The following is a 115,343-nucleotide window of genomic DNA, read 5'->3' as shown; positions in this document are numbered from 1 at the left end:
TCTATTTCTTTCGAGAAATTTATTCGTTTTCTACCCTTTTTTGTCCCTTGAATTTATCCAGTAAAGATGATCAGTAAGGAGAGAGGTATCGAAATCTATTCTACTAAGAATAGACCGGCCAAAATCCTTACTGATTTAAACTATTTTGATACTACACTACCTTCTAAATTAAGGGCTAAAAGTAAGGTTGCGATAAGAAAGATAATTACCCGAAAACTGGGTAATGATGTATGTGATTTTATAACAAATCATTTACAAGGATTTGAGTTAAATGAGGTTTTATTATTTGACTCTCATAATAAAGAAGAAATTAATAATCGTACTAAAAAAAGATATCGTTCTATTGTTAATTTAAGCGATGCTAATGATTACAGAAGAATTAATAAATTCTTTGAATCTGTAAACAAAAAATTACCTGAGAAAGGAATTTTTATAAACAGTTTTGTTCCTTATGAACAAAGAAAGAAAAGCTTTTTCAAAAAATTTCCAAAGCCATTGAATCATATTCTTTATTTAGGAGATTTTATAGTACATAGGGTATTTCCTAAGCTTAATTTTACCAAAAAACTATACTTTTCTCTTACTAGAGGAAAAGGGAGAGTTTTAACAAAAACAGAAGTTTTTGGAAGATTGTATTCTTGTGGATTCGATCTGATAAAAGAAAAAATGATTGGGGATAAATTGTATTTTGTTGCGCAAAAAACAGGAATTCCTACTTATGATACCAACCCTACTTATGGACCTTTGATTAGTCTGAAAAGAGTAGGTAAGAATGGAAAACCTATTGATGTATATAAGTTTAGAACGATGCATCCATATTCTGAGTATCTACAGAAGTATGTATTTGAAAAAAATAACTTGAGAAAAGGAGGAAAGATAAAGAATGATTTCAGGATTTCTAATGTGGGTAAGATGTTTAGAAAATATTGGATAGACGAGCTCCCGATGATTATTAATCTTTTAAGAGGAGATCTCAAGTTAGTTGGAGGAAGACCTTTGAGTAATCATTATTTTAGTCTTTACTCTCAAGAATTACAAGAAAAAAGAGTAAAATTCAAACCTGGTCTGATTCCTCCATTTTATGCGGATATGCCTGATACTCTGGATGATATTATGAAATCAGAAATGAAATATCTCGAGGCTTATGAAACGGCTCCTTTAATGACTGATATTTCATACTTATACAAAATTTTCAAAAACATCATTTTTAGAGGAAAAAGAAGTTTTTAAGATTAAATTGATTGATACTTTTTATTACGTAAGTAGCAGCTATTATCTGTGAACATGATAAAATTGGAATTTTCCCCGTCATGTTCGCAGATATTAGTTAAATTTATAGATATTAATCAATACTTAAAAAGAGCGATTCGTTAAATGAACTACGAAATAGATGAGGACTCTGAGAATTTATTTGTAAAAGAATTATTAGAGAGATACATTTCCAATTGGAAACTTTTTGTCATTGCCTTTGCCATAAGTTTTGTGGTGGGTTTCTTCTATTTACGATACACTCCAAAGCTCTATAGAGTCACGTCTACTATACTTATTAGATCAGAAAAAAATGGAATCAAATCAGAACTTGCTGCTTTTGAAGATCTTACTATTTTTAAAAATGAAACGAAGGAAGTAGAAAATGAAATAGAAATAATTAAATCCAGGCCTCTTCTAGAAAATGTGGTCAAAAACCTGGAACTCAATGTACAATACTTTAGTAAGACTCGGTACTCAAAGAGACTGGTAGAGTTCTCAGAAAATATCCCAATTAAAGTAGAATTTCTTGATGATTCTTTTTATCAGCAAGGAATCAGTTTAATAGTAAATATTCTTTCACAAAAAGAATATGCTATAATAGATTCTGAAAATAATATTATTGCAAAAGGAGAATTTGGGACTTGTTTATATACTCCTCAAGGTGATATTAATATTAACCCTAACTTTAATGTTATTGGGCAATATTTGGGTAGTAATGTACATGTCCAGGTAACTCCTCTTATTTATGCAGTTGAGAGATATAAATCATCAATAAGTATTGGACTCACCAATCAAAATACAAGTGTGGTTACGCTTACCATGACCACTATTGCCAAAGAAAGAGCAGTAAATATCCTTAACAACCTTATAGAAGAGTACAATAAGGATATTATAAATGATAAGAATCAGATATCATCTAATACAGCAACATTTATCCAGGAGCGACTTGATATCATTAATGAAGAACTCGAAAATCTCGAGAAAAATTTAGAATCTTTTAAAACTGATAATAAACTTACTGATCTTACCTCAGAAGGGTATATTATGTTGGAAAAAGCCTCTGAAACAGAACGGTATTTGACAGAAACCTATATACAAATGGGGTTGACCGATTTTTTACTGGATTATATGCAAAAAACTAAAAATGAGTTACTTCCTGTAAATCTCGGATTTAGTGATCTTACAGCGGTCGAATCTATTAATAAATATAATGAGATTGCCCTGCAAAGAAATAGACTGATAAAAATCAGTGGAGAACAAAACCCTCTTATTGTAAATTTTAATCAAAAGTTGGCAGATTTAAGACTTAGTATCCAGCAGAGTTTAAAAAATCTTAAAAAGACATTAGAATTAAAACTAAAAGAGTTTGAAAAACGAGAGGCTAGTATAACAGCTGGATTATCTACCATTCCAGAGAAAAAAAGAAAGTTACGAGATATAAAACGCCAACAACAGATTAAAGAAACCTTATTTCTCTATTTACTCGAAAAAAGAGAAGAAGCCGCTATCTCTCTTGCTGCAACAGTTTCAAACGTCAAAGTGATAGAAAAAGCATATGCTACGTTAGGGCCTATAAAACCCAAAAAGAATATCGTCTTTCTTACAGGTTTATTGGTTTCTATTATTGTCCCGATAGTAATAGTGTTTTTTAAGGATTTATTAGATACTAAGATCAGAGATGTAAAAGATTTAAAAAAGAAGTTAAAGCTACCATTAATTGGTAGTATTCCTAAGTCAGATAATAAGGAACTTGTAACACCATCAGCCGATAGATCGATCCTGGCAGAATCTTTTAGGTTGATGGAAACCAACCTTGATTTTTTACTTTCTCATTCAAAGAAAAAAGGGAAGACAGTTTTAATAACATCGAGTGTTAAAGGTGAGGGTAAATCGTTTGCAGCTAGTAATCTTGGAGTGACTCTTGGTCGTTCCGGAAAAAAGGTGGCGTTACTTGATATGGATTTGCGTTCTGCCCAGTTGAAGGAAAGAATGGAGATAGATACCCAAAAAGGAATTACGAATTTCATAAAAAATGAAGAGCTAACTATTGAAGATGTCTTTTCTAATATGGAAGGATTTAAAAACCTGGATGTTTTTACTTCGGGTCCTAAACCTCCAAATCCTGCAGAATTGCTTAAACACCCACGAATTGATGATTTATTTGAACAACTAAAGAAAAAATATGATTTTATACTTATAGATACTCCACCGATTACCGTAGTTGCAGATACACTTTTACTAAGCTCTTACACGCATTTATGTATCTATGTAGTTCGTCAAAAATATTCTGATAAAAGATTGCTGGATATACCCAAAACCTTAGTACAAGAAAAAAGATTTTCCTCATTGGCAATTTTGTTTAATGATATCGATTTTTCAAAAGGGTACGGATATGGTTATGGATACGAATATGGTTATGGATATGGAGAAAGAAGAAAATCAAGTTTGTTTAGAAAAATTATACGTGGTTACTTTGGAAGGAAATAATAGTAATTAGATACTTTCAGATTATTCTAAATGTTGCTTTAATTTTTATGAACGATACTAACGAATATTATTTTTTTACTATTTCACCCTGTAGAAAAGTGTTGTTTTTATCTTTATATCTATATACTTTTTCTGAATAATGAAAAGTTTCCGGATCAGCCTCTTTAATCAGAACTCCTGTAAAATAAACGTGATTTTTATCCTTGGCGTGTTCTTCATCAATAATTGTAAAGCTGCTTATATCAATATCTTTAATTTCAAAGCCTTTATAAAATACTTTATCATTTACCTTAAGATGTGTTTTGTTATACGCAGTCACATTTTCAAAATCTGAATACGGAATTATTTGTAATTTTTTTTCGCCTCTATTTCTTACGTATTCTGCAAAATAATAGATGTTTGTTTTATCATATGCATAATAATCATCGAGCTTTTTAAAACTATTTTGATCAACTTCAAATGATTTAAATAATTGATAAGTATGATAATATGCTTGACTTTTATCTAGATGAAAAGATTTGTTTATTTGTTTAAAAGTAGAGTAGTCTACATTAATCATTTTATAGTCAAAAAAGTAATTTTTATCATCTTTAGAAAAGTACTGATTTAGTTGCGTAAAGGTTATGGGGTTTGCACCTTTAATAATGGTCGCTTTTGATTTAAATTTCCCTTCTACTACTTCTCGCTCAAATATGTAAGCGTTGTTTTTATCAAAACCAATATGCCACATCCAAGCTACTTCTTTTGTATTAAAACTTTGGATATCTATGCCTGTATTCTGAGCAGCCTGACCGAGGTAATAAATATTGTCATTGTCTTTACCAAATTTATTGCTTAAAACCTTAAAACTTGCAATGTCGACCTGTAGATTAGTAGCCTCTAATTCAAACCAATTTCCATTTGGACTATAGATAATATCCGTTTTTGAGTTGTTATAAAAGTGGCTATTAGAAATTTTTTCATCTACAGGACTTCCTAAAGGACTACAGGCTTGAATTAACCAAATAAAGGGAGCGAATAGAAATTTGAAGATTTTTTTCATAGCTAAGAGGTATAATCTATTTAATTGTAAAAGTAAATTCATTAGAATCGGTAAGTCCGTTGATAGCGTGATTACCAATAAACTGAATGGTATACAGTCCTTTTTTATCTATTAGATAACTCTGGTTAATTTTAAAAGTGCAAGCAGTGGATTTTCCCGGGTTTAGTTTGGTATAATTTTTATCCTCTGGAGGAAGCCTTTTTTTTAATATCCCTTGATAATCTAATTGTTTTCCATCTCTTTTTACTTTAAAGATTTCGTTTGCAATGCCTTCAAAAGGAGTATGGTAGTCACAAAATCTGACAGTTGTATCGCTTATGTTTTTTACTGTAAATGAAAATACTATAGATTCATTTAGTTCAAATATGTTTCCTTTACTTATGAGAGTAACATCAAATTTTTCAAATGATTTGTTTTCGTTTTGCATTGCACTAGATGTTTAAAAGTTTATTTAAAGAAGTTGATATTATTATTATTATTATTCAAGTTATCAGATTACATAAAATATTCGGTACCATCATAAGTGATATAACCACACTGAAAATCTGAATTTTTTACAAACGCTAACCCACCTTCAAATCTATGTGCCAGAATATATTTAGGTGGTACAATTTCTTTTCCATCAGCATCGATAAAACCAAAGTTAAAGACACCAGAAATGCTACCTGTAGCTTCAATGTCTTCGATAGTATTATTGAAATTTAAATTAGGATCCAATCTTGAAACCAGAGAAAGATTTTCACAAAATGGGTCTATTGTGCAATATTTGGGTGTCACTATCTCTTCGCCTTTATAATTAGCATATCCTAATAAAGCTCCTTTTTTGATAGGAATCCTTTTTCGTTCTATCGTATGTAAAACTTGTCCCATTGCTTTAGGAAGATCATATTGAATAGGAAGCAAGAAAGTTCCATCTGGTTTTATAAGACCCCATTTTTCATCTTTTACTACGTGCATAAGACATTCTTCATCTGGTCCAAACATTCGAATGTAAGAATCACTTACTTTTTGTCCTTGTTTATCAATAAAGTAAATAAATTCATCCTCAAAAATGGCACAAATACCATTATTAAAATCTAACGCGTATTGAAACTGAAAATCTATAACTACTTCTCCTTTTTCATTGATAAATCCATATAATCCATTCTTTTGAGCGGCACTAACCCCATCCCTTAATTCACCTAACTCAGAGAATTGAGGAGCAACAATCCATTCACCGTTTTGATCGATTGCGCCCCAATTTTCATCTTTTTTGCAAGCAGCTTGACCATTAGAAAAACCTCTGGTTTCATCAAATTTGGCTTCAATGAGTAATGCTCCTGTTTTTGATAGAAGTCCCCATTTATTGTTATGAATAAAAGGCCAATTTTCATTTTCTATTGATTTTATTGCATCATATTCAGGGGATAATAATTCTTTTCCTTCTTCTGTAATTAATCCCCATTTATTATTTCTTTTGAAAGGAGCTATTCCATCAGAGAATTCTTTAATATCTTCGATACTATTAATAACCTCTTTTGGAATTTTTGGATAAAAATTGGTTGAAACAGGAGTTCTCCATCCTTTATCATATGCTTCATCTATTACCATTTCTCCATCATCATAAGTAATAGGGAGTAGCGTTTCATCAGTAGAAGAAATCAAACCATATTTATCTTCAATTCTTACTAATGCCACATTATCTATAAATGGATAGGTTTGATCATATTTTAATGGGATGATAATGTTTTTTTCGCGATCAGAAAACCCCCATTTATCCCCTTTCCTAAAAGGGATAAGTTGAGGGAAATATTGAGGTTGTTCGTGAGTTTTCATAATATGTAATGCTTTTGGTATGGGATTACATAAATATATAATTTTTTGAATCATTAGAACAAGTCTTACTATGTGACTTGATTATAAAGATCTCTTATTCATAGAATAGAAATTGATAGAGCAATGGTTTTTAAACAGATTTAATTACAAAAGAAAAACCCTCTTAAAAGAGTTATTTTAAGAGGGTTTGTGCTTTTGTTGAAATAATATTTATTTCACATTATGAATATGTACATCCCTTTGAGGATATGGGATAGAGATTCCGGCTTTGTCTAAGGCATTTTTAGAATCCTCAAGCGCTTCAAAATATACATCCCAATAGTCAGCAACGTTAGCAAAAGGTCTTACAACAATATTTATAGCATTATCACCAAGCTCGCTTACTGCAACAGTAGGTGCCGGGTCCTTTAATACTTTTGGATTGTTTGTAAGTACATCCATGATCGTGTCTTTGGCTTTTTTGATGTCATCACCATATCCGATACCTATATTTAGATCTACTCTTAATGTTCCAAGAGTAGTGTAATTAATAATATTACCATTGGATAAAGTGCCGTTAGGAATAATAGCTTCTTTATTTTCTGGGGTGGATAATTTTGTTGTAAAAATTTCTATTTCATTAACTACTCCTAAGACACCTTGAGCTTCTATAAGATCTCCAATTTTAAAGGGTTTGAAAATCATGATCAATACTCCTCCTGCAAAATTTGCCAAAGATCCTTGTAAAGCCAAACCAACTGCTAGACCTGCTGCAGCAAGTATTGCCGCAAAAGAAGTGGTTTCAACACCAACAGTTCCTAAAACCGCTAGAATCAAGAGGATTTTTAATAACCAGCCTAATAAATTGACAAGAAATTTTTGGAGACTTTCGTCATATTTTCTGGCGATCATTAGTTTTGAAACGCCTTTCATTAATTTTTTTATAACCCAGGATCCTATGATCCAGATCAAAATCGCCCCGATTACTTTTGGGCCAAAATCAGCAATGAATTCTAGACCTTTGTCTAGCCATTTTTGAATATCCATAACAAGTTTTTTAATTAGTGATTTCTGTAAACCTAAAATTAAGCTTTGCTATTAAATAATTATCTGATTAGACTCTAAAAATTAATTAAAATTCGATGAATGACAATATTGTTCTTTAAAGATGTAATACCTTAAAATTTTGATAAGAATTTTAAGGTGATTTCTTCATTCTTCGATTTAATTGTACATTAGTCCCAACCTCAAAATTTTAAAAGATTATGTCATTGTTTTGGACTAATGCCGAACTGGGCTTTGATCACGTGTTGGATTGGCAAGCTTATGATCACATTTTATTTTTAATTGTACTGATTGCAGCATATAATTTTGATAATTGGAAACGAATAATATTACTCGTTACCTTATTTACAATTGGTCATACCATTTCCTTAGTATTGGGAGCATATAAATTACTTCCGATATCTGGTAGTACTGCAGAATTCTTAATCCCGATAACAATTTTAATAGCTGCTCTTTTTAATATATTTACCGCGAATAAGGTATCAAGTCATGGACGGTATAGAATTTTATACGGAACTACATTATTATTTGGACTAATTCATGGAGTAGGATTTTCTAATTATTTTAATATTATAAGTGGTAATTTAGGATCTAAAATTTTTCAATTAACCGGTTTTGTAATTGGGATAGAGATTGCTCAAATTATTATAGTGATAATTGTTCTTCTTTTAGGGTTTATTGGTCAGACATTTTTAAGATTCTCAAAAAGGGATTGGATCTTGGTGGTTTCTTCAATTGTTATTGGAATGGTGATTCCTATGATCATCGAAAATAAAATTTGGTAATTTATTGTCAATTAGGGTTGTATTTGACACATTGACATAATATATTCGTATTTTGATAAGTATCAATTTTTCAGATGTTATGATCTATGCCAAAACAAAAACAACGTAAGTATGATAAAGCGTATCTAAGGATCGCTAGAGAATGGGGGAAGCTATCTCATTGTGAAAGAAAGAAAGTTGGTGCGGTTATTGTTAAAGATAGAATGATAATCTCTGATGGATTTAACGGAACACCAACTGGTTTTGAAAATCATTGTGAAGATGAAGAGGGATACACAAAGTGGTATGTGTTGCATGCTGAGGCCAATGCAATTTCAAAAGTTGCATCTTCTACTCAGTCGTGCAAAGGGGCTACATTATATATCACATTATCGCCTTGTAAAGAGTGTAGTAAACTCATTCATCAAGCAGGAATAAAAAGAATAGTTTATCAAACAGGATATAAAGATAACTCGGGGCTACAATTTTTAGAAAAAGCAGGAGTAGAGATAGAACAGATTAAAGATTTAGACGATTAATGGGTTATTCAAAGAAATACTTGCCTTTATTTATTGGTTTAGCAATGGGAGCTGGAGTTTTCTTAGGTAGTAAACTTGATTTCAGCAATCCATCAGCTAAGCTATTTTCTTCTAATGCCAAAAAAGAAAAGTTAAACAGGCTTATTGATTATATTGATTATGAATATGTAGATGAGATCAATACAGATAGTATTGTTGATGTAACTGTTAATAGAATTCTAGAGAATTTGGACCCACATTCTGTATATATTCCTCCAGAAGAATTAGAAGGGATTACAGAAAGTATGCAAGGAGATTTTATTGGTATAGGAGTTAGCTATTATCCATACCGGGATACGATTTCGGTAATCAATACGATTAAAGGAGGACCTAGCGAGCGTTCTGGCATCAAAGCCGGTGATAGGATTTTAATGGCAGATAATGATACTCTTTACGGAGAAGGGTTGATAAGGGATGGATTAGCTAATAAGCTAAAAGGAGAATTAAATAGCCAGGTACAGCTAAAAGTATATAGAAAAGGAACAGGGGTTTTTGAAGTCCTTGTAAAAAGAGGACGAGTTCCATTAAGGAGTGTTGATGCCGCATATATGCTTAATGAAAGACTTGGGTATGTGAAAATTAATCGATTTGCAGAAACAACATATAAAGAGTTTAAAAGAGCTGCAGACTCATTACATGATTTAGGTGCAGAAGATTTGGTAATAGATCTTAGGGATAATGGAGGAGGCTTTATTGCGCCAGCATTAAAAATGGCAGATGAATTTCTGAAAGATGATACCTTAATAATGTTTACTAAAAATAAAAAAGGCGCTATTGAGAATAATTATGCGACCAATAAAGGTGATTTTGAAAATAATAATGTGTATGTGTTAATCAATGAAAACTCAGCGTCAGCTAGTGAAATTTTTGCCGGTGCAATACAAGATAATGATAGAGGAGTTATAGTGGGTAGAAGATCTTATGGAAAAGGATTAGTTCAAAGAGAAATGGCACTTGGAGATGGTAGTGCTATAAGATTGACTATATCTAGATATTATACTCCGACAGGAAGATCTATCCAGAAACCTTATGAGAATGGAAATAAAGAATACTTTAATGAGTATTTAGAACGTTATAAGAACGGAGAATTGCAAAATGCAGATAGCATTCAGGTGGCAGATTCTTTAAAGTTTAGAACCCCAAAGGGTAAAATAGTGTATGGTGGTGGAGGAATAATACCGGATATGTTTGTTAGTAAAGATACTACCAGAGTGGGAGAGACGTTAAATTATTTATTACGCTCAGGACGAATGGGAGGATATATCTTTGAAGAACTTGATAAAAAAAGAGTTTTTTATAATGGCCTTTCTGAAGATGAATTTAAGGAAGAAGTCAATATTAGTTCAGATTTTGCAGAAGATTTTATGAAATATATACGAAGAAGAGGAGTAGAAATTGAATTAAGAAACTATCAGGAACAATTAAAAAAATATTTAAAAGCAACTATGGCACAACAACTTTTTGGCACAGGAGCTTTTGAGAAAATTATAAATGATGATGATAAAATGATTAAAAAAGTTTTGTCACTATCGCAGCAAAAATAGAACACTTTTAGAGCCCCAAAAAATGATAGAATTAAAAGAATACCTAATTACGATTGCGATCTGCTCCCCCGTCTTCCTTTTCATAATAGGGGTAATTTTTAGATTACTTGATAATAGTGCTTCTATTTTTCTTAATCACGAGATCTTAGTGGATTCTTCATATGTATCAGGTGACTTGATAAAAGAACATATTAATGATTCTAAAGATCCTAAATTAAAAAGATCACTTAAAAGAGCATTACTATTTAGAAGGTTGCATAACTTTTTTATGATTTTGATGGTAATATCATTACCGCCAGTAATCATAGCACTTTTTATAGTGTTTTAAATCAAAAGAATGTTAGGGTAATTATTTGAAAGAAAGGGGTTTATTGTCCTTTGCTTTTCTCTTTAATTATTCTAGAAACCAATAAAATCAAAAGTAGAACCACTACACAAGCAGAAGCAAAAACACCAATTAGAGCTGTAGCACTATCACCTTGTAAAAGGTTATTAAAATCTAGCTTAGTAGTGTTATAGATAATTAGCCCAACGGCTACAAGAATAAGGATGTAAATAAAATATTTCATATAAAAAGCCCTTTAATATTAGCGGCAAATAATTTTACGGCGATAGCCAACAAGATCACACCAAAGATTTTTCTAATAACATTTATTCCCTGCTTCCCTATTACTTTTTCAATTCTTCCAGAAGATTTTAAAACAATATATACAAAAATAATGTTTATGAGTATTGCAATAACAATGTTTATTGGGTGATATTCTGCTCGTAATGATAGTATAGAGGTCATAGTTCCGGCTCCGGCAATTAAAGGAAAAGCAAGGGGTACTACAGCTGCAGTTTCAGGTTCTTCGTCTTTGTATAATTGAATTCCAAGAATCATTTCTAATGCTAAAAAGAAAATGATAAAAGCACCGGCAACTGCAAACGAATTGACATCAATACCGATAAGATTTAAGATTTCTTTTCCTACAAACAAGAAAACAATCATAAGTATCGCAGCAACTATAGAAGCTTTTTCACTCTGGATATGTCCTACTTTTTTACGAAGATCGATAATGATTGGAATGCTTCCTATGATATCAATCACGGCAAAAAGAACCATACTTGCAGTAAGAATTTGTTTAAAGTCAAAATTCCACATAGATCAAGGTTTTTAAATTAACAACAAAGAGATGTGTTCATTCTGAGGCAAAAGTAGGATAAATAAGTCAATAAATTGTAAATAAAAGATGGATTGAATTATTCATATCTAGTATCTTCGCGATATGTTTCAATTAGGCAAAACGATTATATCTGAAGAGATTATCAAAAAAGACTTTGTATGCAACTTATCTGCCTGTAAAGGGGCTTGTTGTATTGATGGAGAAGCAGGTGCTCCATTAGAAGAATCCGAAACAAAGAAATTAGAAGAAGTTTATCCGATAGTAAAGACGTATCTTAGAAAAGAAGGAGTCAAAGCTATAGAAGAACAAGGAGTCTATGTTAAAACTGAACAAGGTGAGTTAGAAACACCTCTTATCAATGGAGCGGATTGTGCATATGTAATCTTTGATGATAAAGGTACAGCAATGTGTGCGATCGAAGAAGCCTATAATCAAGGAGAGATTGATTGGAAAAAACCTATTTCCTGCCATTTATATCCTATTAGAGTGCAGGATTATACCGAGTTTTCTGCAGTTAATTATCATCGTTGGGAAATTTGTGACGATGCCTGTACATTGGGTAAAGAACTTCAAGTACCCATTTATAAATTTGTAAAAGAAGCTTTGATCCGAAAGTTTGGAGAGAATTGGTATTTAGAATTGGAAAAAGTAGCAGAAGATTTTAAAAAATGATTTTGCTCAAACCGCTTGCATAAATCTCTTATGTAGCTTCGTTAAGTGTTGATTCCTAGAGGTCTTGTTTTTTTGTATTTTACTACGTATACTACTTTAAAGAATAATTTCGTTATTTTTATTAAAGTAGATGTTAACCTTGTTGTGCATTCTACCACCAACAAAAAACCAATAACAATAAAGTATTATGAAAACTATTAAAGTATTTGCATTGATTTGCATGATTTTGACATTGGCATCGTGTGATGACGATGATGTTGATATTGTGATTCTCAATGCAGAAGAAACGGGAATCTTTTTAGAACAAGATTTACACTTACGCTATCTTAGGCAGAATGTAGATCGCAGAAGAGAATTGATAAAAGAACTGGAAGCCGAAGGAGATCCTAATAATCAGATAGAAGAACTGGAAGCTCTTAATGTAACAGATCTTAATTATGCCAATACTTTGAATGATCAAATAAGTTCTGGAATAAGTATTTCAGAAGTTCCCAGAGTGCCCAGAATAGATCCTCCATTACCACCACCACCAGATCCTTGTAATTGTTTGGATAGAATTAATATGTCGAAATTAAAAGGGATATTAACTATCCCAAATTTTGGTAGATCTTCTGGTAGATCAAATGGTAAAAATATGGACGTATCTATTAAGTTAAGAACTGAACAACAAGAAGAGTTGGGTAGTTTTGGAGCTCCGCAAAATTTTGATGGTACAGGTTTAGATATCATATCATTAATCGGTAATATAGAATATACAGGTAATGTAGAGATAGAGGTTACTAAGTTCTTTCAACCTGTTAACGATATGATCACTTATACGCTGTCTGGCAGAATTGATTAAAAACACTGATAAGAAATATTTAAGTAAATTAGTCTTCTATCATTATAGAGGGCTTTTTTATGTTTAAACGTATTATTTACCTGTTTTTTATACTAAGTTTTTCAGGGTTTTCTCAAGAAAAACAAGATGATTTAATGTCTTATTTTCAAAAAGGGAGTAGCTTTTTATACACCAATAAAGATAGTTTGCAATATTATTTTGATAAAGCCACTGCAATAGCTAATGAAGAAAAAGATGTAAGCTTCTCTATGGTAATCAAATTTTATTTAGTACAAGCAGCAGGATATCATTATGATTTAGAAATGTTTAAGAGAAACCTTGATAAGATAGATTCAGTCATAACCAATGTTAAAAGTTTTGATACCCTTCAAAGAAAAAATGAGTTTAGAAAAAATTTTCTGTTTCAGAATGGGAATTATAATTTTAAAACAAAAAATTATACTACCTCAAAAGATATTTATGAAAAATTAGCAAAAATTCTTTCCAAAGAAAAACTAGATGAACTTAGTGTAGAAGATCGAACACTTCTTTTTAGTACATATAACTATTTAGCATCAATTAATGAGTTGTTGTATAAGAATCAATTGGCTAAAGATATTTATGAAAAAAACCTGGATATAGCATCTACCTACCCGATAGAAAACTCTGAAGGAAGAATAGCGGGAGTTAAAATGCGTTTTGCAAGGATTTATGAAAATGAAGAGAATTATGTGAAAGCAAATGAGCTTTTAACAGATGCCTTATCATATTATATAACACAAAAGGATAACCCGAGATCAAAAAATAGCTTACTTTCTGTTCATCAGAGATTAGCTAAAAACTACCTTCTTCAGGACAGTACATTACAAGCAATTACAATACTCAAAGAAAGTGAAGCGTATTATTTATCAGGAGATGCATTTGAACGGTCTGCGGATTTATTATATGGAGATATATACCTTAAAGATCAGCAATATCAAAAAGCAGAAACGTATTATGAGTCATACTTAACCAAAATAAAACACTATAGAAATAATCAAAAACATCAAGATGTTACAGTTGCTTATTCACGATATGGAGAACTCTTCCTGAAGCAGAAGCAATTTGATAAAAGTTTAAAATATTATCAGTTGGCTTTGCAGCAATTGTCTAATACGTTTGACGATGATAGTTTAGAGAAAAACCCGAATCCCAGAGAAGTGTTCTCAAAATTAGAATTAATTAAAACGTTAAAACAAAAACTAGCAGTTTTACAAAAAGCTTTTAAAGCAGAAAAAAAGTTAGAATATCTTAAGACAGCTCATAATACATCATCTAATATTATAGAAACATTAGATCTGCTTAAACCAGAATTTGAGAGTAAAGTAGATAAACAATTTTTGATTTCAGAGATGTATCCAGCATTTCATGGTATGGTTGAGGTGGCTTATGATTTGTATGAAAAAACAAAAGATCAGAAATATGTAGAAGATGCTTTTCGATTTATTGAAAAAAGTAAAAGTGTATTGCTTCTTGAAGCAACCCGAAATGCACAGGCTAATTTTTTTGGAGGTGTTTCAGAAGATGTATTGACCAAAGAACAACAATACAGGGCAAAAATTATTCATCAGGAAAAGAAATTGTATCGTAGAGGAGGAAATAAAACCGTCTCTGATTCACTTTTTGCTTTGAAGAATGGGTATTATGATTTTATTAAAGAGATTGAACAAAACTATCCTGAATACTATAATCTTAAATATAATGATGAGGTAATAACACTTCAAGAAACTCAAGATATATTAAGAGAAGATACAGGTTTGATAAGTTATTTTACTGCAAATGATAACCTATATATTGTAACGGTGCAAAAGAATGCTAACGCCTTTTATAGGATACCATTTGATAAAAAGATTCAAAATACCATCGTATCTTTTTATGAAGATATTTCAACACTGAAATCAAATCAAATTAAAGAAATTTATAAATCAGGGAACTCTATTTATCAAAAGATTCTTAATGAACCAATTAAAGAAATGGATGTCAATAGGTTCGTTGTTTTAAAAGATGGTGTACTGAATTATCTTCCATTTGAAGCTTTATCAAAATCACTGGATCAGCCAGAGTATCTTATACAAGATTATCAAATCAGTTATGCTAATTCGGCAACAATACTTAAAGAACAAAAAAATAGGTTAGCCTCTCGTAAAAGTAATTTATTGGCGTATGCGCCTCATTTTGGAGATGTTGGTCAATCGGCTTCTGAACGATCAGATTTTGGACCTCTTATTTATAATACAAAAGAGGTAGAAAATATTATGAATTATTTTGATGGTAAAGCAATAACAGGAGCAGACGCTTCTATACAATCATTTATTGATAGTGCTTATGATTATACGATTTTGCATTTTGCTACGCACGCTGCAGCTAATGATAAAAATCCAGATTATTCATATCTCGCTTTTACTCCTGATCATAATAATCAACCTAATCTTTTATACGTAAAAGATTTATATGGATATACCATTGATGCCGATCTAGTAACTCTTAGTGCTTGTCAAACAGGATTAGGTAAGCTGCAAGCTGGAGAAGGAATGTTAAGTCTCGCAAGAGGATTTAATTATGCAGGAGCGAGATCTTTACTCACGACTTTATGGAAAGTTAACGATCAAACCACTGCTGAACTAATGAGTGATTTCTATAAAAATCTAGGAGATAATCTTTCAAAAGATAAGGCATTACGAGAAGCAAAACTTAATTACCTTAATACTATAGAAGAGCCATTATTAAAACATCCATATTATTGGGCAGGTTTTGTGATTTCTGGAGATATGACACCTTTAGAAAAACAAAGTTCAAGATTATGGTGGGCATTGTTACTCTTGCCTATACTCTTGATTATTTTAATAAAACGTAGCAAAGCCTAACTAATGTAGTTTTTTTAATAAAGCTTCGGCAGAACCCTTTTTAAAAGATTCTAATGCTACTATTTGCTCCAGTAAGGAGATAGCATTTTTCTTTTGCCCATCTTTTAGATAAGCTAATGCAAGATACCACTTACTTCTTGTGGATAATTGATCGTTTAATTCTATATGTTGTTTTAATAGTGGGATTGCTTTTTTTGTATCTCCAGAAGCAAGTAAAGAATTTGCCTGGTATAATAAAAAATAAGGTCTTTTAGTGTTTTTAAATAATTCGTTGAATTGAGAAGAAGCTTTTTCGTAGTTTTTACTTTCATAAGATATAAACGCAATAGCTTCAGGAGTGTCATTGTTTTCTCCACGCACTATTGGAGTAATAACATTGCGATAAGGCTCAAAATTTTCGGCAAATAATGCTTCAGTATTTGTAGCAAAAGGATTTAATAAAGCAAAAGTGCCTATGGCAATAATTAATAAAATTGAAGCTGCCGTCAACCAAAATCTAGAAGATGCAAATAAGGGTACTACTTTGGTTCCTTTAGAAGTTATTTTGGATTCAAAATCAGTAAGAGTATTTTTTAATTCCTTTCTGTTTTCAACTCCTGATACTATAGTAAGATTTTTTAATATTTCAACATCGTTTCTGAAGTCAGCATCACTTTTAAGAAGATTATCAAAATCTTCTTTTTCGCTTTGAGTGAGTACTCCGCGTAGATGCCTGTCAATAAGCTCTTCTCGTTCCATGCTAAACGGGGGTTTTGATTAGTTCTTTTAGGGATTTTAAACAACGAGACTTCTGACTTTTTACCACGTTTTTATTTTCATAACCAAGGCTTTCAGTAATTTCGTCAATAGTTAGTCCTCTGTAATAGAACAGGGTTAACATCTCCTGGCATCGTTTTCCTAGGTTTTTAAAATGCTGTCTTAATAATTGCTGTTCTGGAGTCAATTCAGGTTCTTTAAAAACTTCAATAGCATCAGGGTTTTCTTTAAGATCGACATGGTTATCTAAAGAAACAGTTTTATTATTCTTTTTTAGTTGATCATAGATCATATACTTGCCAATACTAAAGAGATACGTTTTAATAGAACTTTTGAGGTCATCTAATTTTCCATTAATGGCGTGTTCTCTCAGAGCTATAAAAGCTTCTTGGTAAATGTCAATGAGAGCGTCATTATCGAGATCATATTTTTTGGCAAACTGCAAGAAAGACTCACGATATTTGGTGTACATCTTTTCTAATGCTCGATTGTGACTTTTTTTTAACGTTAAGAGTTCTTCCTTCATACTTAATAACCTGATATCTGGTTAAGGATAATATGTCAGATTTATGGTTTAAAGTTAACCTTTTTTAATGAAAGCACACAAAGGATAAAACCAAAGAATCATATCATGAAAACACACAGAGTAATTATTGGGGTTGTTTTAGTAGCTTTTTTTATGACAGGAATGAATACTGTACAGGCTCAATTTTGGAAAAAAGTAACAAAAACTGCAGAAAAAGCTGCAGAGAAAGCAATACTTAAAAAGACTAAGGAAAAAGTTTCAAAAAAAACAGATAAAACAATTGAGGATGTAATTGAGAAAAAATCAGGTAAAAAACAAGAAGAAGGAGTTGAAAATGAAGAGGTTTTTTCTAACAAAGAAAACAACGATAGTACCAAAATTGATCAAGAAAAGGAGAACAGCTCATCAATATTCAAAGTATACTCTAAGTTTGATTTTGTTCCTGGAGAAAAAGTGATTGCTTTTGAAGATTTTAGTCAGGACGAAGTGGGGGATCTACCGGGTAGATGGAATTCTTCAAATTCAGCAGAAATAGTCACTTTAAGCAATGCTGAGGGAAGATGGCTTCAAATAGGAAGAGGAGAAGGAGCCTTTGTGCCAGAATTTATTGAAGAATTTCCTGAAAATTTTACCTTAGAGTATGATGTGATATATGATTATGATGTTTCTGAATATGCGTTTAAGAGAGATTTAGTAGTTATTTTTTCTGATATTGAAAATGCTGGATATGAGTTGACAAAAATTTCTCCTGGAAACAATGGGTTTTATTTTTCAATAGAAGGAGGAAACAGTGGAGGTGGTGGAGTAGAAGTATTTAAATATACCAAAGATCGCAAATTGAATATGAGATCTGATAAAAAAATCCCACAAATAGATAAGAGTAATAATGGACGAGGAAATAAAATGCATGTATCTATTTGGAAACAAAAACAGCGAGTACGAGTTTATGTTGATGAAAAAAAGGTTTTTGATATCCCCAGAGCTTTTGAGCGTGGAGTAGCTGTGAATAATTTGAGATTCTTCTCTCAGGTAACAACAGATGATACATATTATTATTTGGCGAATATTAGATATTCAGTAGGAAAACCTGATATAAGGAATAAACTTATTACAGAGGGTAAATTAATTACCTATGGTATTACGTTTGATACTGCTAAAACCAAAGTTAAATCAGAATCATATGGTACCATAAAGAAGATAGCGTCAATTTTAAAAGAGAACCCAGAAATAAAAGTTATGATAACAGGGCATACAGATTCAGAAGGAGGTAAATCATTTAATCAGGAGCTGTCAGAAAAAAGGGCAGAAGCAGTAAAACAAATTTTTGTGAATCAATTTCAAATTAACTCTTCTAGGCTTATGACAGAAGGAAAAGGGGAAGAAGAACCTATCGCATTAGAAAATGAACCAGATACAAAAGCAAAGAATAGAAGAGTAGAGTTTAAAAAGATATAAATAAACTTTATTGAAAATTAAATATAAATAGGAAAAATAAATACATAAGAAAAAAATCACTTTTAAAAGTGATTTTTTTCTGTTTTAAATGTTAAAATCAACAAATGTAAATTACGGTTTATCCGTAATTTTTTAAAGCGATAAAACATCCGTTTTTGAAGGGTGTAAAATGCTGTTAATAAGTGTAGAATTAGTGCTTTTGATGAATTTTGTAAAAATAAAAAACAAAGAGTAGTGATAATTTTAAACAATTGATAAACAGCGTGTTATTATATTAGTGAAGAGTAGGTTTTTTGAGGGAGAAATACCCTCATGTTGAAAACTTTGTTGAAAACGTTTATTAAGTTTTTGTAAAACTTTTGTCTCATTTTTTGATCTTTGTTAGTCCCTAGCAAGAGGTAAAAAAGTACAAGATAATCGCTAAAAAAATTAACATGAGTTCCGTTGAACCGATCCTACAAGAAAATAAAGACAGATTTGTAATTTTTCCAATTAAACATCACGATATTTGGGATTGGTATAAGAAATCTGAAGCTAGTTTTTGGACTGCTGAAGAAATTGATTTACATCAAGATTTAACTGACTGGTCTACAAAACTTACAGACGATGAGCGATATTTTGTAAAACATATTTTAGCTTTTTTTGCAGCTTCTGATGGAATCGTAAATGAAAACCTTGCAGAAAACTTTGTGAATGAAGTACAATATTCTGAAGCAAAATTTTTCTACGGCTTCCAGATTATGATGGAGAATATACATTCAGAAACCTATTCTTTGTTGATAGATACATATGTCAAAGACGAAAAAGAAAAAGATTTACTGTTTAGAGCTATTGAAAACTTTCCTGCAATCAAGAAAAAAGCGGATTGGGCGTTACAATGGATCGAATCTGATTCATTTGCAGAGCGACTAATTGCATTCGCAGCAGTAGAAGGAATTTTCTTTTCAGGCGCATTTTGCTCGATTTTTTGGTTAAAAAAACGTGGTTTAATGCCAGGTCTTACTTTTTCTAATGAATTAATATCTAGAGATGAAGGTGTACATTGTGATTTTGCTGTACATCTGCATAATAAACATTTGGTGAATAAAGTGCCAAAAGAAAGAATTCGTTCGATCATCGTAGATGCTTTAAATATTGAAAGAGAATTTATTACAGAATCTCTTCCGGTAAGTTTGATTGGGATGAATGCTAATCTAATGACACAGTATTTGGAGTTTGTTACAGATAGATTGTTAGTAGAATTAGAATGCGAAAAAGAATATGGGACAGCTAATCCATTTGATTTTATGGATATGATCTCATTGCAAGGAAAAACGAACTTCTTTGAAAAAAGAGTTTCAGAATACCAAAAAGCAGGTGTTCTTAATAAGGACACAGACGACAATAAAATAAGCTTTGATGCGGATTTTTAATCCCCCTAAAAATCTCTCAAAATAATGATATATTCATTCTGAGCTAGTCAAAAACTGTTACTTCCGTTTGATTAGATTAGCTCAGTTTGATAAAGTTTTTCAGATAAAGAAAAACTTTGCATAAAGGCGAAAGTAATAACTATTATATTTTTCTTTTAGAAAATCCTTATTTCTCAATAAAGATTAAGGTTTTCTTTATAGTATCCAATTTTGGGGATTGGACTAAAATGTAATTTTTTGACTTTCAGGGGAAATAAAAAAAGAACACAAATTAACATCACTTTTCTTCAGAAGAAGAAATCAAAAAAACCAAAAATCGTATGTATGTAGTAAAAAGAGATGGGCGTAAGGAGCCAATTATGTTTGACAAAATTACCGCAAGGGTAAGAAAGTTGTGTTATGGACTAAATCCACTAGTTGATCCTGTAAAGGTGGCAATGAGAGTGATTGAAGGATTGTATGATGGAGTAACTACTAGTGAATTGGATAATCTGGCAGCAGAAATTGCAGCTACCATGACAATCACGCATCCTGATTATGCAAAACTTGCAGCTCGCATCTCTGTCTCTAATTTACATAAAAACACAAAGAAAACTTTTTCTGAAGTTGTTACAGATTTATATGGCTATGTTAATCCAAGAACAGGAAAAAAAGCACCATTAATTGCAGATGATGTATACGATGTGATTATGGCTAATAAAGAAAAGCTAGATTCAACAATCATCTACAATCGCGATTTTGGTTATGATTATTTTGGTTTTAAAACATTAGAACGTTCTTACCTATTAAAGATTAATGGGAAAATAGCAGAACGTCCGCAACATATGTTGATGAGAGTTTCTATTGGTATACATCTTAATGATTTGGATGCGGCTATTGAGACTTATGAGTTGATGTCAAAAAAGTATTTCACACACGCTACACCTACATTATTTAATTCTGGTACACCAAAACCTCAAATGTCATCTTGCTTTTTATTAACCATGAAAGATGATAGTATTGATGGGATTTATGATACACTTAAACAAACTGCTAAAATTTCGCAGTCAGCAGGAGGAATAGGGTTGTCTATTCATAACATCCGTGCTACCGGATCATATATAGCAGGAACTAATGGAACTTCTAATGGGATTGTTCCTATGTTGAGAGTGTATAATGATACAGCACGATATGTAGATCAAGGAGGAGGAAAACGTAAAGGATCTTTTGCTATATATGTAGAACCTTGGCATGCCGATATTTTTGACTTCCTAGATCTTAAAAAGAATCATGGTAAAGAAGAAATGCGTGCACGTGATTTATTCTACGCGATGTGGATTCCGGATTTATTTATGAAGCGTGTACAAGATGATGCAGAATGGACATTGATGTGTCCTAATGAATGTCCTGGTCTTTTTGATATTCATAGTGAAGAATTTGAAGAGGCATATTTACGATTTGAAGCAGAAGGTAAAGGACGTAGAACGATTAAAGCCCGTGAATTATGGGAAAAAATCCTAGAGTCACAAATCGAAACAGGTACACCTTATATGTTGTATAAAGATGCTGCCAACCGTAAATCAAATCAGCAAAATTTGGGAACAATACGTTCATCTAACTTATGTACTGAAATATTAGAGTATACAAGTCCGGATGAAATCGCAGTTTGTAACCTAGCATCTATCGCATTACCAATGTTTGTAAAGAATGGAGAGTTTGATCATAAAGAGCTATTCAAGATTACAAAACGAGTAACAAAAAACCTTAATAAAGTAATTGACCGTAATTATTATCCGGTAAAAGAAGCAGAAAATTCTAATGTACGTCATCGTCCTATCGGATTAGGAGTACAGGGATTGGCGGATGCTTTTATTCAATTACGTATGCCATTTACCAGTGATGAGGCCAAGAAGTTGAATCAGGAGATTTTTGAAACACTATATTTTGCAGCCGTTACAGCATCAATGGAAGAAGCTAAAAAAGACGGTCCATATAAAACATATGATGGTTCTCCAATATCCAAAGGAGAATTTCAGTATAACTTATGGGGTATCAAAGATGAAGAATTGAGTGGTCGTTGGGATTGGGCAAAACTTCGTAAGCAAGTCCTTAAAAATGGAGTGCGTAATTCTTTGCTAGTTGCACCAATGCCTACCGCATCTACATCTCAGATTTTAGGTAATAATGAAGCGTTTGAGCCATATACAAGTAATATTTATACCAGAAGAGTATTGTCTGGAGAGTTTATTGTAGTAAACAAACACCTATTAGAAGATTTAGTAAAATTAAACTTATGGAGTGATGATCTAAAAGATGCTATTATGCGTGCTAACGGATCTATTCAAAATATAGATGTTATTCCACAGGATTTAAAAGAGTTGTATAGAACTGTTTGGGAGATGAGTATGAAAGATATTATTGATATGTCTCGTCATAGAGGATACTTTATTGATCAATCTCAATCACTTAACTTGTTTATGGAAGGAGCTACAATGTCTAAACTTACATCAATGCATTTTTATGCCTGGAAAAGTGGGTTAAAAACAGGAATGTATTACCTGAGAACTAAATCTGCGGTAGATGCAATTAAATTTACTCTTAAAAGTGAAAAGAAGGAAGAACCACAGCCAGAGAAAGTAGCGGTTGCAGCTGCACAGGTTATGGAAGCACAGGCAACAAAAGCTGATCCAAAACCAGCACCAGCACCTGTTTCTCCAGAAGGTACTTCATTGACTCCAGAAGAACTTAAAGCATTGATAGCGCAATCAAAAGAAGGAGAAGGAGATGATTGTTTAATGTGTGGATCTTAATGATTTGTTGATTTTGAGAGTAATAACGAATCAAAATCAATAAGAAAAATTGTTACCAACGAAGGTTGGGAACTTTAGAATGTATTTACTGTTTATACTTAGAAGTGTGGAAAATAAAAAAGTATAGACTTTTACATAGGGCAAAAGGGAAGTTTTCGTTAAGATACTTCCCTTTTTTTGTTGATTCATATTTGTTAAAAAAAAGGATGCTAGGTAACAATATCAACTCTTAAGACACATACTTTAAACTATAATGAATATCAATTATGCAGAAGCCTAAGAATTTGTACTATTTGATATGGCTTAAATAACTTGTATGGAAGAAATTACGATCCAAAATGTATCTTGTTCACAGTGTAGTACAGAAATGACATTAGAAACTAAATTTTGTACTAATTGTGGGTATCCCCAAAACGGAAATGAAAAAGAAAAAGCAGTTTTTCATGCCAATAGAGTGATGAAAAACAGTCAGATTAAAGATGATGAAAAAAGAATTAAATCTGCTAGAAATACACTGTACTGGATGGCAGGGCTTAGCTTTGCTTTTGGATTGATTCTCTTCTTTAGAACCCAGGACACGATAGAATTGATAGTGCAAACGATCGTATCTGGAATATATTTATTATTAGCCTATTGGTCACAACAAAAACCATTTGCGGCAATATTATCTGGACTTCTTCTATATTTAACGATTATAGCTATTCTTGCTATCGTAGATCCCTTTACTATTTTTAGTGGAATCATATTTAAGGTTATAATTATTGCTTTCTTGGTCAAAGGAGTGTATTCTGCTTCACAAAATAACAAAGGTTAATAATGAATATGGTTTGTAAATCGTGTGGTATTTCTTTATCTGAAGAAGCAAATTTCTGCCCTGATTGCGGCACACCCGTTAAGAAAATAGCCCAAAAAGATGAAAATAATCATACCAATCTTATTATAGCTTTCTATATTACAGAACTCGTGTTTTTGATTATAACTTACTTTATTTATAAAGAAGGTAATTCACTTTTTAAAGAGATTGTTATTGAAAGTATTTCAGCTATAATAATACTAGGTTTTGCATCATTGGATTTTAAGAATATTTTGAAGCTATATAATTTCCCTAGAATTAATCCTTGGATTTACTTTGGAGTTGTTATTACTCCCCTTATAACTGGATTAATAGTCTATTATGGGATGGAATTTGTGAATTTAGAATTCTTTTACGAATCTTATAACATATATGCTGAATATGCGGAGTATCCGAATTCGCTGTTCTGGGCAATATTGTTTATTGCAATTACACCACCGATTTTTGAAGAATTGGCTTTTAGAGGATTTTTGTTTAATCAGTTACAGAAGGTTGCTAATCCTCAGGTTACTATAATACTTACAGCTTTTATTTTTTCCTTAGTTCATTTTTCCTTTATATCCTTGATATGGATATTTCCTTTTGGCCTTCTATTGGGGTATTTAAGATATAAATACAATACATTATGGTTGGGTATAATTATTCATTTCATACATAATCTGATAGTGTTATCTTTGGACTATTATTATTTTGGTAACACCTTGAGTTTTTAGTTAGATTGCAACAAAATCTATGGGTGTAACTAATCTCAATTTTAATTGAGATTCAAAAATGTTAGAATTATAACTTTTATGATGAATTGGGAACAACTCCTATCGTTAAAACGATATGGAGATAAGAATAAAAGACTACGCAAAGAACAAGATGAAACGCGATTAGGTTTTGAGGTAGATTATGATAGAATTATATTCTCTTCAGCATTTAGAAGCCTTCAGGATAAAACGCAGGTGATCCCATTATCCAAAACTAGTTTTATACATACTCGGTTGACGCATAGTCTTGAAGTATCAGTTGTAGGACGCTCATTAGGAAGAGTGGTAGGAAAGAAAATTTTAGAAAAACACCCACATCTTTCAGAAATCCATGGATATCGTTTTAACGATTTTGGTGCTATTGTGGCAGCTGCCGCATTAGCTCATGATATAGGTAATCCACCTTTTGGTCATTCTGGAGAAAAAGCGATTGGAGAGTATTTTAAAACAGGTAAAGGAAAACAATATCAGGATCATTTAACACCAAAACAATACCAGGATCTTATAGATTTTGAGGGAAATGCAAATGGGTTTAAAATTCTTACCGAATCTCGTGTAGGGATTGAAGGGGGGCTTAGGTTATCGTATGCTACATTGGGAGCTTTTATGAAATATCCTAAAGAGTCCTTGCCTAAGAAACCTACGCCGCATATTGCCCATAAAAAGTTTGGATATTTTCAAAATGAAAAATCATTCTTTCTTGAAATTGCAGAAGAGATAGGTTTATTAGAAAATAAAGTTAAAAACGAAATCACCTATAATCGACACCCTCTTACTTTTTTGGTAGAAGCAGCAGATGATATTTGTTATACAATTATTGATTTTGAGGATGGAATCAATTTAGGACTTATTGAAGAGGAGTACGCGTTAGAGTACCTAATCAAATTAGTAAAAGATACAATTAATACTTCAAAATATAATAAACTTACAACTACCTCTGATAGGTTGAGTTACTTAAGAGCTCTTGCAATTAATACATTGATTAAAGAGGCCGCAAGTATTTTTATCAAGTATGAAGAAGATATACTATCAGGTAAATTTGATACAGCTTTAATAGATAAAAGTAAATATCAGGCACAGATTAATGATATCCTGAATATTAGCATTTCGAAGATATACCAAAGCCAGGAAGTAATAGAAAAAGAAATTGCTGGATATGAAATTTTAGCTACATTATTAGATCGATATTGTGAAGCTACAGAAAATTTTAATAAAGATAAAAGCTCTAACTATGACAAGCTTATTTTAAAAGCAGAAGGTGATAATTTTGATTATAAAAATGAAAATTTATATCATAGATTGATAAGTATAAGTAATTATGTTGCTAGCCTTACTGACGGTAATGCGTTATTGAAGTTTCAGAAAATTAAGGGATTAAAACTGTGAAATAATTGAAGAATTTGTTGCAAATGGTTCGTTATTAGTTATTTTTGTTAAAAAAACCGTGAATTTTTAAGGGAAATTTCGATCCTAATAATAAGGGCTTACTCGAATTTTCACCTTTTCAATCACACTTCTCAAACTCAATTAAATAATTATTATGAAACAGTTTTATCTCAAACTTTTTATGGTGCTGTTGGGGCTTAACCTAACGTTTGCACAATCTTCAGAGATTGATGTAATCCAGAAGTACCTAGTAGATTCTGGAATGGATGCTAAGGATGTAAATGATCTGAGCATTAAATCACAAGCTTTTTCCAAAAGCATGAATGTTACTACAATGTATGTAGAACAATTGTATCAAGGAATTCCTGTCCGCAATGCAATAGGTAGTTTTGCCTTAAAAGATGGTCAAGTAGTTTCCTATGCAGGTAAATACATACAGAATATTTCTTCAAAAGTTACTACAACATCGACTACTTTGTCTCCAGAAGATGCTATTACCAGCGCTTCTATTGCATTAAATTTGGGAGTGGCAAATGGTGTTGCAATGATTAGTAAAAAAGAAGGAGAAAATAATTCTTTTATTTTCTCAAAAGGAAATATTTCTACAGATGATATTCCTGTAAAATTAGTATATGAACTAAAAGAGGGAAGGTTATTGTTATGTTGGGATCTTAGTATACATACCAAAGATGGAAAGAACTGGTATAGTGTTAGGATAGATGCTAATAATGGTTCTTTACAGAGCCAAAATGATTGGATAATAAGTTGCTCATTTGGAACACATGCTCATAATAATAAAAGAAAAGTAAATAATACTTCTTTATTAGAGTATAAATCAGAAACCCCATCTTTGTTAATGGATCCAGTATACAATGTATACCCTGTTCCGGCTGTAGAAAGCCCTAATCATGGGAGTAGACAATTAGTTTCTGGTACAGAGGATGCTACAGCATCTCCTTTTGGATGGCACGATACTAATGGTGTAGCTGGAGCAGAGGCTACAACGACGCAAGGGAATAATGTTTTAGCTGCTGAAGATTTGGATGGAAATGATGCTCCAGGAAGTCAGCCTGATGGTGGAGCTAATCTTGTATTTGATTATCCATTTGATCCAACTGCGACAATTTCAACATATCAAAATGCTTCGTTAACCAACTTATTTTATGTAAGTAATGTGACTCATGATGTTTGGTATCATTATGGGTTTGATGAAGCTTCAGGAAATTTTCAAGTAAATAATTATGGAAACGGTGGATCAGAATCTGATGAAGTATTAGCAGATGGTCAAGATGGATCTGGTTTCAATAATGCCAATTTCGGAACTCCTCCAGATGGATTTAACCCAAGAATGCAAATGTTTCTATGGAATGTTGAAACATTAGTTTTTACAATAAATAATACAACATTAGCAGGAGAATATGTAGTTACGGATAACACCTTTAATCCAGGTACTCCTGATCCTCCAACATTACCTGATGGAATTACTGCGGATTTAGTATTAGCGATAGACGACAATGCAACTCCAGATCCTAACGATGCCTGTAGTGCTTTGACAAATGCAGCTGATATCAGTGGGAAAATAGCAGTTGTTCGAAGAGGAGAGTGTAATTTTGTAGATAAAGTAATACGATGCCAACAAGCAGGTGCCTTAGCCGTTATAATTGTAAATAATGCTCCAGGAGGTTTTGTTCCTGCTGGGAATGGTCCTGCTAATAGACCGACTATAGGAATTAATCAAGCAGATGGAGAAGCTATTATAACGCAGATGGCTAGTGAGACTGTTAGTGCTACTTTAGCATCTATTCAACCAGAAAATTGGATCGCACAAGCAGATGGTTCTTTTGATAATGGTATTATAGTCCATGAATATGGACATGGGATATCTACTCGTTTATCTGGAGGGGCAGCAACTTCTGGATGTTTATCTGGAGAAGAACAAATGGGAGAAGGTTGGTCTGATTGGTTTGGACTAATGATGACTATCGAAGCAGGAGATACTGGTGCAGATGCAAGAGGTATAGGAACATATGCTATTGGACAACCTGTAACCGGAGGAGGTATTAGACCTTTTCCTTACAGTAATGATATGAATATCAATCCTGTAACATACGGGAGTATTAGTGATGCATCGACTTTTTCTGTTCCTCATGGAGTAGGATCTGTTTGGGGTTCAATTATTTGGGATTTAACCTGGGCATTAATTGATAGAGATGGTTTTGATTCAGATTTATATAATGGTACTGGGGGTAATAACACGGCAATGCAATTAATCATTGATGGTTTAAAACTACAATCTTGTAGTCCTGGTTTTGTGGATGGTCGAGATGGGATTCTTGCAGCGGCAGATTTATTGCCAAATAGTACAGCGAACAAATGTTTGATTTGGGAAGTTTTTGCAAGAAGAGGTGTTGGTTTCAGTGCAGATCAGGGTACTTCAGGAAGTAGATCAGATCAAACAGAAGCATTTGATTTACCTCCAACAGGAACTCTAGACTGTACATTAGGAGTGGATGATGTAAATGCAGGGATCTTCAGTATAACGCCAAACCCTTCAAGAGGAGTATTTAATATTAGAGCATCTCAAAATGTTGGCGATAGTGCGATTTCGATATTTGATATGAATGGTCGTGTTGTATTTAAACAAGATGCTCAGATTGGTAACCTACATAGAGTTGAAACAGATCTTGGATCTGGAATCTACCTGATAAGAATAGAAGCTAAAGATGGATCAGCAATATCTACATCAAAAATAGTAATAAACTAATCTTATTATTAATTTAATCTTATATAAAAGAAGCTGTTTTTTATAACAGCTTCTTTTTTTTATGTAGTATGTTGTAAAATAGTTTTGGCAATTGCAGAAGAAGAAATGCCACATTGATGATATAATTCTTCTGTGGTTCCTTGATGGATGAATTTGTCTGACACGCCTAACATAATAATCTTAATTGTGTGCTGTTGTTGGTTTGCATATTCTAATATTGTGCTACCAAACCCTCCTTTTACAACCCCATCTTCTATGGTTATTACTGTTTGATATTTTTTGAAAATATTGCCAAGTAAATTAGTGTTCAGCGGTTTGATAAACCCAAAATGATAATGACTTATTCTTTCTTCAAGAGTGTTTAATGCGGTAATGACATTATTAGCAATAGTGCCAGTTGAGATAATGGCAATTTGAGAATTATGCTCTTCAAAACAAGTAGCTTTTCCTATTGTTATAGATTTCATTGGTTTTTTCCAATCGATAATAGTGCCTCTACCTCTAGGGTATCGAATAGCTATAGGGTGTTGTAAGCCTTGAGAGGCTGTATAGAGTAGATTTCTAAGTTCTATCTCATTGGCAGGTGCTGCTATGATCATATTCGGGATACAATTTAAATAGGCAATATCAAAAACTCCATGATGTGTGGCTCCATCTGCTCCTACAATACCAGCACGATCAATACAGAAAATTACTGGTAAATTTTGTAAAGCTACATCATGAATGAGTTGGTCATAAGCTCGTTGTAGAAAAGTAGAATAAATTGTACAAAAAGGTACTAATCCCTGTGTTGCCATTCCAGCGGCTAATGTTACAGCGTGTTGCTCTGCGATACCAACATCAAAAGCTCGATCTGGCATTTCATCCATCATGTATTTTAGAGAACTTCCTGTTGGCATAGCGGGAGTAATGCCTACTATTTTTTCATTATTCCTAGCTAATTCTAAAATTGTATATCCAAATACATCTTGAAATTTTGGGGGCAAATCAGTACTATCTTTAGGAATCAAATCACCTGTGGATGCATCAAATTTTCCTGGGGCATGATATTTTACCTGATTTTCTTCAGCTTGTTTTAATCCCTTTCCCTTAGTAGTAATAATATGTAAAAGCTTGGGTCCATTTATAGATTTTAATTTTTCTAAAGTTTTAAGAAGTTTAGGTAAATCATGTCCATCAATAGGTCCAAAGTAATTAAAATTTAAAGCTTCTATGATATTATCGGTTTTTGGCTTAAATCCAACTTTAGCTTTGGTAAGGTATTCTTTTAATGCTCCTACGCTTGGGTCAATTCCTATCGAATTATCATTAAGAATGATTAGCATATTTGCATCAGCGACTCCAGCATGGTTGAGCCCTTCAAATGCCATTCCGCTAGCAATAGATGCATCCCCTATTACAGCGATATGTTGTTTTGATAAATCACCTTTTAGTTTGGAGGCAATAGCCATTCCTAACGTAGCAGAAATAGAAGTCGAAGAGTGCCCAACTCCAAAAGTGTCATATTCACTTTCTGCTCTCTTAGGAAAACCACTGATACCACCTAATTGGCGATTGGTATGAAATACATCTTTTCTTCCCGTAAGAATTTTATGTGGATATGCTTGATGTCCTACATCCCAAACTAATTGATCATTTGGAGTGTCAAAAACATAGTGTAATGCAATAGTAAGTTCTATTACTCCAAGACTAGCTCCAAGATGCCCTTCTTTAGTGGCAACAATATTAATAACAAAATCTCGAAGCTCTTTTGCTAGTGTTGGTAACTGATCAGGAGTAAGTTTACGAAGATCTGAAGGGTATTTAATATCTGATAGTAATGATGCTGACATATCGCAAAAATACCATTTTGTTACGGTTCTCAATAAACTTTTATCGTATTGTAACTATCCAAGTTTTTATTTACTAGTTTTACTTAAAAATAACATTTATATGCTCGATCCGTTTGATGATGCTCATTATATGCGTAAAGCCCTGCAGGAAGCAGAAATGGCATACGAAAAAGGAGAAATTCCTATAGGAGCGATTGTAGTAGTAGCCGATAGAATCATTGCTAGGGCTCATAACCTTACAGAATTATTGAATGATGTTACCGCACACGCAGAGATGCAGGCAATTACAGCTGCAGCAAATTACCTTGGAGGAAAATATCTTAAAGAATGCACCTTGTATGTTACCATAGAACCTTGTCAGATGTGTGCAGGAGCCTTGTTCTGGAGTCAAATAGGGAAAATAGTGTATGGAGCAAGAGATGAACAAAGAGGCTGTATAGCGATGGGTACAAAGTTGCATCCTAAAACAGAAATGACAGGTGGTGTGTTAGAGGAAGAATGTAGTGAGATCTTAAAACGGTTTTTTATTGAAAAACGAAATTTAAATTAAATACAAAAGCGATATTTCTTTAGATTATAACTTCTTTGCATTTGGATTTGCAACTGTCAAATATGACAAACGTCTTTTAAAAGCAAATCAAATAGCTGGATGCATAACATTACTTATTTTTTCTTATTGATAATTACATTTACGGGCTTTGCACAGGAAACTACAATGCTTAAAGGCAGAGTTGTTATGGATACCGTTCAATTTGAAGCCATACATATTATAAACAAAACAAAGAAAATAGGAGTAATCAATGATCAATCGGGGTATTTTGAGATTGCAGCAGAACCAGAAGATACTATTGTTTTTTCATCTGTTCAATATGTGTTAAAAGAATATTTAGTACGTAAGGAAGATCTGGATTCAGGTAATTTTAAAGTTAAATTAGAATACTCTGTTAATCAACTAGACGAAGTAGTTATTTCTCAATATACTTTATCAGGAGAGGTTAAAGGAGATGTAAAACAAATTCCTACTTATGAAGAGAATTTGCCATTATGGAATGCTAAAGAACTTAAACGTCTGGGAGTTGAGAGGCCCGATGATGCCCAGTCATCTGTAAAAAACTACGCTCTTACCGATGAAATGGATGCAACTCCAATGAATATTTTGGGGTTGGTAAAACTAGTAGGAGGAGCTTTTAAAAAGAAAAAAAAGCCAAAAACAACTAGAATTCCCAAAATCACAGAATTATATTCTGAGGATTTTTTGACCAAAGAATTGAGGATACCGGAAACGGAGTATTATAATTTTTTGGACTATGTTAATGAGCAAAATAATACTCGTGAAATTTTAGGGTCAGGAGATGAGTTGAAGATTTTAGAATTTCTATTAGAGCAAAGTCAAACCTTTAGAAAGAAGTATCAAATTGATTAATAAAACAAAAAAGCCCTGCATCGCAGAGCTTTTGAAACTGAGAATATTATATCTTAATCATGGATCACGCGCACTTGTGCAGCGATAATTCCTTTTCTACCTTCTTCTTCTTGATATTCTACTTTGTCACCTTCGTTAAGAGCTTCACCGTTAAGTCCGGAAGCATGAACGAAGATGTCCTTTCCTGTTTCGTCGTTGGTAATAAATCCGTAACCTTTTGATTCATTAAAAAATTTAACTGTTCCTTCCATTGTAATAAATATGATATAATTTAGAACCTAAAGGTAGGTTTAAATATTTTAGGAATCGTTATCAAAATGTGAATATTTTAAAACTATATTAACTTTTTTTGCCTTTTTTTTGATTGAATTCTTTCATTTTTTTAAGGTTTTCCTCAGTAAGCATATAATCCTTTACTTTCTTGTTTTTCCATCTATGGTATATAAATATAGGCATTAGAATAAAGGATGTGGCAAGAATTCCTATTCCAACCCATTTATCTCCAGTATCGTGATTTCCAGTATTTTTAAAATAATACCCAACAGAGATTAGTATGATGATAGTTATAAAAAGTATTCGAATAACGTACTTCATTTTTATTAATGATTAGATTATCTGGTAAAATTAATTAACTTTCTTCGATATGAGGTTAGGAGTTTTGATTTAGAGATAAACCCAAAATATTTACCTTCCCTAATCACAGGTAGATTCCATGCACCTGTGTCCTGAAATTTTTTCATAGTTGTCTTTACATTATCTTCTTCATAAACGATTACAGTAGATATTTCAGATAATAACATGTCTACTGTAGTTTTGTGATATAAAGTGATGTCAAACATAATATCTCTTATGTCATCTAATGAAACTATTCCTATCAAAAGACCGGATTCATCCGTAACTGGAAATAAATTGCGGTTTGATTTTGCGACAGCTTCACTTAAAAGCTGTTTTAAGGTATATTCAGGTTTTATCGCGATAAAATTTGTTTCAATACAGTCCTCAAGATTCATTAGGGTTAGAACTGTTTGATCTTTATCGTGTGTCAATAAATGACCTTGTTCTGCAAGCTCTCGTGTATAGATATTATGTTCGATCCTGTTTTTAGAAATAATAAATGATATTGATGTGGTGATCATAAGCGGCAGAAATAACTCATAACTTGATGTGATTTCTGCTATTAAGAAAATTGAGGTTAGGGGAGCATGCAATACACCAGCTATTAAACCAGCCATTCCAAGTAACGTAAAATTGGCTTCAGAAACTTGAAACCCCAAACCGAGGTTATTAATTATCTTTGATACTACATTGCCTAATGCACTGCCCATCACCATTGTGGGAATAAATACTCCTCCAGATCCACCAGCAGCAAAAGTAGCTGTCATGGCTATAGCTTTAAAAATAGTGATTCCAGCAAGTAGGCCTATTACAACCCAAATATTACTAGTGATACTATCAAAAGGAGTTTTGCCAATGGCAGTAAGGTGATCACCTCGCAATAAATCATTTATAAAACCAAGTCCTTCTCCGTAAAGTGGTGGGATAAAATATAGCATTGTACCAATAGCAAGTCCGCCTATTAATAGTTTGTATATTTTTTTTGAGAATCGATTGAAGAAGTGTTGAATTCCAAAATACATTTTAGTAAAATATATCGATGCAATTGCTGTTCCTATACCCAATAGAATATAAAACGGAACATCATTGAGTTCAAATTTTTCTAAAACTTCGAACCTAAATAATACTTCATCACCCAAAAAGAAATAGGAAGTTATAATTGATGATACAGAAGCAAAAAGAAGAGGTAATAACGATGCTAAAGTAAGATCTAAGCTAAATATCTCTACAGCGAATACTAAACCAGCTAAAGGAGATTTAAATACAGCAGAAATAGCTCCTGCGGATGCACAACCAATTAATAGTATTCTAGTTTTATTATTTACATGAAAGAGAGTGCTTATTCCGGAACTTAGTGCAGAACCAGAACCTACTGCAGGACCTAAAAGTCCAACAGAACCACCAAAACCTACAGTGATTGGAGCCAGAATCAATGGTAAGTATGCATGTAGTGATTTAATTATTCCATTTTTCTTTGAAAGAGAATATAGAATTAACGGAATTGCAGGTCTTACTTCTTTTTTAAATATAAACTTAGTAAATACGTATACGATTAATAAACCGATAACGGGAACTATAAAGTAAAAAGAAGTTTGCCAAGAAAGAATATCACTTTCTAGTACAACTTGAATTAAATGAGTTATGTTTTTTAATAAAACTGAAACTAATCCTGCGGTAAACCCAACAAGTATACTAAGGATAAGAATAAAATTCTTGTTAGAAATATGACGATACCTCCATTTTAAAAACTTGTAGAGTAAGGATTTTTTAGAAGGGCTGTTTTTCATTTAAAGATGAATCATTGGATTAAGTACAAGATAATGAAAAAACAAGTTAAGGCACTAGTATTTTGTATATTCTAAAAAGGTGAAAAAATCAAATCGTAATAGAAAAATAAGCCGTCTAAAAAATCATTATTAATATGTTTTTATAGATGATATTCTGAAAGTAACTTTAACTAATACTTATTCATTGAGAAATAAGTTTTTTGATTTTTTAGATGGCTTACTTATTTTTATTTTACTATTATTTTTGATGTAGATATTGCCGATCCATCCTTAGCTTCTATTCTTATCAGGTAAATTCCTGATCCAAGATTCGTATCAACTCTATGTGTGTTGTCAAGCTGAGCATTTTGCTTAAATACTACACGGCCATTCATATCAAATATTGAAATCGAACTATCACCAACATTTTGAGATGTTCTAATATTAAATACACCACCCCTTGAAGGGTTTGGTGTTATACTGAAAATTCCTGCATTTATATCATCTATTCCCAATGTACAGTCTAAAGTCCCAGTAGGGGGCAAATCAAATGCCTCCACTTGATCAAACCTATTAAAAGAAGACCCTTGATCGGCACTGAAACCAACACCTCTTCTTGCAAAAACTTCCCAAATCAGACATTTGTTAGCTGTACTATTAGGTAATAAATCTGCTGCTGCAAGGATCCCATCTCGCCCATCTACAAAGCCAGGACTACAAGATTGTAGTTTTAGCCCATCAATAACTAATTGCATTGCTAGATTATTACCACCTGTACCGTTATATAAATCTGGGTCAAAACCATCGCGATCAATTAAAGCCCAAGTCATATCCCATAAGATTGATGCCCAGATAGAGCCAATCCCATGTGGTCTTGAGTAATTTACATCATCACTAACATCTGCATAAGTAACTGGATTTATTGACATATCCGTACTATAAGGGTTTGGGCGATTGCCTGGACCTGTAATGGGTTGACCATTTGCAAAAGTTGCTCTTCCACGATAGTCAGTTCCTTGATCCCCTGGTTCAATAGTCATTACAATTCCAAACCAATCAGACCAACCTTCTCCCATTTGTTCATCATTTCCTAAACAACCAGTCAATGTAGGACCTCCAGTTAAACGATTAGATATACCATGCGCATATTCATGAACGACAATACTATTATCAAAACATGAATCGGCATTAGCAATCCAGTTTTCTGGTTGTATTCTGGCAATTGTTGCATTTACGGCGCCATTTGACATTTCGGTGATTATAGCTTCTCCATTGGTTTGATTTATCCCAAATGTAGGTCTATTAGCAGGGCCATTTCCGCCTATAATAAAATCACCAGAATCATTATTTACTATTAGAACGGCTAAAGCCCCAGCTTGTTGACATCTTATTACTTTATCTACAAAGTTACATTCACCTCTTCGCACAACCGCTATTTTTCCACTAATATCTGCTGCATTTGTGAGTGCACTACAAGCATCATTAGGATCTGGAGTTGTATTGTCGTCAATCGCTAGTACTAAATCAGCAGTAATACCATCTGGAAGTGTTGGTGGTTCTGGAGTACCCGGAAAAAAACTGTTGTTAATGATTTCATATTCTCCCGCCAAAGCACCATTATTAATGGTAAATTGTATTGTGGGTTGTGGGTCATATAGAAACATTTGCATCCTTGGATTAGTTCCATCTGGAGGGGTTGCAAAGTTAGCGTTGTTAAAACCAGATCCATCCTGACCATCAGCTAAAACTTCATCATTACCAGCTCCTCCTTTACTGTAATTATTTACTTGAAAATTCCCCGAAGCTTCGTCAAATCCATATTGATACCATATATCATGAGTAACATTATTTGTGTAGAAAAGATTTGTGATAGAAGCATTTTGATATTCACCTGCTGTTGCATTTTGATCATAAGGAAAATCAAACACTAGACTTGAACCACCATCTGGTTGATTTCCGTTGATATTATTGGCATCTAAATCTTCAGAAGCTAATACATTGTTTCCTTGGGTGGTAGTGAATTCAGGTCCAGTAACCCCATCAGTGTCATGCCAACCAAAGGGAGACGCGATTGCATCTTCTTGCCCAGAGATCAATTCTCTATTTCCGTGATTAGGACTTTCAACATCAGGTAATGGTAATACATTATAAGTAGGAGGCATAACCAACGCATTATCTAATAATCTTTTCTCTAAGATAGACGAGTTGCTTGTGTTTTTTTGAGACTGAATAGTTTTAGAGTCAAATGAACAATGTAACACCCAGTCATTTAGACTTTTTAACTCACCACTATTTGCATCTATTCTAACACTATACCAATTTTTACCATTTTTAGTGTAAATGTTTAGATCCCAAGAAAGGATTAATGTGTTTTCAACAACTTCATAAACTAATCTTACGGGTATTTCATTATTAGAAATATTTGTTTTAAAAACAGAAATTGCACCAGAAGATTTTTCTGAAATTTTTTGTAAATTTTGTATTATTTCTAAATCAAGATGAGTCGCGGCGCTCCTTATAGCATCTTCTGGTAGTAACACAGGAGATACCATATTAATTTTTGATGCAATACCATTAATATAAGTTCCTTTAAAAGAAAGTACTTTGCCATTTTTAATAGCAAAACTCCCTATTGCATTGCGAATAGGAATTCCTTTATATTGTTGAAGAACATATAAGGTGTTGACCTGCATGCTTTTAGAGAAAGATTTAGATTGAATTTCTAAATTTTCTATATCCTTACTATCCATGCCAGAGTCGAGTAGATACTTCTGGATTATTTCGATTTCAAGAGATTGCGCAAAGGTCAAATTAAAACCTAGAAAAACGATAAAAAAAATAAAGTAAAATTGTTTCATAATAACCATTTAAATTGGTTTAATAAGTAATTAAAAAGGGAAGAGCGCTTTCTTAATTAGAATTCAGCTCTTCCGTTAAATATTCATTTTGTCAATAAGGGAAACACTTTTTTGAATAGTGATCCTTATTTATTAGTGTCGGAATAGGAGGAAATGTTACCCTGATCGAGAAAGTTATTATGATGTTTTATAACTTGATTTTAGTTTTTTATATAAATAAGGAAAGTTTTTTATCTTACATATCGAGTTTAATATTTAACTCCTTGAGTTGCTCATTATCAATATTTGCTGGAGCATCAATCATGACATCCCGACCACTATTGTTTTTTGGAAAAGCTATAAAATCTCTAATGGTTTCCTGACCGCCCAGAATGGCGACAAGTCTATCAAAGCCAAAAGCAATTCCTCCATGTGGTGGAGCACCGTATTGAAAAGCATCCATTAAGAAACCGAATTGAGCCTTTGCTTCTTCTGGAGTAAACCCTAGATGATCAAACATCAGTGCTTGAGTTTCTTTATCGTGAATACGTATAGAACCTCCACCGATTTCGTTTCCATTTAGAACTAAGTCATAAGCATTAGCACGTACATCTCCTGGTTTGGTGTCTAACAATGCAATATCTTCGGGCTTAGGAGAAGTAAAAGGATGATGCATGGCGTGATAGCGTTCTGTTTCTTCATCCCATTCTAATAATGGAAAATCTACAACCCATAGTGGTGCAAATTCCTCAGGATTTCTTAAGCCAAGACGTTCTGCTAGTTCCATTCTCAAAGCACTTAGTTGAGCTCTTACTTTATTCGTAGCACCAGACAAAACACAAATTAAATCTCCAGGTTGAGCAGCTGTTTCTTTTGCCCAATTTGCTAAATCTTCCTGATCATAGAATTTATCTACAGAAGATTTATAGGAGCCATCCTCATTACATTTTACATAAACCATTCCTAAAGCTCCAACCTGCGGTCGTTTTACCCAATCAATTAATTTATCGATCTCTTTTCGGGTATAAGAAGCTCCACCAGGAACAGCAATTCCTACAACTAATTCTGCATCATTAAAAACTTTAAAATCTTTATGTTGAGCTACGGTATTAAGTTCTCCAAACTCCATCCCAAAACGAATATCTGGTTTGTCATTACCATATTTTTGCATGGCCTCATCATATGTCATTCTAGGAAACTTGTCGAGCTTAACTCCTTTTATTTCCTGTAACAGGTGTCTGGTCAACCCTTCAAAAATGGTAAGAATATCTTCTTGTTCAACAAAAGCCATTTCGCAATCTATTTGCGTAAACTCAGGTTGTCTGTCAGCTCTTAAATCTTCATCTCTAAAACATTTTACAATCTGAAAGTATTTGTCCATACCTCCTACCATCAAGAGTTGCTTGAAGGTTTGAGGAGATTGTGGTAACGCATAGAATTGCCCTTCATTCATACGAGATGGAACCACAAAGTCTCTGGCTCCTTCTGGTGTAGATTTTATTAAGTAAGGAGTTTCTACTTCAACAAAACCTTCTTCAGAAAGATAATTGCGAACTTTCATCCCTACCTGATGACGAAACATTAAACTGTTTTTTACAGGATTTCGACGTATATCCAGGTATCGATATTTCATTCGTATATCTTCACCTCCATCAGTTTCGTCTTCTATAGTGAATGGAGGTACAATAGCTTCATTTAAAATTTCCAATTCTTCTACAAGTATTTCAATATCGCCTGTAGGAATATTTGGATTTTTTGACTCACGCTCTATAATAGTTCCTTTTACTTGAATAACAAATTCACGTCCTAAGGTTTTTGCTTTTTCTACTACTGATGCAGGTGTTCGTTGCTCATCAAATATTAGTTGTGTGATTCCGTATCGATCTCTAAGATCTACCCATATCATAAATCCTTTATCACGAGTTTTTTGAACCCATCCCGAAAGGGTAACATCGGTATTAATATCTGAACTGCGTAATTCTCCGCATGAATGACTTCTGTACATAGTTGTATTGAATTAAGGCTGCAAAAATAAGAAGTTTAATAGAAAAAAGTTAAATTTTACCTGAAATGAAGAATCATTTTTAGAAAATAGGAAAATTCATCAATTTTAACGGAAATACCGTAATTCTAATATGTTTTTAACGCATAGTTGATGTTTTTTACACTAACAATTGTTAGTATTAACATTTTTTTATAATAATCTTTTAATAGATTTAACCAAACAAACATTTAAACAAATCATTATGAAAAGACAAACAAATTATAGCAAGGGGCTTTTGCTATTATTATTTTTTTTTCCGATCGTGCTTTTCGCACAAGAAACGATCACCGGGAAAGTGGTCGTTCAAGGTACCGGAGAACCGGGACCTTTTGTTAACGTTGTAGAAGACGGAACTAGCAATGGAACGGCAAGTGATATTGATGGAAATTTTTCTTTAACAGTTAATAGTTTACCAGTAACGTTAAGGGTATTTGCATTAGGATTTGCAGAAACCAAAGTAACTGTAGAAACTGCAAGTGATGTAACTATAGCAATTGCAGAATCTTCGGAAGCCTTAGAAGAAGTAGTAGTAACTGGTCTAGGGTCGTCTATTAAAAGAAAAAACTTAGCAAATGCTGTCGCTACTGTTTCTTCAGAAGAATTAGTTGGTAATACAGGACAACCAACCGTAGATGGAGCTTTGTATGGTAAGGTTCCTGGTGTTAATATAGTTTCTTCTTCAGGAGCTCCAGGTGGAGGGTTTGCACTTCGTCTTAGAGGGGTTTCGTCGATTAACGGACAAAATCAGCCTTTATTTATTGTAGATGGAGTTTATTATAATAATGATGAAATTCCGACAGGATTAAGAAATGCTTCTGGAGCCAATCGTGGAAACGAAGAAAATTCTGCTAACAGATTATCTGATCTTGATCCAAATGATATTGAAAATATAGAAGTGTTAAAAGGAGCATCGGCTGCTGCTATTTATGGTCAGCGTGCAAGTGCTGGGGTTATTATTATTACTACCAAGAAAGGTAAAGGGGGTAAAACTAAAATTAACTTTAGTCAAGATGTTGGTTTTACAAGAATAGCAAATGCTTTAGGAATGAGGCCTTGGACTGCGCAATCTGTAGAAGATACTTTTGATGCTGCAGAAAGAGTTTTGTTTGAACAAGCTGTTGCTAATGGTGGACTTATTGATTATGAAGATGAAATCTATGGAGAAACAGGTTTTATAACAGAAACAAGATTAAGTGCATCGGGAGGAAACGACAAAACAAAATTTTATGTAGGAGGTTCTTTTAGAGATGAAGAAGGAATTATCAAAAACACTGGATTTGATAGGTTGTCTATTAGAGCTAATATTGATCACCGTATCTCTGATGTTTTTGACTTCTCGATTAACTCTAATTATGTAAAGAGTAACAATAGTAGAAGTTTTACCGGTAATGAGAATGAAGGAGGTTTAAGTTATGGATACACATTAGCTTTTACTCGTCCTTGGATCAATTTGTTTCCGGATGCTAATGGTAATTACCCTAATAATCCAAATTATCCTGGTAATCCTATTTTTGTTAGGGATCAAGCTAGAAATGAAGATGCAACTAATAGATTTCTTCAAGGATATAAAGTAAATACAAAATTATATACTACTGATAACAATAGAGTTAGGTTTCTTGTGAGTGGAGGTTTAGATTATGTAGCTAATGAAACCTTTGTTTATGTTCCTGAAACACATCAGGCTCAAGTAGGTGGTCAAGAAGGATTTATCGCTCAAGGTAAGAATAACATTATACAGTTTAATAATCAAGCAATTTTGATTTGGGATAATACATCTTTAGATGGAGATTTGAATTTAACAACACAGTTAGGTACGGCTTATATCGATATTGAGAGAAATTTTGTTAATAGTCAAGGAGCAGACCTTACTCCTGGTCAGACAAATGTGGATCAATCTGTGAATCAAACAATCAATCAGTTTTTAGCAAAAGAAAGAGATGTTGGATATTTTGGACAGGTAGAAGCAAACTATAAAGACCGGTTTATTGGTACCTTAGGATATCGTTTGGATAAATCTACCAGAAATGGAGATCCAAATGAATTTTATGGCTTCTCGAAAGCTTCATTGGCTGTAAATATTACAAATTTTGATTTTTGGAATTTTGAGCCAATCAATCAATTAAAATTAAGAGCAGCTTATGGTGAAGCAGGAAACCCTGCTACTTTTGGAAATACTTTTACAAGTTTTGTTTCTTCTAACACTGGTGGTAATGGAGGTTCTTCTGTTGCTGGTTTAAGAGGAGATCCAAATATTGAGCCTGAAACATCAAAAGAATTTGAAACAGGTTTTGACATAGGTTTTCTAGATAGTAGAATATCTTTAGAAGCTACTTATTATAATAGAAAAGTTGATGATCTAATCTTAACTAGACAACTTCCTGGTTCTTCTGGATTCACAACAGAAACTACAAACCTTGCTGATTTAACTAATGAAGGTATCGAATTGGCATTAAGAGCTGATGTTTTTGATAATGACGTTATTTATTGGAACACAGGAGTTCAATTCTATTTGAACAGATCAGAAATAACAAGACTGGATGTTCCAGCATTTGCACAACCAGGAGCTGGATTTGGAACCGGGCTTGGAACTTTCTTTATCGAAGAAGGGCAGCCTGTTACTCAGTTAGTTGGAAATATAGATGGGACATTAACTCAAGTAGGAAATGTTGAGCCGGATTTTCAAATGGCTTTTTCAAATCAATTGACATTGTTTAAGCAAATAGATGTGTCTTTCTTATTACAGTGGAAAAAAGGAGGAGAGAATTTAAACTTATCAAGATTCTTAACAGATTTAGGAGGAACGTCTCCAGATCTAGAAACACCAGAAGGTCAAGCTAGATTAGGATCAACAGCTAATGCTCTTCGTTTTGTTGAACCAGCTGGATATGTGAGATTGAGAGAAGCAGCTATTTATTACAGATTTCCATCAGAGATAATAGATGGATTTTTTGGAGAAGATTTACTCGATGGAGTTAAATTCGGAGTGTCTGGTAGAAATATTTTTACAATAACCGACTATAGTAGTTATGATCCTGAAGTATCGGTAAATGGTGGTGCAGGATTGTCAAGTGGAATTGAGGTAACTCCTTTCCCTAGTTCCAGACAGTTTTATTTTCATCTAAATGTTAATTTTTAAGAGAGAAAGAATCATGAAAAAAATATCAAAAATAACTTTAAAAATAACGCTTTTGATGGCTTTCATCATAACAGGATTTACTTCTTGTGATTTTGATGAAGTTTTAGATCCTAATGGTCCTAGTGTTGGTGGAGTAGAAACCGGAGCATCTGTAGATCAGTTAAACGGATTAGTTGTAGCTGTAGAATCAACTTCTAGAAATGGTTTAGGAATAGAAACTACCGCAAGTGGTACTATGGCAAGAGAACTTTATCTGTTTGATGCTGATCCACGTAATACAGGAGATTTATTAGGAAAGAACGGAATTTCACTAGATAATAACTCCTTTTATAGTACTGCACAATGGAATGGTAGTTATCGTTGTATTAAGAATGCTAACGTACTAATTGGAGCGGTGAACAATACAGAAACTGTTACCGAAGAGCAAAGACAGGGATATTTAGGTGTTGCTAAGACATTTATAGCATATGAGTTAATCCAGATAGTAAAGTCTTATGGAACGGCTAGAGTAGATGTTGCAGATCCTGATAATTTAGGCCCTTTATTAGATCTTGGTCAAACATTAGCTGCTGTTAGAACTTTACTAAATGACGCTAGTACTCATTTGAGTAATGCAGGAAGTACTTTTAACTTCCCTCTTAGTAGTGGTTTTGATGGATTTAATACTCCTTCTACTTTTACTCAGTTTAATCGCGCAATTGCTGCGGTTGCTGCGGTTTACGATGGAGATGGATCAGGAGCATTAACGGCTTTAGGAGCTTCTTATTTTGGTTTAGCAGTAGATCTTGAATTAGGACCTAAATATGTTTTTGGATTAGGTGGAGGAGACCAAGCAAATCCTGTTTTTAGGGTGCCTTCAATTTCGGCAGCTGAACCTAATAATGGAGATCAGGTTATTGTGCACGATAGCTGGGTTAATGATGCCGAAGCTGGTGATACAAGGGTAACTTCAAAAACTGCTGTTCGACCATTGCCTACCTCACAAGATGACCTTAATGGTACTAATGAGACGAGATTATATGCTACTAATGTTACTGATATCGATATTATTAGAAATGAAGAGTTGGTGTTAATCTATGCAGAAGCTAGTATTCTTGCTAATAACTTGCAAGATGCAGAAGATGCGCTTAATGTAGTTCGTACTGCTGCAGGTTTAGCTAATTATGCAGGAGCACAAACTGCTGCAGATTTAACTACAGAGATGTTAAATCAAAGAAGATATTCTTTATGGGCAGAAAACCATAGAATGTTTGATTTAAGAAGATATAATCTGTCAAATACATTACCACTTGATAGAGCAGGAGATCAGGTATTTAATACATTGCCTATCCCGTTATCTGAAAATTAATAGAATCTGTCTTTTATAAATAAGAAACGCCGCAATTCTGCGGCGTTTTTTTATGAATAAAACTGTAATTAACTTATGTGGCAGGAACAGGAATTACTGTTGCTTTTGCTACTTTTTTTCTATTGAACCTAACCTTTACTCGATGTACAATAAAGAATAGACAAGGAACGATAATTAAAGTCAAGAATGTAGCTATAATCAACCCATAGATTACGGTCCAGGCTAATGGTCCCCAGAAAATAACATTGTCTCCACCCAAATAAATTTTAGGATCTCCTGTGCTAAACAAGGAGAAGAAATCCAGGTTGAAACCGATAGCTAGCGGAATCAGTCCAAGTACTGTGGTAATTGCTGTTAACAATACAGGTCGTAAACGGGCTCTACCACCTCTGATAATGATTTTCATAACTTCATCATTAGGTAATATCTCATTTTCTGGTACATCTAATTCAACCTTTTTTCTGTCGATCAATAGTTGTGTATAATCTAATAATACCACTCCATTGTTTACTACGATCCCCGCAAGAGATATAATACCCATCATTGTCATCATGATTACAAAAGAAGCTCCGGTAGTCAATATTCCTCCAAACACACCAATAAAACTTAAGAAGATTGCAATCATAATAATGGTAGGTTTAGAGATAGAACTAAATTGAAAAACTAATAGTAGCATAATCAATCCAAGCCCGGCAAAGAAAGCACCCATTAAAAATGCCATTTGTTTACCTTGCTCTTCTATTTGTCCGGTATAATCAATTTTTACACGTCTAGGTAATTTTTCAAAACCAGCCATCTCTGTTTGAATTTGAGACACAATTGCTCCAGCATCTGTAAAACCTGGTTGCAAACCTGAATAAACAGTTACCACTCTTTTGGTATCATTATGCTTTATAGCACTAAAAGAAGAGGTGTTTTTTTGCGAGGCTACTGCAGAAACTGGTATTTCTTTTAATTGACCACTTGCCTGATCTCTAAAAGTGACATTTTGATTAAATAAAGCGCTAGTATTATATCTATTTTCTTCATTAAATCGAACATAGATGTCATAATCTTCTCCATCTTTTTTATACACACCTGCTTTTTCTCCAAATATAGATCGTCTCAGTTGATTGCCTACCTGACCCGCAGCAACACCAAGTTCTCCAGCTTTTTCTCTGTCAACAACTACTTGCATTGCAGGTTTTCCTTTATTGACATCGATCTTTAATTCTTCGATCCCAGGAATATTCTTTTCATTGATGAAGTTTCGCATTTTTTCTGCAATACTTATCAACTCATCATAATCTGGTCCTTCGATTTCAATATTGATAGGGTATCCTGCAGGAGGTCCTACAGCATCTTTTTCAACAGAGATTGCTACACCAGGATAAATACCCTTGACTGATTCCTGAACTTGTTGACGTAGGATTTCAGAATCTTTGCCATTTCTGTATTTATATTCTCGCATAGTAGCTGTAATCTTTGCTCTATGTGGCATTTCTGCATTACTACCACCATCGGTTTGAGGATTTCCGGCGCCTTCACCAACCTGAGATACTGCAGATTCTACTAAGAAATTATGATTATCACCTTCTATATATTCAGAATCATTTACCACAGCATACACTCTTTGTTCAATATCCTTGGTGATGGCATTGGTTTTTTCAATGTCTGTTCCTTGCGGATATTCTACATATACTATAATCTGATTAGGTTTATTATCAGGGAAAAATTCTACTTTGGTACGTTGACTAGCAATAGACCCAAAAAACATAACAAACACAATGATTAATAAAGCTCCTGTTCCAAACACAAATCCGTAGACTTTCCATCCTTTTAAGGCAAAGGATAAAAAACGTTGATATCTGTTTTCTAACCAAACCAGAATTCTTCTTTGAAAGAAATTTGCAGCTCCTTTAAGTACATATCTATATATCCAAAACATGATAGCGGTAACAATCATTAAACTACCAAGTCCTCGAACTTGTCCTCCAAAAATCAGTATAAATGTACCAACTCCTCCTAAAATTATACTCAGGCGTATCAATTGTTTAGGAGTCAAAACTTTTTCGCCAGTTTCCATGAATTGTGAAACTAACATAGAATTGATAAAGATCGCAACAAAAAGTGATGAACCTAATACGACAGATAATGTAATAGGGAAATAGATCATAAATTGCCCCATAACTCCGGGCCACATACCTAAAGGTACAAAGGCAGCAACAGTAGTTGCGGTAGAAATAATGATAGGGAAGGCGATTTCTCCAATCCCTTTTTTGGCAGCTTCGATACGAGACATACCTTCTTCTTCCATCAATCGGAATACGTTTTCGACAACAACAATACCATTATCTACAAGCATTCCTAATCCCATAATCAGCGCAAATAGAATCATTGTATTCATTGTATATCCAAGTGCTGATAAGATCATAAAGGACATAAACATAGACATGGGTATTGCGAATCCTACGAATAATGCGTTTCTGAATCCTAAGAAGAACATTAATACTCCTACTACCAGGATAATACCAAAAATGATATTGTTTACCAGATCACTTACCTGATTTTCGGTTTTAGCAGATTGATCGTTAGCAACACTGATTTCCAGATCCTTTGGAAATACATTTTCTTCGGCATCTTCAAGAATAACATTAATTTTTTCAACTGCTTCGATCATGTTTTTACCAGATCGTTTTTTTACATCTAACATCACCACACTTTTACCATATTCTCTGGCATAAGTAGTTTTGTCTTCTTCTTTAAAAGTTACTTTGGCAATATCTCGTAAATAAACGGCTCCATTTTGAGACTTAACTACAAAGTCATCTAATTGAGAAGGGCGATTGATCTCTCCAAGAATTCTTATAGTACGGCGTTGTCCACTTGTAATCATGTTTCCGGCAGACATAGTCATGTTTCCGTTACGGATAGTGTTGATTACATCATCAAAACTAACCTTGGCAGCCATCATTTTATAGATATCTACAGCAACTTCAACTTCTTTTTCTTGAGCTCCACGGATATCTGCTTTTTTAATTTCGGGAAGATCTCCTATTTCATCCTCAAGATACTCTGCATACTCTTTTAATTTTTCAACAGGATAATCTCCGGTAATATTGATGTTCATAATCGGAGTTTCCTCAGAAATACTAAGATCAAAAACATTAGGTTCTACTTTAGCACCATTAAATGTAGGCCAATCTTCATTGGCTTTCTCAGAATCTACTTCATCTTTTACCTTTTGCTTAGCTTCGGGCACAGAAAGCTCTTCGTCAAATTCTACGGTAATGATACCATAATCTTCTTGAGAAGTAGAGAGGATTTCGACTACATTACTTACATTTTTAAGTTTATCTTCTAATGGATCTATGATCAATCTTTCGATATCTTCTGAAGTATTTCCGGGATAAGGAATACTTATGTAAATTTTGGTTTCATTAATTTCAGGAAAGTTTTCTCTAGGCATAGAGAAATATGCAGATAATCCCAAAACCAGAATAATCCCCATCATTACATAGACGGTAGTTTTGTTGTCTATCGCCCAGGAAGATAATCTAAATTCCTTATCTACTTTTTTCTTATTGTTATTCATAGGGAGCTTAGTTTATAATTTCTACATTTTGACCATCTCTTACACTTCTGGCACCTTCGCTAATAAGTGCATCGCCATTTTTAATTCCGTTAAGAATTTCTATAAGATCACCTTGAGTTTTTCCGGTTTCTACGATAACTCTTTTTGCTTGTGCTACATTTTGAGCATCTTTTTCTGAGGTTACATAGGTATACTGGTCACCATTAGAATTTTCAGAAAGAATATTTTGAGGAATCAGAATTGCTTTTTCATTAGTGTAATCATTAATCTTAACCTTGGCTGTAAGGTTAGGCTTTATAATTCTATCCTTATTAGGAACTTCTATTTCTACTTTAAAAGATCTGTTATTAGGATTGATATAATTACCTACCTGTCTTATCTTAGTTTCTACGGTTTTACCTAATACAGGAAAATATACTTCTACCTTTTTACCATTTGTGATGCTGGTTACATAGCTCTCTGGTACTTCGGTTTCTATATACATATTTGTAAGATTGACCACTCGAATCAATTGGGTCTGACTAGGTGCTACTACGCTTCCTTGTTCTGCAATTACATCGTCTACTATTCCTGAGAATGGTGATGTTACAGTAGTTTTGGCCAATTGTCTTTTAATTTGGTTAACAGCATTCTCTTGAGCTTCATAATTCGCTTTTGCTTGCAAGTATTGAATTTCAGATCCTATTTTCTGTTCCCATAATCTTTTTTGACGATCAAAAGTGGTTTTCGCTAGTTGTGCTTGTACCTCTAACTGCGATAATTGTTGGCTTAATCCACCATCATCAATTCTGGCAAGTAATTGTCCTTTTGATACACGTTGACCTTCTTTTACATATACATTGGTCAGAACACCACCCATCTCTGGATATAATACAATGTTTTGCTTAGTTTCTACGCTACCCTGAAGTTCAAGATAGTGATTGAAAATAGTGTCTTTGGCGGTAATTGTAGTTACCAGAGGAAGTTTTTTTATTGTATCAAGAGAGGCTATAGCTTCATCTAATTGACTTAATTGATCAGCAATGGTTTGCTGTTCTGCCACGATCTCTGTTCTTTTGGTTCGTAAAGCATCAAGATTACCTTCTTCTATAATTGTATCTATAGACTTCGTTTTATTTTGTCCACAAGAAATGATGAGAAGTGATCCGGATAATATGATAAGTATCTTTTTCATGGGTGTGGTTTAATTATTTGGTGTGTTTAAAATCGTTTCTAATTCGGCTTTCTTGTTTATGATCTCAAGCATAGCTTGAAGAACCTCTTGTTGCGAGGAGTACAGTTGTAACTGTGCTTGTCTGAGCTCAAAACTGGTGGCTAGACCTTCCGAATACTTTATTTGGTTTTTATTTTCAATACGTTCTGCTAGTGATAAATTCTGTTTAATTGTTTCAAAATTTTCTAATGATAATTGGTAATCACTAATGGCGGTATTATAACTGAGTTCTATTCTTTGTTGAGTTTCTATAAAAGAAGTATTTGCTTGCTCAAATGCTATTCTAGCTTGTTGGGTTTTTGCACTTCTTCCTAAAGAACTAAAAATAGGGATATTAAGGCTTACTCCTAGTACAGAAGATTGAAACCATTGTTGGTCACTATCTAAAAAAGTAAAAGAATTGCTATTTGCTTGAGTTCCATAATTTACAAATGCAGATAGCGAAGGTAATGCCTTGCTTTTTTCAAGTTTTAGCTCTAATCTTCTTTGCTCAGTAAGTAGGTAACCTAATCTATAATCAATATTATTTTCGGCTACAAAAGGTTTGGCTATAATAGATTGATCTGTATTTTTAACGGTTAGGCTTTCTAAATTATTTGATAGAACTGTATCAGAGTTTACATCAACACCAATAGTAAGATTGAACATCTCTAAGGCAATTTTTGATAATCTTTCAGCATTATTAAGCTGGTTGGTGATCTGTAGTAGTGTTATTTGTATTTGTTCTACATCTTCTTCTTCATTAAGACCGTTTTCAAAAATCTTTTTAGTTTCATCAAAATTCTTTTGAAGTGCAGCTTTATTATTCTGAAGAATTTTTACACTCTCTTGTGCCACTAAAACACTTCCATAAGCATTAATAACACTTTTACGAACTTCGAGTTGTACTTTTTCTTCAGAGTCATCGCTGTACTGTAAAAAACTTTTAGCGGCTTCTAATCCTACAAGGTATGATCCATCAAAAATGAGCTGCCTCAATGTTGCGGTAATAGATGCTTGTTGCTTAGTACCAAAAACAACGGGAGTAAAAGTTCCTGGTTCTCCTCCTGTAAATTCTCCAGGTATAAATGATACTGGTTGTTTAAGTTGATTTTGGTAATCAGCTACTGCGCTGATTTGTGGAAGTCCGGTGGCTGTTGTTTCCCACTTCCTCTTTATAGCCTTAGCTACATCACGTCTGGCATTAATTGATTGATAACTGTTTTCTAAAGCAAATTCAATTGCTTCGTCCAACGTAAATGAATATTGCGAAGAAACTGGTGTTTCCTGGGCAAAAGCAAATACGGTGAATAGGCTGTAGAAACATAAAGACCAAAGGTTGTTTCTCATAATTTACTGCTCTTTAATAAGTTTATTTAATATGTTAAGTCCTTTTTCTGTAGCGATACCTCGAACGTGGTATTCGAGATAATCTTCCATTAGTTTTGTAATAGGAAAAAATTGCATCGGAAACATGAGTTGATCTTTAATTCCGACCATTCCTATGTAATATAATCTTGAAATTACTTCGACATTAATATTGTCTCTAAAAACTCCTTTCTGAATACCTCTTTTCAGATTTTCAATGACACACTCTTGCATTACATCAAATTGTTTTCCTTTAAGAGTGCTATGTATTTTTGGGTAATATTTCTGAAGTTGATATTGCGGAGCGGTTTTTTCGTTTTTGAGATGAAACATTACGAATGCCTTGATGGCATACAACTCTTCGATAGGTTCATTCTTTTCACTTAAAATGTCGTCAATACCGTTAGAAATTTTACAAAAAATGTAATTGGTAGTAGCTTCTACCAACTTTGTTTTATTCTGAAAATGAGTATAAATGGTTTTTTTAGAAATTCCCATTTCAGAGGCGAGATCATCCATTGTCACACTCTTAAACCCAAGGTTTAAAAACATGTCATTAGCTCGCTCAATTATTTTCTCTTTCATTATGGGTTAAATAAATTCGGTGCAAATGTATAACAGGAAACTTTAAAAACAATAAAAGTTTCCTAAGTTTCACAATTATTTAACATAGGAAATAAATGAGGTTATATTCTCTTGACTGTATCCTTATTATTGTATGTTTTAGGAGCTCTTTTTTTGACTCTAGAAGAGTTCTTTAAAAAGTTTGGATTACTTTAGCACAAAAAAATAACTGTGCATACAATTTCTGAGTATCAGGAGTATTTCTTGGAGTATTTATCCAAAAAGAATATTACCAAAGAGCCTAAAAATCTTTATGAACCTATTTCATATATTCTTAATCTTGGTGGAAAACGTTTAAGACCTACGTTGGTTTTAATGACTTCCGAAATATTTGGGGGATCGTATCAAAAAGCTCTTGATGCGGCTTTAGCTATTGAAGTTTTTCATAATTTTTCTTTGATTCATGATGATATTATGGATGATGCTCCTTTAAGAAGAGGAAAAGAAACGGTTCATGAAAAATGGGATATCAATACAGGAATCCTTTCTGGTGATGCCATGTTGATTAATGCCTATCAATTATTTGAGAATTATGGAGGTGATATTTTTAAAGAATTGGCTACACTATTTACTAAAACAGCTATTGAAGTATGTGAAGGGCAGCAATATGATATAGATTTTGAGACTAGAGATGATGTTACTATTCCTGAGTATATCAAGATGATTGAGTATAAAACAGCAGTTCTTGTTGGAGCAGCCATGCAAATGGGAGCTATTGTTGCTCAAGCTCCAGAAGATTGTAAATCGTCAATATATAATTTTGGAAGATTATTAGGATTGGCTTTTCAACTTCAAGATGATTATTTAGATGCTTTTGGCAATCCAGAAACTTTTGGTAAACAAGTTGGAGGTGATATTATAGAAAACAAGAAAACTTTTTTATATCTAAAAGCGTTAGAATTTGCCTCTAAAGACGAACAAAAGCAATTAGAAGGTTTGTTTTCTTTAAATCCAGAAGATCCTACCGAAAAAATAAATACAGTAAAACAATTTTTTGAAAGCACTGGCGCAAAAGAACAAACCAGATTAGAAATCGAAAAATATACTAAAGAAGCATTTTCTGCATTAGATGAATTATCAATCTCAGAAGATAAAAAAGATATGCTTAAGTTTTTTGGTCAAAGTTTAATGAATAGAAGTGTCTGAAAAATATAATCTTATATCCATTCAACAATGGATAGATAAAATATCTGGATCCGATTTGTATCCTCATTTGCTTGCTCAACTTCAAAAAGATATAAAGCGCGCTGGGATTGAGTGTGATATTGAAGATGAGCTAAAACCTGTTGATTTGGTAGAAAAACTTCATGATCTGTTGGTCAGAAAAATACAATATGCATTTAATGAGTATCTAAATTTATTATATGCAGTTGATGTCTCTGAAACAGAAGTAAAAAATATTAAGTCAGAAGATGTTGTAGATATAACTAAGCAAGTAACTTATTTAATTCTTAAAAGAGAATGGCAAAAGGTCTGGTATAGAAACAATATTTAAAAAAAAACTCGTACAAAAGGAGCATAAGCACTACCATATATACTTTTGTCACTATCATATAAAACATCATATCTAAGTCCAAAACTTACAAAACCTGCTCTATAACCAGCACCCAAAAACAAAGCAGGATACCAGTAATTATCAGAGAAACTTTGATTTCCTATTTCAATATCTCGACTTACACCCATTTCTTCAAATTCTGCAGAGAATTGCAGTTCTCTGATAGGGTTGAATAAAGTTATAATACTACCTCCATAATTTATACTGGTTCTTTTATCATCAAAATCTTTATCATCAAAACTTGTGTACCCAAAACTAAGTCCTACTCCAGCGCTAAACCATTGGTTAAAATCATAAATTGCTGAAGGAGCAACAACTACGCTAAAGGTTTCATTAGTGAATCCTAGACCCAAATTTCCTCCAAATCTAACATTGGACCAAAAATTTTCATCTTGTGTAAATCCTTTCTGTAAGGAAAATAAAATGAAAAGAACTAATACAAGAGTTTTAGAATTTTGAACGGTATATACTTTCATTATTAGAAGGATAAAAAAATGTTAGAATAAATATAGATAATTCGATACTTAATATACTGTAATTGTTGTATTTTTGTGACGTTTTATAATAAAAAGACGGTTGAATACTTACATATGGATAAATATTCATTTTTGAATGCGGCTAATACCGCATTTTTTGCAGATTTATATGATCAATATTTGCAAAATCCCGATAGCGTAGAACCAAGTTGGAGAGCATTTTTTCAAGGGTTCGATTTTGGACTAGAAAGCGCTGATGATTCAGGTGAAACAATTTATGTTGAAAAAGAATCAGGAGAAACGGTTGTTGTACCAGAGAATGTTCAGAAAGAATTTCAGGTAGTTCGTTTAATCGATGCCTATAGGACTAGAGGACATCTTTTTACAAAAACGAATCCTGTTAGAGATAGAAGAAAGTATAATCCAACATTATCATTAGAAAATTTTGGGTTAAGCCAAGCAGATCTTAACACTATTTTTAATGCAGGAGAGATTATCGATATTGGTCCTAATACATTAAGTAATATTGTTGTTCATTTAGAGCAAATTTACTGTGATTCTATTGGGATAGAATATATGTATATTAGAAATCCTGAAGAACGAGAATGGATTCAGTCAAGGGTTAATTTTAATACCAATAGGACTAAGTTTTCTTCTGATCAAAAAAAGCATATTCTTAAAAAATTAAATCAAGCAGTTTCTTTTGAAAGTTTTTTGCATACTAAATATGTAGGGCAAAAACGTTTTTCTCTGGAAGGAGGAGAATCGTTAATTCCTGCATTGGATGCGTTAGTCGAAAAGGCAGCGGATCTAGGTGTAAAAGAATTTGTGATGGGGATGGCTCACCGTGGTCGATTAAGTACACTAACTAATATATTTGGGAAGAGTCCTAAAGATATTTTTAGCGAATTTGATGGTAAAGATTATGAAGAAGCCGTATTTGATGGAGATGTAAAGTATCATCTTGGTTGGACATCTAAGAGAGAATCAGATACTGGTAAGGCTATAAATATGAATATTGCACCTAATCCATCACATTTGGAAACAGTAGGCGCAGTCGTTGAAGGGATTACAAGAGCTAAACAAGATAGACATTATAAGGATAATGCTTCACAAGTATTACCGATTGTAGTTCATGGAGATGCAGCTGTTGCTGGTCAGGGATTAGTGTATGAAATAGTGCAAATGGCACAACTCGATGGATACAAAACAGGAGGAACTATTCATATTGTTGTGAATAATCAAATAGGATTTACCACTAATTATCTGGATGCTCGTTCGTCGACATATTGTACAGATATAGGAAAAGTTACTTTGTCACCAGTACTACATGTTAATTCAGACGATGCAGAAGCTGTAGTGCATGCAGCAAATTTTGCATTGGATTTTAGAATGACTTTTAAAAGAGATGTATTTATAGATCTATTGGGATATCGTAAATACGGGCATAATGAAGGAGATGAACCTCGTTTTACACAACCAAAACTTTATAAAGCAATAGCAAAGCATAAGAATCCAAGAGATATTTATGCAGAAAAACTAATTGCAGAAGGTATAATAGACGCACAATATGTTAAGAATCTTGAAAAAGAATATAAAGCATCATTAGAGGAAGAATTAGAGGATTCTCGTAAGCAAGAGAAAACAGTTATTACTCCATTTATGCATAATGAATGGATAGGCTTTAACAGAGTGCAGGAAGATGAAATGATGGAGGTAGTAGATACTTCGTATCCAAAAAAAGAGCTTACAGAAATTGCTGAGGTGATTACAAAGCTTCCTGAAGATAAAAAATTCTTACGTAAAATAGAGAGAGTAGTAAATGATCGTAATAGTCAATTCTTTGAAAGAGATCAATTGGATTGGGCTATGGGAGAATTACTGGCATATGGTTCTTTATTAAAAGAAGGATATGATGTGCGTATGAGTGGTCAGGATGTAGAAAGAGGTACATTTTCTCATAGACACGCAGTTATTAAAGTAGAGGATAGTGAAGAAGAAGTTTTATTGCTAAACAGTTTAAAAGGAGAGCAAGGAGACTTTTATATATACAATTCATTATTATCTGAGTATGGTGTTTTAGGATTTGACTACGGATATGCAATGGCAAGTCCAAAAACTCTTGCGATTTGGGAAGCACAATTTGGAGATTTTGGTAACGGAGCTCAAATCATGATCGATCAATATATTTCTTCTGCAGAAGATAAGTGGAAATTGCAGAACGGAATCGTTATGTTATTGCCTCATGGATATGAAGGACAAGGAGCAGAGCACTCTTCTGCTCGTATGGAAAGATATTTACAGCTTTGTGCAAAAGATAATATGTTTGTAGCCGATGTTACTACTCCTGCAAATATGTTTCACCTGTTAAGAAGGCAAATGAAAGCGAATTATCGTAAACCTTTAGTTGTATTTACACCTAAGAGTTTATTAAGAGATAAAAGAGTAGTGTCTTCTGTTGAAGAATTTACTAACGGTAGTTTTCAAACAGTTATTGACGATTCTGCAGCCAAAGCAAAAGATGTAAAAACATTGGTTTTCTGTACAGGTAAATTTTATTATGATTTACTTGACAAGAAAGAAGAGTTTGATAGAAAAGATGTTGCTTTAGTACGAATAGAACAATTGTTTCCTTTGCCTGCAAAAGAAATGGATGCAATCATAAAGAAATATAATGCAGAAGAAGTGGTATGGGCGCAAGAAGAACCTAGAAATATGGGAGCTCTTAGTCATATTCTAATGCATTATGATGATGCAAAAACATTTAGATTTGCGAGTAGACGACCTTATGGAGCTCCTGCGGCAGGAAGTGCAACAAGGTCCAAAAGAAGACATCAGGAAGTTATCGATTATGTGTTTGATAAAACACTAGACAATCAAAGGAGAAGAAAGAAGTAAAAAATAACTATATATTAGCAATATTTTCACGAAAGTGATATAAAGTATAAACTTAGAATTATGGCTTTAGAAATGAAAGTCCCATCACCGGGAGAGTCCATTACAGAAGTAGAAATTGCTCAATGGCTTGTAGAAGACGGTGATTATGTAGAAAAAGATCAAGCAATTGCAGAAGTAGATAGTGATAAAGCAACACTAGAATTACCTGCTGAGGCTAGTGGAATTATTACACTTAAGGCTGAAGAAGGAGATGCAGTCGCAGTAGGTCAGGTAGTATGTCTTATCGATACTGATGCAGCTAAACCTGATGGAGCATCTGCATCATCAGAAGAATCCCCAAAAGTAGAAGAGAAAAAAGAAGAAGCTCCAGCTCCAGCACCTGTTAAAACAGAAACCTACGCTACTGGAACAGCTTCTCCTGCTGCTAAAAAAGTGTTAGCAGAAAAAGGAATTGATGCTTCTCAAGTAAAGGGAACAGGAAAAGACGGACGAATTACTAAGGCAGATGCTATTGATGCAAAACCATCAATGGGAACTCCTGGAACAAGTAGTAGAGGAGAATCTCGTAAAAAGCTATCAATGCTTCGTCGTAAAGTGGCAGAACGTTTAGTTTCAGTTAAAAACGAAACGGCAATGCTTACCACTTTTAATGAAGTTGATATGCAACCAATTTTTGACCTGAGAAGTCAGTATAAAGAAACGTTTAAAGCAAAGCACGGAGTAGGTCTAGGATTTATGTCTTTCTTTACTTTAGCTTGTGTAAGGGCATTACAAATGTTTCCAGCGGTGAATTCTATGATCGATGGGAAAGAGATGATTTCTTACGATTTTCAAGATATTAGTATCGCAGTTTCTGGACCAAAGGGATTAATGGTTCCTGTAATTAGAAACGCAGAGAATTTAAGTTTTAGAGGTGTGGAGTCTGAAGTAAAAAGACTTGCTATCAGAGCTCGTGAAGGTCAAATAACAGTAGATGAAATGACTGGAGGAACTTTTACGATAACTAATGGAGGTGTTTTTGGTAGTATGTTATCTACACCAATTATAAACCCGCCTCAAAGTGCAATACTTGGGATGCATAATATTGTAGAAAGACCTATTGTAAGAGATGGTCAGATTGTAGTGGCTCCTATTATGTATGTAGCATTATCTTATGATCACAGAATCATTGATGGTAAAGAGTCTGTTGGGTTCTTAGTTGCAGTAAAAGAAGCACTTGAAAATCCAGAAGAATTATTAATGGATAATAATGTAACTAAAGCATTAGAATTATAGATTTTTTTAAATAAATCTAATTCTTTATTAATATATAAAGTCCTACAAGGTTTTAAATGCTTTGTAGGATTTTCTTTTTACAATAAATATTTTCTATCTAAAATTATGTAAAGAGGGCTTGTTTTTTAATGGATCATTATTTTATTTCATATGTTTCTCCAGAAAAAAATAAGTCATCAGTTTTGGTGAAACGTGAATTTGCTTTAACCTTATTTATTTGTTCATATTCACGTTCTTCTAAGGTGATGTCATCAACACTTCTTATTATCCCTGTGACTAAAGGATTTTTTAATCTCACTAACATTTGATGTAGAGTTGGATCCGGTTCCTTGGCATTGTGAATCAGAATATCTTCTTCGTTAATTCCGTTTTCTCCAATGATGACAACCTCTAATTTTAAACCGTTTAGTACAAGACCTTTATTTTGTTCTTTTCCAAAGATCATGGGTTTTCCGTGTTCGACAAAAAGTTGATTATCTTCTCGAACCTTTTTATCGGTATATTTAGAAAAACAGCCATCATTAAAAATTGGACAGTTTTGTAATATTTCAATTAACGAAGTTCCTTTAAATCTTTCAGCTTCAATAAATATTTGGGTCATCTCTTTTGGGGTGTTCCCTGCAACTCTGGCCATAAAACGGGCTTGTGCTCCTATGGCAAGTTCTCCAACAGAAAAAGGCGGTTGTGTATTACCGTAGGGAGAAGATTTAGTTTTTTGCCCAACAAGAGATGTGGGTGAAAACTGTCCTTTGGTTAAACCGTAGATTTCATTATTAAATAGTATTACATTTAAATCAACATTTCTTCTTAATAAATGAATGAAATGATTTCCGCCTATGGCCATAGCATCACCATCCCCAGTAATTACCCATACACTTAAATTAGGGTTAGAGAGTTTAATACCTGTTGCAATTGCAGGAGCTCTACCATGAATACTGTGCATACCATAAGTATTCATATAATAAGGAAAACGCGAGGAGCAGCCAATTCCAGAAACAAAGACAATATCTTCTTTTTTAACACCTATTTCAGGAAGTGCTTTTTGCATCGCGTTTAAAATCACATAATCATCACATCCGGGACACCATCGTACTTCTTGATCACTTGCAAAATCTTTAAATGTATATTTTTCTGTAACAGCCATAACTATATGAATTGTTTGAATTTTTGAACAAGTTCTTTGCTTCCAAAAGGTAATCCTTGTATTTTATTAAATTGAGTAATGTTAAAGTTTTGAAAGTTTGCTTTGAGGATCTTAACAAATTGTCCGTTGTTTAATTCGCAAACAATAATTTTTTTGAATTTTGATAGTATATTTTCTGTGTTTTTAGGTAAAGGGTTTATATAGTTAAAATGAGCAAACCCAATACCGGTATTTCCTTCTTCCTGTAACAATTTTACTGCAGAGTATAAAGAACCATAGGTTCCTCCCCAACCAATAACCAATAAATCCCCTGCGTTGGCAAATTCAATTTTTAAATCGGGAATATAATTTTGAACTCGTTTGATTTTTTCTGCTCTTATTTTGGTCATGTATTCGTGGTTTTCTGGAACATAAGAAACGTTACCAGTAGAACTATCCTTTTCTAACCCGCCAATTCTGTGCTCCAATCCTTTGGTTCCAGGAATAGCCCAGTTTCGAGCTAATGTTTCTGAATCTCTATGATATGGATGCCAATTTTCAGGAATTTCATGAGTAATATTACTTTTGATTTTGGGCATATCTGATACGGTTCTGATTTTCCAGGGAGCAGAACCATTAGCTATATAACCATCACTTAATAATAATACGGGAGTCATATGTTCTAGTGTAAGTTTTGCAGCTTGATAAGCAAAGTCAAAACAGTTACTTGGCGTGCTGGCGGCAATTACAATGATTGGACTTTCACCATTTCTTCCGTACATGGCTTGAAGTAAATCAGATTGTTCTGTTTTGGTAGGTAAGCCCGTAGAAGGACCACCTCGTTGTACATTAACAACTACAAGAGGTAATTCTGTCATTAAAGCTAGCCCTAAAGCTTCTCCTTTCAAAGCTAATCCTGGTCCTGAGGTAGTTGTAATAGCTAAGTTGCCCGCAAAAGAAGCGCCAATTGCAGAGGTGATTCCGGCAATCTCATCTTCGGCTTGTAGTGTTTTTACCCCAAAGTGTTTATGTTTTGCTAATTCGTGTAAAATATCTGAAGCGGGAGTAATAGGGTATGACCCTAAGAATAACTCTAGATTAGATTTTTCGGCTGCGGCCAAAAACCCCCATGCGGTAGCGGTATTACCTCGTATAATTCTATAAGTTCCAGGATTCATTTTTGCAGGAGCTATAGTATATGCATTCGGAATCAGTTCTAAAGTTTCGGCAAAAAAGTAACCCGCATTTAAAACTTTGGTGTTGGCCTCTATAATCTCAGGTTTTGATTTAAATTTTTTATTAAAAAAATCAATAGTATACTCTTTTGAGCGATTATACATCCAATAAACCATTCCTAAAGCAAACATATTTTTGCTTCGAGTGATACTTTTATTCTCAAGACCTTTGATATCTTTTAGCGTCTCTTTGGTTAATGAGGTCATGGTTACCTCGATAACCCGATAATTTTCTAAACTCCCATCTTCCAGAGGGTTGGATAGGTATTGCGCTTTTTGTAGATTTTTTTTGTTGAAAGCATCAGTATCTACGATGATAGTATGGCCGGGTTTAAGCGCATGCAGATTGGTTTTTAAACCGGCAGGATTCATAGCTACTAATAAATCTACATTATCTCCAGGCGTAGTGATTTCAACACTACCAATATGAACTTGAAAGCCAGATACTCCATATAAACTTCCTTGAGGAGCACGGATCTCAGCAGGATAGTTAGGAAAAGTAGCAACATCATTTCCGAACATAGCTGAAGTATCAGAAAATTGAGTTCCTGTTAGCTGCATTCCATCACCAGAATCACCTACAAATCTTATGACCACAGCTTCGAGTATTTTTTGTTCACTACCTTTTTTATCTATAATCATGCTTGTTGCGCTTTTAAAAACTACTTAAATTTAACTAAAAATAGATTAAATGATTGCTAATCAGGGAAGCATCTGGTTTGTTTTTAAGATTCTTTGATTATAAAAAATCATTTAATAACCTTCTGCTATAAATTTTAAGAGAAAAAACCTGAAGGATTGATGAGATTAGAATCTCTTTTGGCTTAGGTTAATTTTACAGAACAATTAGGAGTGTTCTTTCATCGGTTTGAGGAGATATTGTTTTGGAAAGATTAATATTTTAAGAAATACAGGCTTGTAGATAAAATACTATAGAACCATTTCAAGATAAGGTATGATTGTATGATATCCTTTATTTCTAAAATATGTTATATCGGATAAGGTGCCAGTTACTAAAACAAAATCACCTCCCCAACCTCCAAGACTTTTTACGCTGCCGGAATAGTCTGAAAACAATCTGGATTTTACTGTTTCGGTTTTAATTATTTTAGAAATGATTTCTTCGTGATTGTTGATCAAGGTTTTAAATTCTTCTAAAGCCTGACATTCTAATAGTTTACTTGTGATATCATTAATTGCATTTTCAGCTTTGTCAAAATCTTTTAACGGTAAAGATTGGTAATGCTTTATAGATGCTGAACTACTTTGTTTTTTGTTAAGATGAACAAAGAATAGATTTTCCTTAAAAGGAGGGTCAAAATCTACTTTTTTGACCAAGGGAGTAAAATTATTTCGCTTATAAAGTATGGGGGTATTGTTGTGGGCACAGGCAACATCATAACCACTACCTCCAAAACTTTTTTCAAGTAACTCAAAGGCATTTATTTCTGCCCACTGAGCGATATTATTAATAACTGTTGATGATGATCCTAATCCCCAATCCCGATCAAATTCAAGTTTTGTTGTTATTGTATATCCTTTTTGAGAGGAGATAAGATTTGGGTTTAGTTGTTTTGCGGTGTTTAATATTTTCAACAATGTTTCTGAAACCTCAGATACTGTTGTGTCATTAGAGTCTGTTTGGGTAAAAACATCATTTTGAAATTGAAAATTAGCCTCAAACCAGCAATTGCCTTTTTCATCAAGACTTTTCCAGTGGATTATTTCAGAATTATTTTCTTCAACTAGTAGCCATTGTCCTTTTTTAGTGGGTATTGCCAGTGCTTGAACGCCATCAAGCACTAAGTATTCACCAGTTAATAAAAGTTTACCATGACTATAGTAGGATGTTTTCATGAATTTAAATTGAAATTATTTTAGGGTTTCAAATTATGACTGTTGGCATATGTAAAAGCGAAAGATAATAATATACCTGTAATGAATGTCGAAATAATAGTTTGAAAAATAACAATGCTATCAAAAATCAAATAGTAAACTAAGAAGTTTATAATAAAAAGCGAGACCGATATTATTATAAAGTGTTTTAAAAAAAACTTTACTTTCATGTATAGATTTTGTTATTGTCTTAATTTCTCTATTTGTGTAACCACTTCGCCATGAGTAACGGTATTGGTTTTGAAATATTCTACTAGTTGCTCTTTTTCATTTTCTGTAGCTCCAAATTGATTTAGAATATTCATCAGATGCATTTTCATGTGTCCTTGTTGAATTCCGGTAGTAATTAAAGAATTAATTGCTGCAAAATTTTGTGCTAATCCGGCAACTGCTGTAATTTCCATTAGTTTTTTGGCATTAGGATTTCCAAGCAACTGCAGAGCAAGCTTTACTAATGGATGAAGTGATGTAAGTCCGCCAACGGTTCCTAGAGCTAATGGGATTTCTATAGAAAAAGTGAAAATATTATCTTCAATCTTAGCATCTGTAAGACTTGAGTATTTTCCTCCTCTGGAAGCATAAGCATGTGCCCCGGCTTCGATAGCTCTAAAATCATTTCCGGTCGCCAGTACCACAGCATCTATACCATTCATGATTCCTTTATTATGAGTTACAGCGCGATAAGGTTCTACTTGAGCAACTCGAACTGCTCTAACAAACTTTTGAGCATATTGAAGAGAAGATAATTCTTCTGTACCAGGTAATTGATCGATAGGGCAAGAAACCTGTGCTTTTACAGTACATTCTGGAACATAATTGGAGAGGATACTCATAATAATCTCTATATCCTTTTCTTTACTGGAGAAAGCTTCGTGTTCGTTTGCTTTTGATAAAAGAGTCTTAGCAAATTGTTCTAAACATGAGTTGATAAAATTTGCGCCCATAGCATCTACAGTTTCAAAGGTGCAATGTAATTGATAATAATTTTCAATATCACCAGTTTTATCTCGTAATTCTATTGCTCTAACACCACCACCACGTTTTTCCATATTTCGGGTGATCGAAGTTACCGAAGAGATCAATTCTTTTTTTATCTGGCTAAAGAAATTGTTTAATTTCTTAAAATCTCCTTTATAACTAAAATGGACCTGACCTACTTTTAATGTAGATAAAACTTCTGCTTTAAAACCACCTTTGTTCTGCCAGAATTTAGCGGCTTTACTAGCTGCTGCTACCACAGAGCTTTCTTCTATGGCCATTGGTATGGTATAACGATTGCCATTAATCAAGAAGTTGGGTGCTACCGAAAAAGGTAAATAATAATTTGAAATAGTATTTTCTGTAAACTCATCGTGTAACTGCTGGAGTACATTGTCTGAGTTCCAATATCGTTGAAGTGTGACAATTGCATTTTTATCATTGTTAAAATGATGCTCAGCTAACCATTTGATTTTATCAGATTTGGAAAGCTTAGAAAATCCTGAAACTACTGGTGCCATTTTATGTATTTGGTATCAGGCAGCAAAGATACTATTCTGTTTTGTGATATAAAGTATTCTATGATGTTTAGAAATAATAAAGCCTCCCTTTTAAATATTTTGATAGTAATGAATTATTAATAATATAAAAGAGCAATATTGATGATATGTTAATAAAAAAGGATTGGTGTCTAATGTTTTTATTGTATTTAACAGCAATTGTTGTATTTTTCGAGGATTTTTTATTATTCTTGGCGCTAACAATTTATTAAATGTAGAATATGAAGATTACAAGATTGTTTATTGGAATTACACTTTTTGTAGGGTTTTTAACTTTTGCTCAAGACAAAGCTTTTACGCTTGAGGAGATATGGGGAGGAGCTTTTAGAACAGAAGGGTATCAATCATTACACTCTATGAAAAACGGAACACAGTATTCTGTTTTAGAAAGAGACGATTTATCTAAACATACTTCGATAGAAGTATATGACTATGCTACGGGTCAGAGAGCTAATACATTATTAAGCACTTCTTTTTTGGCAGATTTAACTTCTTTTCAAGGATATACATTTAGTAAAGACGAAAAAAGAATTTTATTGTCAAGTGAGGTAGAGCGCATTTTTAGACGTTCCACCAGAGGAATCTATCATATTTTTGATGTTCCTTCTCAAAGTAGCTTTAAGATTAGTGATAAAAAAATACAATCTCCATTATTATCTCCAGACGGTAACAAAGTAGCCTATGTGCTTGATAATAATATATATGTTCTCAATTTTGTTACTGGAGAAGAAATACAGCTTACAAATGATGGTAAGAAGAATGAAATCATTAATGGAATTACGGATTGGGTATATGAAGAAGAATTTGGTTTTGTAAGAGCTTTTGACTGGAGTGCTGATAGTAACAAGATTGCTTTTATTCGTTTTGATGAAAAAGAAGTGCCAGAATTTTCAATGGATGTTTATGGTACTGCTTTATACCAAAGACAAGAAGTTTTTAAATACCCTAAGGCAGGAGAAAAAAACTCTAAAGTCTCACTTTTTGTAGCCGATTTATCTGAAATGGCTTTGGATGAGATTAAACTGGGAGATTATAAAGATTTCTATATTCCAAGAATTAAATGGACTACGAATCCAGGTGTTCTGAGTGTACAGGTTATGAACCGCCATCAGAATAATCTGGATTTAATTTTTGTAGATGCAAAGACCAAAACATCAAAAGTAGTTCTAAACGAAAAAGATGAAGCTTATATCGACATCACTGATAATCTAACTTTTCTAGATGATAATAGTTTTATCTGGACGAGTGAAAAAGATGGATATAACCATATTTATCACTATAAGGAAACCGGAGAATTGATTAATCAGGTAACCAAAGGACCTTGGGAAGTCACTTCATATTATGGATACCAACCAAAAAATAAAACCATATTTTATCAAAGTGTAGAAAACGGAAATGTAAACCGAGATATATATTCTATCACATTAGATGGTAAAGACAAAAAGAGATTAAGTAAGAAAGAAGGAACAAACTATGCTGAGTTCAGTGCTGATTTTACCTATTACATCAATTACTTTTCAAATACAACTACTCCTAGAGAATTTACATTAAATAATGCATCTGATGGAGAAGTAGTACGTGAGTTAAAAAATAACAAAGGACTTTTAGAAAAACTAGCACAATACGATGTGAGACCTAAAGAATTTTCTACTATTGAAATCAATGGAGAAACCTTAAATATGTGGACAATAAAACCAAAGGATTTTGATCCTAAGAAGAAATACCCCCTTTTTATGTATCAATATTCCGGACCAGGATCACAGCAGGTTAAGAATTCTTGGAATAGTGCTAATGATTATTGGTATATGATGTTAGCGCAACAAGGGTATATCGTGGTTTGCATAGATGGTAGAGGCACTGGGTTTAAAGGAGCTAAGTTTAAAAAAGTTACCCAAAATGATTTAGGAAATTTAGAAGTACAAGATCAAATAGCAGCGGCAAAACAATTAGGAGCCTTAGAATATATCGATGAATCCAGAATAGGGATTTGGGGATGGAGCTATGGAGGATTTATGTCTAGTAATTGTTTATTCAAAGCGCCAGATACTTTTAAAATGGCTATTGCTGTTGCTCCTGTGACTAGTTGGAGGTTTTATGATACCATATATACGGAACGATATTTGATGACTCCACAAGAGAATGCAAAAGGATATGATGATAATTCACCTATTAATTTTGTAAATGGATTAAAAGGAAAATTCTTGTTAGTACATGGTAGTGCAGATGATAATGTACATGTGCAAAATACAATGCGATTGGTTGAAGCATTGGTGCAAGCTAACAAAGATTTTGATTGGGCATTATACCCAGACAAGAACCATGGGATTTATGGAGGTAATACAAGATTGCATCTTTATAACAAGATGACCAATTTTATTAAAGAGAACTTATAATTAATTAAACAACTTATAATTTTACTAACTTAATTTTTTTGTATGGAATTTAAATTTGGAGGTTCGGAAGTAAACCAAAGAACCGTTTTAGGGCACCCTTCAGGACTTTTTGTTCTCTTTTTTACTGAGATGTGGGAACGTTTTTCTTATTACGGAATGCGTGCATTACTCGTTTTGTTTCTTGTTGCTTCTATCGTAGATGGAGGTTGGGGATGGGAGAGAGATAGTGCGCTATTGCTTTATGGATGGTATACCGGATTGGTTTACATCACTCCAATTTTAGGAGGTTTGATTGCAGATAAGATTATGGGGTACAGAAATGCTGTAGTTTTAGGAGCATTATTAATGACCTTGGGACATGCTTCTATGGCATTAGAGGTAACAGCAGATCTCTTCTTTTATGCAGGATTAGGCCTTTTGATTATAGGTAATGGGCTTTTTAAACCAAATATCTCATCCATGGTGGGGCAATTATATAAAACACAAGGAAAAGAGAAAGATGCAGGATATACTATATTTTATATGGGTATCAACGCAGGAGCGTTTCTTGGAATTCTTCTTTGTGGATATATAGGAGAAAAAGTAGGATGGCACTATGGTTTTGGACTAGCTGGTATTTTTATGTTCTTTGGAATGCTTCAATTTTATTTTGCACAAAAAATCTTTGCTAATATCGGACTTTCTCCAAAAAAGATGGAAGACCTTGATGATGTGATTGAGGATTCAATTGAAGATACACAAGAGGCTATAGAAGACGTGATTGATGAATCTAAGAAGTCTAAAGTAACTAGAGATCGATTAATAGTAATTGGTGTTTTCTCATTCTTTGTGATATTTTTCTGGTGGGCATTTGAACAAGCAGGTGGTTCTATGACAATTTTTGCGTCGGATTACACAAATAGAGTTCTAGAAGGTAATGGAGCAATGATTTTTAAAATATCTAATACACTATTAACTGTAGTGCCGATGATAATAATTACTTGGGTTTTGATGTTGTTGTTTAAACAAACATTTGGTAAGTATTCTTTATCCAATATTCTATTAGGAATTAGTTTTGCAATTATATGGGGTATTGTAATCTGGATGTTACAAAGAGAGTTTGCTGATGATAAAGCAGAAGTTGCAGCTTCTTGGTTCGGGATTTTAAATTCATTCTTTATTATAGCATTTGCACCACTTTTTTCTAAAATATGGCAAAGTAAGTATAACCCAACAGGACCAGTAAAGTTTGCAATTGGATTACTCCTTTTAGGTTTAGGTTTTGGGATATTAGCTTTTGGTTCAATGGGAATACCATTAGGAGCAAAAACAGCATCTGTAAGTATGATTTTCTTAATATTAGCTTATTTATTCCATACCTTAGGTGAGCTTTGTATATCACCAGTAGGGTTATCCTATGTTAGTAAATTAGCACCGGTTAAATTTGTAGGATTAATGTTTGGTATTTGGTTTGTCGCAAACTTTATAGCCAATACAATGGCAGGTGTTACAGGTAGTTTTATTGACCCAATAGTTGAGGAATATGGAATGAGTATCTTCTTCTTGATGTTTACTGTGATCCCTGTAGGAGCAGGAGTTGTTATGTTAATACTTAATAAGACATTGCTTAGAATGATGCACGGAATCCGTTAATACTAAAATATAATTTCATCCGTTTCCCAAAAACGGATGAAGTTTTTATAAAGGAACAGTTTTTGTTTCGACTAATGATAAAAATGTAAGATATGAAAAACCTACTTTTTCTGATTGGACTCTTATTTGTATTTTCTGTACAAGCTCAAGAGATCAAATGGATGACAATGAATGAAGCTTTGGAAGCTCAGAAAAATGAGCCTAAAAAGATTTTTATGGATGTTTATACAGATTGGTGTGGACCTTGTAAGTTATTAGATAAAAATACATTTCATAATAAAGATGTTGTAGAATATGTAAATAAGAACTTTTATGCTGTGAAATTTAATGCAGAAGGAACAGAAGAGGTTCGATATAATAATTTTACGTATACCAACCCTAATTATAAACCAGGTAAAAAAGGAAGAAATAGTCAACATTTTTTTGCAAATGCGTTAAAAATTACGGGATATCCGAGTATGGTGTTTTTTGATGAAAAAGGTAATTTAATCGCTCCTGTTGTGGGATATAAAACACCACAACAATTAGAAATTTATCTAAAAATGATTCATCAGGATGACTATAAAAAATTAACGAGTGCAGCAGCATGGCAACAATATGAGAGCTCTTTTGTAGGGACTTTTACAAATTAACATTAATTACATATATCATAAAAGCCCCCTTTTGTATATACAGAAGGGGGCTTTTATATATGAAAAAAAGTTAAAAATCTTACAAAAAACTAAAAAATCGTTTAAATGTACAATTAATCCGATATATTGCCGTTACCTAGTAAAATAAACCCAAAACGAATACCCAAATCAGATTCGAAAAAAGGATTTTTTGACTTTACGTGTAAATCGAATATTATAAAAGTAAAGAAGAAGATTGCTGATTTTGAATCATTGCCCTATTATGAAGAAATTTCTGATCGTAGTTACCTCACCTATGTTGATGATTGTATTGGTACTTGCCCTCATTGGAGCAAAGCATCCAGAATCATCTCAAACAATTCAACCAGTACAAAAACAGTTAGCGCATTTTCCACAACCTCCTTTATCTTATAAATCAGATTTGGATAAAGAGCTTTTAGAACAAGAGATTCAAAACTATTTCAGAAAAGCAATCCAACAGAATCAAATTGTTGGAGCTTCTATAGCAATCGTAAAATGCGATTCTATAATATACCTTGGAGGGTATGGAAATAAAAATGCTGCTTTAAATGATCAAATAACAGAAGAAACTGTATTTAGAATAGGTTCGGTTTCCAAGGGATTTGCCGGAATATTAACAGGCATTCATGTAGAAGAAGGATTAATTGATTGGGAAGATAAAATTATTGACCACATACCAAATTTTCGTTTAGCAAGCCAGGCAGAAACTAAAAAAGTTACCCTGTCTCATGTTCTTTCTCATACATCAGGATTACCTTATCATAGTTTTACCAATTTAGTAGAAGCAGGATTACCTTTGACTACAATAGCTAATCGTTTTAATGAGGTGCGACCGCTTCAACAAGCAGGTACAATATATAATTATCAAAATGCGATTTTTGCACTTAGCGGACAAATAGTTGAACAAGTAGCAGGAAAACCTCTAAAAGAAGTGATTAAAAGCAAAATTTTTGAACCTCTTCAGATGAATACAGCTTCAGCAAGTTATGAAGCCTTACAAGAATCATCTAATGTTGCGCTACCACATAGGCGATTATATGGTAAGTGGAAACCACAGAAAATAAATAAGAAATATTTTAATGCAGTTGCTGCCGGAGGTGTTAATGCAAGTGCAACAGATATGGCTAAGTGGATGAAGTTTTTGTTAGGAAATAATCCGGATGTAATGTCTTCTGAAACTATGAAGGAAATTTTTAACCCTAAAATTCAGGTAGGGGGAAGAAGACAATATTATCAGAGGTGGCCAGGGTATTCAAAATCCTATTATGGATTAGGATGGCGAGTGCATAATTTTCTCGATAAAAAAAGCGGAGAATCTAACAAGGTAATCCATCACGGAGGACATGTAAATAGTTATAGAAGTGAGATTGCTATATTTCCTGAGAATGATTTAGGGATTTGTATTCTTTTTAATAGCCCGACGAAGTTAGCACGGACCGTTATTCCAGATATTAAACAAATTATTGAAAATGTTACTGATATTAAAAAGATAGATATTACTGAGGAAACACAAGAAATGAATTATTTCTAGAAGCAGTACTTATAAAAATATAAAACCCCTTTTTACAACTTATGTAAAAAGGGGTTTGTTATTTAGGTTTTAAGGTAATTTGCTAATAGAGTATATTTAATGCTTGAATATCCGAAGCTGTAAACTCCCCATCTTCACCAGTACCAAAGCAAGCTAACATTATAGAGTCAGCATAAGGTGACCAGGGAGTACCAGGAATCCATATAGCTGCTGGATTAATTGATGGCTCTGCTGGAAATGGTCCAGTATAACCGCAGGTCCAACGATTATACCAGTCTTGATGTCTAAAACCTACAGAATGCCCTATCTCATGACCAATAACGTGCTCAATCACATTAAGACTATAGGTTGATACATCAAGTCCTGTATTGATTCGAACATATCTGTTAGGTTTTCCATTTGCTGTTGGAAACCCTGCAGAACCTCCTGGACCTCCTGCAACTCTATAAACAACCATATCTGCTTGGGATTGATCAGTACCAAAAGAGAGTGTAAAATTAAGTGTGTTAGGTAGTGCATTATAATTTGCAATTGCCCAGGACAATGCGGTTCTCATTCTCAGAGTTAACTCATAACCGGAGCCGGTCCAACCAAGAACACGAATATTTCTGTATTGTGGAGCTACTAAATAGTCTGAATGATATTGTTTATTATCTCCATCGATTGATTTCATTTCAAGATAATCATCGAGTTTATCTGCAAGAATAGTTATATCTCCAGATACCAAATATCTCTGTTTTGTTCCATCTGGGAGAGGAATATCTTGTAAAGTTACATCCTCAGTATTAACACCCATATTAGATAGTTTATCTAGTTGAGCTTTTGTTGGTTCTTGTTGTATTTCTAGAGGCGTTTGATTGGTTACCTCTTCTTTTTGGCAGGATATTATACATCCAGCAAGCATAGTGCAAAACACTAATAATTTTAAATTTTTCATGTGGTTTAGTTTTAAGAATAATAATTCAGTTAGTCCACATAGTTTTATCTGATCAATAATTGAGAAACTAAATCTGCAATTTCTAATGACCTTAAACTTTTGTGAATAATGAACCCTAAAAACAGCTAATCATCCTTTCAGAAACAATTAATATTTCGGTACCGTTTTTTGTCTCTTACCAGTTAGATGGTATAATCTTAATGACGTCTAATAAATTATTGGATTCATTTAAATCAATTATAAGATTCGTTAAGGTGAGTCTGTAAAACTACCTTGGTATTATAATTGAATATTATTGTGAGGAAATAACCTATAGAAAACAATCTTGTATTTCTATTAATAGTTAAACCAAAGATATTGAACGGATTGTTTATAAAAAGAAAGAAAAGTGGTTTGAAATTATTAAAAATTATTTAATTAGCTTATAATCAATGTTTTGTGTTTTTGTTTTTAACACAAGGATATATTAAAAAGGGGTTTTTGACTTTTTTTATTAAAGTTAAAAACCTCTTGATATAATAGGTGTTTACCTAAGGTTTTTTGATTTTTTCTTTAAAGAATTTTCGTATCGAACTTACATTTCGAAAATTAACATCCAGGATAACGTAAAACCACCCACTTTTCCCGGGTTAATACGTATTGATTATATCTCATAGAATATGGTACTTTGAAATAACTACTAACTTAAATTTTTTACAATGAAAGATTCGAATAACGATAACCTACAAAGTTTTCTTCGTCAAACCGGAAAAAAAGGAGGAGAGTTAGAATTAATAACTCCTATACTTAAGGAAGGAAAGCGTTTGTTAACATCAAATAAAATTCCTAAAGCTAAAGCTCTTGAATCCGCTCAAGAGATAGTGATTTTAGGAGGCGGTATAGCAGGTTTAACACTAGCCTATGAGTTTTTAAATCATCCTGAGAAATATAGAGTTACTATTTTGGAAGCAGAAAATCGTTTAGGAGGAAGAAGCCTCACACTTAGACCAGGAGATAGCTTTACTGAATATACTAATCATATCACACAAACCTGTGAATTTGATACCGCAGGAGTTACTGGAGTTCCATACCTCAATGCAGGACCAGGAAGAATTCCATCAGGACATCGTAACGTTCTTAACTATTGTAAAGCATTAAACGTAGATTTAGAAGTGTATGTTATGGAGAGTCGTTCCAATCTTATGAAGACAATAACAGGTTTTGGAGGAACTCCAGTAGTAGATAGACAATTAGCTAATGATCCAAGAGGATATTTTGCCGAATATTTGTATCAGAATGCAGCGGTGTTTTTAAAATATATGAATACTCGGCAAGATAAAGAAAAGATCACCGATGATGATATCAAAAAACTACAGGAGTGGCTTACAAGTTTTGGAGCTTTGGATGAACAAGGAAGGTATGTAGGATCTTCTCGATCAGGATATGAAAAACTTCCAGGTACAGAAGAAGGAATTGTAGAACCTCCTTTACCTTTTAAAGAAATTTTGGAATCGGTATTTTGGGAACTTAATTTCTATCAGCCAGAAGATTTTCTTTGGCAACAAACCTCCTTTCAACCGGTAGGAGGAATGGATAAAATCGTCCAAGCTTTAGAACGAGAAGTAATGAAAAAAGGAGGGATAGTGCATCTGGATTCTCCTGTACAAGAAATCAAACGAGTGGGTAATGAATGGTATATTAAATATGGAGAAAAGGGTGCTATTAAAGCAAATATTTGTGTTAGTAACATTCCAATTCCGTTATTAAAAAATATGGTTGGCGAAAAAGATTTTAGTAAAAACTACTGGTTAGCATTAAACACTGTAATTAATACTAAAGGTTTTTTAAGGCCTACCTGCAAAGTGGGGTGGCAAAGCGATCGCAAGTATTGGCAAGATCCTATAGATGAGCAAACCGTTCCTATTTTTGGAGGGATTTCTAGGATTCAACCTAATAAAATGGAGCAAATGTGGTATCCGTCTAATGATTATCATGATAACACAGGGATTCTTACAGGAGCATATAATTATGGAAGCAAAGCAGAAGAATGGGGTAAGGAAAATCCTGATGCACGTATGAAGGAAGCAAGAGCTGGCGCGGCAAAACTTCACGGAAAAGAGTTTGCAACTCAGTTAAGACATGGATTGAGTATTGCTTGGCAAAACATAAAATCTCAGCAAGGAGGTTGGGTAGATTGGGAAAAAGTTACCGGCCCTCAAGAAACGTTGAAAACTTCAATACCAAGTAATCGGGTACATTATGATAGAGTAAGAAGTCTAGTTCTAAAAACAGAGCCAGAAAAAGGAAGTTCTGAATGGTGTTATAACGAATTACAAAAAGAGGATAATGGGTTTTTTATTACCGGAGATCAGGTGTCACATTTGCCTGGTTGGCAAGAAGGAGCCATGGCTTCAGCCTTGCAAATTTATGGGATGGTAGAACACCCTACCCATATTTTACCTCTTAAATTATATAAAGTGCCAAGTACCAGAGCATTGGTTGAAGGACGTTAAAAAAATAAATAATTTTAATTTAATAAAAACTCTCTTGTATCAAGCTGATACAGAGGGTTTTTTGTTTTGAAAAAAGAAGAAAATTGTAAATTATATCTATATTTTTTGAAATTATTTTAAAAAAGTTGTTAAAAAAATTAGGGTTTCCAACTTTGAAACTGTCTAATAGTAAAACCCATTCTTGTAAAAACATCAAATTATGTTTTAATGAAGAGTGATTTTTAAAAGAATCTCATGAGTTCTTGTCATTAAAATAAACAGCTTAAACAGTGAACAATTTACTTATCCAAAAATTGAACTAACTTATGAAAAAGGTATCCTTGTCATTGCTATTATGTATAGCTTCTTTTATTTCTACAGCACAAGACTGGAGGCAACAAACATTTGAAGAAGGAAGTAATTATTTTGATATTGTTAAAAATCAAAAAGAAAAACTTTCTGCGATTCGTTCAAGTAAACAAAGATCAGATGTTAAACAAATTAAACAATTCGAAAGATGGGCTTACTATTGGGAAACACGTATAAACGATGATGGGACTTTTCCTAATCCAATGCAGGCTTATCACGAATGGAACAACTATCAAAAAACTCATAAAACTCAAAAAAGTTCATTACTAGCTCCTTGGACTATTTTTGGTCCAACTGTAATACCAGAATCGACAGTAGGATTTTATGCAGGTATGGGACGATTAAATGTTGTAACATTTAACCCTTCAAATACTAATGAGATATGGGTAGGTTCGCCAGGTGGTGGAGTATGGAGATCTGATGACTCTGGTGCAACCTGGACTCCTAAAGGTGATGACGTGCCTAATATGGGAGTGTCAGATTTAGTTTTTGATCCTTCAAACCCAGATACAATGTACATGTCAACAGGTGATTTTGATGGAGGAGATAACAACTCTATAGGAGTTTTAAAATCTACTGATCACGGTGAAACCTGGGTAACTACAGGATTAAACTACGATGTAACCCAATCAAGAAGGATAGGGCATCTTTTAATAGATCCAAACAATACTAGTACGATTTTTGCAACAACTAGTAACGGAATCTTTAAATCTACAGATGGGGGAGCAAACTGGGCGCTTAAATCTTTAGCTAGAGGTTTTAATGATATAGTATATAAGGCAGGAAGCGCAACGACTTTATTTGCAACAGAATCTGGACAGACTAAATTTTATATATCTACTGATAATGGTGAGAACTGGACAGAATCCTCTTCTGGTTTAACGAATAATGGAAAATTGGACATCGCTACTACAGCGGCAGATCCAGAATTTCTTATGGCTCTAAATCGAGGAACTGTTTTTAAATCCACTAATGGAGGTACTTCTTGGAGTACATCAACGGTACCGCCAACCTTAAGTACACAAGGAGGATATAATCAAACAATTATAATAGCCCCTAATAATAAAGACCTTATTCTTTTAGGTGGAGTTGATGGATGGAGAAGTACTAATGGAGGAACTTCTTGGGTAAAATATTTAGATGGATACTGGGAATCGGGACAACCATTCTTTTATGTTCATTCAGATCATCACGATTTAGAATTTTTACCAGGTAGTAATACCGAAGTATTTTCTGCAAATGATGGAGGATTGTTTAAAGGAGATATCACATCAGATAATGCTTGGACTGATCTTTCTTCTGGGCTAGCAATAACCCAGTATTATAAAATTGCAGGAACCCCTCAAAATTCAGCTTTTATATTAGGTGGAGCACAGGATAATGATGTAACACATTTTGATGGAACAAATTGGAATAATAGAAATTATGGTTCGGATGGAGTAGAAGCACTATGGAATTATAGTAATTCTGATATAGCCTATGGATGTAGTCAATTTGGGACTATTCAGCGTACAACGGATGCTTGGGCCACAAACCCTACTCGTTTAAGTACTCCAGGAGGAGCGAGATTTGTATGGCCTTTAGAAATAAGCCCAACAGATCCAAATACAATCTATGGAGGATTTGGTAAGGTATATAAGTCTAACAATCAAGGAAATATTTGGGATAATTTAAATTCTCCTGGATCTTCTCCTAGAGCAATTACAATAGCACCATCAAATGATCAGGTGATTTATACTACAGATGGATCTGGAGTATATATGACAACTAATGGAGGAACTAATTGGAGTACCTTAACTCTACCAAGTGTTGGAACGGTAACTAGTATTGCCATAAACTCAACAGATCCAACTGAAGTATATATTTGTTATGGAGGATACAATAATGGTAATAAAGTGTTTAAGTCTACAGATAGCGGCGCTAACTGGACAAATATATCTGGAACACTGCCTAACTTGCCTGCAAACAAGGTACTGTATTTAACAGGAGGAGATGGAGACTTATTTTTAGGAACAGATGTAGGTGTGTTTCATAAAGATAATGATGCTGCTGATTGGCAGGTACTAGGTACTGGAATTCCTAATGTTATTGTTAATGACTTAGAAGTACATTATGGAACAGGTAAATTAAGAGCTGCTACCTATGGACGTGGGATTTGGGAAACATCAATTGCTCCATTGATTTTAGGAGTAAGAGATTTTGAAGATAATGTTCTTACCATATCTCCAAACCCAACTAGAGGTAAATTCTCTATCCAATTAGAAGATATCGAAGGAGAATCTGAAATAACAGTGTACAATATTATCGGTGGAGTAGTTAAGTATTTTAAAACTAAAGAATTACGATCCGATATCGACATCTCTCGTTTTAGTGCCGGAATCTATCTGGTAAATCTTAAAAATGGAGGTAAACAAACTACAAAAAAACTTATACTCAATTAACAGTTATTATTTTAGTGGTTTATTCTTGGCTCATCCTGATTGGTCTTATTTGATTAGTCGGGATGAGTTTTTATTAAAAAAAGATGTTTTTTCTTTAACATAATTAATGAATTATGAAACCTTTTAAATACATATTAGTAGTACTTGCTATGATAACGATCTCTTCTTGTAAGAGTGAATTAGAAATAATATCAGCGATCAAGGAAACTATAATTCCAGGGGCTCCAACGGCAGAATCTTATGTTCAATATATTATACGATTCAAAAATCTAAATGAAGAAGTTGTAGAAATTAACAATGTCGATTTGCCTGGATCAAATCTACAAAAAGAAGATATCACATTTGGTATGTTAAAAATGGATACCAGAGAAAGTGTTTCTAAAATTGAAAGTAAAGGAGAATATGAATTAATTATAAGACCCAATCAGAGCGAAAATATAATTTCTGATGAAAACAACAAAGTCGTAATTACTTATACCATAAATTCGATAGAAAGTAAAATTACTATAAACTCATTTGAGAAAAAAACTACCCGAAGACGTTGATCCTTTCTATTTAACTACTCGCCTTATGAATACATAAAACATTAATAATTTAGATGTGTTTAGAAGATTTGTTTTGTGATACGTAAAAATAACATACTTCATCTTTCACTATATTCAGAGTTGCACATAAGGGGTTGATATAATAACTTTACATCTTTAGATTATAATATTAAGCAAGTAGAAAAATCTTTTTCCGTTGTTTATTTATATTATACAGTATATTACCTATGGCTAAAAGCCAAATCTTCTTATGAAAGAAATAGATAGCTATACGATACTTAAAAAGTGTTTTTTTATATTAATATTAGGTGTTGTTTTATGTTCTTGTCAAAAAGATAAATCAGCAATGAATCTGTTATTTGCTGGAGATGTAATTTTAGATAGAGGTGTTAAGGATGAGATGAAATTATATGGAGATAGCCTATTAATAAATTCACTAAAAAGTGCAGGGCAAAAAGATTTCTTTATCCTTAATTATGAAGGTGTTTTTACTAACTCTGTCGAATCACAAAAAGACACTTTTAATTTTAAAGCTCTTCAAAATAAAGCTTCTCTTTTATATAAAGGAGGTGTTACCCATGTTTCTGTAGCCAATAATCACAGTTATGATTTTAAGAAAGATGGATTTAAGCAAACGGTAGAAACTTTGATAGAAAATGATTTAGTACCATTAGGAGAACTGTGTCAACCAAAAATACTACAAAAGAAAGCGTATAAAAGTGCTGTTTTATCTGTTTCATTAACTACACATAATGAGTTACTATGTATTTCATCTGTAGAAAAGCTAAAACAAAGCGTAGAAAATTTTATCGCCCAATACCCAGAAATACCTTTGATTGTATTTATTCATTGGGGATTAGAATTGCAACCTAGCCCAGAGAATTGGCAAAAAAACCTAGCTAAAGAACTTGTGCATCTTGGTGTTGATGGTATTATAGGGCATCACCCTCACGTGGTTCAAACTGTCGAGTTTATTGATGAAAAACCAATCTTCTATAGTGTAGGTAACTATATTGCAGATGCATATTTACCTAATACAAATAAAGCATATACCGTTACCCTTACAATTGCAGATGAGATTACAGATATAAAAATTCAACCAATATTAATCCAAAGATATTTTCCAGAGTTTGTAAATGCTAATGATCAGTTGTCCTATATTAAAGAATTCCTTTCCTTTTCAGATAATGTTTGTGCTCTGCAGCAAAAAGACGGTTGGTTGATAAAACCTATAGAACAAATAAATTTTCAAGAAGAAACAAATCTTTGGGTGTTTGTTGCTGACAATAAATTATTGGCAATAAAAAAGTTGTTGTCGGGATCGTATTCGTTAAAACAATATGTGTCAAAAAATATAACAACTACTATTAGTTTACACGGAGGATTATCTGAAATACAATTTTCAGATATTAACAATGACGGTGTAACAGATATTCTTCTTGGTATTAGTAAAAAAGTGAAATTTGACCCTGTATTAAAAAAAAGAATTAATATCTATACATATAAACAGCACCGTATACAACCACTTTGGTTAGGTACAAAATTCATTCACGATGTGGTGAACTTTGATACCCGTAAAATTGACGATATTAACTATCTCACGACTTTAGAAAAGGACCATAATGGAGAAAAACATCATAGGATATATCAGTGGGATGATTTTGGCTTTGCACTAACCACATTTAATCAAATCAATACTAATGAAAACTAATTCAATTTTATTTTATCTTATACTTAGTGTATTGCTTTTTGCTAATTGTAATAAGAAACAAAAAGAGAATGATACTACTCCGCAAAAAGAAGTAAATAAAACTCGTGATAAAGATTCTGAACAAGAAGAGAAAACACTGAGTAATGCAGATAAAATAGGTTTAGAAGCTTATTATGAATTACCGCACATAAAAGAGTTTTACGATTGGATGGAAATGGAATATACCCCTTTAGAAGAGTTGAACTATCCTAAAGATTTGTCTGTCTTACCTTATGATGAATTGAGATTATTGAGAAATGAGATTTATGCGCGTAATGGTCATTTATTTAGTGATGGGTTCTTAAGAGGACATTTTAATCAATTTAAGTGGTATATGCCTATTTTTGAAGTAGATGATTTTGAAGTAATGTTAAGTGCAGAAGAAGAAACTCTAGTCAATAAAATTTTAGCTGAAGAAGCTAGAAGAAAAGGGCAAAAAATGAAGGAGAAAGAGGGGTTGCAGTTATATAATGCTGATTTGATTGTCAATAAAAAACAATTTGCAGAGATTTCAGAAAAGATACTTGAGGATTTTAAAAACCAAAATTTCAGTATTGTTTCAGCCAATAGGGCAATGCCATTCTATGCTTATGATGAGAATGCATATCAGTATATTCCTCATTATATCACTACAGATCTTTATTTATTTATACTACATAAGTATTTCTCAAAAAGTATCGAAAAACTAGATGAGAATTATATGCAAAATCAACTTAAAAACATCCTAAAAGGGGTTTCTGGGGAATTAAATAAACTCTTAGATATAGAAGGTCAATTTCAACCAATAATAGAATGGACACAGATGTATAATGCTTTAGCGCAATATGCCATTGGTGATACATCATCTGTTATACCTTCAGGATATCAAGAGATATTTAATGAAGAAAAAAATAAGATAAATGCATTAGCAGGAAAACCTTCTTTTATAGAAAATACTTTCGTTAATTATAAGGAGTTAAAACCTAGAGGGCATTATACAAAAAATGATACTTTACAAAAATATTTCAGGGCGTTTAAATGGATCAGCTTAAACGGGATTTCTCTTAAGAATGATCAAGAACTCAAAGGCTTAATTTTATTTGCACACCTAATAAAAAATAACAAAAGACTACTTAAACAATACGAAGACTATGTTGCTGTAATGGAGAAATTAGCTGGACAGGAGGATAATTTATCACTTACAGATGTTATAAATATAATATCGATAGATAATAGTCTTGAAGAGGCTCTTTCTGATAGTAATATGACATCAATCAGAAAAAAGTTGGACGCATTAGATAAAGAAAAGATTAAAAGAGTATTTGGCGAAACCTTTAAAACAGAAGAAAGGGATAATAAAAGGGTATATTTCTTGTCCAGTACGTATTCTATAAGCGGCGATATTTTTTCGAAACTTGTTCATGTAGATGGAGAAAAATCAAAGAGACCTTTTCCTTCGGGATTAGATGTTCCTGCTGTATTTAACAACAAAATGGCACAGAGTATTCTAACTAATGAATACCAGGTAGATGCAAGATGGCCAGAATATTTAACAAGGTTAAAAAATCTGCAAGATCAGTTCAAAGATTTTGATGACTGGGACCATAACTATGGTTATAAAGGAGTTCAGACTGCTTTAGCATCAAATGCAGAAAAGGATAATTATCCAGATTTTATGAAAACAGATGCCTATAATCGAAAAGAATTATCTACTTCTTTAGCGTCTTGGACACACATAAAACATGATTTGATTTTGTATCAAGAAAAACCTTTTGCTGCAGAAGCAGGTCAAGGAGGAGGTCCAGAACCTCCAAAACATTATAGTTATGTAGAACCTAACCTGGAGTTTTGGGATACAGCTATAGAATTGGTAAACTGGTTAGAAACGCTTTCAGAATTTGAATCTTCATATGGAGATGAATTAAAGGAGATCAAAGCAGTAGGAGAAAAGTTAAGAAATGCAGCATATAAACAGCTTGAAGGAAAACAACTAACCAGTGATGAACACGCAGAATTACATTATATAGGTGGAACAATAGAATATATACTTTTTGGATTGTTAGAAACAGATCACCTTCCAGAAAGAGAAAGTTCTATGGCATTGATAGCAGATGTATATGTTTATAATAACAAAAATCTAAATGTAGCTGTTGGGCATGCAGATGATATTTATACAATAGTACCAATCAAGGGAGAATATTATATTGCTCGTGGATCAGTATTCTCATATTACGAGTTTACCGGCCAAATATATAATGATGAAGAATGGAGAGCAAAAATTAAGAATAATAACGCTCCTGAAAGACCTATGTGGATCAAGCCAATAATAAATGAAGTAAAACCTTTAAAAGGACAAATGCAATTTAGATACTAAAAAATTGATTATTAGTGATTTGTGTTTTTGTGTCTTCTAAGGTTATTGTAACGAATCTTATACGAATTCGTCATGTTTATAAACAAAAAGACACATGAAAGCTGCAGTCTATCAAAAATATGGCACGACCGAAGTATTAAGAATACAGCAAGTAGAAAAACCAGTACCAAAAGATAATGAAGTACTTGTAAAAGTCAATGCTGCTTCTGTTAATTCCTGGGATTGGGATTTGTTACGAGGTAAACCTTTTGTGGTAAGATTAGCAGGAGGTGGTCTGTTTTCTCCAAAAAAACATATACTAGGATGTGATATTGCAGGAAAGATAGAAGCAATTGGCAAAAATGTAAAGCAATTTAAAATAGGGGATGAAGTATTTGGCGATATCTCTCAATGTGGATGGGGCGGTTTTGCTCAATATGTTTGTACTAAAGAAAATTCTTTGATACACAAACCAGCAGAGATTACTTTTGAAACTGCTGCTGCCATACCTCAGGCTGGAGTGATGGCTTATCAAGGAATCTATGACTACGGAAGAGTAAAATCAGGACAAAAAATATTGATTAATGGTGCTGGAGGAGGAGTAGGAACCTTTGCCATACAAATGGCTAAATCTTGTGGTGCTCATGTTACTGGAGTGGACAGCAAGCATAAGTTTGATATAATGAAATCTATCGGAGCAGATCATACTATCAATTATAAACAAGAAGATTGTACAAAAACTGGGCAACAATATGATTTAATTCTTGATGTTGTCGGACATCATTCGATTTACGATTTTAAAAGAGCATTACTGCCAGGAGGAACCTACCGTATGATAGGAGGGCATACTAATCTTATATTTCAATCACTATTGGTAGGACCGTTGATTTCAATTATTACAAATAAAACTATGGGTATACTTGCTCACGAGCCTAATAAGAATTTAGATACAATACTTACACTTATTAAAACTGGGCAAATTACGCCAATAGTAGATCAATTATTCCCTCTAGAAAAGACAGCAGAAGCTCTAGAATATCTTGGTAACGGCGGGGTAAAAGGAAAGATAGTAATCACCATGTAAAGAAATCCAACATCTTCTTTATGTATTAACAATTTGGTTTCAAAAAAGGAATCAGTATCTTTAAAACATACTCCCTAAATATCTCAACGTCATCATTGTTTAATTATAATAAAAAAACATAGTGCTTTTTTAACATAAAGATTAATATAATCATGGAGTCAGGAATAATTACCGGGATTGTTGCATCTGGAGTAACCTTGTTTGGAGTATTACTCAATTGGTATCTTTCAATTCAAAATAAAAAAAAAGAGATTGAACAAAAAGAATATCAATTTCTTTTAGAAAACTTAAAAGAATTCTGGAATACTCAAAACAGATTATATTCTGAAACTTTAAAAGTTACTTCAGAACTTGTATTAAGTAATGAAATTAGATCTGAAAAATATTTGGAAAACTATAATAGATTCTGGGAGTTGTACTGGGCAGAGCTGCCGACTTGTGAGAGTAGAGAAGTAGAATCAGCAATGGTAAGAATTAAAGATTTGATTCATGAAAAAAAGCATATAAAAGATGGTGAAGAATATAAACTCGAAGATTTAAGAAAACCTATGAAATCGGCACTTCTTAATCTGTCAAAAGCAGTGAGAGATTCTTCAATTCTCTTAGAGTACTCTGAATCTATTAAGAATAAGTTTAAAGAAAGTAGTTAATATAAGTAAATAAATATTTATGAAATTAGATTTTAAGAACCTGAAAAATGTTACTATTCTTGAAAAGAAAGAACAAAAATTGATTTCTGGAGGAAATGAACCTTCTTGGCATTATAACTGCTACCCAACATACTCCTTAGATAGTAATTTAATGGATGACTGTTATTGGGAATTTTATGAATGATCAATTATATTTTTTGAATAAACAAAGTAATGTTCTATAGTATCTTTTTGATATATAAAACTAGATAAACCTTTTAAAAGCACACACATGAAATTAGGAGCATTTTCAATAAGTCTTAATGTTAAAGATATTAAGGCATCAAAATCATTTTATGAAAAACTTGGTTTTACCGTATTTGCCGGCGACATCGAAAGGAACTATCTCATTATGAAAAATGAAGACTCACTTATCGGTTTGTTTCAAGGTATGTTTGAAGATAATATTCTAACATTTAATCCAGGTTGGGATCAAAATGCCAATACATTAGATTCTTTTGATGATGTTAGAGATATTCAACGACATTTAAAGGCAGAAAAGATTAAACTGGATAGAGAGGCAGACGAAACTACAACTGGTCCAGCAAGTATTGTATTGATAGATCCTGATGGAAACCCTGTATTGATCGATCAGCATATTTAACAGGCATTGTATTGTACTAATAACTTTGAAATAATCTTCAAACCAACTTTTTATTTATTTAAAAGAGGGTTGTGTGGCTTATAATAGAAAAGTTGGGTATAAAACAATGTGGATTTATAAAACTCTTTTGATACCAACAAAACAGTTATTCCAGTATCGTTCATTAAGACTGGAGACTGTTACCCCTTTAGAGACAGAAGCATGTATGAATTTTACTTCTCCTCGGGTGGCTACAACCAGCCCTACATGATTGATAACATTTTTGTTTTTATTTGTCTTAAAAAATAATAGATCTCCAACAGCAACTTTTTTTAATGATATTGATTTGCCCTGTGTAGACATTGCTCTGGAAGTGCGTGGCAATATAACCTCTTCTTTTTTAAACGAAGTATAGATCAAACCAGAACAATCCATTCCTTTTCTGGTAGTGCCACCATATTTGTATTTAGTACCATCAAAAGTCATAGCGTAGTTTATTATACGCTTTATTTTTTTTGGAGTTTTTTCTACAGGTTTAGAAACACGTTTTGAATTTTTAGAAATAACTACAGCATTCTTTTTTTTCGAGCTTCCGCAAGAAGATAAGATCATAGTTACAAGTAGGAGTAAAAAAGCAGATTTTTTCATAATGGGTTTATAACAAAGTACGTGTTTTTAAACAATATTTTCAAAAAAATTGAAGTATCGAACAAAACATTTCTACCTTCAAAACATCAAAAATCATCTTTTTATTCTAGTAAAAAGCAATTGTTAATCTCTATAATTGTGGTTTTCATCGTTTTTATGTGCGGGGATGAAGTAAAAGACAATATATTTTAATATCTTATAAGTAGCATATTGATCAATATTTTTTGAATGAAACTACTAATACCCCAAAATATTATATACATTTTGACATGGGTTTTCTGTGCAACTAATTGTTTTTTGGCGGCTCAAACTTCTAATCTGGAAAAAGTAAGTTCAGATAGTATTAGAGGGTTGTTGGAAAAAAGCTGGATACCGTTTTCGCAAGTCTCAAAAGATGGAAAAAGCCAGGAAGTACATATTTTGGAGCTAGCAGAAAATTTAGCCCAGGAAAGTACCGATCCTTATATTAAGATAGAAGTAAATAGAAGAATGATAGAGTTCTATCTAAGTAAAGGAGATACAATACAAGTCGAAAAATATTTAAAAAAGAATCTGGAGCTTGTTACCAAATTAGATAATAAACGACAATTGGGATTGTATTATGAAGATGTAGGTGTCCATAAATCTATGAGTGGTCATAAAGAAGAAGGATACGTCGCTTATATAAAAGCAGAAAAGTTGCTTAGAGAGCACGGAGAAATGGAAGATGTAATAGATATTAACTATAATCTTAGTGCGCGATATCTAAAAATTAAGGATTGGAATAAAGCTATTGAACATGCATTAAGATCCCTGAATGCAGTTCAAAAAACAGAAGTAAAACAGGATAGACGAAGAAACTTATATTTATTTTTAGCAGAAGGCTATACGAATTTAGAGAGGTACGAAGATGTTGAGAATTGTTTTGCAAAGATTAAAGAAGAAGAATCTGAGTATGCTAATGATTTGTACTTTATTGCAAAACTCTTTTATCAAAAAGGATTTTACTATGAAAAAATAGGAGATTATAAACAATCTTCTTCTTTTTATAATCAGTCTTCTAATGCTTTTTTAGAATATAATCGGCAGAGAACAAGAGAAGTAAGTACAGCTCTTGTTTTAGCTAATGAATTAAATTTAAAAGAAGAAGAAAACAGAAGGATTAAAATAGAGAACGAACTTAATGTTGAACAGGTAAGAAATCGAGGATTTATCATTTTAATAGGGATAATGATTATTCTGGCTTTACTGTTAATTAGTCTCTTTCAGTATAAAACTTCATCATATAAAACTAAAGTCAATAAGCTATTAAAGAAAAATTATAAAAAAATAGTTGCAGCCAATAAAAAGGTAGATAAAGCTTTGCAAGCAAAATCAGAATTTCTGGATTCAGTTACACACGAATTACTAACCCCGTTAAACACAATAAAAGGAACAACATTTTTACTTCAAAAAGAAGAGCTGTCAGTAGAGCAAGAGAATCAGATAAAACTTATTAATGTATCTAGCGATTATTTGTTAAATCTTATTAATGATGTAATTCATCTTAATGATCTTGAAAAGGGAGAGTTGGCATTACAAAAAAAGGAATTTGATTTAAAAGCATTGATCAATAATTTGATTGATTCTTCTTTGATTATGAAGAAAGAAAAGACCAAGATTCACAGGTCTATAGATGATGATATCCCTGATAAATTACAAGGAGATGTACTGAAGGTTTCTCAAATTTTTTTAAATATATTGGATAATGCTTTAAAGTTCACAAAAAAAGGTGATATCCATATTGAAGTATTACTGTTGTCAAGGGAAGAGAATAAGGCCAAGGTTACCTTTTTAATAAAAGATACTGGTATAGGAATGTCTGAAAAACAACAAAACAAGGTGTTCGAAGTATTTAATCAAGGGTCTGTAAAAATAAATAGAGAGTTTGGGGGAACAGGGTTGGGGTTATCAATTGCAAAGAAAATATTAAGCCTTACTGGAAATAAGATATCTCTCAAGTCAGAAGTGGGAAAAGGAACTTCTGTATTTTATACTATGGATTTTGATCTTTTTGAAGGAGAAGAAAAAGTTGAGGCAGAGGTAAATAAAATAGTTGATAAGCCTGATAAAGAAATACGTATTTTATTGGTAGAAGATAATAAGGTTAACCAGTTTATGACAAAAAAAATCTTAGATAATTATGGTTTTAACTGTGAAACTTCAAATGATGGAAAAGAAGCTGTTGAGATGGTCGAAAAAAACACATATTCGCTAATCCTTATGGATATTATGATGCCGGTAATGGATGGTTTTGAAGCTACCAAATACATAAAGAGCTTTAATGCAGATATCCCGGTAATTGCATTAACTGCAATATCAGAAGGGTTGCATAAAGATAAATTTAATGAAGTAGGGATATATACGGTGCTTAATAAACCAGTAAATCCAATTTTACTGTATCAAACAATCGTAAATCATTGTCCCATATAAGTATCTCCTTTCATAGACGAAAATGAAACCTTTAGCTTAACAAAGTATTTAAATAATTAGTACCAGAAACCTATGGTATAACTAAAATACTTATTGCAAAAAAGGAATTAATACGTCTAAAACAATAATACCTTACTAATTTCACTTGTACAATAATGAGTTAAAAGAAAACTACGGGGTAACTATCTTTTTATTATGGCATTAAAGTAAAAAAACAATATGATTTTAACATAATTTTAATATCTTTTTAGCCTATTACCTCATAATTACATCTTTTTAATGGAATCAAAGACATTTATAGTACTACTTTTTTTCTCTTTTAATCTTACCGTGTCCATTTACAATAGCCCGAAGAGCAATATAAGCTTGGCAAAGGAGGAAAGAAATTTTGAAAAGCTGTGTCATTTTTTTAAGGAACAAAAAGAAGAAAGTAAAATCCAAAGAGAACGTTTTGACAATCAGCAGGAAGAACATCAGGTACTTAAGGATAGTGTAAAGAAAATTTTAGAAATATCCTCAAAGCATTTAAAAAGAGTGTCATTATCAGATCCTAAACACAATAAAGGTGTAGAATTATTGGATAAAGCTGAAGGTTTGGCAAAGAAGATAGATGACCCAAGCTTGACAATGTTGGTCAATCGTCATAAAATGAATTATTTTTTAGTTATGAATGATACTATTATGGTATCTGAATACTTGGATAAAAACCTTAAACTTATAGAGCAGACAGGAGATAATAGAGAGTTAGGGTTGTATTATGAATTTTTGTCGGTTTTTAAAAACATTCAAAACAAAATAGATGAAGGAGTTTTAGCAATAAAAAAAGCCGAAGAATTATTAAGAATACATGGAGAAACCAAAGATTTAATAGATGTCAATTACAACCTTTGTATGCTATATAAAGATAAGAGAGAATGGGATGCATCTATAGTTCATGCTCTTAAATCTTTAGAAGCAATTGATAAAGTTGGTATAAAAGAAGATAGAAAAAAACATTTGTATCTGTTTTTGGCAGAATGTTATATCAGGAAAAGAAAGCTAAAAGAAGTAAAAGATTGTTTTGAGAAGATCGAAAATGATAAGCTTTACAAGGAAGATGATCCTCTTTATAACGGTTATTTAAATCAGTTAAAAGGGATGTATTACAAAGAATCTAATGATCTTCTGAAGTCTATTCAATATTATGAAAAAGCAGCATACGATTTTTATCTAAATGGTAACAAAAGAAGCAAAGAAATTAGTAATTCACTTGTTTTGGCAAATAAGCTAGCGCTTAAAGAAGAGGAAAATAAGAGAATCTGGATAGAAAATGAACTAAAGGAAGAACAGATAACTAGTAGAGGCTATATTATTTTGTTGGGGATCATTGCAATTTTAGGTTTAATTGTTTTTGGGAGCATACAGTATAGAATATCTTTATTTAAGACTAAAGTTAATAAACAACTAAAAAAGAACTATCGCAAATTGGTTAAAGCTAATAAAGGAGTAGATAAAGCATTGAAAGTCAAATCCGAATTTTTAGATGCTGTAACACACGAGCTGTTAACCCCTCTTAATACTATCAAAGGAACTACATTTTTATTACAAAAAGAAAAACTCTCAAGTCAGCAGGAAAATCAAATAAAACTGATTAATGTGTCCAGTGACCACCTGCTAGACCTTATCAACGATGTGATTCATTTTAACGAATTAGAAAAAGGGGAAGTTACATTTAAGAAAGAAAAAATTAATCTTAAAATCTTAATAAATAACCTTATAGATTCGTCATCATTTATGCGACAGAATGATAATGTTATACATAGAAATATCGATGAAAAAATTCCGGTTACACTTTATGGAGATGTACTAAGAACTTCGCAAGTCTTTCTAAATGTATTTGATAATGCTTTGAAGTTTACCAAAAAGGGAAATATATATGTAGATGCATTATTGTCTTCCAGGGAAGAGGGTAAAGTTAAAATTGATTTTTCAATAAAAGATACAGGTATTGGAATGTCATCAAAGCAAATAAGTAAAGTGTTTGAGGCATTTAATCAGGGCTCTGTCAAAATAAATAGAAAATATGGAGGGACGGGTCTGGGATTGTCTATAGCTAAAAAGATATTAGGATTTAATGGAGATGATATATCCTTAAAATCAGAAGAAGGAAAAGGAACTTCTGTATTGTATACTATGAACTTTGATCTTTTCAAAGAAAAAGAGACAGAAACAAAAAGAAATCAGGTAATGGATGAGCTGGACAGAGAAGTCCGGGTTTTATTGGTAGAGGATAATAAAGTAAACCAGTTGATGACACAAAAAATACTACAAGATTATGGCTTTGTTTGTGAAACTTCTAATGATGGTAGGGAAGCTGTTGCTATGGTTGAAAATAATAAATATTGTATAATACTGATGGATATCATGATGCCTGTTATGGATGGTTTTGAAGCTACCAGACGAATAAAAAGTTTGGAGCCAAATGTTCCGGTAATTGGACTAACTGCAGTATCCGAAGAGTTACACAAAGAAAAATTTAACGAAGTGGGTATATATGCTGTACTTGGTAAACCGGTTAATCCAACCTTATTGTATCAAACCATCGTAAACCATTGCCAGATCTAAAAACTTAATTTTTTAAAGTTTCTACAATGAGTTGAGCAGTTTTATCACTAGCACCTTTACCACCTAGTTGTTTTTCAAGATCATAATAATCAAGAAACATTACAGCTCTTTTATAATCATCAATAATAATAGAGAGTTCTTCTTTGAGTCTTTTAGTATTAAAATCGCCTTGTATAAGCTCAGTAACAACAGGTTTATCCATTATAAGATTAACCAATGATATGTAATCCAGGTTAATAATTCGTTTTGCTATTTGATAAGAAATAGCATTACCCTTATAACAAACGACTTCAGGAATTTTAAATAAAGCAGTTTCTAGAGTAGCGGTACCAGAAGTTACCAAGGCAGCATTACTAAGACTTAATAGATCATACGTTTGATTCATTACAAGATGAACACCTTCTTTTTTTATAAAAGGAGTATAAAAATCGACATCTTGACTAGGTGCTCCTGCAATGATAAATTGATAATCAGGAAAATCGTCTACAATACTTAACATCACCTCAAGCATTTTTTTAATCTCCTGCTTTCTACTGCCAGGAAGAATGGCAATAATTGGTCGTTCATCAAGATTATGTTTTTCTTTAAATGTTTCGGGCATAATTTGTTGATGATCGGCGATTGCATCAATCAAGGGATGGCCTACAAAATGTACAGGAAAATCATGTTTCTCTTCGTAAAAAGGTTTCTCAAAAGGAAGAATAACATACATGGCATCGATGCATTTTTTAATACTTTTTATTCTTCCTTCTTTCCAGGCCCATATCTGTGGAGAGATGTAATAATGAGTTCTTAACCCTTTCTCTTTTGCCCATTTTGCAATACGAAGGTTAAACCCTGGGTAATCAATAAAAATAATTACGTCAGGTTGATACGCTAAAATATCCTGTTTACAGGTTTTGATATTTTTTAGGATTGTAAATAAGTTTAATAGTACTTCTACAAATCCCATGAAAGCTAACTCTCTGTAATGTTTTACAATTTTTCCGCCAACAGCTTGCATAAGATCACCTCCCCAAAATCTAAAATCAGCATTAGGATCTTCCTTTAGAATAGATTTCATAAGATTGGCACCATGTAGGTCGCCTGAGGCTTCACCAGCAATAAGATAATACTTCATTAATTCTATTTCATCTAAGACTCATTATGAGCAATTATTGTTTTTTTCGTTTAACTAAATTTACTTATAGCAATACAAGCAGCTGCAATAAGTGTAGCAAGAAGTACGCCACGCGCACGATATGGTTTGTTTTGTTTTAAAAATAAAAAAAAGAGCCCCAAATTAAAGATCGCACCCAAAGCAATTATACTTCCAAATGAACCATTCTCAAGAGAAGCATCAATTGTTCCTTGAAACGAAGAGACCTGAGAGCTTAAAGCAGAAAACACAAATACGCATATAATAAATCCTATTGTATTTGCAAGAATTCCTGCAATCAACCCTATAATTATTTCTTTTTTAATCATGTATTTGCCAATTGTTTAATTCTTTTATAAAAGAATGAGCAGTAAGGTCAAATTGAGTTGGAACAATAGATACATACCCATTGTTTAATGCCCATTCATCTGTGTCTTCTCCCTCATCTTCATTTACAAACTTTCCTGAGAGCCAGTAGTAATCTCTACCCATTGGATTAGTCCTTTTGTCAAAATCTTCAAGCCAATGTGCATTTGCTTGTCTGCAAATTTTAATACCTTTAATATCATTCTCTTCTAATCGAGGAATATTAACATTAAGAACCACTCCTTTAGGCAATCCATTTTTAAGAACTAGATCTGCAATAGCTCTAACATATTTTTTAGAAGGTTCAAAGTTAGCATTCATACTATAATCTAATAATGAGAACCCTATTGCCGGAATCCCTTCAATACCAGCTTCAACGGCAGCACTCATTGTTCCTGAGTAAATAACGTTGATAGCAGAATTAGAACCATGATTAATTCCACTTACACATAAGTCAGGTTTTCTATCCAGAATTTGACGGGATGCTAATTTTACACAATCTACAGGAGTTCCAGAACATCGATATTCTTTTTGCGGAGCATCTTTTTCGATAATTATAGAATCACAATATAAAGTGTTGTTTACAGTAATTGCATGTCCCATACCACTTTGAGGGCTATCAGGCGCTACCACAAGGACTTCTCCAATTTCATTCATTACCTCGATAAGAGCTCGTATACCAGGAGCAGTAATACCATCATCATTTGTAACCAAAATCAAAGGTCTTTTTGAAGCCATAGGGTTTATTTTTTATTGGTAAAAATACACTTTTTTTACGCTAAAAGAGTTATAAAGATCTGACCAATATTTAGACGATAAAATGATCGTTAAATTTTGTGTGATTGTTAAAAAAATAACAAATATAATGGGATGTTAGAGAAGGTAATAGAAGAGTGTAAAAGATAATTAGTTCTTTTAAGAAAAATTTAGTATTATTACCTCATATTGGCACGATTTTTAATGTACTTTGCCAGTAACCCCCTAAATTTAAAATAAGCGTATGAAAAAGAGTTTTTTGATTGTGATGCTTACCGTGATAGTTTCGGCTGCTTCCTGTAGTTTCACTTCTAAGTTTGAAAATGACCCTGATAAGGATAGATTATTGATTGATTTAATTAGTTATGTTCTTAGTAAAGGTCATTATGATGCAAAGGATATTAATGATGATTTCTCAAAAGAAGTATTTACAGATTATATAGAGGCATTAGATCCTCTGAAGCGATATTTTTATAAATCAGATATAGAAGATTTTAAAAAGTTCGAAAATCTTATCGACGATCAGATCAGAGATAAAGACATTACTTTTTTCAACCTCACATATGAGCGATTACAAAAGAGAATGACAGAAGCAAGAGTTTTGTATAAAGAAATTCTTGAAAAACCATTCAATTTTGATAAAGATGAATCTATTGATACTAATTATGAAGGTTTATCATATGCTGAAAACAAGGCTGAGATGAAAAATAGATGGAGACTGCAACTTAAATTTAATGCGTTATCCAGCTACTATGATAAAGTTGATGAGCAAATAGATTCTATTACTAAAAATGATAGCTATGTGCGTAAAACTGCTATGGTTTTAGAAGAAGAATCTCGTGAGATTACTAAAACTTCTTTAAAAGAATATTTTGAATTTGCTGATGACTTACAGCGTAAGGATTGGTTTTCGATTTATATCAATTCTATTGTAGAAGAATTTGATCCACATACATATTATTTTGCACCACAAGATAAAGATCGTTTTGATATTGCAATGTCAGGAAAACTTGAAGGAATCGGAGCTCGATTACAAAAGAAAAATGATAATGTAAAAATCATTGAAATTATTTCTGGAGGTCCTGCCTGGAGAGGTAATAAAGTAGAGGTGGGCGATCTAATCATGAAAGTAAAGCAAGAAGAAGAAGTAGAGCCTGTAAGTATCGTAGGAATGAGATTAGATGATGCTGTAAGCCTTATCAAAGGACCTAAAGGAACTAAAGTCACTCTTACTGTAAAAAAAGTTGACGGGACACTTGAAAACATAGAAATTGTAAGAGATGTAGTTGAGTTAGAAGAAACATATGCAAAGTCATCTGTTGTAAAGAAGAATGATAAAACTTATGGGATCATTAATTTACCTAAGTTTTATTTTAATATGGAAGACTACAATCAGAGAAATGCAGCAAAAGATGTAAAGCAAGAAATCATTCGTCTTAAAGAGCAAGACATGCAAGGTCTGGTAATAGATCTTAGAGATAATGGAGGAGGATCTTTACAAACAGTTGTAGATATTGCAGGATTATTTATAGATAAAGGACCAATCGTTCAGGTAAAAACTAAAGGAGAATCACCAGAAGTTTTGAGTGATCGTGATAGAAATATACTTTGGGATGGACCATTAGTAATTCTTGTAAACGAGCTTTCAGCTTCGGCTTCAGAAATTTTGGCAGCTGCCATGCAAGATTATAAAAGAGCAATTATTATCGGTAGTAAACAAACTTATGGTAAAGGGACAGTGCAAAATGTAATGGATCTTAATCGATGGATGCGTAGTAATGATTTTGGAGATCTTGGAGCTTTAAAACTAACCACACAAAAATTCTATAGAGTTAATGGAGGTTCTACTCAATTAGAAGGAGTAAAAAGTGATGTAGTGGTTCCAGATCGTTATAGCTATATTGATATTGGAGAAAAAGATCAGGAAAACCCTCTTCCTTGGGATAAAATACCAGCTGCAGATTACACAATCTGGGATGGATATATAGATTTTGATCAAACCATTAGCAATAGTAAGGCTAGAATGGCTAAGAATGAGCAATTAAGATTGATCAATGAAAATGCGAAGTGGGTACGAGAAAAAAGAGATATAGATGTATATTCTTTGAACTATCAAAAGTATAAAACCAATATAGAGCTAAACGAAAAACAAGCAAAACGTTTTGAAGCGATCAATGATTATCAAACTAATTATTCTTTTGAATCATTGCCATATGAAATGGAATTAATAAAGAAAGACACTGTTTTGTCTGAAAAAAGAAAAAGATGGCATAAGAGTTTAAGTAAAGACGTGTATGTAGAAGAAGCTTTGAGTGTTCTTGAAGACATGAAAATCAATAATATACGACGTTCTAAAAATCCACTTTCAGTTAAATTAAAGAATTAAAATGCTTTAATGCAGGATATAAAATCAAACTCATTAAGTAAGCTAGCGCTCCAAAGATTTAAAAGAAATTTTTGGGGCGTTTTGAGTTTTTGGTTTATTGTATTATGTGCATTTGTAGCAGTATTTGCATATGTAATTGCACCAGACGATTCGCAAAACGCAAATCAAATGCATCTATCCATCCATTCAAAACCTCCTGGATTTAAAGTACAAATGTTAACAATCCCTTCTCAAGTAGAATCCAATCAGTCTTTTTTTAATAGAACTTTTTTTGGGAAGAAAAATACAGACACAGAACTACCTATTGAAGGGTATAGTTTTGAAGAAGGAGTTTTAACGATTATTCCATTTAGTGAAGGCGAACTTACGGGAGTATCTAAGAATATCGAATTAAAAGATTTTCCTTTAGAGCTTACAAAAGAACAAATCAAAGATCAGTATATCAGAACGCAACGATTTGTTTTAGGAACTGATAAATACGGAAGAGATTTATTGAGTAGAATGTTGGTTGGAATTCGTATTTCATTTTCTATAGGCTTTGTAGCGGTGTTAATTTCTTTAATATTAGGAATTTTTCTTGGAGCAATTGCAGGGTATTTTGGAGGCAAGATTGATGCTTTGATTATGTGGTTTATTAATGTTACCTGGTCAATACCTACTCTATTAATGGTTATAGCGATTACTGTAGCCCTAGAAAAGGGTTTCTGGCAAGTTTTTGTAGCAGTTGGTCTTACCATGTGGGTAGAAGTAGCAAGGGTCGTTAGAGGGCAAGTTTTAGGAATCAAACAAATGCAATATGTTACCGCAGCAAAAGCTTTGGGTTATAAACATATGAGAATAATTGTTAAACATGTATTACCTAACAGTTTGGCTCCGGTAATTGTTATTGCTGCAGCAAATTTTGCCGCTGCCATCCTAATAGAAAGTGGACTAAGCTTTTTAGGAATCGGAGCACAACCGCCAATGCCAAGTTGGGGTGCAATGATTAAAGATCATTATTCATATATAATCTTAGGAAAAGCTTATTTGGCAATTATTCCGGGATTGGGGATTATGAGCCTGGTAATGGCGTTTATGCTTATCGGTAATGCCTTAAGAGATGCGCTGGATGTTAAAGGTTGATTAACAATTAATTAACTTAATTTGCAAAACAGAATCTTTATCTTATTACAAATTTTTTGTTATGATAAGAGTATTCAAGTATTTGTGTTTTTTTCTTATTTTTTCCTCTTCATTTGGTCAAATTACTGTTGAGTTAAGATCCGTTGTTACAGATAGAATAACGAGAGCTCCAATAGCTAATGCTAATGTTGGTTTTGTCGATCGCGGATTAGGAACGGTATCAGATAATTCAGGTTATTTTGAATTACCGTTTTTAGAAAAACGACTAAATAAGAATGATACCTTGCAGTTAAATGCCGAAGGATATTATCCTTTACGATTGCCTTTTGGCAATTTAAAATCCATAATGGATAAGACCAAAGTACTTTATTTATCACCTTTACCTCAAAATGATTTAAATCAAAAAGGTAAGATGGTAAATGAAACCTTAGTTGAAGAAAGTATAGGGTTTCATCAATACGATTCTTTAACGTATGCAGTATTATCTGGTAATGAGCAAAAAGGAATGGAATTAGCTACTTTGATTAAGATTCCATATGAAAAAGTAATTATCAAAGAATTGAAATTCAAGATTCTTAAGCATCAGGCAAAAAGTACCAAAATTAGAGTCAATATTTATGATGTTACAGAGAACCTATCTCCTGGTAAAAAAATTATTAAATCGCTATATCATACAATAGAAAAGAATAGTGGAGAAGAGGTGATTCAATTTAAAAATAATGTTATAAATGCAAAGAATATTATAATTGGTTTAGAGCTTATACAAATTGATGATGCGAGTGATGACCCATACCTCCAAATTGCAATGGCAAAAGATATAGGCAGTAGTTTTATTAAATCAACAAGTCAAGATAATTGGCAAGAATTACCATACAGTGCACTTGGACTTTCTTTGAGAATTTCGACACCTCGATTCGATATTACAGAGGATAAAATGCAAAGAAAGGAGCATAAAATTAAAGGAGTTGTTTCTATGTCTGGAAAACCTGTCCAGGGATGTGAGGTAAGAATTAAAGGAGAGTTGTTGTATACGCAAACAAGAGAAGATGGTTCTTTTGATATTAGCGCAACTAAGAATGATGTTTTAGAATTTCGTTCATTAACCACCAAACCAATAGATCTGGCAATAAAAGACCAGAATAATTTGCGAATAACGCTGGAACCAAAATATGATCAACTGGAAGAAGTACTGCTTAAAACTAAAAAAGAAGAAAATAAAGAGGAAGAAAGAATGTATATGACAATCTTTGGTCCAAAGGACCCAAGTAAAAGTGGATTTAGGGTTGTGCATAAAACTAAAGAGGAATTAAACAAGACTGCGATTAATTTCAGCGATTTAATTGCAGGTAGATTTCCTGGGTCAAGAGGTTCTTCAAGTATAGTACTTTCTAATAGTAGAACAATAGTGGTGGATGGTGTTGTTATTGATCAAAGAATAAATCCTGATGATTTATTGAACCCCAATATGATTGCTAGTGTTACCGTAGTTAATAGTGTTGGAGGTAATGTCGCGTATGGTTCTGCAGGAAGAAATGGTGTGATTTATATTACTACTAAGAATGCAGAGCAGAATTGGAAGTTTTTAAAAAGAAAGGAAAAAGCTAAAAATTTATTCGCAAAAAATAATGATTATGATAACTCTGCAGTTATCTATAGGGATGGTACCACAGATAAAGAATATGGATTTAAGAACACAGAAACAATTCAGGAAGCAAAAGCCAGATATGTGGGAACCTCAGTAGCTAATATGACGAATATAGATTTTTATATAACTGCGTTTAAATATTTTTTGAATAAAGATAAAAAGTATGCCTATGATATTTTAAACACAGCTAGAGAAATGGCCTGGAATAGTCCAAAAGCGCTTCGAAGTCTTTCCTTTATGTATGAAGAACAAGAAAAGTTTGAAGATGCGCATTTGTTGTATAAAAGAATAGGAGAGTTAGAACCATTACGATCCCAAACCTATTTGGATTTGGCTCAAAGCCATGTTACTATTGGAGATTATCAAAAGGCATTTTCATTATATAAATTGATGCTTGATAATAAAATACCTGGAGTAATTTTTAGTGATGAAATAATGGAAGTGGTGGTAACAGAGGTAAAACATTTAGTAACAAAACATAAACTACATGTGGATTATCGAGATTTACATCCTTCATTTTATAGTAAGGCTCTAAGTTTGGATGGTAGAATCGTTATTGAATGGAATGACCCTCAAAGTGAATTCGAATTTCAATTTGTAAACCCTAATAATAAATTTTTTAAATGGTCTCGTATTACAAGATCTAACTATAAGGATATTGTTAAATCTGAAAAAGAGGGATATCAGGCAAAGGAGTTTTTTATAAAAAATGCAAAAGCAGGAAATTGGTTGATAAATATAAGCTCTTTACAATTAAGTACTAAAGAACCTTTAATTCCTAGATTGGTGAAATGTGTAATTTTTAAGAATTACGGTACTCCACAGGAGAGTAAAACTATAAAGATTATAGAGTTGGATAAAATTGATAAAAATACCTCGATAGGAGCTTTATCCTTACAATAAAAGAGAATATAAAAAGAGGGTATATTACTTAAAATACCCTCTTTAATGTGTTGTAAACAGATGATTCTTTATAAATTACAAATGGGCTGTGTTCCATCACTGCAATAACTATCGCAGGGTGTTTGAATCCATAAACCATTCTCGATGCAGATTCCGACATTATTGTTTCCTCCACCGGTTCCTCCACCGGTTCCTCCACCATTGCCACCTTCTCCGTCACTACCAATAGGATCTGTACCACCGTTTAGCGTTTTAAGTTGTTTTCTGTTTAGAGTGCGTACTCCTTTTAATTCTAACATTTTGTGTAACATAATAACTGATTTTAATATTATAAATTGGTATTAACTATTTGTTTATGTATTTATAAATAAAAATGTTACTTAACTTTTGGCGGTTTAACGTAAAGTTTTGATAATTTTATATTAGAACAAACAAAAAGGGAGCTAAACTCCCTTTTCTTATAAACACTTAAAATATTCTTTCTTTAGAAACAATCGCAGGTATGTCCGTTGTAAATTCCTCCACTAAACGGTCCAACTCCACATTGCCAATTTGCTGTTCCACAGCAAATACGATCACCACCATAGCATCTTGCTTTACTTGCAATACCGCCAGATATAGTTTGTTGTTCTTTTTTGTTTAGTGCTTGAACGTTTTTTAGATTTAAAATGTCTTTTAACATAATTAATGGGTTTTAAGATTTGATTTTATTGGTTGGTCATTTTATAAAATCGTATCAGATTTTAGCAGTCATAACATATACTATCCATGCAAATCCCAGGATTTCCTGTAGGAGTGTCATAACAAGTTTGACCATCTGTAGTTGGTGTACAGACAATAATCCCGAAGCCTCCCTGAATAGATAATTGTTCTTTCTTACTTAGTTTTTTTGCGTACTTTACTTTTGAAACTAGATTCATAACAGTAAATTTTAAGAGTTAATGATCTAAGAAAATAATAATAATCTTTCCTTAACTAATATTATCCACAAGGTGCAATATGAGGATAGTTAGGACCGCAATAGCAACCATACCATTGACAACCTCTTTGTGAAGAGCAACCTTGACTTGATGTATGACTAAAACAAGAACCACCGAATCCAAAATTTCCTCCTTGAATTTTACTTTGCGAAGCCTTGCTAATTTTTGTTACATTCTTAATGTTTCCAAGTTTTTTTAACATTGTTTATGGTTTTAACAGATTAATATAATAAAGAGTTTGTTTTACCATCCACCATTACAGACATCGTCTGTACAAGTATAGTAAGAATCGTTTGCTAGAAATGGATATCTCTGTATCCACCAACTTTGTGAGCGAGGACCACAGCAAAATTCTTCGAGAGTAGGGATATACCCTCCGGTAATTAATTTTTGCTGGTTTTTGCCAAGATGAGTAATGTCATCGAGATTGATGATTTTTTTTAACATAATATGTGGTTTTAAGAGTTAAAAATATTCCCCGGAAATTTATAGACATCCGGGGAAAACTGTCTTTTTGTGTGTGTGAAGAAAAAGAGTCTTTTGGTCGTTAACTAAACTCGCAAAATTCCTTAAGCAAAAACTATAATGAATATGAGAATTTGCGATAGTAATAATCAGAATCATATCTTATAGTAACTGTTTTGGTTTTAATAAAAACAATTACTTAGATGTGTTTTTTTTGATTCTTTCTGCCTTGATATAAAAATATCTTTACAGATATTAACTGTAATCGGTCAAATAACTGATTTATAGTTAGAAACCTAAGCCTCCAATCGGTTGTGTGCCGTCTGGACACGTGCTACTACAAGAAACAGCAATAATTTCCAGGTAACCTTGTGACCCCATAACGATACATCCACAATCATCTGCTGGAGGAAATGGACCACCACCACTGATTGTTTTTTGTTGTGCTCTGCTGATAGGCTGAACACCTTTGAGTTTTAGAATTTTTGGTAACATATATGTGAAATTAAGTTGGATTTAATTTTTGTCATACCTCTACAGTTTGTTGCATTTCTGGAGAATGATTTTCATTATAATTTTCGACCATAACACTTGTGAAATGGAAGAACTCATCATAATTATACTTTTTAGGGTACACTATATTGTTAATCAGTGTGGCAGGAGTGTAATATAAATTATTACTATCTGCCCATTCAGATTGTTTCTTTAATACTTCAATAAGAGCGGCATCATTTCCTGGGTTTCCATATTTTTTAATCCATTTAGTAGGAGTTCTATCTGCAAACCATTCACTATACGCAGTGATAAAGTTTTGTTGTCCTTGGTCTCTGTAGATCTCCATTAGCCTAAGACTAATCTGTGTTGCATTGTCCTCAAGGTTTTCTAGATTTACTCGTAACCTTATCACAACTTGAATATGGTCTGACATGGTGTTGAGAATACGGCTATAGGCTTCAAAAGCTCCTTTACAGTATCCACACATGGGATTGGTAAGACTTACTATTTTAAAACCTGAATTAGGATTACCTAGTACAATTTCATTATCGATAATAACATCACCTTCAATTTTTTCAGAAGTACTTAATAAGTGATTAAATATATCAGTATCTCTTTTAAAGTGATTAAGTTTTACATTTTCTGCTTTAAACGTTTTGTTTTCTACCATTTTTTCTTTGATAAAAGTATAAGCTAATGTAAAGAGTGTAGCAATAATAACAAGAGCAGCAATTAAAGAGATGTTAGCAATACCGATTGGAAAACTAATAACGGCCATTACTGCTAGACCAATAGAAATTGCACTCATTACTAAACATACGGCGCACCATTTTTTTATAACAAAAGCTTGAGAATAAAGAGAGTATATAATAAACGGAATACCAATTAAAGAGGGGATTAATAAAGCATTATTAAAACCGTAAAATAATTGATATAAGAAAAGAGAGCCAAAGAAAACCATTCCAGCATCAGCCAAAGAGAAATTCTTAAAGATTTTTCCACTATTGTTATTTATCACATCTCCACAATTTGTATTTCCTACAGATGTACAGAACTGATGCATTGTTTGTGATTGTATTCCCAGGCTTTCTCGTACAGCAAAAAAGCTAAAAACCAATCCGGTTAATGACAATACTAAAAAGATAATTTGATTTAAATCCCAGGCTCTAACTGCAAAAGTTGCTATTAAACCAGCTAATAGACCTACGATCAAAATATTCTGAAGAAGAGATTGATTGGATAGAATTCCTGATTTTGTACTTTCTTCAACAGCGATTACTTTTGGAACCCATATTTCTTTAAATTCATCATAAGAAAAATTCTTTTTCTTTAAACTAGAATGTTTAAGTTGGATGATATCTTTTTTTCTGATAATAGAAACTATTTCATCTCCATTATCTGACTTTATTAACGACACAAAACTTTTAGGTAACTGATCTAAAGCCTCTACAGGAACTTCTACAGCTATGTTATCAATTGTGAAATAATCTAAAGTGTCTGTAATTGATTGAAAACTAGGATAATTAGGGTGTATTTGTAATTGTAGTTCTAAATCCTTTTTATCATAATTGCTTATTTGATTTTGGATCAAGACGTGTTCTACGATTTTTTCGATGCTATTTTTCATTTAGTGCTTTGAGATGATTTGCGTTATGTGCTCAACAAGATATTCTTTTTTGAACATGTTATTAATTAGGATAAAGATCGTTAAATTAATAAAACCTTCTTACATACCTGTCAATAATATAACATTCAAAAAAAATCTTCACTAAAAATATAAATTTAGGTATGCAAAATCAATATGGGTGTTGCTCAAAATAAAAATGGATAAACCGTAATTTTAATGATTATTTATGTTAATTTTTATATATAACTTGTTGTTAATCAATATTTAATGATTTTTAAAACTACTCACTATATCATGTGTCGGATTTATGTTAAAATTTCAGTACATGGGGTTTTATAACACAAACTACTTGATGTATTTTGTGAAAAATAAAATATTGGTTTCATTTTTTTTATATTCTTTTGCGAATCTTTCTTTTAGAAATGCCCTGAATAATCGGACAGTTTAGAAGTGAAAGTAATTTTTGGGAAGTTCAAAAACTTAAAAGCGTAGTAAAAAAGATGAATAGAAAATATATATATCCTTTGCTGATTATAATAGTGACTGTAGGGTTTTATTATTTAGAAGAATATTTAGGTGATACTCAATATACTCAAAAAGAGGAGGGGATTAATAAAGATGAACTATTAAGTTTCTTTTATTTGCCAACTTCTACAACGGGTGCTATAGTTGTTCACGATTTTTATGCGCTATCATACGTAGAAAAGCATGAACAGGCAGAATGGGTAGCATATGAACTAAAAAAAGAACACTTATCACAAAACGAATTTAAAAGGCCTTATTTTGAAGAAGATAAAATGGTTAGAACTTCTTCTGCCGATTGGCGTAATTATAAGAAATCAGGATATGATCGTGGACACTTATGTCCTGCTGGAGATAGAAGGTTTTCATATAAAGCCTATGAAGAGACTTTTTTAACTTCTAATGTTACTCCACAAAATCATCAATTTAATAGTGGTGTCTGGAATAAACTAGAGAAGAAAGTGAGATATTGGGCAAAAATATATGATGGAGTATATGTAGTAACTGGAGGTGTGCTTTCTGGTAACCTTGATGGTATTGGGTATGAACAAGTGTCAATACCTAAATATTTTTATAAAGTTGTTTTAGATAAAAGCGACAAAACTCCAAAAATGATCGCTTTTTTGATGCCACACAAAGAATCTAATGCATCGTTAAAACAGTTTGTTGTACCTGTAGATGAGGTAGAGAAATTAACGGGGATTGATTTTTTTCCAAAACTAGGAGATGATGTAGAACAAAAATTAGAATCAACAATTCAAACAAAAAAATGGAAGTTTTAGACTTCTACTATATCAGTTTGACTTGATAAAATCTTTGTAGAATGCTACCACTCATTTACCCGATTAGCATCCAGTTTAACAAAGATAAAAAGTAGAATTGTAAATCCCCATAGGCTAGATCCTCCATAGCTAAAAAGCGGTAAAGGAATCCCGATCGTTGGTATTATACCGGTAACCATACCAATATTTATCGCAAAGTGTATAAATAAAATACCAATAACACTATACCCGTAGACTCTACTAAATTGATTTTTTTGTCGTTCTGCCAAATAAATGAGTCTGAGTAAAAGAAGTACAAACAAAACAATAATGATGGTCGCACCTAGAAAACCCCACTCTTCTCCTACGGTACTAAATATATAGTCTGTATGTTGTTCTGGAACAAATCCACCTTTGGTTTGTGTTCCTTCTTTCCATCCTTTTCCTGTCCAACCACCACTTCCTATGGCAATTTGACTTTGGTTAGTATTATAGCCAATACCTTTGGCATCGACTTCTTTCCCTAATACAATGTTAAATCGATCTCTATGTCTTTGCTCAAAAACATTGTTGAAGATATAGTTAACAGAAAAACAAAACCCTGTTATAATCAAAAGCGTTAAGAGGTATCTGGATATTTTTGGTTTTTGTTTTCTCTTTTTAATCAAAACTATCATTATAATAGTGGCAATTCCTAAGATGACCCAAATAGGATTGAATAAAAGTGTAAGTATAAATAATGTAGCTGCAGAGACTCCGATAATTAGATAACTGGCAGCAAGCCCTTCTCTATAAAGCGGGAAAAAAAACGCAGCATAAACCAAAGCACTCCCGGGATCAGGTTGCGGTACAATCAACAAGGCCGGTAAGACAATAATTAAGAAAGCTCTTAATTGATGTCGAATTAGTTTTATGTTGGTTTGCATATCACTTAAAAATTTGGCAAGAGCTAATGCAGTGGCAGCTTTTGCAAATTCTGAAGGTTGTAACCCCACGGGGCCAAATCCATACCAAGAAGTAGCTCCATTAATATTTTTTCCTAATACAAAAAGACCTAATAGAGAAACTATAGAAATTACATAGATCAATCCTGCAAAACGTTCATAAAATTTTGCTTCAATAGCTTGAGTAATAACTATTAAAATTAAACTGAATAAGATCCAATACCCTTGTTTTATGTATACTTTGGTGAAATCTGTGATCGAAAAAATCTCATCCTCATAGGATGCAGAATATATATTCCCCCAACCAAAACCAACCAACAATAAAAATATTAAAATGGTGATCCAATCTATGGTAGCAATGGTGGACTTGGGCATTATTGATTAATTTTAAAAGGTTCACCACTATATGGCTTGGCATACTCCTCTTCAAGGCTGTGAGTAAGTATCCAATCTTCGAGATCCTTTCTCGATATTTCACCATTTATATGTTTTTCTACCATTAAAGTGGCTATACGCCCCGCGTAACGGGCACCCCAATATCCATTTTCAACAAAAACAGCAATAGCAATTTTAGGATTGTTTTTTGGTGCAAATGCAACAAACACAGAATGATCTGTAAGTTGAGTTTTAACACCGTCAATTCTGGTAAAGTTTTCGGCAGTTCCTGTTTTACCACAAATTTCCAAACCGTCAACTTGCAGAAAATTTGCGGTTCCCTGTGTGTATACTTCGTGCATACCTTCTATAACTGGATCAAAATGTTCTTTGTCTATAGTGGTTTGTTTAGCAACAGTATAATTTTCATTTTCAATTGGTTTTCCATTAACTGCTTTTACAATATGAGGAGTGTAGAAATGCCCCTTGTTACCAATTGCAGCAGTCATATTGGCAAGTTGTATAGGTGTTGCTAATACTTCTCCCTGACCGATGGCGTTAGATAGGGTAGCGGTAGCATACCATTTATATTTGGGATATTGATATATTTTATTATAGTACTTAGAATCGGGAACTTTACCGCGACTTCCCGCAGCAAGGTCATTTCCTAAATAATTTCCTAATCCAAAACTTTGAACGTGTTTTCTCCAGACCTCTATTCCTTCTTGCGGAGTGTCATATTTTTCTATAATTCTACGATATACATTAGCAAAGTATGCGTTGCAGGAATTTGCAATCCCCGGAATCATATTTAATGGCCCTCTATGTGCATGACAACCTAATTTATTCCCTTTTTTACCATAATAGTACCCCATTCTACAACTGAAACGTTCATTGATGTTTACAACGTCTTCTTGCAAACCTATCAGAGCATTAATAGTTTTAAATGGTGATCCAGGAGGATATTCACCTTTAACCCCTCTGTCAAAAAGAGGTTTGGCAATAGTATCATAATATAATTTGGTAAAGTTGGGAGATCGTTTTCTTCCCACCAGTAACTCTGGTTTATAGGTTGGAGCTGTGATCATGGCCAAGATCTCGCCCGTAGACGGTTCAAGAGCAACAATACCACCACGCTTATTGTTCATAAGCTTCTGACCATATGCCTGGAGTTCTGCATCAATAGTAATGGTTAAGTCTTTTCCATTAATTGGTAATGTATCAAATCGACCGTTTTTATATGGACCGATATCTCGATTAAAACGATCTTTTTGAATTCGTTTAATTCCTTTTAACCCTCGTAATTCTTTTTCATATTGTTTCTCGACCCCGTCAATCCCTATAAGATCCCCCGATAGATAATAGGGATCCTTGCTAATCAACGCCTCATTCACCTCTCCTATATATCCTAAGACATTAGCTGCATTTGTAATGTGATAATTTCTTAAAGAACGTTTCTGGATGTAAAATCCCTCAAATTTCCTCATTTTTTCTTGCAGATAAGCATATTCATCCTTTGTCAATTGGGGTATTACAATAGAAGGAACCCTAGGAGAATATCTCCAGGCTTTATCTAATTGAGAAACTAAATGATCTTTGTTGATGTTAAGAATAGAGCAAAATTCTAGAGTATCAAAGGGTTTTAGCTCGCGAGGGATCACCATTACATCATAGGAGGGCTGATTAGTAACGAGTAATTTACCGTTTCGATCGTAGATTGAACCTCTTTGCGGATAATCATAAATAACCTTAATAGCATTATCTTCAGATAAAGAGGCAAACGAAGTATTGTAAATTTGCAAATAAAAAAGACGTGCAACAAATACAAAACCCGTAGTAATTATAATAAGGTAAAGCAATAACTTTCTCATGAATCATTTCTTCTAAACAATACCAAAATCAACATTGTAATCACAATAGTAAATAGACTGGAAAATAACGTTTTTTTTGTAATTAATAGTATGTGAGAGAAGTTAAATATTTCTAACGAGAAAAGCACGAGATGATGGATAAAAACCATCAAAGTAACATACACAAGACGTTCTCCAAACCCAACTTTGCTCAATTTTACGGTTTGGAACTCATAGCTCAATCCAAAAGCTGATCTTAGAATTATTGGGCGCATATATGCTATAGTTACACAAGCAGCAGCATTTATCCCTCCTGAATCTCCAAACATATCTATGGTTAACCCTAATAAAAAACTAAGAACAAGAAAAAGACTTCTGTTTATAGTTATTGGAGCCAATAGAATAAAAATGATGTATATATATGGATTCAGATATCCCAAAAAGTTAATATGATTAAGTACTAATACTTGCACGAGTACCAGAATAATAAATCTACCGATATGTATAGGTATATCTTTATTCATTTTCTGTTGTTTCTAAACTTTTGATTTCTTGTGTATCGTTGCTTTTAATAGCGTATACAAATCCAATGTCAGTCATATCATTAAATAACTTAACATCGATTAGATAATAACTTTGACTTTGATCAAGTTCATAATTTAATATAGTTCCAATACCAATACCTTTTGGAAAAATTGAAGATCTTCCGTTAGTGATAATAGTATCTCCTATTTTAAGTAGTGCTTGTCGTGGTATAGTTTCAAGTTGAACAATATTGGGATCTTTTCCGTTCCAGATTAATGATCCATATTGGTTGGATTTTTTTAATCCTGCGTTTATTCTGGAATTACTATTTAATATAGAGATTACCCTACTGTAGTTTTTTGAAGTATTTTCAATAATCCCAACAATACCTTGGTCAGTAATAACTCCCATATCTGCAAATACACTGTCTTTTTCACCTTTGTTAATTAGAATATAATTGTCCATTTTGCTGTAATCATTTCTATGGACTAAAGCTTTAATAAAGGTGAAAGGCTTTGTAAACGTTGTGGTATCTATATATTTATCAGAAGAAAGATCAACTTGTAAAAGTTGTAATTGGTTACGTAAGCTTTCATTTTCTTCTTGCAAACGTTGATTTTCTTTCTTTAGACCAAAATAATCACTAATTGAGTTTTGCCAACCATAAATGCCACCAGTCAAAAAATTAGTAGAACTTATAAACTTACTTTTGTGATAAGAATGAGATTGGATAGTTAATATCAATGATATAAATAGCAGAAATAGAAAAAGAAGGAAGTTCTTGTTCCTTATTAAAAAATTAATAATCTGCTGCATGGGTTAAAGGGGTACTAATTTTTAAATACTATTGTTTAATTGTGTTTTGTTTTCCTTTGCCAAACCAATCAATGCAGAATAACGTAAAAATATGTTTTTACGTATATTCATATAATACTTATTATAATAAATACTATTTTATCAATACACTCTTGTATCGATTTATATTTTTTAAGGTGATCCCTGTTCCTCTAACTACTGCTCTTAATGGATCTTCTGCTATATAAACAGGAAGATCGGTTTTTTGAGAAAGACGCTTGTCTAATCCACGTAACATTGAACCACCTCCAGCTAGGTATATACCAGTATTATAAATATCGGCAGCTAGTTCTGGTGGAGTTTGAGATAATGTTTCCATAACGGCATCCTCAATACGTAAAATAGATTTGTCAAGAGCTTTAGCTATTTCGCGGAACGAAATCTGAACCTGTTTTGGTTTTCCTGTTAACAAGTCACGACCTTGAACATTCATTTCTTCTGGTGGCAATTCAAGATCTTCTGTTGCAGCACCAATCTGTATCTTTATTTTTTCAGCGGTACGTTCACCAACATATAAGTTATGTTGAGTACGCATATAATAAATGATATCATTAGTAAAAACATCTCCCGCAATCTTTACAGATTTGTCACATACAATTCCTCCTAATGCAATTACTGCTATTTCTGTTGTACCACCACCTATATCAACGATCATATTTCCTTTAGGCTGCATAATATCTACTCCAATACCAATTGCTGCTGCCATAGGTTCATGGATAAGATATACTTCTTTACCATTTACACGTTCAGCACTTTCTTTTACAGCTCTCATTTCTACTTCAGTTATTCCTGAAGGGATACAGATTACCATACGTAAGGCAGGTGTAAAGAGTTTTTTCTTTAATGCAGGAATATCTTTGATAAACATACTTATCATTTTTTCACTGGCATCAAAATCTGCTATTACACCATCCTTAAGTGGTCTGATGGTTTTAATGTTTTCATGAGTCTTTCCTTGCATCATTGCGGCTTCTTTTCCAGCGGCAATTATTTTGCCGGACATAATGTCTCTTGCTACAATAGACGGACTGTCTACTACTACTTTGTCATTATGAATAACCAATGTGTTTGCGGTTCCTAGATCAATAGCAATTTCTTCGGTGAAGAAGTCAAAAAATCCCATAAAAAATATTAAAAAATGTTAGAATTGAGTAAATGTACTAAAATTAATGCTTAAAATGACGTGTTCCTGTCATTACCATAGCAATTCCATTATTATCACAGTAATCGATACTTAATTGATCTTTTATAGATCCTCCTGGTTGGATTACGGCTTTGATTCCGGCGTTATCTGCTAACTCTACACAATCCGGAAATGGAAAGAATGCATCACTAGCCATCACAGCTCCATTGAGATCAAATTTAAAAGATTTTGCTTTTTCTACTGATTGTTTTAATGCGTCTACTCTAGATGTTTGTCCAGTTCCACTAGCCAGTAATTGTTTGTCTTTTGTGAAAACAATAGTATTGGACTTTGTGTGTTTACATATTTTTGAAGCAAATAATAGATCTTCAACTTGCTCAGCTGTAGGAGCAACTTTGGTTACGGTAGTAAGATCAGATTCGGCGTCAGTCTTTAGGTCTTTGTCTTGAACTAAAGCTCCGTTTAAACAAGAACGAACTTGGGTTTGAGGTAAATCAATATCTTTTTGTACCAGAATGATTCTGTTTTTCTTTCCTTTAAGAGTATCTATGGCATCATCTGTAAAAGATGGTGCAATCACTACTTCGCAAAAAAGTTTATGAATTTCTTCTGCGGTAGCCTCATCAATTTGAGTGTTACTAATTAGTATTCCTCCAAAAGCAGAAACTGGATCTCCAGCCAGTGCATCATTATATGCTTGAAGTACAGTATCACGTTGTGCTAGGCCACAAGCATTATTGTGTTTTAGAATAGCAAATGTTGGCGCTTCTCCTTTAAACTCGCTCATTAAATTTACAGCGGCGTCTACATCAAGAAGATTGTTGTATGATAATTCTTTACCGTGTAATTTGTCAAACATAGCGTCAAATTCTCCAAAGAAAAACCCTTTTTGATGTGGATTCTCACCATATCTTAATACCTGACCTTTGGTTTCACTTACTTTAAGAGCAGCAATCTCATGATCACTATTAAAATAATTAAAAATTGCTGTGTCATAGTTTGAAGAAACATTAAAAGCCTTTGCAGCAAAACGTTTGCGATCTGCCATAGAAATGTTTCCATTTCCTTCAGAAATTACATCTAAAAATTCTGCATAATCGTCAACAGAGGCAACACAGGTAACATCAGCAAAGTTTTTAGCAGCAGCTCTGATCAATGAAATCCCTCCAATATCAATCTTTTCAATAATATCTTGTTCTGAAGCTCCAGAAGCTACAGTTTTCTCAAATGGATATAAATCAACAATTACAATATCGATTTGCGGAATTTCATATTGCTCTAATTCTGCAACGTCACTATCATTGTTTTGACGATTTAATATACCTCCAAATACTTTAGGGTGTAACGTTTTTACTCTTCCTCCAAGAATTGAAGGGTATGAAGTAACGTCCTCTACAGGAATCACTTCTATACCTAGGTCTTTGATGAATTTTTCAGTTCCTCCGGTGGAATAAATGGTAATACCAAGCTCATCTAATTTTTTTACGATAGGAGCTAATCCGTCTTTACTAAATACAGAAATTAATGCCGATTTCGCTGTTTTTGTGTTGCTCATGAGAAATTTTAGTTATAAAACGCAAAAGTAGCAATTTAGTTATCAATTAGACAATGGATTATAATTAATTGTTTTATATAATGTGTAACAAAAATGTAAAGAAAACGTCCTATCTTTATAATATCTGAAATCCAGTCCAAAAAAGAGAACATGCTTATTTATCTGAGAGTACTTAAGGAGAGCTTTAATTTTGCGGTAAACGCTTTAAAAAATAATAAGCTAAGAACATTTCTTTCGCTGTTGGGAGTGGCCATCGGAATCTTTTCGATTATTGGCGTATTAGCTGCTGTCGATTCTTTAGAAAAAGAAATTAAAGGAAGTATTAGTTCATTAGATAACAGTACAATTTATCTAATGCGTTTTTCTTTTGGTCCTACAAATATTCCGCAGTGGAAAAGAGAACAGTTTCCGGATGTTAATTTTGATGAATATCAATACATAAATAGAACAATGCCGGATTTAAAAGCCGCCAGTTTTATTCTTAATGTGGGACCTGAGACTATTAAATATGAAGATCAAAGTATCAGTAATGTTGAAATTGCACCAGTAACCAATGATTATTATGATATCGAAGAGTTACAGGTGGTAAAAGGAAGATTTTATAATGAGCAAGAATCTGTTGCAGGAGCGCCAGTAATGGTAATTGGAGATGAGATTGCTAATAGTTTGTTTGGTTCCAGTGATCCTATCGGAAAGAAGGTTCGTTTATATGGAAGAAAATTCACGGTTATAGGAGTATTGAAAAAAGAAGGGAGTGGACTTTTTGGAAATTCAAAAGACACCGCTGCTATTGTTCCTGTTAATATAGTTAGAAAAATTTATGGAGATAATAATAAGTTTGCATTCCCGGCAATTATTATTAAACCTGAATCTGGAGCAGATGTGCCAGAATTTGTTGCGACTTTAAAACAAAAGGTGAGAACATATAGAGGCTTGAAGCCTGATGAAATTGATAATTTCTTTGTAAATCAATTGCAAGGTTTTACAGATTTTATTGATAATATTACTGGTTCTATGTCTAAAATAGGAGGTTTTATTGGCGGATTTGCATTGCTGGTAGGAGGTTTTGGAATTGCTAATATTATGTTTGTAAGCGTTAAAGAACGAACAAATTTGATAGGAATACAAAAAGCTTTGGGGGCCAAAAGAAAATTTATACTTCTTCAATTCTTATTTGAAGCAATAGTACTCGCTATATTTGGTGGGTTAATTGGACTTTTACTGGTATGGTTAATCTCAAAAGGAGCTTCACAACTAACAGGAGATTTTGAATTTATATTATCAGGATATAATATGTTTTGGGGAATGTTCTGGTCTACCTTAATAGGATTGATAGCAGGTATTATTCCTGCGTTTATGGCTTCGAGATTAGATCCGGTAGAAGCTATTAGAACAGGAATGTAATATTTATTTTTTGAAGTAACTTACTTAATAAAAGCAATAACCTTTTTTAGGTGAATACTTTATTTTCTTAAAGTATCCTTTTTCAACTTTTATTTATGTTTAGAATGTATCTTCTGCCTTTTACAATTTGGGTTAAGGGTAAGGATAGGTTTTAGATAAATTTGAGTAAAAGATAGATATTCATAAGTAGGGCTGCCAAAATTAATATCAATACTGCAACAGGAATTATTTTCATTAGTATTCTTTTATATTTATGGGGGTTCATTATAGTGTAAATCATAGGGTAAAGATATTTAGAATGCTAATTGAGTACAATAGGTATAAGTACTTGTTTATGAATAGAAAAAGGTCAGAAGTTTTAAAACTTCTGACCTTTTTTAATGACTTAAAAAAATTAATAGAAAACTATTCTATTACTATTCTTTTAGTTGCGGTTGCATTAGCAGAATGTATTTTTATAAGGTAAATTCCGGATTGAGCATTAGAAATATCAATAGTATTTACTTGATTATTGGTGTTCAAATCCTGAGAGTAAATACGTTTACCTGTGATGTCAAATACTTCAGCATTTTTAAGTTGTAAACCGGTATCCGCAGCAATATTTACTATTCCTTTATTAGGTATAGGATATAAGCTTAAACCTTGTTCTAAAACATCATCATTAAAGCCTAATGTATTATCAAAATCAATACTAAACTGTGGAGCTGCTGTGTTTCCATTTCCTGACATATCTGTAGCTACATCTGCTGCTACATTTACAGTGATAGTTATTGGCCCTGCGCCAGAAGGTGTTATGTCTACTGTATAAGTATTTGATGCTCCTCCAGAGAAGTTCCCGGTACTTCCATTTACAACAGTAATTTCTCCTTCGGTAAATCCTCCAACGATCTCACTAAAAGTTATAGTCACTGGTATTGGATTAGCTCCGGTAGGAGAAGTCTCTGTAGATGTTATAGATACAGAAGGACGAGACGTATCTTTTGCAATGTCATCTGTTGCAGGATTTCCTACATTTCCAACACCATCCGTTAATGTTACGCTTAAAGTAACAGTTCCATCACCAAGACCGCTTACGTTAATTCCTGTAATCTGATCTGTAGTTGTAGTGATAGTACCTGATCCAGTAACTGGTGTTCCGCCACCATTACTTGTAAATGTATAATTGTACGTAGTACCTACCACTGCGGCTGCAAAAGTAAAACTTACGGCGGTTTCATTAGTAGAATTTATAGGAGCTTGATCGATAGTGGCAGAATATCCCGTTGGCGCTGTATTGTCTACATTAAAAGTAGCACTTGGTCCAGCGGCGGCGGCATTATTACCTGCAGTATCACTTGCTGTATTCGCTGCTATTGAAATACCGATGGTTCCATTACCAGTAATACTACTGATTGTTACAGTTCTGGTTGCTGTTCCGGTTCCTGATACAGCAACGGATCCTGTAGCATCTCCAGTAGTATTCAGCGTGATATCCCCACTGGCAAGGGTTACCGCATTTGCATTCGTATACGTAATGGTATAGGTTACAGGTCCAGAATTGGTATCAGTAGCGCTTGGCGCACTAATAGATAAGGTAGGTGCTGTATTGTCTACATTAAAAGTAGCACTTGGTCCTGCCGCTGCTGCATTATTACCTGCTGTATCACTAGCAGTATTAGCTGCTATAGAAATACCGATAGTTCCATTACCGGTAATACTACTTATGGTTACGGTTCTTGTGGTTGTTCCAGTTCCTGATACTGTAACAGATCCATTTGCTGTTCCTGTAGTATTCAATGTTATATCTCCATTGGCAAGTGTTACAGCATCTGCATTTGTATATGTAATGGTATAGGTTACAGGTCCAGAGTTAGTATCAGTAGCGCTTGGCGCACTAATAGATAAGGTAGGTGCTGTATTGTCTACATTAAAAGTAGCACTTGGTCCTGCCGCTGCTGCATTATTACCCGCTGTATCACTAGCAGTATTAGCTGCTATAGAAATACCGATAGTTCCATCACCGGTAATACTACTTATGGTTACGGTTCTTGTGGTTGTTCCAGTTCCTGATACTGCAACAGATCCATTTGCGGTTCCTGTAGTATTTAAGCTGATATCTCCATTAGCAAGAGTTACTGCATCTGCATTTGTATAGGTGATTGTATATGTCACCAGTCCAGAGTTAGTATCAGTAGCGCTTGGCGCACCAATAGATAAGGTAGGCGCTGTATTGTCTACATTAAAAGTAGCACTAGGTCCTGCTGCTGCTGCATTATTACCAGCAGTATCACTAGCTGTATTCGCTGCTATAGAAATGCCGATAGTTCCATCACCAGTAATACTGCTGATTGTTACAGTTCTGGTTGCTGTTCCAGTTCCTGATACTGCAACTGATCCATTTGCGGTTCCTGTAGTATTCAATGTTATATCTCCACTGGCAAGAGTTACTGCATCTGCATTTGTATAGGTGATTGTATATGTCACCGGTCCAGAGTTAGTATCAGTAGCGCTTGGCGCACCAATAGATATGGTAGGCGCTGTATTGTCTACATTAAAAGTAGCACTTGGTCCTGCCGTTACTGCATTATTACCTGCATTATCACTTGCAGTATTAGCTGCTATAGAAATGCCGATAGTTCCATCACCGGTAATACTACTTATGGTTACAGTTCTTGTTGCTGTTCCAGTTCCTGTTACGGCTACATTTCCGTTTGCGGTTCCTGTAGTATTCAATGTTATATCTCCATTGGCAAGTGTTACTGCATCTGCATTTGTATAGGTGATTGTATATGTCACCGGTCCAGAGTTAGTACCAGTAGCGCTTGGCGCACCAATAGATAAGGTAGGAGCTGTATTGTCTACATTAAAAGTAGCACTTGGTCCTGCCGCTGCTGCATTATTACCAGCATTATCGCTAGCTGTATTAGCTGCTATAGAAATGCCGATAGTTCCATCACCGGTAATACTACTTATGGTTACAGTTCTTGTTGCTGTTCCAGTTCCTGTTACGGCTACATTTCCGTTTGCGGTTCCTGTAGTATTCAATGTTATATCTCCATTAGCCAAGGTTACTGCATCTGCACTTGTATAGGTGATTGTATATGTCACCGGTCCAGAGTTAGTATCAGTAGCACTAGGAGCACCAATAGATACTGTTGGAGCATTATTATCCACTGTGTAATTTTCGACAGGATCAATAGGAGAGGTATTGGTGAGTGGGTTCCCTGCTGTATCTGTAATATCTTGCGCAACTGCAAAACCTAAGTTAACGGTTCCATTAAAATTGGCAAGATCTCCACCAGAAATTGTAACATGATAAAGGTTACCGCCTTGATCGGCAGCACTGATTGTAGGTGTTGTAAGACCACTTGCCTGGAAATCGTTGTCAGTAACATTGGATACTGCCTCATCAAACTGTACTGCAAATATTAAAGTATCTGCATTAGTTGGTGAGGTACCAGGTGTTTGTCTGGTTATTGATTGTACTCGTGGATTGGTTGTATCCGGAGGAGTAACTGTTAAGCTTGAAGGAATATTACTAACATCTGTTGGATATGGTACTGTAGTAAGATCATCTACTTGTGTGTAATTTGCAGGATTACTAAATGCTAATTTTGCTTCTGCAATAGTTGAGAATGTATATCCACCGTTATATACAACATTGTCAAATTCATCCTGTACACCGGTTCCACTTCCTAGTCCTAGTGCTGATACAGGAGCATTGATGTTGTCTAAACCATTAGGCAACCCTGTTTGATTAGTGTCTGTTTTATCACCAGTAAAAGCTGTAGATGCAGTGTTTGACGCAAATATAAAGGTTGGATTACCAGCAGCAGTAGATGAACCTCCAGGATTAGCCGTATCCTGAAAAGCAATAATTTGATCTCCAGCAAAAGAGAGGTTAAATGAACCTGTTATTACTGTATCAGTGTAAGAAGCAAAATTTGCATTACTTCCCTGTTGGAATTTTATAATGGTGCCTGCTAGATGTCCTCCCGCAGGAACTGTGTAAGCATGTGCACCTTCAGTACAAGGGGTGTTAAAATCAGCAGCATCTGCCCCGCAATCAGTAAAGTAAATAACTGTTGTTGCTTGTAAATCTACAAAGGTAACAAATGCAAAATCATCTGGGTTATCTGTTTGATTATGAATAATTGCTATATCACCAGCGGTTAAAGGTGTTTGACCCAATAAAAAACTTGTGTTTAAGATTGAAACAAAGACTAAGAAATGTAATATTTTTTTCATGGAAATTAAGGAGTTAATTTTTAATAACTAGCAAGAGTATTTTAAAAATACTAAATTTATTATGAATGTATATAAGAATAATAGAGAATGTATTAAAAATGATTTAATTACATTCTCTATATTGACTTTTAACTTCTTGAAGGATATGTTCCAAATAGACAAATAATATAATAACAAGCTAACCAGGGTTGCATATTGTTTACGGATTGATTCCCTCCGGTATTTTCTATTGTAACTGTTCCTCCAATAGCAACATTATCCGGAGCCATTAATGAATCATTTGCATTTGTATTGTATAATTTAACCGGGCCGTCAACAAGACCAAGATTCTGTCCTCTAGGTTCATCTGAAACACCATCTTCTTCATTTACTTTTAATGTACCAGTTAAATTAGCAGATGCAAAATGCGTATGAGAAGGCATTTGTAGAACATTGAGTGTATTGGTTTCTGTACCACTTCTTGCTCCTAATCTTCGATCGCTAAGCCCTGGGCCGTGCCCTGGTCCTATAGGTACACGTCCTCGTAAATCTGGTAAAGCGAATGTTGTTCTACCGTCACCACCATAAATAGTTCCTAAAATTGAAAATAATGCATCGTTTTGTGAAATAGCCTGTAGTTGACCTTCGCAAAAAGCCCAGTTTCTGGGAGCAAAATTACCTGCGAATATGCGAACTTCTCCTATTGTTCCTAACATAATGTTTTGTTTTAAAAATTATAAATGGATTTAACTTCTGGAAGGAAAAATACCTTGTAAACAAATAATATAATAACATGCCAACCAAGGCTCCATATTATTTACAGACTGGTTGTTTCCTGTATTCCCTATAGTAACAGTTCCTCCTATGAGAACGTTATCTGTGGCCATTAATGAATCATTTGGATTTGTATTGTATAATTTAACCGAACCATCAACGAGACCAAAATTTCTTCCTCTAGGTTCATCAGAAACGCCATCTTCTTCATTTACTTTTATTGTACCATTCAAATTAGGTACGGCAACATGATTGTGTGATGGTAATTGAGTTACATTTAAGATATTGTATTCTGTACCACCTCTTTGTCCTTCTCTTCGAGTGCTTAATCCTGGACCGGTTCCTGGGCCAATAGGTACACGTCCTCTAAGATCTGGAAGCCCAAAAGTAGTTCTTCCATCACCTCCGTAAATAGTTCCAAGAATTGAAAATAAAGCTGTGTTTTGAGCGATGGCTAGTAGTTGCCCGTCACAAAATGCCCAAGTTCTTGGTGCAAAATTGCCCGCAAACATGCGAACTTCCCCGATTGTTCCTTCCATAATTGTTTTATTTTAAGATTAATAGTTGTGTTTTATTATTTGATTATACTTTGTTTCTCTTTTATATTTTGAGTAGTGCTAAAGTGTTGTCCTTGTCGTATACCCAAGTTTACATATTTGGTACCTGTTAATATTCCTGCGTCAGAACTAAGAATGTTAATCCTGATCATTTGGCCATATTTACAACACACAAAAAGGCCTTCTTGAGGGTGTGCATGAATGATCTCTCCAGGTGTTCGTCCAAATAGTGGGGTTTGTGTATCTACAGGAGATACTTCAATTATTCTAATAAGACCTCCTTGATAATAGGTTGAGGCACCTCCGTATTTAGGATTACAGGCATTGACAAGGTTTTCAAT

The 115,343-nt window shown here is 33.1% G+C and carries 88 protein-coding genes (1 of these 88 running past the window's edge); 44 read left to right on the top strand and 44 right to left on the bottom strand.

Annotated elements, in window-relative coordinates:
• Positions 1-66 precede the first annotated feature (66 nt).
• A complete protein-coding gene (locus tag U0D62_RS14785) occupies positions 67-1,230 on the top strand; it encodes a sugar transferase (RefSeq protein WP_322288080.1) in 1,164 nt (387 codons plus the stop codon).
• A 144-nt stretch (positions 1,231-1,374) separates the two neighbouring features.
• Complete coding sequence (locus U0D62_RS14780; protein ID WP_322288079.1) at positions 1,375-3,738, top strand: GumC family protein; 2,364 nt, start codon at positions 1,375-1,377, stop codon at positions 3,736-3,738.
• Positions 3,739-3,805: 67 nt separating this feature from the next.
• Here the strand turns inward: U0D62_RS14780 and U0D62_RS14775 are convergent, their stop codons facing one another.
• The 4 genes from U0D62_RS14775 to U0D62_RS14760 all read right to left on the bottom strand — a co-directional run bounded on the left by U0D62_RS14775 (position 3,806) and on the right by U0D62_RS14760 (position 7,621).
• Positions 3,806-4,780: a DKNYY domain-containing protein gene (locus U0D62_RS14775; RefSeq protein ID WP_322288078.1), complete on the bottom strand. Its 975-nt coding sequence runs from the start codon at positions 4,778-4,780 to the stop codon at positions 3,806-3,808.
• A gap of 16 nt (positions 4,781-4,796) precedes the next feature.
• Positions 4,797-5,207 (bottom strand): hypothetical protein, encoded by a 411-nt coding sequence (locus U0D62_RS14770; protein ID WP_322288077.1) that lies wholly within the window; start codon positions 5,205-5,207, stop codon positions 4,797-4,799.
• A gap of 68 nt (positions 5,208-5,275) precedes the next feature.
• Complete coding sequence (locus U0D62_RS14765; protein WP_322288076.1) at positions 5,276-6,595, bottom strand: WG repeat-containing protein; 1,320 nt, start codon at positions 6,593-6,595, stop codon at positions 5,276-5,278.
• A gap of 210 nt (positions 6,596-6,805) precedes the next feature.
• Positions 6,806-7,621: a mechanosensitive ion channel family protein gene (locus U0D62_RS14760; RefSeq protein ID WP_322288075.1), complete on the bottom strand. Its 816-nt coding sequence runs from the start codon at positions 7,619-7,621 to the stop codon at positions 6,806-6,808.
• A 218-nt stretch (positions 7,622-7,839) separates the two neighbouring features.
• Between U0D62_RS14760 and U0D62_RS14755 the strand changes: the two genes are divergently transcribed.
• The 4 genes from U0D62_RS14755 to U0D62_RS14740 all read left to right on the top strand — a co-directional run bounded on the left by U0D62_RS14755 (position 7,840) and on the right by U0D62_RS14740 (position 10,853).
• Positions 7,840-8,424 carry a HupE/UreJ family protein gene (locus tag U0D62_RS14755; protein ID WP_322288074.1) on the top strand — a complete coding sequence of 195 codons (585 nt, stop codon included), beginning with the start codon at positions 7,840-7,842 and terminating at the stop codon, positions 8,422-8,424.
• A gap of 86 nt (positions 8,425-8,510) precedes the next feature.
• Complete coding sequence (locus U0D62_RS14750; RefSeq protein WP_322288073.1) at positions 8,511-8,942, top strand: deoxycytidylate deaminase; 432 nt, start codon at positions 8,511-8,513, stop codon at positions 8,940-8,942.
• Positions 8,942-10,525, top strand: a complete 1,584-nt coding sequence (locus tag U0D62_RS14745) for a S41 family peptidase (RefSeq protein WP_322288072.1) — start codon at positions 8,942-8,944, stop codon at positions 10,523-10,525. Before U0D62_RS14750 ends, U0D62_RS14745 begins: the two co-directional genes overlap by 1 nt.
• A 22-nt stretch (positions 10,526-10,547) precedes the next feature.
• Positions 10,548-10,853 carry a hypothetical protein gene (locus U0D62_RS14740; protein WP_322288071.1) on the top strand — a complete coding sequence of 102 codons (306 nt, stop codon included), beginning with the start codon at positions 10,548-10,550 and terminating at the stop codon, positions 10,851-10,853.
• A 40-nt stretch (positions 10,854-10,893) separates the two neighbouring features.
• Here the strand turns inward: U0D62_RS14740 and U0D62_RS14735 are convergent, their stop codons facing one another.
• Positions 10,894-11,094 (bottom strand): hypothetical protein, encoded by a 201-nt coding sequence (locus tag U0D62_RS14735; RefSeq protein ID WP_322288070.1) that lies wholly within the window; start codon positions 11,092-11,094, stop codon positions 10,894-10,896.
• The gene (locus tag U0D62_RS14730; protein WP_322288069.1) at positions 11,091-11,669 is read right to left on the bottom strand and encodes a MarC family protein; all 579 of its coding nucleotides are present in this window, start codon (positions 11,667-11,669) and stop codon (positions 11,091-11,093) included. The genes U0D62_RS14735 and U0D62_RS14730 overlap by 4 nt, the downstream gene beginning before the upstream one ends.
• A gap of 124 nt (positions 11,670-11,793) precedes the next feature.
• Here U0D62_RS14730 and U0D62_RS14725 point away from each other — a divergent pair, with 124 nt between their 5' ends.
• The 3 genes from U0D62_RS14725 (at position 11,794) to U0D62_RS14715 (ending at position 16,086) form a co-directional block, all read left to right on the top strand.
• Positions 11,794-12,363 (top strand): DUF3109 family protein, encoded by a 570-nt coding sequence (locus U0D62_RS14725; protein ID WP_322288068.1) that lies wholly within the window; start codon positions 11,794-11,796, stop codon positions 12,361-12,363.
• Positions 12,364-12,550: 187 nt separating this feature from the next.
• Positions 12,551-13,204: a hypothetical protein gene (locus U0D62_RS14720; protein WP_322288067.1), complete on the top strand. Its 654-nt coding sequence runs from the start codon at positions 12,551-12,553 to the stop codon at positions 13,202-13,204.
• Between the two features lie 59 nt (positions 13,205-13,263).
• On the top strand, positions 13,264-16,086 hold the full coding sequence (locus U0D62_RS14715) for a CHAT domain-containing protein (protein WP_322288066.1): 2,823 nt from the start codon (positions 13,264-13,266) through the stop codon (positions 16,084-16,086).
• Here U0D62_RS14715 and U0D62_RS14710 read toward each other — a convergent pair whose 3' ends face one another.
• Positions 16,087-16,824, bottom strand: a complete 738-nt coding sequence (locus U0D62_RS14710) for a tetratricopeptide repeat protein (protein ID WP_322288065.1) — start codon at positions 16,822-16,824, stop codon at positions 16,087-16,089.
• A gap of 1 nt (position 16,825) precedes the next feature.
• On the bottom strand, positions 16,826-17,368 hold the full coding sequence (locus tag U0D62_RS14705) for an RNA polymerase sigma factor (protein ID WP_322288064.1): 543 nt from the start codon (positions 17,366-17,368) through the stop codon (positions 16,826-16,828).
• 105 nt (positions 17,369-17,473) lie between these two features.
• Between U0D62_RS14705 and U0D62_RS14700 the strand changes: the two genes are divergently transcribed.
• The 7 genes from U0D62_RS14700 (at position 17,474) to U0D62_RS14670 (ending at position 28,779) form a co-directional block, all read left to right on the top strand.
• A complete protein-coding gene (locus tag U0D62_RS14700) occupies positions 17,474-18,823 on the top strand; it encodes an OmpA family protein (protein ID WP_322288063.1) in 1,350 nt (449 codons plus the stop codon).
• A gap of 434 nt (positions 18,824-19,257) precedes the next feature.
• Positions 19,258-20,235, top strand: a complete 978-nt coding sequence (locus U0D62_RS14695) for a ribonucleotide-diphosphate reductase subunit beta (RefSeq protein WP_322288062.1) — start codon at positions 19,258-19,260, stop codon at positions 20,233-20,235.
• A 320-nt stretch (positions 20,236-20,555) separates the two neighbouring features.
• On the top strand, positions 20,556-23,024 hold the full coding sequence (locus tag U0D62_RS14690) for a ribonucleoside-diphosphate reductase subunit alpha (RefSeq protein WP_322288061.1): 2,469 nt from the start codon (positions 20,556-20,558) through the stop codon (positions 23,022-23,024).
• Positions 23,025-23,340: 316 nt separating this feature from the next.
• A complete protein-coding gene (locus U0D62_RS14685; RefSeq protein WP_322288060.1) occupies positions 23,341-23,838 on the top strand; it encodes a zinc ribbon domain-containing protein in 498 nt (165 codons plus the stop codon).
• 2 nt (positions 23,839-23,840) lie between these two features.
• Positions 23,841-24,590, top strand: coding sequence for a CPBP family intramembrane glutamic endopeptidase (locus U0D62_RS14680; protein ID WP_322288059.1), 750 nt, complete (start codon positions 23,841-23,843; stop codon positions 24,588-24,590).
• Positions 24,591-24,671: 81 nt separating this feature from the next.
• Complete coding sequence (locus U0D62_RS14675; RefSeq protein WP_322288407.1) at positions 24,672-26,015, top strand: deoxyguanosinetriphosphate triphosphohydrolase; 1,344 nt, start codon at positions 24,672-24,674, stop codon at positions 26,013-26,015.
• A gap of 154 nt (positions 26,016-26,169) precedes the next feature.
• Complete coding sequence (locus tag U0D62_RS14670; protein WP_322288058.1) at positions 26,170-28,779, top strand: T9SS-dependent M36 family metallopeptidase; 2,610 nt, start codon at positions 26,170-26,172, stop codon at positions 28,777-28,779.
• Between the two features lie 59 nt (positions 28,780-28,838).
• Here U0D62_RS14670 and U0D62_RS14665 read toward each other — a convergent pair whose 3' ends face one another.
• Positions 28,839-30,611, bottom strand: coding sequence for a 1-deoxy-D-xylulose-5-phosphate synthase (locus tag U0D62_RS14665; protein ID WP_322288057.1), 1,773 nt, complete (start codon positions 30,609-30,611; stop codon positions 28,839-28,841).
• Between the two features lie 100 nt (positions 30,612-30,711).
• Between U0D62_RS14665 and U0D62_RS14660 the strand changes: the two genes are divergently transcribed.
• Entirely contained in the window at positions 30,712-31,161 is a 450-nt protein-coding gene (locus U0D62_RS14660) for a nucleoside deaminase (protein WP_322288056.1), read from the top strand.
• A 99-nt stretch (positions 31,162-31,260) separates the two neighbouring features.
• Positions 31,261-32,034, top strand: a complete 774-nt coding sequence (locus U0D62_RS14655) for a peptidase associated/transthyretin-like domain-containing protein (RefSeq protein WP_322288055.1) — start codon at positions 31,261-31,263, stop codon at positions 32,032-32,034.
• 53 nt (positions 32,035-32,087) lie between these two features.
• On the opposite strand, the gene U0D62_RS14650 is transcribed toward U0D62_RS14655, so the two are convergent.
• From U0D62_RS14650 to aspS, 5 genes are all read right to left on the bottom strand, one after another.
• Positions 32,088-32,285 carry a cold-shock protein gene (locus tag U0D62_RS14650; RefSeq protein ID WP_118459283.1) on the bottom strand — a complete coding sequence of 66 codons (198 nt, stop codon included), beginning with the start codon at positions 32,283-32,285 and terminating at the stop codon, positions 32,088-32,090.
• Between the two features lie 88 nt (positions 32,286-32,373).
• Complete coding sequence (locus U0D62_RS14645) at positions 32,374-32,628, bottom strand: hypothetical protein (RefSeq protein WP_322288054.1); 255 nt, start codon at positions 32,626-32,628, stop codon at positions 32,374-32,376.
• 17 nt (positions 32,629-32,645) lie between these two features.
• A complete protein-coding gene (locus U0D62_RS14640) occupies positions 32,646-34,436 on the bottom strand; it encodes a chloride channel protein (RefSeq protein WP_322288053.1) in 1,791 nt (596 codons plus the stop codon).
• Positions 34,437-34,663: 227 nt separating this feature from the next.
• Positions 34,664-37,273 (bottom strand): T9SS-dependent M36 family metallopeptidase, encoded by a 2,610-nt coding sequence (locus tag U0D62_RS14635; RefSeq protein ID WP_322288052.1) that lies wholly within the window; start codon positions 37,271-37,273, stop codon positions 34,664-34,666.
• Positions 37,274-37,508: 235 nt separating this feature from the next.
• Complete coding sequence (gene aspS, locus U0D62_RS14630) at positions 37,509-39,257, bottom strand: aspartate--tRNA ligase (RefSeq protein WP_322288051.1); 1,749 nt, start codon at positions 39,255-39,257, stop codon at positions 37,509-37,511.
• 241 nt (positions 39,258-39,498) lie between these two features.
• On the opposite strand from aspS, the gene U0D62_RS14625 reads away from it, so the two are divergent.
• Both U0D62_RS14625 and U0D62_RS14620 read left to right on the top strand, forming a co-directional pair.
• Positions 39,499-42,432 (top strand): SusC/RagA family TonB-linked outer membrane protein, encoded by a 2,934-nt coding sequence (locus U0D62_RS14625; protein WP_322288050.1) that lies wholly within the window; start codon positions 39,499-39,501, stop codon positions 42,430-42,432.
• 13 nt (positions 42,433-42,445) lie between these two features.
• The gene (locus U0D62_RS14620) at positions 42,446-43,780 is read left to right on the top strand and encodes a RagB/SusD family nutrient uptake outer membrane protein (protein ID WP_322288049.1); all 1,335 of its coding nucleotides are present in this window, start codon (positions 42,446-42,448) and stop codon (positions 43,778-43,780) included.
• A 73-nt stretch (positions 43,781-43,853) separates the two neighbouring features.
• Here U0D62_RS14620 and U0D62_RS14615 read toward each other — a convergent pair whose 3' ends face one another.
• From U0D62_RS14615 to U0D62_RS14600, 4 genes are read right to left on the bottom strand one after another with little or no spacing between them, the layout of a single operon-like run.
• Positions 43,854-47,354 (bottom strand): efflux RND transporter permease subunit, encoded by a 3,501-nt coding sequence (locus tag U0D62_RS14615; protein ID WP_322288048.1) that lies wholly within the window; start codon positions 47,352-47,354, stop codon positions 43,854-43,856.
• Between the two features lie 7 nt (positions 47,355-47,361).
• Complete coding sequence (locus U0D62_RS14610; protein ID WP_322288047.1) at positions 47,362-48,528, bottom strand: efflux RND transporter periplasmic adaptor subunit; 1,167 nt, start codon at positions 48,526-48,528, stop codon at positions 47,362-47,364.
• Positions 48,529-48,537: 9 nt separating this feature from the next.
• Positions 48,538-49,896, bottom strand: a complete 1,359-nt coding sequence (locus tag U0D62_RS14605) for a TolC family protein (RefSeq protein ID WP_322288046.1) — start codon at positions 49,894-49,896, stop codon at positions 48,538-48,540.
• Positions 49,897-49,899: 3 nt separating this feature from the next.
• Positions 49,900-50,499 carry a TetR/AcrR family transcriptional regulator gene (locus U0D62_RS14600; protein WP_322288045.1) on the bottom strand — a complete coding sequence of 200 codons (600 nt, stop codon included), beginning with the start codon at positions 50,497-50,499 and terminating at the stop codon, positions 49,900-49,902.
• 210 nt (positions 50,500-50,709) lie between these two features.
• Between U0D62_RS14600 and U0D62_RS14595 the strand changes: the two genes are divergently transcribed.
• Both U0D62_RS14595 and U0D62_RS14590 read left to right on the top strand, forming a co-directional pair.
• Entirely contained in the window at positions 50,710-51,684 is a 975-nt protein-coding gene (locus U0D62_RS14595) for a polyprenyl synthetase family protein (RefSeq protein WP_322288044.1), read from the top strand.
• Positions 51,677-52,033, top strand: a complete 357-nt coding sequence (locus U0D62_RS14590; protein ID WP_322288043.1) for a hypothetical protein — start codon at positions 51,677-51,679, stop codon at positions 52,031-52,033. Before U0D62_RS14595 ends, U0D62_RS14590 begins: the two co-directional genes overlap by 8 nt.
• Here U0D62_RS14590 and U0D62_RS14585 read toward each other — a convergent pair.
• A complete protein-coding gene (locus U0D62_RS14585) occupies positions 52,030-52,569 on the bottom strand; it encodes an alpha-ketoglutarate decarboxylase (RefSeq protein WP_322288042.1) in 540 nt (179 codons plus the stop codon). The genes U0D62_RS14590 and U0D62_RS14585 overlap by 4 nt on opposite strands.
• A gap of 114 nt (positions 52,570-52,683) precedes the next feature.
• Here U0D62_RS14585 and U0D62_RS14580 point away from each other — a divergent pair, with 114 nt between their 5' ends.
• Entirely contained in the window at positions 52,684-55,467 is a 2,784-nt protein-coding gene (locus U0D62_RS14580; protein WP_322288041.1) for a 2-oxoglutarate dehydrogenase E1 component, read from the top strand.
• Positions 55,468-55,527: 60 nt separating this feature from the next.
• Positions 55,528-56,742 carry a 2-oxoglutarate dehydrogenase complex dihydrolipoyllysine-residue succinyltransferase gene (odhB, locus tag U0D62_RS14575; RefSeq protein ID WP_322288040.1) on the top strand — a complete coding sequence of 405 codons (1,215 nt, stop codon included), beginning with the start codon at positions 55,528-55,530 and terminating at the stop codon, positions 56,740-56,742.
• Positions 56,743-56,878: 136 nt separating this feature from the next.
• Here the strand turns inward: odhB and U0D62_RS14570 are convergent, their stop codons facing one another.
• The 4 genes from U0D62_RS14570 to U0D62_RS14555 form a co-directional block, all read right to left on the bottom strand.
• Positions 56,879-57,886: a 2-oxoacid:ferredoxin oxidoreductase subunit beta gene (locus U0D62_RS14570; protein WP_322288039.1), complete on the bottom strand. Its 1,008-nt coding sequence runs from the start codon at positions 57,884-57,886 to the stop codon at positions 56,879-56,881.
• A gap of 2 nt (positions 57,887-57,888) precedes the next feature.
• Complete coding sequence (locus tag U0D62_RS14565) at positions 57,889-59,742, bottom strand: 2-oxoacid:acceptor oxidoreductase subunit alpha (RefSeq protein ID WP_322288038.1); 1,854 nt, start codon at positions 59,740-59,742, stop codon at positions 57,889-57,891.
• A gap of 288 nt (positions 59,743-60,030) precedes the next feature.
• Positions 60,031-60,957, bottom strand: a complete 927-nt coding sequence (locus U0D62_RS14560; protein WP_322288037.1) for a GYDIA family GHMP kinase — start codon at positions 60,955-60,957, stop codon at positions 60,031-60,033.
• A gap of 221 nt (positions 60,958-61,178) precedes the next feature.
• Complete coding sequence (locus tag U0D62_RS14555) at positions 61,179-62,495, bottom strand: hydroxymethylglutaryl-CoA reductase, degradative (protein ID WP_322288036.1); 1,317 nt, start codon at positions 62,493-62,495, stop codon at positions 61,179-61,181.
• Positions 62,496-62,755: 260 nt separating this feature from the next.
• Here U0D62_RS14555 and U0D62_RS14550 point away from each other — a divergent pair, with 260 nt between their 5' ends.
• From U0D62_RS14550 to U0D62_RS14535, 4 genes are all read left to right on the top strand, one after another.
• Positions 62,756-64,927, top strand: a complete 2,172-nt coding sequence (locus tag U0D62_RS14550) for a S9 family peptidase (RefSeq protein WP_322288035.1) — start codon at positions 62,756-62,758, stop codon at positions 64,925-64,927.
• 42 nt (positions 64,928-64,969) lie between these two features.
• Positions 64,970-66,559: a peptide MFS transporter gene (locus U0D62_RS14545; RefSeq protein ID WP_322288034.1), complete on the top strand. Its 1,590-nt coding sequence runs from the start codon at positions 64,970-64,972 to the stop codon at positions 66,557-66,559.
• Between the two features lie 92 nt (positions 66,560-66,651).
• Positions 66,652-67,191: a thioredoxin family protein gene (locus tag U0D62_RS14540; RefSeq protein WP_322288033.1), complete on the top strand. Its 540-nt coding sequence runs from the start codon at positions 66,652-66,654 to the stop codon at positions 67,189-67,191.
• A gap of 262 nt (positions 67,192-67,453) precedes the next feature.
• Positions 67,454-68,743 (top strand): serine hydrolase domain-containing protein, encoded by a 1,290-nt coding sequence (locus U0D62_RS14535; RefSeq protein WP_322288032.1) that lies wholly within the window; start codon positions 67,454-67,456, stop codon positions 68,741-68,743.
• 82 nt (positions 68,744-68,825) lie between these two features.
• Here U0D62_RS14535 and U0D62_RS14530 read toward each other — a convergent pair whose 3' ends face one another.
• Positions 68,826-69,680 carry a M57 family metalloprotease gene (locus U0D62_RS14530; protein WP_322288031.1) on the bottom strand — a complete coding sequence of 285 codons (855 nt, stop codon included), beginning with the start codon at positions 69,678-69,680 and terminating at the stop codon, positions 68,826-68,828.
• A 698-nt stretch (positions 69,681-70,378) separates the two neighbouring features.
• Between U0D62_RS14530 and U0D62_RS14525 the strand changes: the two genes are divergently transcribed.
• The 9 genes from U0D62_RS14525 (at position 70,379) to U0D62_RS14485 (ending at position 81,965) form a co-directional block, all read left to right on the top strand.
• Complete coding sequence (locus U0D62_RS14525; protein ID WP_322288030.1) at positions 70,379-72,172, top strand: flavin monoamine oxidase family protein; 1,794 nt, start codon at positions 70,379-70,381, stop codon at positions 72,170-72,172.
• 305 nt (positions 72,173-72,477) lie between these two features.
• A complete protein-coding gene (locus U0D62_RS14520; RefSeq protein ID WP_322288029.1) occupies positions 72,478-74,961 on the top strand; it encodes a T9SS type A sorting domain-containing protein in 2,484 nt (827 codons plus the stop codon).
• A gap of 113 nt (positions 74,962-75,074) precedes the next feature.
• The gene (locus U0D62_RS14515; RefSeq protein WP_322288028.1) at positions 75,075-75,506 is read left to right on the top strand and encodes a hypothetical protein; all 432 of its coding nucleotides are present in this window, start codon (positions 75,075-75,077) and stop codon (positions 75,504-75,506) included.
• 250 nt (positions 75,507-75,756) lie between these two features.
• Positions 75,757-77,217, top strand: a complete 1,461-nt coding sequence (locus tag U0D62_RS14510) for a CapA family protein (RefSeq protein WP_322288027.1) — start codon at positions 75,757-75,759, stop codon at positions 77,215-77,217.
• Positions 77,207-79,609 carry a DUF3160 domain-containing protein gene (locus U0D62_RS14505; RefSeq protein WP_322288026.1) on the top strand — a complete coding sequence of 801 codons (2,403 nt, stop codon included), beginning with the start codon at positions 77,207-77,209 and terminating at the stop codon, positions 79,607-79,609. The genes U0D62_RS14510 and U0D62_RS14505 overlap by 11 nt, the downstream gene beginning before the upstream one ends.
• Before the next feature lie 94 nt (positions 79,610-79,703).
• Positions 79,704-80,672, top strand: a complete 969-nt coding sequence (locus U0D62_RS14500; RefSeq protein WP_322288025.1) for an NAD(P)-dependent alcohol dehydrogenase — start codon at positions 79,704-79,706, stop codon at positions 80,670-80,672.
• Positions 80,673-80,824: 152 nt separating this feature from the next.
• On the top strand, positions 80,825-81,322 hold the full coding sequence (locus U0D62_RS14495) for a hypothetical protein (RefSeq protein WP_322288024.1): 498 nt from the start codon (positions 80,825-80,827) through the stop codon (positions 81,320-81,322).
• A 19-nt stretch (positions 81,323-81,341) separates the two neighbouring features.
• Positions 81,342-81,506 carry a hypothetical protein gene (locus tag U0D62_RS14490; RefSeq protein WP_322288023.1) on the top strand — a complete coding sequence of 55 codons (165 nt, stop codon included), beginning with the start codon at positions 81,342-81,344 and terminating at the stop codon, positions 81,504-81,506.
• A gap of 87 nt (positions 81,507-81,593) precedes the next feature.
• Positions 81,594-81,965: a VOC family protein gene (locus U0D62_RS14485; protein WP_322288022.1), complete on the top strand. Its 372-nt coding sequence runs from the start codon at positions 81,594-81,596 to the stop codon at positions 81,963-81,965.
• 114 nt (positions 81,966-82,079) lie between these two features.
• Here U0D62_RS14485 and U0D62_RS14480 read toward each other — a convergent pair whose 3' ends face one another.
• Positions 82,080-82,592: a C40 family peptidase gene (locus tag U0D62_RS14480; RefSeq protein ID WP_322288021.1), complete on the bottom strand. Its 513-nt coding sequence runs from the start codon at positions 82,590-82,592 to the stop codon at positions 82,080-82,082.
• Between the two features lie 228 nt (positions 82,593-82,820).
• Between U0D62_RS14480 and U0D62_RS14475 the strand changes: the two genes are divergently transcribed.
• The gene (locus tag U0D62_RS14475) at positions 82,821-85,043 is read left to right on the top strand and encodes a tetratricopeptide repeat-containing hybrid sensor histidine kinase/response regulator (RefSeq protein WP_322288020.1); all 2,223 of its coding nucleotides are present in this window, start codon (positions 82,821-82,823) and stop codon (positions 85,041-85,043) included.
• 366 nt (positions 85,044-85,409) lie between these two features.
• The gene (locus U0D62_RS14470) at positions 85,410-87,647 is read left to right on the top strand and encodes a tetratricopeptide repeat-containing hybrid sensor histidine kinase/response regulator (protein ID WP_322288019.1); all 2,238 of its coding nucleotides are present in this window, start codon (positions 85,410-85,412) and stop codon (positions 87,645-87,647) included.
• 4 nt (positions 87,648-87,651) lie between these two features.
• On the opposite strand, the gene lpxB is transcribed toward U0D62_RS14470, so the two are convergent.
• From lpxB to surE, 3 genes are read right to left on the bottom strand one after another with little or no spacing between them, the layout of a single operon-like run.
• Entirely contained in the window at positions 87,652-88,767 is a 1,116-nt protein-coding gene (gene lpxB, locus U0D62_RS14465) for a lipid-A-disaccharide synthase (protein ID WP_322288018.1), read from the bottom strand.
• A gap of 50 nt (positions 88,768-88,817) precedes the next feature.
• Positions 88,818-89,114, bottom strand: coding sequence for a hypothetical protein (locus tag U0D62_RS14460; protein WP_322288017.1), 297 nt, complete (start codon positions 89,112-89,114; stop codon positions 88,818-88,820).
• The gene (gene surE / locus U0D62_RS14455; RefSeq protein WP_322288016.1) at positions 89,107-89,889 is read right to left on the bottom strand and encodes a 5'/3'-nucleotidase SurE; all 783 of its coding nucleotides are present in this window, start codon (positions 89,887-89,889) and stop codon (positions 89,107-89,109) included. Before surE ends, U0D62_RS14460 begins: the two co-directional genes overlap by 8 nt.
• Positions 89,890-90,151: 262 nt before the next feature.
• On the opposite strand from surE, the gene U0D62_RS14450 reads away from it, so the two are divergent.
• From U0D62_RS14450 to U0D62_RS14440, 3 genes are all read left to right on the top strand, one after another.
• Complete coding sequence (locus tag U0D62_RS14450) at positions 90,152-92,293, top strand: carboxy terminal-processing peptidase (protein WP_322288015.1); 2,142 nt, start codon at positions 90,152-90,154, stop codon at positions 92,291-92,293.
• A 9-nt stretch (positions 92,294-92,302) separates the two neighbouring features.
• A complete protein-coding gene (locus tag U0D62_RS14445; protein ID WP_322288014.1) occupies positions 92,303-93,415 on the top strand; it encodes an ABC transporter permease in 1,113 nt (370 codons plus the stop codon).
• 61 nt (positions 93,416-93,476) lie between these two features.
• A complete protein-coding gene (locus tag U0D62_RS14440) occupies positions 93,477-95,963 on the top strand; it encodes a hypothetical protein (RefSeq protein ID WP_322288013.1) in 2,487 nt (828 codons plus the stop codon).
• Positions 95,964-96,031: 68 nt separating this feature from the next.
• Here U0D62_RS14440 and U0D62_RS14435 read toward each other — a convergent pair whose 3' ends face one another.
• The 6 genes from U0D62_RS14435 to U0D62_RS14410 form a co-directional block, all read right to left on the bottom strand.
• Positions 96,032-96,274, bottom strand: coding sequence for a hypothetical protein (locus tag U0D62_RS14435; RefSeq protein WP_322288012.1), 243 nt, complete (start codon positions 96,272-96,274; stop codon positions 96,032-96,034).
• A 173-nt stretch (positions 96,275-96,447) separates the two neighbouring features.
• A complete protein-coding gene (locus U0D62_RS14430; RefSeq protein ID WP_322288011.1) occupies positions 96,448-96,645 on the bottom strand; it encodes a hypothetical protein in 198 nt (65 codons plus the stop codon).
• Between the two features lie 61 nt (positions 96,646-96,706).
• Positions 96,707-96,883, bottom strand: coding sequence for a hypothetical protein (locus tag U0D62_RS14425; RefSeq protein WP_322288010.1), 177 nt, complete (start codon positions 96,881-96,883; stop codon positions 96,707-96,709).
• 61 nt (positions 96,884-96,944) lie between these two features.
• Complete coding sequence (locus U0D62_RS14420) at positions 96,945-97,145, bottom strand: hypothetical protein (protein WP_322288009.1); 201 nt, start codon at positions 97,143-97,145, stop codon at positions 96,945-96,947.
• A 551-nt stretch (positions 97,146-97,696) separates the two neighbouring features.
• Positions 97,697-97,903 carry a hypothetical protein gene (locus U0D62_RS14415; RefSeq protein WP_322288008.1) on the bottom strand — a complete coding sequence of 69 codons (207 nt, stop codon included), beginning with the start codon at positions 97,901-97,903 and terminating at the stop codon, positions 97,697-97,699.
• A gap of 31 nt (positions 97,904-97,934) precedes the next feature.
• Complete coding sequence (locus U0D62_RS14410) at positions 97,935-99,530, bottom strand: vitamin K epoxide reductase family protein (protein WP_322288007.1); 1,596 nt, start codon at positions 99,528-99,530, stop codon at positions 97,935-97,937.
• A gap of 500 nt (positions 99,531-100,030) precedes the next feature.
• Between U0D62_RS14410 and U0D62_RS14405 the strand changes: the two genes are divergently transcribed.
• Complete coding sequence (locus U0D62_RS14405; protein WP_322288006.1) at positions 100,031-100,834, top strand: DNA/RNA non-specific endonuclease; 804 nt, start codon at positions 100,031-100,033, stop codon at positions 100,832-100,834.
• A gap of 44 nt (positions 100,835-100,878) precedes the next feature.
• Here the strand turns inward: U0D62_RS14405 and rodA are convergent, their stop codons facing one another.
• The 6 genes from rodA to purH form a co-directional block, all read right to left on the bottom strand.
• Complete coding sequence (gene rodA / locus U0D62_RS14400; RefSeq protein WP_322288005.1) at positions 100,879-102,132, bottom strand: rod shape-determining protein RodA; 1,254 nt, start codon at positions 102,130-102,132, stop codon at positions 100,879-100,881.
• A complete protein-coding gene (gene mrdA, locus U0D62_RS14395; RefSeq protein ID WP_322288004.1) occupies positions 102,132-104,003 on the bottom strand; it encodes a penicillin-binding protein 2 in 1,872 nt (623 codons plus the stop codon). Before mrdA ends, rodA begins: the two co-directional genes overlap by 1 nt.
• Complete coding sequence (locus tag U0D62_RS14390) at positions 104,000-104,506, bottom strand: rod shape-determining protein MreD (protein ID WP_322288003.1); 507 nt, start codon at positions 104,504-104,506, stop codon at positions 104,000-104,002. The genes mrdA and U0D62_RS14390 overlap by 4 nt, the downstream gene beginning before the upstream one ends.
• On the bottom strand, positions 104,499-105,323 hold the full coding sequence (mreC, locus tag U0D62_RS14385) for a rod shape-determining protein MreC (protein ID WP_322288002.1): 825 nt from the start codon (positions 105,321-105,323) through the stop codon (positions 104,499-104,501). The genes U0D62_RS14390 and mreC overlap by 8 nt, the downstream gene beginning before the upstream one ends.
• 133 nt (positions 105,324-105,456) lie before the next feature.
• Positions 105,457-106,485, bottom strand: coding sequence for a rod shape-determining protein (locus tag U0D62_RS14380; RefSeq protein WP_322288001.1), 1,029 nt, complete (start codon positions 106,483-106,485; stop codon positions 105,457-105,459).
• Positions 106,486-106,528: 43 nt separating this feature from the next.
• Entirely contained in the window at positions 106,529-108,061 is a 1,533-nt protein-coding gene (gene purH / locus U0D62_RS14375; protein WP_322288000.1) for a bifunctional phosphoribosylaminoimidazolecarboxamide formyltransferase/IMP cyclohydrolase, read from the bottom strand.
• 150 nt (positions 108,062-108,211) lie between these two features.
• Here purH and U0D62_RS14370 point away from each other — a divergent pair, with 150 nt between their 5' ends.
• Positions 108,212-109,465, top strand: a complete 1,254-nt coding sequence (locus U0D62_RS14370; RefSeq protein WP_322287999.1) for an ABC transporter permease — start codon at positions 108,212-108,214, stop codon at positions 109,463-109,465.
• A 405-nt stretch (positions 109,466-109,870) separates the two neighbouring features.
• Here U0D62_RS14370 and U0D62_RS14365 read toward each other — a convergent pair whose 3' ends face one another.
• The 4 genes from U0D62_RS14365 to U0D62_RS14350 all read right to left on the bottom strand — a co-directional run.
• On the bottom strand, positions 109,871-113,692 hold the full coding sequence (locus U0D62_RS14365) for a beta strand repeat-containing protein (protein ID WP_322287998.1): 3,822 nt from the start codon (positions 113,690-113,692) through the stop codon (positions 109,871-109,873).
• A 128-nt stretch (positions 113,693-113,820) separates the two neighbouring features.
• Positions 113,821-114,387, bottom strand: a complete 567-nt coding sequence (locus U0D62_RS14360; RefSeq protein ID WP_322287997.1) for a phage tail protein — start codon at positions 114,385-114,387, stop codon at positions 113,821-113,823.
• A gap of 30 nt (positions 114,388-114,417) precedes the next feature.
• A complete protein-coding gene (locus tag U0D62_RS14355; RefSeq protein WP_322287996.1) occupies positions 114,418-114,984 on the bottom strand; it encodes a phage tail protein in 567 nt (188 codons plus the stop codon).
• Between the two features lie 35 nt (positions 114,985-115,019).
• Positions 115,020-115,343: the 3' end of a methionyl-tRNA formyltransferase gene (locus U0D62_RS14350; protein ID WP_322287995.1), read on the bottom strand. 642 nt of this gene lie beyond the right edge of the window; 324 of the gene's 966 nt are visible here — the last part of the coding sequence; the start codon falls outside the window, past its right edge; the stop codon is at positions 115,020-115,022.

Origin of the sequence: Aquimarina callyspongiae (genome assembly GCF_034322225.1) — a bacterium.
In the GTDB taxonomy this organism is placed as follows: domain Bacteria; phylum Bacteroidota; class Bacteroidia; order Flavobacteriales; family Flavobacteriaceae; genus Aquimarina.
The sequence above is the reverse complement of the archived record's forward strand: the minus strand, read 5'-3'. Positions and strand labels throughout refer to the sequence as shown.

Excerpts from the sequence above, each read along its gene's own strand:
- U0D62_RS14785 (WP_322288080.1), top strand. The coding sequence starts at position 67 with ATGATCAGTAAGGAGAGAGGTATCGAAATCTATTCTACTAAGAATAGA.
- U0D62_RS14780 (WP_322288079.1), top strand. The coding sequence starts at position 1,375 with ATGAACTACGAAATAGATGAGGACTCTGAGAATTTATTTGTAAAAGAA.
- U0D62_RS14775 (WP_322288078.1), bottom strand. The coding sequence starts at position 4,780 with ATGAAAAAAATCTTCAAATTTCTATTCGCTCCCTTTATTTGGTTAATT.
- U0D62_RS14770 (WP_322288077.1), bottom strand. The coding sequence starts at position 5,207 with ATGCAAAACGAAAACAAATCATTTGAAAAATTTGATGTTACTCTCATA.
- U0D62_RS14765 (WP_322288076.1), bottom strand. The coding sequence starts at position 6,595 with ATGAAAACTCACGAACAACCTCAATATTTCCCTCAACTTATCCCTTTT.
- U0D62_RS14760 (WP_322288075.1), bottom strand. The coding sequence starts at position 7,621 with ATGGATATTCAAAAATGGCTAGACAAAGGTCTAGAATTCATTGCTGAT.
- U0D62_RS14755 (WP_322288074.1), top strand. The coding sequence starts at position 7,840 with ATGTCATTGTTTTGGACTAATGCCGAACTGGGCTTTGATCACGTGTTG.
- U0D62_RS14750 (WP_322288073.1), top strand. The coding sequence starts at position 8,511 with ATGCCAAAACAAAAACAACGTAAGTATGATAAAGCGTATCTAAGGATC.
- U0D62_RS14745 (WP_322288072.1), top strand. The coding sequence starts at position 8,942 with ATGGGTTATTCAAAGAAATACTTGCCTTTATTTATTGGTTTAGCAATG.
- U0D62_RS14740 (WP_322288071.1), top strand. The coding sequence starts at position 10,548 with ATGATAGAATTAAAAGAATACCTAATTACGATTGCGATCTGCTCCCCC.
- U0D62_RS14735 (WP_322288070.1), bottom strand. The coding sequence starts at position 11,094 with ATGAAATATTTTATTTACATCCTTATTCTTGTAGCCGTTGGGCTAATT.
- U0D62_RS14730 (WP_322288069.1), bottom strand. The coding sequence starts at position 11,669 with ATGTGGAATTTTGACTTTAAACAAATTCTTACTGCAAGTATGGTTCTT.
- U0D62_RS14725 (WP_322288068.1), top strand. The coding sequence starts at position 11,794 with ATGTTTCAATTAGGCAAAACGATTATATCTGAAGAGATTATCAAAAAA.
- U0D62_RS14720 (WP_322288067.1), top strand. The coding sequence starts at position 12,551 with ATGAAAACTATTAAAGTATTTGCATTGATTTGCATGATTTTGACATTG.
- U0D62_RS14715 (WP_322288066.1), top strand. The coding sequence starts at position 13,264 with ATGTTTAAACGTATTATTTACCTGTTTTTTATACTAAGTTTTTCAGGG.
- U0D62_RS14710 (WP_322288065.1), bottom strand. The coding sequence starts at position 16,824 with ATGGAACGAGAAGAGCTTATTGACAGGCATCTACGCGGAGTACTCACT.
- U0D62_RS14705 (WP_322288064.1), bottom strand. The coding sequence starts at position 17,368 with ATGAAGGAAGAACTCTTAACGTTAAAAAAAAGTCACAATCGAGCATTA.
- U0D62_RS14700 (WP_322288063.1), top strand. The coding sequence starts at position 17,474 with ATGAAAACACACAGAGTAATTATTGGGGTTGTTTTAGTAGCTTTTTTT.
- U0D62_RS14695 (WP_322288062.1), top strand. The coding sequence starts at position 19,258 with ATGAGTTCCGTTGAACCGATCCTACAAGAAAATAAAGACAGATTTGTA.
- U0D62_RS14690 (WP_322288061.1), top strand. The coding sequence starts at position 20,556 with ATGTATGTAGTAAAAAGAGATGGGCGTAAGGAGCCAATTATGTTTGAC.
- U0D62_RS14685 (WP_322288060.1), top strand. The coding sequence starts at position 23,341 with ATGGAAGAAATTACGATCCAAAATGTATCTTGTTCACAGTGTAGTACA.
- U0D62_RS14680 (WP_322288059.1), top strand. The coding sequence starts at position 23,841 with ATGAATATGGTTTGTAAATCGTGTGGTATTTCTTTATCTGAAGAAGCA.
- U0D62_RS14675 (WP_322288407.1), top strand. The coding sequence starts at position 24,672 with ATGAATTGGGAACAACTCCTATCGTTAAAACGATATGGAGATAAGAAT.
- U0D62_RS14670 (WP_322288058.1), top strand. The coding sequence starts at position 26,170 with ATGAAACAGTTTTATCTCAAACTTTTTATGGTGCTGTTGGGGCTTAAC.
- U0D62_RS14665 (WP_322288057.1), bottom strand. The coding sequence starts at position 30,611 with ATGTCAGCATCATTACTATCAGATATTAAATACCCTTCAGATCTTCGT.
- U0D62_RS14660 (WP_322288056.1), top strand. The coding sequence starts at position 30,712 with ATGCTCGATCCGTTTGATGATGCTCATTATATGCGTAAAGCCCTGCAG.
- U0D62_RS14655 (WP_322288055.1), top strand. The coding sequence starts at position 31,261 with ATGCATAACATTACTTATTTTTTCTTATTGATAATTACATTTACGGGC.
- U0D62_RS14650 (WP_118459283.1), bottom strand. The coding sequence starts at position 32,285 with ATGGAAGGAACAGTTAAATTTTTTAATGAATCAAAAGGTTACGGATTT.
- U0D62_RS14645 (WP_322288054.1), bottom strand. The coding sequence starts at position 32,628 with ATGAAGTACGTTATTCGAATACTTTTTATAACTATCATCATACTAATC.
- U0D62_RS14640 (WP_322288053.1), bottom strand. The coding sequence starts at position 34,436 with ATGAAAAACAGCCCTTCTAAAAAATCCTTACTCTACAAGTTTTTAAAA.
- U0D62_RS14635 (WP_322288052.1), bottom strand. The coding sequence starts at position 37,273 with ATGAAACAATTTTACTTTATTTTTTTTATCGTTTTTCTAGGTTTTAAT.
- aspS (WP_322288051.1), bottom strand. The coding sequence starts at position 39,257 with ATGTACAGAAGTCATTCATGCGGAGAATTACGCAGTTCAGATATTAAT.
- U0D62_RS14625 (WP_322288050.1), top strand. The coding sequence starts at position 39,499 with ATGAAAAGACAAACAAATTATAGCAAGGGGCTTTTGCTATTATTATTT.
- U0D62_RS14620 (WP_322288049.1), top strand. The coding sequence starts at position 42,446 with ATGAAAAAAATATCAAAAATAACTTTAAAAATAACGCTTTTGATGGCT.
- U0D62_RS14615 (WP_322288048.1), bottom strand. The coding sequence starts at position 47,354 with ATGAATAACAATAAGAAAAAAGTAGATAAGGAATTTAGATTATCTTCC.
- U0D62_RS14610 (WP_322288047.1), bottom strand. The coding sequence starts at position 48,528 with ATGAAAAAGATACTTATCATATTATCCGGATCACTTCTCATCATTTCT.
- U0D62_RS14605 (WP_322288046.1), bottom strand. The coding sequence starts at position 49,896 with ATGAGAAACAACCTTTGGTCTTTATGTTTCTACAGCCTATTCACCGTA.
- U0D62_RS14600 (WP_322288045.1), bottom strand. The coding sequence starts at position 50,499 with ATGAAAGAGAAAATAATTGAGCGAGCTAATGACATGTTTTTAAACCTT.
- U0D62_RS14585 (WP_322288042.1), bottom strand. The coding sequence starts at position 52,569 with ATGAAAGTATATACCGTTCAAAATTCTAAAACTCTTGTATTAGTTCTT.
- U0D62_RS14580 (WP_322288041.1), top strand. The coding sequence starts at position 52,684 with ATGGATAAATATTCATTTTTGAATGCGGCTAATACCGCATTTTTTGCA.
- odhB (WP_322288040.1), top strand. The coding sequence starts at position 55,528 with ATGGCTTTAGAAATGAAAGTCCCATCACCGGGAGAGTCCATTACAGAA.
- U0D62_RS14570 (WP_322288039.1), bottom strand. The coding sequence starts at position 57,886 with ATGGCTGTTACAGAAAAATATACATTTAAAGATTTTGCAAGTGATCAA.
- U0D62_RS14565 (WP_322288038.1), bottom strand. The coding sequence starts at position 59,742 with ATGATTATAGATAAAAAAGGTAGTGAACAAAAAATACTCGAAGCTGTG.
- U0D62_RS14560 (WP_322288037.1), bottom strand. The coding sequence starts at position 60,957 with ATGAAAACATCCTACTATAGTCATGGTAAACTTTTATTAACTGGTGAA.
- U0D62_RS14555 (WP_322288036.1), bottom strand. The coding sequence starts at position 62,495 with ATGGCACCAGTAGTTTCAGGATTTTCTAAGCTTTCCAAATCTGATAAA.
- U0D62_RS14550 (WP_322288035.1), top strand. The coding sequence starts at position 62,756 with ATGAAGATTACAAGATTGTTTATTGGAATTACACTTTTTGTAGGGTTT.
- U0D62_RS14545 (WP_322288034.1), top strand. The coding sequence starts at position 64,970 with ATGGAATTTAAATTTGGAGGTTCGGAAGTAAACCAAAGAACCGTTTTA.
- U0D62_RS14540 (WP_322288033.1), top strand. The coding sequence starts at position 66,652 with ATGAAAAACCTACTTTTTCTGATTGGACTCTTATTTGTATTTTCTGTA.
- U0D62_RS14535 (WP_322288032.1), top strand. The coding sequence starts at position 67,454 with ATGAAGAAATTTCTGATCGTAGTTACCTCACCTATGTTGATGATTGTA.
- U0D62_RS14530 (WP_322288031.1), bottom strand. The coding sequence starts at position 69,680 with ATGAAAAATTTAAAATTATTAGTGTTTTGCACTATGCTTGCTGGATGT.
- U0D62_RS14525 (WP_322288030.1), top strand. The coding sequence starts at position 70,379 with ATGAAAGATTCGAATAACGATAACCTACAAAGTTTTCTTCGTCAAACC.
- U0D62_RS14520 (WP_322288029.1), top strand. The coding sequence starts at position 72,478 with ATGAAAAAGGTATCCTTGTCATTGCTATTATGTATAGCTTCTTTTATT.
- U0D62_RS14515 (WP_322288028.1), top strand. The coding sequence starts at position 75,075 with ATGAAACCTTTTAAATACATATTAGTAGTACTTGCTATGATAACGATC.
- U0D62_RS14510 (WP_322288027.1), top strand. The coding sequence starts at position 75,757 with ATGAAAGAAATAGATAGCTATACGATACTTAAAAAGTGTTTTTTTATA.
- U0D62_RS14505 (WP_322288026.1), top strand. The coding sequence starts at position 77,207 with ATGAAAACTAATTCAATTTTATTTTATCTTATACTTAGTGTATTGCTT.
- U0D62_RS14500 (WP_322288025.1), top strand. The coding sequence starts at position 79,704 with ATGAAAGCTGCAGTCTATCAAAAATATGGCACGACCGAAGTATTAAGA.
- U0D62_RS14495 (WP_322288024.1), top strand. The coding sequence starts at position 80,825 with ATGGAGTCAGGAATAATTACCGGGATTGTTGCATCTGGAGTAACCTTG.
- U0D62_RS14490 (WP_322288023.1), top strand. The coding sequence starts at position 81,342 with ATGAAATTAGATTTTAAGAACCTGAAAAATGTTACTATTCTTGAAAAG.
- U0D62_RS14485 (WP_322288022.1), top strand. The coding sequence starts at position 81,594 with ATGAAATTAGGAGCATTTTCAATAAGTCTTAATGTTAAAGATATTAAG.
- U0D62_RS14480 (WP_322288021.1), bottom strand. The coding sequence starts at position 82,592 with ATGAAAAAATCTGCTTTTTTACTCCTACTTGTAACTATGATCTTATCT.
- U0D62_RS14475 (WP_322288020.1), top strand. The coding sequence starts at position 82,821 with ATGAAACTACTAATACCCCAAAATATTATATACATTTTGACATGGGTT.
- lpxB (WP_322288018.1), bottom strand. The coding sequence starts at position 88,767 with ATGAAGTATTATCTTATTGCTGGTGAAGCCTCAGGCGACCTACATGGT.
- U0D62_RS14460 (WP_322288017.1), bottom strand. The coding sequence starts at position 89,114 with ATGATTAAAAAAGAAATAATTATAGGGTTGATTGCAGGAATTCTTGCA.
- surE (WP_322288016.1), bottom strand. The coding sequence starts at position 89,889 with ATGGCTTCAAAAAGACCTTTGATTTTGGTTACAAATGATGATGGTATT.
- U0D62_RS14450 (WP_322288015.1), top strand. The coding sequence starts at position 90,152 with ATGAAAAAGAGTTTTTTGATTGTGATGCTTACCGTGATAGTTTCGGCT.
- U0D62_RS14445 (WP_322288014.1), top strand. The coding sequence starts at position 92,303 with ATGCAGGATATAAAATCAAACTCATTAAGTAAGCTAGCGCTCCAAAGA.
- U0D62_RS14440 (WP_322288013.1), top strand. The coding sequence starts at position 93,477 with ATGATAAGAGTATTCAAGTATTTGTGTTTTTTTCTTATTTTTTCCTCT.
- U0D62_RS14435 (WP_322288012.1), bottom strand. The coding sequence starts at position 96,274 with ATGTTACACAAAATGTTAGAATTAAAAGGAGTACGCACTCTAAACAGA.
- U0D62_RS14430 (WP_322288011.1), bottom strand. The coding sequence starts at position 96,645 with ATGTTAAAAGACATTTTAAATCTAAAAAACGTTCAAGCACTAAACAAA.
- U0D62_RS14425 (WP_322288010.1), bottom strand. The coding sequence starts at position 96,883 with ATGAATCTAGTTTCAAAAGTAAAGTACGCAAAAAAACTAAGTAAGAAA.
- U0D62_RS14420 (WP_322288009.1), bottom strand. The coding sequence starts at position 97,145 with ATGTTAAAAAAACTTGGAAACATTAAGAATGTAACAAAAATTAGCAAG.
- U0D62_RS14415 (WP_322288008.1), bottom strand. The coding sequence starts at position 97,903 with ATGTTACCAAAAATTCTAAAACTCAAAGGTGTTCAGCCTATCAGCAGA.
- U0D62_RS14410 (WP_322288007.1), bottom strand. The coding sequence starts at position 99,530 with ATGAAAAATAGCATCGAAAAAATCGTAGAACACGTCTTGATCCAAAAT.
- U0D62_RS14405 (WP_322288006.1), top strand. The coding sequence starts at position 100,031 with ATGAATAGAAAATATATATATCCTTTGCTGATTATAATAGTGACTGTA.
- rodA (WP_322288005.1), bottom strand. The coding sequence starts at position 102,132 with ATGCCCAAGTCCACCATTGCTACCATAGATTGGATCACCATTTTAATA.
- mrdA (WP_322288004.1), bottom strand. The coding sequence starts at position 104,003 with ATGAGAAAGTTATTGCTTTACCTTATTATAATTACTACGGGTTTTGTA.
- U0D62_RS14390 (WP_322288003.1), bottom strand. The coding sequence starts at position 104,506 with ATGAATAAAGATATACCTATACATATCGGTAGATTTATTATTCTGGTA.
- mreC (WP_322288002.1), bottom strand. The coding sequence starts at position 105,323 with ATGCAGCAGATTATTAATTTTTTAATAAGGAACAAGAACTTCCTTCTT.
- U0D62_RS14380 (WP_322288001.1), bottom strand. The coding sequence starts at position 106,485 with ATGGGATTTTTTGACTTCTTCACCGAAGAAATTGCTATTGATCTAGGA.
- purH (WP_322288000.1), bottom strand. The coding sequence starts at position 108,061 with ATGAGCAACACAAAAACAGCGAAATCGGCATTAATTTCTGTATTTAGT.
- U0D62_RS14370 (WP_322287999.1), top strand. The coding sequence starts at position 108,212 with ATGCTTATTTATCTGAGAGTACTTAAGGAGAGCTTTAATTTTGCGGTA.
- U0D62_RS14365 (WP_322287998.1), bottom strand. The coding sequence starts at position 113,692 with ATGAAAAAAATATTACATTTCTTAGTCTTTGTTTCAATCTTAAACACA.
- U0D62_RS14360 (WP_322287997.1), bottom strand. The coding sequence starts at position 114,387 with ATGTTAGGAACAATAGGAGAAGTTCGCATATTCGCAGGTAATTTTGCT.
- U0D62_RS14355 (WP_322287996.1), bottom strand. The coding sequence starts at position 114,984 with ATGGAAGGAACAATCGGGGAAGTTCGCATGTTTGCGGGCAATTTTGCA.